93 protein-coding genes, 1 tRNA gene and 2 pseudogenes (1 of these 96 only partly in view) are annotated in these 115,343 nt (G+C 60.1%); 48 read left to right on the forward strand and 48 right to left on the reverse strand.

What is annotated here, in order from left to right; translation table 11 throughout:
* The 3 genes in view from AC3Z8Y_RS05430 to AC3Z8Y_RS05440 are tightly spaced (at most 31 nt apart) and all read left to right on the forward strand, a layout consistent with a single transcriptional unit that may run on beyond the window.
* A protein-coding gene (locus AC3Z8Y_RS05430; RefSeq protein WP_490088767.1) for a DNA polymerase III subunit delta' crosses the window boundary here: on the forward strand, positions 1 to 664 show its 3' portion. Its footprint begins 320 nt before the window's first position; the window shows 664 of its 984 coding nt (coding positions 321-984); the start codon falls outside the window, past its left edge; the stop codon is at positions 662 to 664.
* Positions 665 to 695: 31 nt separating this feature from the next.
* Entirely contained in the window at positions 696 to 1,052 is a 357-nt protein-coding gene (locus AC3Z8Y_RS05435) for a PilZ domain-containing protein (RefSeq protein ID WP_490088768.1), read from the forward strand.
* Between the two features lie 24 nt (positions 1,053 to 1,076).
* The gene (locus AC3Z8Y_RS05440) at positions 1,077 to 1,859 is read left to right on the forward strand and encodes a TatD family hydrolase (protein ID WP_490089943.1); all 783 of its coding nucleotides are present in this window, start codon (positions 1,077 to 1,079) and stop codon (positions 1,857 to 1,859) included.
* Positions 1,860 to 2,073: 214 nt separating this feature from the next.
* On the opposite strand, the gene AC3Z8Y_RS05445 is transcribed toward AC3Z8Y_RS05440, so the two are convergent.
* Positions 2,074 to 3,204: an aminotransferase class V-fold PLP-dependent enzyme gene (locus AC3Z8Y_RS05445; RefSeq protein WP_490088769.1), complete on the reverse strand. Its 1,131-nt coding sequence runs from the start codon at positions 3,202 to 3,204 to the stop codon at positions 2,074 to 2,076.
* A gap of 70 nt (positions 3,205 to 3,274) precedes the next feature.
* Between AC3Z8Y_RS05445 and AC3Z8Y_RS05450 the strand changes: the two genes are divergently transcribed.
* Positions 3,275 to 3,910: a TetR/AcrR family transcriptional regulator gene (locus AC3Z8Y_RS05450; protein WP_181115146.1), complete on the forward strand. Its 636-nt coding sequence runs from the start codon at positions 3,275 to 3,277 to the stop codon at positions 3,908 to 3,910.
* Between the two features lie 111 nt (positions 3,911 to 4,021).
* Here AC3Z8Y_RS05450 and AC3Z8Y_RS05455 read toward each other — a convergent pair whose 3' ends face one another.
* Entirely contained in the window at positions 4,022 to 4,429 is a 408-nt protein-coding gene (locus tag AC3Z8Y_RS05455; RefSeq protein ID WP_490088770.1) for a hypothetical protein, read from the reverse strand.
* A gap of 96 nt (positions 4,430 to 4,525) precedes the next feature.
* Here AC3Z8Y_RS05455 and dinG point away from each other — a divergent pair, with 96 nt between their 5' ends.
* The 5 genes from dinG (at position 4,526) to AC3Z8Y_RS05480 (ending at position 10,238) form a co-directional block, all read left to right on the forward strand.
* Positions 4,526 to 6,670, forward strand: a complete 2,145-nt coding sequence (dinG, locus tag AC3Z8Y_RS05460) for an ATP-dependent DNA helicase DinG (protein WP_490088771.1) — start codon at positions 4,526 to 4,528, stop codon at positions 6,668 to 6,670.
* 97 nt (positions 6,671 to 6,767) lie between these two features.
* Positions 6,768 to 7,913 (forward strand): serine hydrolase domain-containing protein, encoded by a 1,146-nt coding sequence (locus AC3Z8Y_RS05465; RefSeq protein ID WP_490088772.1) that lies wholly within the window; start codon positions 6,768 to 6,770, stop codon positions 7,911 to 7,913.
* Between the two features lie 109 nt (positions 7,914 to 8,022).
* A complete protein-coding gene (locus AC3Z8Y_RS05470) occupies positions 8,023 to 9,033 on the forward strand; it encodes an OmpA family protein (RefSeq protein WP_490088773.1) in 1,011 nt (336 codons plus the stop codon).
* A 13-nt stretch (positions 9,034 to 9,046) separates the two neighbouring features.
* Positions 9,047 to 9,694: a pyridoxamine 5'-phosphate oxidase gene (gene pdxH, locus AC3Z8Y_RS05475; RefSeq protein ID WP_490088774.1), complete on the forward strand. Its 648-nt coding sequence runs from the start codon at positions 9,047 to 9,049 to the stop codon at positions 9,692 to 9,694.
* A gap of 79 nt (positions 9,695 to 9,773) precedes the next feature.
* Positions 9,774 to 10,238 carry an outer membrane lipoprotein gene (locus AC3Z8Y_RS05480; RefSeq protein ID WP_181115137.1) on the forward strand — a complete coding sequence of 155 codons (465 nt, stop codon included), beginning with the start codon at positions 9,774 to 9,776 and terminating at the stop codon, positions 10,236 to 10,238.
* A 39-nt stretch (positions 10,239 to 10,277) separates the two neighbouring features.
* Here the strand turns inward: AC3Z8Y_RS05480 and nhaA are convergent, their stop codons facing one another.
* Positions 10,278 to 11,465 (reverse strand): Na+/H+ antiporter NhaA, encoded by a 1,188-nt coding sequence (gene nhaA / locus AC3Z8Y_RS05485; protein ID WP_490088775.1) that lies wholly within the window; start codon positions 11,463 to 11,465, stop codon positions 10,278 to 10,280.
* A 202-nt stretch (positions 11,466 to 11,667) separates the two neighbouring features.
* Here nhaA and AC3Z8Y_RS05490 point away from each other — a divergent pair, with 202 nt between their 5' ends.
* Entirely contained in the window at positions 11,668 to 12,759 is a 1,092-nt protein-coding gene (locus AC3Z8Y_RS05490) for a PLP-dependent cysteine synthase family protein (protein WP_490088776.1), read from the forward strand.
* Positions 12,760 to 12,765: 6 nt separating this feature from the next.
* Here the strand turns inward: AC3Z8Y_RS05490 and AC3Z8Y_RS05495 are convergent, their stop codons facing one another.
* From AC3Z8Y_RS05495 to AC3Z8Y_RS05505, 3 genes are all read right to left on the reverse strand, one after another.
* Complete coding sequence (locus AC3Z8Y_RS05495; protein ID WP_490088777.1) at positions 12,766 to 14,373, reverse strand: NAD(P)/FAD-dependent oxidoreductase; 1,608 nt, start codon at positions 14,371 to 14,373, stop codon at positions 12,766 to 12,768.
* Between the two features lie 100 nt (positions 14,374 to 14,473).
* The gene (locus AC3Z8Y_RS05500; protein ID WP_490088778.1) at positions 14,474 to 15,148 is read right to left on the reverse strand and encodes a hypothetical protein; all 675 of its coding nucleotides are present in this window, start codon (positions 15,146 to 15,148) and stop codon (positions 14,474 to 14,476) included.
* A 52-nt stretch (positions 15,149 to 15,200) separates the two neighbouring features.
* Entirely contained in the window at positions 15,201 to 15,803 is a 603-nt protein-coding gene (locus tag AC3Z8Y_RS05505; RefSeq protein WP_490088779.1) for a short chain dehydrogenase, read from the reverse strand.
* Positions 15,804 to 15,897: 94 nt separating this feature from the next.
* On the opposite strand from AC3Z8Y_RS05505, the gene AC3Z8Y_RS05510 reads away from it, so the two are divergent.
* Positions 15,898 to 16,791, forward strand: a complete 894-nt coding sequence (locus AC3Z8Y_RS05510) for a LysR family transcriptional regulator (RefSeq protein WP_490088780.1) — start codon at positions 15,898 to 15,900, stop codon at positions 16,789 to 16,791.
* 18 nt (positions 16,792 to 16,809) lie between these two features.
* On the opposite strand, the gene AC3Z8Y_RS05515 is transcribed toward AC3Z8Y_RS05510, so the two are convergent.
* The 5 genes from AC3Z8Y_RS05515 to AC3Z8Y_RS05535 form a co-directional block, all read right to left on the reverse strand.
* Positions 16,810 to 17,511 carry an ABC transporter ATP-binding protein gene (locus tag AC3Z8Y_RS05515; protein WP_490088781.1) on the reverse strand — a complete coding sequence of 234 codons (702 nt, stop codon included), beginning with the start codon at positions 17,509 to 17,511 and terminating at the stop codon, positions 16,810 to 16,812.
* Between the two features lies 1 nt (position 17,512).
* Positions 17,513 to 18,280 (reverse strand): high-affinity branched-chain amino acid ABC transporter ATP-binding protein LivG, encoded by a 768-nt coding sequence (livG, locus tag AC3Z8Y_RS05520; RefSeq protein ID WP_181115123.1) that lies wholly within the window; start codon positions 18,278 to 18,280, stop codon positions 17,513 to 17,515.
* Positions 18,277 to 19,530, reverse strand: coding sequence for a high-affinity branched-chain amino acid ABC transporter permease LivM (locus AC3Z8Y_RS05525; RefSeq protein ID WP_490088782.1), 1,254 nt, complete (start codon positions 19,528 to 19,530; stop codon positions 18,277 to 18,279). Before AC3Z8Y_RS05525 ends, livG begins: the two co-directional genes overlap by 4 nt.
* The gene (gene livH, locus AC3Z8Y_RS05530; RefSeq protein ID WP_181115118.1) at positions 19,527 to 20,450 is read right to left on the reverse strand and encodes a high-affinity branched-chain amino acid ABC transporter permease LivH; all 924 of its coding nucleotides are present in this window, start codon (positions 20,448 to 20,450) and stop codon (positions 19,527 to 19,529) included. The genes AC3Z8Y_RS05525 and livH overlap by 4 nt, the downstream gene beginning before the upstream one ends.
* A gap of 219 nt (positions 20,451 to 20,669) precedes the next feature.
* Positions 20,670 to 21,788, reverse strand: a complete 1,119-nt coding sequence (locus AC3Z8Y_RS05535) for a branched-chain amino acid ABC transporter substrate-binding protein (protein ID WP_490088783.1) — start codon at positions 21,786 to 21,788, stop codon at positions 20,670 to 20,672.
* Between the two features lie 359 nt (positions 21,789 to 22,147).
* Here AC3Z8Y_RS05535 and AC3Z8Y_RS05540 point away from each other — a divergent pair, with 359 nt between their 5' ends.
* Positions 22,148 to 22,453, forward strand: a complete 306-nt coding sequence (locus AC3Z8Y_RS05540; RefSeq protein WP_490088784.1) for a DUF2288 domain-containing protein — start codon at positions 22,148 to 22,150, stop codon at positions 22,451 to 22,453.
* A gap of 72 nt (positions 22,454 to 22,525) precedes the next feature.
* Here AC3Z8Y_RS05540 and rapA read toward each other — a convergent pair whose 3' ends face one another.
* A complete protein-coding gene (gene rapA / locus AC3Z8Y_RS05545; protein WP_490088785.1) occupies positions 22,526 to 25,366 on the reverse strand; it encodes an RNA polymerase-associated protein RapA in 2,841 nt (946 codons plus the stop codon).
* A 209-nt stretch (positions 25,367 to 25,575) separates the two neighbouring features.
* Here rapA and AC3Z8Y_RS05550 point away from each other — a divergent pair, with 209 nt between their 5' ends.
* Both AC3Z8Y_RS05550 and AC3Z8Y_RS05555 read left to right on the forward strand, forming a co-directional pair.
* Positions 25,576 to 25,902 (forward strand): aspartate-semialdehyde dehydrogenase, encoded by a 327-nt coding sequence (locus AC3Z8Y_RS05550; protein WP_181115109.1) that lies wholly within the window; start codon positions 25,576 to 25,578, stop codon positions 25,900 to 25,902.
* Between the two features lie 60 nt (positions 25,903 to 25,962).
* On the forward strand, positions 25,963 to 26,121 hold the full coding sequence (locus AC3Z8Y_RS05555) for a hypothetical protein (RefSeq protein WP_181115106.1): 159 nt from the start codon (positions 25,963 to 25,965) through the stop codon (positions 26,119 to 26,121).
* A 133-nt stretch (positions 26,122 to 26,254) separates the two neighbouring features.
* On the opposite strand, the gene AC3Z8Y_RS05560 is transcribed toward AC3Z8Y_RS05555, so the two are convergent.
* On the reverse strand, positions 26,255 to 26,725 hold the full coding sequence (locus tag AC3Z8Y_RS05560; protein ID WP_490088786.1) for a MaoC family dehydratase: 471 nt from the start codon (positions 26,723 to 26,725) through the stop codon (positions 26,255 to 26,257).
* A 172-nt stretch (positions 26,726 to 26,897) separates the two neighbouring features.
* Between AC3Z8Y_RS05560 and AC3Z8Y_RS05565 the strand changes: the two genes are divergently transcribed.
* Positions 26,898 to 28,625 (forward strand): long-chain-fatty-acid--CoA ligase, encoded by a 1,728-nt coding sequence (locus AC3Z8Y_RS05565; protein ID WP_490088787.1) that lies wholly within the window; start codon positions 26,898 to 26,900, stop codon positions 28,623 to 28,625.
* 174 nt (positions 28,626 to 28,799) lie between these two features.
* The gene (fadD1, locus tag AC3Z8Y_RS05570; RefSeq protein WP_490088788.1) at positions 28,800 to 30,497 is read left to right on the forward strand and encodes a long-chain-fatty-acid--CoA ligase FadD1; all 1,698 of its coding nucleotides are present in this window, start codon (positions 28,800 to 28,802) and stop codon (positions 30,495 to 30,497) included.
* A 41-nt stretch (positions 30,498 to 30,538) separates the two neighbouring features.
* On the opposite strand, the gene AC3Z8Y_RS05575 is transcribed toward fadD1, so the two are convergent.
* The 3 genes from AC3Z8Y_RS05575 to AC3Z8Y_RS05585 form a co-directional block, all read right to left on the reverse strand.
* Positions 30,539 to 31,822, reverse strand: coding sequence for an NAD(P)/FAD-dependent oxidoreductase (locus tag AC3Z8Y_RS05575; protein ID WP_490088789.1), 1,284 nt, complete (start codon positions 31,820 to 31,822; stop codon positions 30,539 to 30,541).
* 22 nt (positions 31,823 to 31,844) lie between these two features.
* Positions 31,845 to 33,206, reverse strand: coding sequence for a glutamine synthetase family protein (locus AC3Z8Y_RS05580; protein ID WP_490088790.1), 1,362 nt, complete (start codon positions 33,204 to 33,206; stop codon positions 31,845 to 31,847).
* 63 nt (positions 33,207 to 33,269) lie between these two features.
* Positions 33,270 to 33,434 (reverse strand): hypothetical protein, encoded by a 165-nt coding sequence (locus tag AC3Z8Y_RS05585; RefSeq protein WP_490088791.1) that lies wholly within the window; start codon positions 33,432 to 33,434, stop codon positions 33,270 to 33,272.
* A gap of 154 nt (positions 33,435 to 33,588) precedes the next feature.
* On the opposite strand from AC3Z8Y_RS05585, the gene hrpA reads away from it, so the two are divergent.
* Positions 33,589 to 37,500: an ATP-dependent RNA helicase HrpA gene (gene hrpA / locus AC3Z8Y_RS05590; RefSeq protein ID WP_490088792.1), complete on the forward strand. Its 3,912-nt coding sequence runs from the start codon at positions 33,589 to 33,591 to the stop codon at positions 37,498 to 37,500.
* Between the two features lie 82 nt (positions 37,501 to 37,582).
* Positions 37,583 to 38,704 carry a beta-ketoacyl-ACP synthase III gene (locus AC3Z8Y_RS05595; protein ID WP_490088793.1) on the forward strand — a complete coding sequence of 374 codons (1,122 nt, stop codon included), beginning with the start codon at positions 37,583 to 37,585 and terminating at the stop codon, positions 38,702 to 38,704.
* Between the two features lie 78 nt (positions 38,705 to 38,782).
* On the opposite strand, the gene AC3Z8Y_RS05600 is transcribed toward AC3Z8Y_RS05595, so the two are convergent.
* A complete protein-coding gene (locus AC3Z8Y_RS05600) occupies positions 38,783 to 40,063 on the reverse strand; it encodes a putative porin (RefSeq protein ID WP_490088794.1) in 1,281 nt (426 codons plus the stop codon).
* Between the two features lie 315 nt (positions 40,064 to 40,378).
* On the opposite strand from AC3Z8Y_RS05600, the gene AC3Z8Y_RS05605 reads away from it, so the two are divergent.
* Entirely contained in the window at positions 40,379 to 41,503 is a 1,125-nt protein-coding gene (locus tag AC3Z8Y_RS05605) for a GNAT family N-acetyltransferase (RefSeq protein WP_490088795.1), read from the forward strand.
* Between the two features lie 2 nt (positions 41,504 to 41,505).
* On the opposite strand, the gene AC3Z8Y_RS05610 is transcribed toward AC3Z8Y_RS05605, so the two are convergent.
* The 4 genes and pseudogenes from AC3Z8Y_RS05610 to AC3Z8Y_RS05625 all read right to left on the reverse strand — a co-directional run bounded on the left by AC3Z8Y_RS05610 (position 41,506) and on the right by AC3Z8Y_RS05625 (position 46,777).
* Positions 41,506 to 41,937: a methyl-accepting chemotaxis protein gene (locus tag AC3Z8Y_RS05610; protein WP_375139186.1), complete on the reverse strand. Its 432-nt coding sequence runs from the start codon at positions 41,935 to 41,937 to the stop codon at positions 41,506 to 41,508.
* A gap of 108 nt (positions 41,938 to 42,045) precedes the next feature.
* Positions 42,046 to 42,822, reverse strand: a pseudogene (locus tag AC3Z8Y_RS05615) (PAS domain-containing protein); the annotation flags it as partial.
* 102 nt (positions 42,823 to 42,924) lie between these two features.
* Positions 42,925 to 44,106: a GAF domain-containing sensor histidine kinase gene (locus AC3Z8Y_RS05620; RefSeq protein ID WP_490088796.1), complete on the reverse strand. Its 1,182-nt coding sequence runs from the start codon at positions 44,104 to 44,106 to the stop codon at positions 42,925 to 42,927.
* 79 nt (positions 44,107 to 44,185) lie between these two features.
* The gene (locus tag AC3Z8Y_RS05625; RefSeq protein ID WP_490088797.1) at positions 44,186 to 46,777 is read right to left on the reverse strand and encodes a bifunctional diguanylate cyclase/phosphodiesterase; all 2,592 of its coding nucleotides are present in this window, start codon (positions 46,775 to 46,777) and stop codon (positions 44,186 to 44,188) included.
* Positions 46,778 to 47,041: 264 nt separating this feature from the next.
* Between AC3Z8Y_RS05625 and AC3Z8Y_RS05630 the strand changes: the two genes are divergently transcribed.
* The gene (locus AC3Z8Y_RS05630) at positions 47,042 to 48,154 is read left to right on the forward strand and encodes an MBL fold metallo-hydrolase (RefSeq protein WP_490088798.1); all 1,113 of its coding nucleotides are present in this window, start codon (positions 47,042 to 47,044) and stop codon (positions 48,152 to 48,154) included.
* Here AC3Z8Y_RS05630 and AC3Z8Y_RS05635 read toward each other — a convergent pair whose 3' ends face one another.
* The 3 genes from AC3Z8Y_RS05635 to AC3Z8Y_RS05645 form a co-directional block, all read right to left on the reverse strand.
* Positions 48,155 to 49,033, reverse strand: a complete 879-nt coding sequence (locus tag AC3Z8Y_RS05635; RefSeq protein WP_490088799.1) for a formate/nitrite transporter family protein — start codon at positions 49,031 to 49,033, stop codon at positions 48,155 to 48,157. It abuts the gene before it with no gap.
* A 46-nt stretch (positions 49,034 to 49,079) separates the two neighbouring features.
* A complete protein-coding gene (locus AC3Z8Y_RS05640; protein WP_490088800.1) occupies positions 49,080 to 49,976 on the reverse strand; it encodes an alpha/beta hydrolase in 897 nt (298 codons plus the stop codon).
* An 82-nt stretch (positions 49,977 to 50,058) separates the two neighbouring features.
* Positions 50,059 to 50,778: a hypothetical protein gene (locus tag AC3Z8Y_RS05645; RefSeq protein ID WP_490088801.1), complete on the reverse strand. Its 720-nt coding sequence runs from the start codon at positions 50,776 to 50,778 to the stop codon at positions 50,059 to 50,061.
* A gap of 294 nt (positions 50,779 to 51,072) precedes the next feature.
* Between AC3Z8Y_RS05645 and AC3Z8Y_RS05650 the strand changes: the two genes are divergently transcribed.
* The 4 genes from AC3Z8Y_RS05650 to AC3Z8Y_RS05665 all read left to right on the forward strand — a co-directional run bounded on the left by AC3Z8Y_RS05650 (position 51,073) and on the right by AC3Z8Y_RS05665 (position 56,169).
* Complete coding sequence (locus AC3Z8Y_RS05650) at positions 51,073 to 52,968, forward strand: flavin monoamine oxidase family protein (protein ID WP_490088802.1); 1,896 nt, start codon at positions 51,073 to 51,075, stop codon at positions 52,966 to 52,968.
* A gap of 116 nt (positions 52,969 to 53,084) precedes the next feature.
* Positions 53,085 to 53,984 (forward strand): nitrilase family protein, encoded by a 900-nt coding sequence (locus AC3Z8Y_RS05655; protein WP_490088803.1) that lies wholly within the window; start codon positions 53,085 to 53,087, stop codon positions 53,982 to 53,984.
* A gap of 11 nt (positions 53,985 to 53,995) precedes the next feature.
* The gene (locus tag AC3Z8Y_RS05660; RefSeq protein WP_490088804.1) at positions 53,996 to 55,177 is read left to right on the forward strand and encodes a hypothetical protein; all 1,182 of its coding nucleotides are present in this window, start codon (positions 53,996 to 53,998) and stop codon (positions 55,175 to 55,177) included.
* Positions 55,174 to 56,169 carry an asparaginase gene (locus AC3Z8Y_RS05665; protein ID WP_490088805.1) on the forward strand — a complete coding sequence of 332 codons (996 nt, stop codon included), beginning with the start codon at positions 55,174 to 55,176 and terminating at the stop codon, positions 56,167 to 56,169. The genes AC3Z8Y_RS05660 and AC3Z8Y_RS05665 overlap by 4 nt, the downstream gene beginning before the upstream one ends.
* A gap of 47 nt (positions 56,170 to 56,216) precedes the next feature.
* Here the strand turns inward: AC3Z8Y_RS05665 and AC3Z8Y_RS05670 are convergent, their stop codons facing one another.
* Positions 56,217 to 57,893: a methyl-accepting chemotaxis protein gene (locus AC3Z8Y_RS05670; protein ID WP_490088806.1), complete on the reverse strand. Its 1,677-nt coding sequence runs from the start codon at positions 57,891 to 57,893 to the stop codon at positions 56,217 to 56,219.
* A gap of 129 nt (positions 57,894 to 58,022) precedes the next feature.
* Between AC3Z8Y_RS05670 and AC3Z8Y_RS05675 the strand changes: the two genes are divergently transcribed.
* Positions 58,023 to 58,099: transfer RNA gene (locus tag AC3Z8Y_RS05675), tRNA-Val, on the forward strand.
* A gap of 111 nt (positions 58,100 to 58,210) precedes the next feature.
* Here the strand turns inward: AC3Z8Y_RS05675 and AC3Z8Y_RS05680 are convergent.
* The gene (locus AC3Z8Y_RS05680; protein WP_490088807.1) at positions 58,211 to 58,753 is read right to left on the reverse strand and encodes a hypothetical protein; all 543 of its coding nucleotides are present in this window, start codon (positions 58,751 to 58,753) and stop codon (positions 58,211 to 58,213) included.
* A gap of 208 nt (positions 58,754 to 58,961) precedes the next feature.
* Here AC3Z8Y_RS05680 and AC3Z8Y_RS05685 point away from each other — a divergent pair, with 208 nt between their 5' ends.
* Complete coding sequence (locus tag AC3Z8Y_RS05685) at positions 58,962 to 59,447, forward strand: GNAT family N-acetyltransferase (RefSeq protein ID WP_490088808.1); 486 nt, start codon at positions 58,962 to 58,964, stop codon at positions 59,445 to 59,447.
* Between the two features lie 65 nt (positions 59,448 to 59,512).
* Here AC3Z8Y_RS05685 and AC3Z8Y_RS05690 read toward each other — a convergent pair whose 3' ends face one another.
* Positions 59,513 to 61,750, reverse strand: coding sequence for a TonB-dependent siderophore receptor (locus tag AC3Z8Y_RS05690; RefSeq protein ID WP_490089944.1), 2,238 nt, complete (start codon positions 61,748 to 61,750; stop codon positions 59,513 to 59,515).
* A gap of 182 nt (positions 61,751 to 61,932) precedes the next feature.
* Positions 61,933 to 62,538, reverse strand: coding sequence for a DcrB/PsbP domain-containing protein (locus AC3Z8Y_RS05695; RefSeq protein WP_490088809.1), 606 nt, complete (start codon positions 62,536 to 62,538; stop codon positions 61,933 to 61,935).
* Between the two features lie 335 nt (positions 62,539 to 62,873).
* Here AC3Z8Y_RS05695 and AC3Z8Y_RS05700 point away from each other — a divergent pair, with 335 nt between their 5' ends.
* Entirely contained in the window at positions 62,874 to 63,425 is a 552-nt protein-coding gene (locus AC3Z8Y_RS05700) for an ATP-dependent Clp protease proteolytic subunit (RefSeq protein ID WP_181115053.1), read from the forward strand.
* A 26-nt stretch (positions 63,426 to 63,451) separates the two neighbouring features.
* Here the strand turns inward: AC3Z8Y_RS05700 and arfA are convergent, their stop codons facing one another.
* Positions 63,452 to 63,625, reverse strand: coding sequence for an alternative ribosome rescue factor ArfA (gene arfA, locus AC3Z8Y_RS05705; RefSeq protein WP_490088810.1), 174 nt, complete (start codon positions 63,623 to 63,625; stop codon positions 63,452 to 63,454).
* Between the two features lie 171 nt (positions 63,626 to 63,796).
* Entirely contained in the window at positions 63,797 to 64,399 is a 603-nt protein-coding gene (locus AC3Z8Y_RS05710; RefSeq protein WP_490088811.1) for a TetR/AcrR family transcriptional regulator, read from the reverse strand.
* 125 nt (positions 64,400 to 64,524) lie between these two features.
* On the opposite strand from AC3Z8Y_RS05710, the gene AC3Z8Y_RS05715 reads away from it, so the two are divergent.
* From AC3Z8Y_RS05715 to AC3Z8Y_RS05750, 8 genes are all read left to right on the forward strand, one after another.
* Positions 64,525 to 65,763: a serine hydrolase domain-containing protein gene (locus AC3Z8Y_RS05715; RefSeq protein ID WP_490088812.1), complete on the forward strand. Its 1,239-nt coding sequence runs from the start codon at positions 64,525 to 64,527 to the stop codon at positions 65,761 to 65,763.
* Between the two features lie 42 nt (positions 65,764 to 65,805).
* Positions 65,806 to 66,909 (forward strand): polyamine ABC transporter substrate-binding protein, encoded by a 1,104-nt coding sequence (locus tag AC3Z8Y_RS05720; protein WP_490088813.1) that lies wholly within the window; start codon positions 65,806 to 65,808, stop codon positions 66,907 to 66,909.
* A gap of 191 nt (positions 66,910 to 67,100) precedes the next feature.
* Positions 67,101 to 67,895 carry a TorF family putative porin gene (locus tag AC3Z8Y_RS05725; protein ID WP_490088814.1) on the forward strand — a complete coding sequence of 265 codons (795 nt, stop codon included), beginning with the start codon at positions 67,101 to 67,103 and terminating at the stop codon, positions 67,893 to 67,895.
* Between the two features lie 25 nt (positions 67,896 to 67,920).
* On the forward strand, positions 67,921 to 69,780 hold the full coding sequence (locus AC3Z8Y_RS05730; protein ID WP_490088815.1) for a CocE/NonD family hydrolase: 1,860 nt from the start codon (positions 67,921 to 67,923) through the stop codon (positions 69,778 to 69,780).
* A gap of 30 nt (positions 69,781 to 69,810) precedes the next feature.
* Positions 69,811 to 70,422, forward strand: coding sequence for a DUF3237 domain-containing protein (locus tag AC3Z8Y_RS05735; protein WP_490088816.1), 612 nt, complete (start codon positions 69,811 to 69,813; stop codon positions 70,420 to 70,422).
* 248 nt (positions 70,423 to 70,670) lie between these two features.
* Positions 70,671 to 74,753, forward strand: coding sequence for a bifunctional nitrate reductase/sulfite reductase flavoprotein subunit alpha (locus AC3Z8Y_RS05740; protein ID WP_490089945.1), 4,083 nt, complete (start codon positions 70,671 to 70,673; stop codon positions 74,751 to 74,753).
* 235 nt (positions 74,754 to 74,988) lie between these two features.
* On the forward strand, positions 74,989 to 75,687 hold the full coding sequence (locus AC3Z8Y_RS05745) for a polysaccharide lyase family 7 protein (protein WP_490088817.1): 699 nt from the start codon (positions 74,989 to 74,991) through the stop codon (positions 75,685 to 75,687).
* Positions 75,688 to 75,965: 278 nt separating this feature from the next.
* Complete coding sequence (locus AC3Z8Y_RS05750; RefSeq protein WP_490088818.1) at positions 75,966 to 76,532, forward strand: GNAT family N-acetyltransferase; 567 nt, start codon at positions 75,966 to 75,968, stop codon at positions 76,530 to 76,532.
* 115 nt (positions 76,533 to 76,647) lie between these two features.
* Here AC3Z8Y_RS05750 and AC3Z8Y_RS05755 read toward each other — a convergent pair whose 3' ends face one another.
* The 8 genes from AC3Z8Y_RS05755 to AC3Z8Y_RS05790 form a co-directional block, all read right to left on the reverse strand.
* On the reverse strand, positions 76,648 to 78,807 hold the full coding sequence (locus tag AC3Z8Y_RS05755; protein ID WP_490088819.1) for an amylo-alpha-1,6-glucosidase: 2,160 nt from the start codon (positions 78,805 to 78,807) through the stop codon (positions 76,648 to 76,650).
* Positions 78,808 to 78,811: 4 nt separating this feature from the next.
* Positions 78,812 to 79,870, reverse strand: coding sequence for a glycosyltransferase family 4 protein (locus tag AC3Z8Y_RS05760; protein ID WP_490088820.1), 1,059 nt, complete (start codon positions 79,868 to 79,870; stop codon positions 78,812 to 78,814).
* 153 nt (positions 79,871 to 80,023) lie between these two features.
* Positions 80,024 to 80,977: a PDR/VanB family oxidoreductase gene (locus tag AC3Z8Y_RS05765; protein ID WP_490088821.1), complete on the reverse strand. Its 954-nt coding sequence runs from the start codon at positions 80,975 to 80,977 to the stop codon at positions 80,024 to 80,026.
* Complete coding sequence (locus AC3Z8Y_RS05770) at positions 80,974 to 82,407, reverse strand: amidohydrolase family protein (RefSeq protein ID WP_490088822.1); 1,434 nt, start codon at positions 82,405 to 82,407, stop codon at positions 80,974 to 80,976. The genes AC3Z8Y_RS05765 and AC3Z8Y_RS05770 overlap by 4 nt, the downstream gene beginning before the upstream one ends.
* 14 nt (positions 82,408 to 82,421) lie before the next feature.
* Positions 82,422 to 83,150, reverse strand: coding sequence for an ABC transporter permease (locus AC3Z8Y_RS05775; RefSeq protein ID WP_490089946.1), 729 nt, complete (start codon positions 83,148 to 83,150; stop codon positions 82,422 to 82,424).
* A gap of 94 nt (positions 83,151 to 83,244) precedes the next feature.
* Entirely contained in the window at positions 83,245 to 84,072 is an 828-nt protein-coding gene (locus AC3Z8Y_RS05780) for an ABC transporter ATP-binding protein (protein ID WP_490088823.1), read from the reverse strand.
* Between the two features lie 16 nt (positions 84,073 to 84,088).
* Positions 84,089 to 85,114 carry an aromatic ring-hydroxylating dioxygenase subunit alpha gene (locus AC3Z8Y_RS05785; RefSeq protein WP_490088824.1) on the reverse strand — a complete coding sequence of 342 codons (1,026 nt, stop codon included), beginning with the start codon at positions 85,112 to 85,114 and terminating at the stop codon, positions 84,089 to 84,091.
* An 18-nt stretch (positions 85,115 to 85,132) separates the two neighbouring features.
* Positions 85,133 to 86,143 carry an ABC transporter substrate-binding protein gene (locus AC3Z8Y_RS05790; RefSeq protein ID WP_490088825.1) on the reverse strand — a complete coding sequence of 337 codons (1,011 nt, stop codon included), beginning with the start codon at positions 86,141 to 86,143 and terminating at the stop codon, positions 85,133 to 85,135.
* A gap of 628 nt (positions 86,144 to 86,771) precedes the next feature.
* On the opposite strand from AC3Z8Y_RS05790, the gene AC3Z8Y_RS05795 reads away from it, so the two are divergent.
* From AC3Z8Y_RS05795 to AC3Z8Y_RS05805, 3 genes are all read left to right on the forward strand, one after another.
* Positions 86,772 to 87,599, forward strand: coding sequence for an outer membrane protein OmpK (locus tag AC3Z8Y_RS05795; RefSeq protein WP_490088826.1), 828 nt, complete (start codon positions 86,772 to 86,774; stop codon positions 87,597 to 87,599).
* A gap of 98 nt (positions 87,600 to 87,697) precedes the next feature.
* A complete protein-coding gene (locus AC3Z8Y_RS05800) occupies positions 87,698 to 88,078 on the forward strand; it encodes a hypothetical protein (RefSeq protein ID WP_490088827.1) in 381 nt (126 codons plus the stop codon).
* Positions 88,071 to 88,274 carry a DUF1289 domain-containing protein gene (locus AC3Z8Y_RS05805; protein ID WP_490088828.1) on the forward strand — a complete coding sequence of 68 codons (204 nt, stop codon included), beginning with the start codon at positions 88,071 to 88,073 and terminating at the stop codon, positions 88,272 to 88,274. Before AC3Z8Y_RS05800 ends, AC3Z8Y_RS05805 begins: the two co-directional genes overlap by 8 nt.
* A 621-nt stretch (positions 88,275 to 88,895) precedes the next feature.
* Here the strand turns inward: AC3Z8Y_RS05805 and AC3Z8Y_RS05810 are convergent.
* From AC3Z8Y_RS05810 to AC3Z8Y_RS05830, 5 genes are all read right to left on the reverse strand, one after another.
* Positions 88,896 to 90,662, reverse strand: a complete 1,767-nt coding sequence (locus tag AC3Z8Y_RS05810) for a hypothetical protein (RefSeq protein WP_490088829.1) — start codon at positions 90,660 to 90,662, stop codon at positions 88,896 to 88,898.
* 536 nt (positions 90,663 to 91,198) lie between these two features.
* The gene (locus AC3Z8Y_RS05815; protein ID WP_490088830.1) at positions 91,199 to 92,131 is read right to left on the reverse strand and encodes a TniB family NTP-binding protein; all 933 of its coding nucleotides are present in this window, start codon (positions 92,129 to 92,131) and stop codon (positions 91,199 to 91,201) included.
* Positions 92,124 to 94,049 (reverse strand): TnsB C-terminal domain-containing protein, encoded by a 1,926-nt coding sequence (locus AC3Z8Y_RS05820; protein ID WP_490088831.1) that lies wholly within the window; start codon positions 94,047 to 94,049, stop codon positions 92,124 to 92,126. Before AC3Z8Y_RS05820 ends, AC3Z8Y_RS05815 begins: the two co-directional genes overlap by 8 nt.
* A 486-nt stretch (positions 94,050 to 94,535) precedes the next feature.
* Positions 94,536 to 95,225 carry a hypothetical protein gene (locus AC3Z8Y_RS05825; protein WP_490088832.1) on the reverse strand — a complete coding sequence of 230 codons (690 nt, stop codon included), beginning with the start codon at positions 95,223 to 95,225 and terminating at the stop codon, positions 94,536 to 94,538.
* A 1,186-nt stretch (positions 95,226 to 96,411) separates the two neighbouring features.
* A complete protein-coding gene (locus AC3Z8Y_RS05830) occupies positions 96,412 to 97,419 on the reverse strand; it encodes a DNA-binding protein (RefSeq protein WP_490088833.1) in 1,008 nt (335 codons plus the stop codon).
* A 1,184-nt stretch (positions 97,420 to 98,603) separates the two neighbouring features.
* On the opposite strand from AC3Z8Y_RS05830, the gene AC3Z8Y_RS05835 reads away from it, so the two are divergent.
* From AC3Z8Y_RS05835 to AC3Z8Y_RS05875, 9 genes are all read left to right on the forward strand, one after another.
* A complete protein-coding gene (locus tag AC3Z8Y_RS05835) occupies positions 98,604 to 99,512 on the forward strand; it encodes a site-specific integrase (RefSeq protein ID WP_490088834.1) in 909 nt (302 codons plus the stop codon).
* Positions 99,513 to 99,824: 312 nt separating this feature from the next.
* Complete coding sequence (locus tag AC3Z8Y_RS05840; protein WP_490088835.1) at positions 99,825 to 100,157, forward strand: hypothetical protein; 333 nt, start codon at positions 99,825 to 99,827, stop codon at positions 100,155 to 100,157.
* A 337-nt stretch (positions 100,158 to 100,494) separates the two neighbouring features.
* Positions 100,495 to 101,115, forward strand: a complete 621-nt coding sequence (locus tag AC3Z8Y_RS05845; RefSeq protein ID WP_490088836.1) for a hypothetical protein — start codon at positions 100,495 to 100,497, stop codon at positions 101,113 to 101,115.
* Between the two features lie 155 nt (positions 101,116 to 101,270).
* Complete coding sequence (locus tag AC3Z8Y_RS05850) at positions 101,271 to 102,545, forward strand: metallophosphoesterase (RefSeq protein WP_490088837.1); 1,275 nt, start codon at positions 101,271 to 101,273, stop codon at positions 102,543 to 102,545.
* A gap of 11 nt (positions 102,546 to 102,556) precedes the next feature.
* On the forward strand, positions 102,557 to 103,627 hold the full coding sequence (locus AC3Z8Y_RS05855) for a GTPase-associated system all-helical protein GASH (RefSeq protein WP_490088838.1): 1,071 nt from the start codon (positions 102,557 to 102,559) through the stop codon (positions 103,625 to 103,627).
* Positions 103,627 to 104,553, forward strand: a complete 927-nt coding sequence (locus AC3Z8Y_RS05860; RefSeq protein ID WP_490088839.1) for a TRAFAC clade GTPase domain-containing protein — start codon at positions 103,627 to 103,629, stop codon at positions 104,551 to 104,553. Before AC3Z8Y_RS05855 ends, AC3Z8Y_RS05860 begins: the two co-directional genes overlap by 1 nt.
* Positions 104,554 to 105,432 carry a TRAFAC clade GTPase domain-containing protein gene (locus AC3Z8Y_RS05865; RefSeq protein WP_490088840.1) on the forward strand — a complete coding sequence of 293 codons (879 nt, stop codon included), beginning with the start codon at positions 104,554 to 104,556 and terminating at the stop codon, positions 105,430 to 105,432.
* Entirely contained in the window at positions 105,429 to 107,393 is a 1,965-nt protein-coding gene (locus AC3Z8Y_RS05870) for a GAP1-N1 domain-containing protein (RefSeq protein ID WP_490088841.1), read from the forward strand. Before AC3Z8Y_RS05865 ends, AC3Z8Y_RS05870 begins: the two co-directional genes overlap by 4 nt.
* Before the next feature lie 242 nt (positions 107,394 to 107,635).
* The gene (locus AC3Z8Y_RS05875) at positions 107,636 to 107,881 is read left to right on the forward strand and encodes a helix-turn-helix domain-containing protein (RefSeq protein ID WP_490088842.1); all 246 of its coding nucleotides are present in this window, start codon (positions 107,636 to 107,638) and stop codon (positions 107,879 to 107,881) included.
* A gap of 108 nt (positions 107,882 to 107,989) precedes the next feature.
* Here the strand turns inward: AC3Z8Y_RS05875 and AC3Z8Y_RS05880 are convergent, their stop codons facing one another.
* The 5 genes and pseudogenes from AC3Z8Y_RS05880 to AC3Z8Y_RS05900 form a co-directional block, all read right to left on the reverse strand.
* Positions 107,990 to 108,121: a RidA family protein gene (locus tag AC3Z8Y_RS05880; RefSeq protein WP_490088843.1), complete on the reverse strand. Its 132-nt coding sequence runs from the start codon at positions 108,119 to 108,121 to the stop codon at positions 107,990 to 107,992.
* 145 nt (positions 108,122 to 108,266) lie between these two features.
* Positions 108,267 to 108,515 (reverse strand): aldehyde dehydrogenase family protein, encoded by a 249-nt coding sequence (locus AC3Z8Y_RS05885; RefSeq protein WP_490088844.1) that lies wholly within the window; start codon positions 108,513 to 108,515, stop codon positions 108,267 to 108,269.
* Positions 108,516 to 108,552: 37 nt separating this feature from the next.
* A complete protein-coding gene (locus AC3Z8Y_RS05890) occupies positions 108,553 to 108,690 on the reverse strand; it encodes a DUF4113 domain-containing protein (protein WP_490088845.1) in 138 nt (45 codons plus the stop codon).
* 518 nt (positions 108,691 to 109,208) lie between these two features.
* Positions 109,209 to 112,991: a sialidase family protein gene (locus AC3Z8Y_RS05895; protein ID WP_490088846.1), complete on the reverse strand. Its 3,783-nt coding sequence runs from the start codon at positions 112,989 to 112,991 to the stop codon at positions 109,209 to 109,211.
* Positions 112,992 to 113,501: 510 nt separating this feature from the next.
* Positions 113,502 to 113,621 (reverse strand): annotated as a pseudogene (locus tag AC3Z8Y_RS05900) (Y-family DNA polymerase); the annotation flags it as partial.
* Positions 113,622 to 114,329: 708 nt separating this feature from the next.
* Between AC3Z8Y_RS05900 and AC3Z8Y_RS05905 the strand changes: the two are divergent.
* Positions 114,330 to 114,941 (forward strand): hypothetical protein, encoded by a 612-nt coding sequence (locus AC3Z8Y_RS05905; RefSeq protein WP_490088847.1) that lies wholly within the window; start codon positions 114,330 to 114,332, stop codon positions 114,939 to 114,941.
* Positions 114,942 to 115,343 lie beyond the last annotated feature (402 nt).

The following is a 115,343-nucleotide window of genomic DNA, read 5'->3' on the forward strand; positions in this document are numbered from 1 at the left end:
AGTGGTGCTGATCGAGCCGGTGGAGGCGATGAACCTCAACGCCGCCAATGCGTTGCTCAAAAGCCTGGAAGAGCCTTCGGGCAATACGGTGATGTTGCTGGTAAGTCATCAACCCAGCCGGTTGTTGCCTACCCTTCGTAGCCGATGCGTGCAGCAACCTTGCCCGCTGCCCACGCCCGAACAGGCTGCGCAATGGCTCGCTGCCGCATTGCCGGATGTACCAGCCGAGGCGAGGAAAGAACTGCTCGCCCTGGCCAATGAGTCGCCTTTGGCGGCCAGGCAATTGCACGCTCAGGACGTGCTCGGCCAGCGCGCCACAGTGGTGGAGGGTGTCAAACGCCTGCTCAAGCAACAGCAAAGCCCCACGCAGTTGGCCGAAAGCTGGAAAGATGTGCCGCTGATCTGGCTGTTCGATTGGTTCTGCGACTGGGCCCAGCGGTTGCTGCGGTACCGGTTGACGCAAGACGAAGACGGTTTAGGCTTGAGTGATATGCGCAAAGTGCTGCAATATCTCGCCCAGAAAACAACAACTGGCAAAGTGATGGCTATCCAGGACTGGGTGCTTCAGCATCGCCAGAAGGTGCTTTCAAAAGCGAACCTCAACCGTGTATTGCTACTCGAAACCTTGCTGGTGTCCTGGCTGGCTTTGCCAGATCAGCGCTAGGCGGGCACTTCTTCAGTAGTAAGGATGATCAATGAACCAGCCGATCGCTCCGGGTCCGCGTAGCGGTATCCTGTCGCTGACCATCAAGGACAAGGCAGTGCTGTACGCCGCCTATATGCCATTTATCAAGAACGGCGGGCTGTTCATCCCCACCGCCAGGAGCTACCGGCTCGGCGACGAACTTTTCATGTTGCTCAACCTGATGGATGAGCCTGAGAAGATCCCGGTGGCGGGCAAGGTCGCCTGGATCACCCCGCGCGGTGCGCAGGGCAACCGGGCCGCCGGCGTGGGCGTACAGTTCAATGATGGCGACGATACCGCCCGCAACAAAATCGAAACCTACCTCGCCGGTGCGCTGAAGTCGGACCGGCCGACCCACACCATGTAGAGCCCAATGACTTCTTCCTCGCCGCTGCTTGTCGATTCCCACTGCCACCTCGACCGTCTCGACCTCTCCCTCCACGGCGGGTCCCTCGACGCCGCGCTGGATGCGGCCCGGGCGAGGGGCGTGGGCCATTTTCTATGCATCGGCGTGAGCGCGGATAACGCTCAGGCGGTCCGAGACCTGGCGGACCGGTATGAGGACGTGGATTGTTCGGTGGGCATTCACCCGCTGGATGTGGCCCCGGAAGGCGCGCCTACCCTGCCGTGGCTGTTGAACGAGCTGGACCACCCGCGCGTGGTGGCCATTGGCGAGACGGGGCTGGATTATCACTACGAACCTGAATCGGCCGAGGTTCAGAAAGCCTCGTTTCGCTTGCACCTGGAGGCAGCCGCCATCACTGGCAAACCGGTGATCGTGCATACCCGCGCCGCCCAGGCCGACACGTTGGACCTGCTGCGCGAAGCGGCCTTGCCCCAGGGCGGCGTGCTGCATTGCTTTACCGAAGACTGGGCCATGGCCAAGGCTGCGCTGGACCTGGGCTTTTATATCTCCCTTTCCGGCATTGTCACCTTCCGTAATGCCGAAGCCTTGCGTGAAGTGGCCCGGCAGGTCCCGGCCGATCGCCTGCTGGTCGAAACGGACTCGCCATATCTCGCGCCGATCCCCTACCGAGGCAAGCCGAACCTGCCCCAATACGTGTATGAAGTGGCGGCTTTTCTTGCCGACCTTCGTGGCGAACCTTATGAACAGTTTGCCGCGCAAACCACCGCGAACTTCCGGCAGCTGTTTCCGCAGGCGCGGGTGGCTTGAAGCAGGCAAAAAAAACCCGGGTTCTGGGGGGGAATCCGGGTTAAGACCATTAGGAGTAAAACAAAGGTGCGCGGTCCGTCGACACCTTTATCGGTTCACCCTATGGGGGGTAGGGCGTACCAACAGTTTCAGTATTGGCTAGCTTGCCTATTCGTCCAGCTGAAAATGGTCGTTTTTTAAACAGTTTTGGAATCAACCGCCGCTTGCTGACAACTCAGCTGCACAGTCGGGTCAAGATCGCCAAGGCTTCAGCGATCACACTCTCGCGGGTATAGAAGTGAGGCGAGAAGCGCACGCCCTTCCCGCGCGGGATACACACTACCCCTTCGGCCATCAATTGCTTGTGCAAGGCGAGGCTGTCCTTGCCATCCACGCTAAAGGAAAGAATGCCCGACCGGCGTTCGGTTGCGAGCGGAGAGTGAATCCGGGCGCCCGGGATACGCTCGATGCCGGCAATCAGCGCCACGATGCGGTCTTCGATTGCCTGGGCTACGTTCGCCATACCTGCTTCTTCGAGCAGGCCCAGGCTAGCTTCGAGCGCCATGGTGCCGAGGATATTCGGGCTGCCGCATTCAAAGCGCCGGGCACTGTTGGCCGGCTCCCAGGTATCACGGGTGTAGTCGCCCATGTGCTCCAGCATATGCCAGCCATATTCCTGCAGCCGCAGGGTTGAACGCAGTTCGGCACGGCAATAGAACACACCAAGGCCCTCGGGCCCCATCATCCATTTGTGCCCGTCCGCCATGGCGAAATCGCATTCATAGGCCTGTACATCGAACGGTGCGGCGCCCAGCTGTTGGATCGCATCGATGCAGAACAGCACACCTTGTGATTTGCACCCCTGGCCGAGGCGCACGAGGTCCATCTTAAGGCCGCTGGCGTATTGCACCGCACTGATAGCCATCAAGCGGGTGCGTGGGCCGCAGGCGTTCAACAGCGCGGCTTCCGGGTCCGGGCCTGCCAGGTTGACCTTGATGACTTCCACGCCCTTGGGCGCGAGGGCTTCCCAGACGATACGGTTGGAAGGAAATTCCTCGTCGCTGATCACAACCTGGTCGCCTGGCGCCCAGTCCAGGCCGAATGCCACGAATGAAAGGGCTTCGGAAGTGTTTTTCACCAGCGCGATGTCGGCGGCCGACGGGGCGTTCAGCAAGCGTTGCAAGCGATCACGCAGGCGCTGCTCCACGTCCAGCCAGGCCGGGTAATCGCGGGCGCCGATCAGCACGTTCTCTTGAGCGAAGCGGGTGACCGCCTCGGCGCTGCGGCGCGGCCAGGGCGAGACCGCCGCATGGTTGAGATACAGCAGCCCTGAGGCTTGGGGGAACTCGTCTACAAACGTGGACATATTCGGATGATCCGTGCAATTTGACGCAAATTAGGCATAATACCGGCTTCGATTCAGCCCCGGTCCGTGTATGCAAAAAGAACCTAGAAAGGTCCGCGAATTCCGCCGTAGGGAACAGGAAATCCTCGACACGGCGCTCAAACTGTTCCTGGAACAGGGTGAGGACAGCGTGACCGTGGAGATGATCGCCGATGCGGTGGGTATCGGCAAAGGGACCATCTACAAGCATTTCAAATCCAAGGCCGAAATCTACCTGCGGCTGATGCTCGATTATGAGCGCGACCTCAACGGCCTGTTGCACTCCGCTGACGTGGACCGCGACAAGGAAGCACTGTCGCGCGCGTATTTCGAGTTCCGCATGCGCGACCCACAGCGCTACCGGCTGTTCGACCGTCTGGAAGAGAAAGTGGTGAAGGGCAACCAGGTACCCGAAATGGTCACCGAGCTGCACAGCATTCGGGCATCGAACTTCGATCGGCTTACGCAGCTGATCAAAGGCCGCATCGATGAAGGCAAGCTCGAAGATGTGCCGCCGTATTTCCATTACTGCGCCTCATGGGCATTGGTACATGGCGCCGTAGCGCTCTATCACTCGCCGTTCTGGAGCAATGTGCTGGAGGACCAGGAAGGGTTTTTCCAGTTCCTCATGGACATCGGCGTACGGATGGGCAACAAGCGCAAGCGCGACGGCGACGGGCCAGCCTGAACGGCGCTCGCTCTCTTGCATCCGCCAATACGGCCTTCTTGCATCCCCGCCAATACGGCTCTGTAGCAGCCCGCCTTGGCGGCGACCAGCCCGGCAGGGCTGCTTTGATCGCTACCCTGCCACTCCCACCACCGTACCCACCCCCAGCAGCACCGCAGCCGCGACCAACTGCCAGCGCACGATACGCGCCAGGCGAACAGCGCCATAGCCATCAGCGGCGGCCAGTTCTCCAGCGCGCAACAGGCTTACCCGGGCCAGCAATGCGCCCGCCGCCAGGGTAGCGCCCAGTTGCCACTGCACCGGCCGAGGCGCTGTCTCCAGGCTGGGAAAACGGCTTCTGAACCAGGCGATCAGGCAACCTCCCAGCACTGCCAGGCAGGCCCAGGCAAGCCCACAACCCAGGCGCAGCCGTTGCGGTTTACGCGCATGAATGGCGCTGTATGCCAGCGTAAGGCAGCACGCAGCGGCCGCCGCGCCAAGCGCGAGCGAGGCGTTGAAATGAAAAGTTGTGGAGTTCATCGGACTTTCGGTCGGCGCCTCAGGCAATAGCGGGTATGATAGCGACCTTCCCGAACTACTGATAATCCATCCAGCCCTTTGGGCCGCTCGGACTCCATGCTCAGCACTGAACTCAAATCAACCATCCAGGGCGCCTATAGCCGTTTTCTCGAGGCCAAGGGGCTCAAGGCCCGTTATGGCCAACGCCTGATGATCGCCGAGGTGGCCAAGGCGCTGGGCGCCGTCCCGTGCGACGAGGAGGGGCGGCGCGTGAGCGAACCGGCCGTGGTTGCGGTCGAGGCAGGCACGGGTACCGGTAAAACCGTTGCGTACAGCCTGGCGGCCATTCCTGCCGCCAAGGCTGCTGGCAAGCGGCTGGTGATCGCTACCGCTACCGTGGCGCTGCAGGAACAGATCGTCCACAAGGACCTCCCGGACATCATGCGCAACGCCGGGCTCAACTTCACCTTCGCGCTGGCCAAGGGGCGTGGGCGCTATCTGTGCCTGTCCAAGCTCGATGGCTTGCTGCAAGAAGGGCAAGCGCAGAACGCCACCGCCCAGTTGTTCGAGGACGAAGGCTTTTCCATCGACGTGGACGAGGCCAGCCTCAAACTGTTCACCAAAATGATCGAGAAGCTGGCCGGCAACCGTTGGGACGGCGACCGTGACAGCTGGCCCGAGGCGTTGGAAGATCCTGTCTGGGCGCGCCTTACCACCGACCATAGCCAGTGCACCAACCGCCATTGCCCGAACTTCCAACAGTGCACCTTCTTCAAGGCGCGCGAAGGCATGGGCAAGGTAGACGTGATCGTCACCAACCATGACATGGTCCTGGCCGACCTTGCCCTCGGCGGCGGCGCCGTACTGCCAGACCCGAAAGACACACTCTATGTGTTCGACGAGGGGCATCACCTGCCGGACAAAGCCATCGGCCACTTCGCCCATTTCACGCGGCTGCGCTCAACGGCCGACTGGCTTGAACAAACGGCTCGCAACCTTACCAAGCTGCTTGCCCAGCATCCGTTGCCGGGTGACCTCGGCAAGCTGATCGAGCAGGTGCCGGAGCTGGCTCGCGAGCTCAAGGCACAAATGCAGTTCATGTACGGCGCCTGCGAACAACTGGCCGACTTCCGGCCCGGCGAAGACATGGAAGGCCGCGAACGGCCACGGCATCGGTTCGTGGGCGGGCTGGTGCCCGAACATATCCGCGAGATGGGCCTGGAGCTGAAAAAAGGCTTCGCCCGGCTCACTGACCTTTACACCCGCCTGGCCGAGTTGCTCAAGGAAGGGATGGAAGGCGAGGTGAATATCGGGATCGCCAGCCACCAGGCAGAGGAATGGTACCCGCTGTTCGGCACCCTGCTCGCCCGCGCGCAGGGCAGTTGGGAGCTGTGGGTCGCCTTCACCGCGGAGGATCCGGAAGGCAGCCCGCCCATGGCGCGCTGGCTCACCCTGGTGGAAGCCGGTTCGCTGTACGACCTCGAAGTGAACGCCAGCCCCATCCTGGCAGCGGAAATGCTGCGTCGCAACCTCTGGAATGTGGCCTTCGGCGCAGTGGTAACCTCCGCCACGCTGACCGCGCTGGGCCGCTTCGACCGTTTCCGCATGCGCGCCGGGCTACCCAGGGATGCCGTCACGGCCGTGGTCCCCAGCCCGTTCCATCATGCCGACGCCGGGGTGCTGCGGGTGCCGGACCTACGGGCCGACCCACGTGATGCCGCTGCCCATACTGCCGCGATCATCCGTGAGCTCCCCGGGCTGGTCGAAGGCTCCCGTGGCTCGCTCGTCTTGTTCTCGTCCCGCCGGCAGATGCAGGACGTATTCGACGGGCTGGACCGTGAATGGCGCCGCCAGGTGTTCATTCAGGGCAACCTGTCCAAGCAGGAGACGTTGAACAAGCACAAGGCGCGGGTCGACGACGGGGAAAGCAGCGTATTGTTCGGCCTCGCCAGCTTTGCCGAGGGCGTCGACCTTCCCGGGGCCTATTGCGAGCACGTGGTGATCGCGAAAATACCCTTCGCGGTGCCCGACGACCCCGTGGAAGCAGCGTTGGCCGAATGGATCGAGGCGCGCGGGGGGAACCCCTTCATGGAAATCGCCGTGCCGGATGCGTCCCTGCGCCTGATCCAGGCCTGCGGCCGCTTGCTGCGCACCGAACAGGACCGGGGAATGATCACCTTGCTGGACCGCCGCGTGGTTACCCAACGCTATGGCAAGGCCATTCTCGATGCCTTGCCACCGTTTCGCCGGGAAATCGGCTAGCAGGCGCCCGCCGAGCGCCCTGCCGATTCCCTTCACAAAGCCATGAATGGCTGAAACAATGCCAGACCATTTTTTGCCAAACCCGCCGGGAGCTTCTGTGCTAATCAAAGGCCATTATTCGCTGGAATTCGAAACGGTGCGCGATACGTTCGCTGCGCTGTTCGAGGATCGCCAGGAGCGTGGAGCGGCCTTGTGCGTGCAGGTAAACGGCGAAACGGTGGTCGATCTGTGGGGCGGCAGCAGCGACAAGGACGGCACCGAGGCCTGGCACAGCGATACGCTGGTGAACCTGTTCTCATGCACCAAAACCTTCACCGCAGTGGCAGCACTGCAGCTGGCCGCCGAGGGCAAGCTCGCTCTGGACGCCCCAGTGGCGCGGTACTGGCCCGAATTTGCCGTGAACGGCAAGGCGTCGATCACCGTGCGTCAGCTGCTGTGCCACCGGGCCGGCCTGCCGGCGCTGCGTGAGCTTCTGCCAGCCGAGGCGTTGTATGACTGGCACGTGATGACCGCGGCGTTGGCGGCGGAGCGCCCCTGGTTCGAGCCTGGGACTGCCCACGGCTATGCGGCGATCACCTACGGCTGGCTGCTTGGAGAGGTAATTCGGCGAGTGGACGGGCGTTCGCCCGGCCGCGCGATCGTGGAGCGGGTAGTGGCACCGCTGGATCTGGACTTTCATATCGGCCTGAGCGACAGCGAATTCCATCGCGTCGCCCACGTGGCTCGCGGCAAAGGCAACCCGGGAGACGCCGCCGCCCAGCGTTTGCTTCAGGTGACACTGCGCGAGCCGGAAGCGCTGAGTACGCGAGCCTTTACCAACCCGCCTTCCATTCTCACCAGCACCAACAAGCCGGAATGGCGGCGCATGGAGCAACCCGCCGCGAACGGCCATGGCAACGCTCGAAGCCTTGCGGGCTTTTATCAGGGCCTGCTTGAAGGCCAACTGCTGGACGGCGAGTGGCTCGATGAACTCACGCGTGAACATAGCCAGGGCGACGACCTGACCTTGCTCACACCAACGCGCTTCGGGCTTGGGTGTATGCTCGACCAGCCAACGCTCGCCAACGCTACCTTCGGAATGGGGCCAGGTGCATTCGGCCATCCCGGCGCTGGCGGCTCGGTGGGTTTCGCAGACCCGCACAGTGGCGTGGCGTTCGGCTTCGTCACCAACACGCTTGGCCCTTACATATTGATGGACCCGCGCGCGCAAAAACTTGCCCGCGCGGTTGCGCAGTGCCTGTAGCGCGACACGACCGACGGTAGCTCACTGGCGCTGGAATGTTCTACCATCCAATCAACGATTTATGTGGGTTTTCTAACCCGATTTATTGACTCCACTTTCCGGATCTACCATGTACGCCAAGAAGACTCTCGCTTTCGCCTTGTGCCTGGCCATTACAGGCTGTGCTCACACCTCGCAGGAAGCTCCCTCCAAAGCGGATGCGGGCTGGTGGCCCTTCGGCCGGGAGGAGGCTGCCAAGGAAGTGGCCAAGGACAATGGCGTAGAACAGGCCGTGCAGGATCGGGTGGCAAAGGCCGAGGCGGCCTCCGATGCCAAGGCAGCCAGCGAGGGTCACTGGTGGTGGCCGTTCGGCGGCGAAGCGAAGGCCCCGGCTGCGGCGGTCAATCCCAAGGGCGCCCCGGCGGCGGCCATCGCTGCTGCCGCGAAAGTTGATCCAGCGGTCACCAAGGCCTGGCTGGATGCGTACGAGCCCAAACTGCGTGAAGCGATCAAGGGCAGCAAGTTCCAACTCGAGCGCCATGACGACATGCTGGTAGTCACCGCGCCAGTGGACGGTTCGTTCAACCCAGACCGCCCGGCCATGCTGCTGCCGGTTTCCCTTGCGCCCATTACCAATGTGGCCAAGGCGCTGGAAGGTGACAGCAAGACCTCGGTGCTGATCCTTGGCCATGCCGATGGCACTGGCGCGGCCGATGCCAACAAAAAGGTCAGCCTCGAGCGGGCGCAGTCGGTGGCGGCGATCTTCCGCCTCAGCGGCCTGCAACGTAACCGCCTGAGCCTGCGCGGCATGGGTTCGGTAGTGCCCCGTGCCGCCAACGACAGCCCGGCGGGGCGTGCGCTGAACCGTCGCGTTGAGATGCTGGTAACCCCGGAAAGCGGAATGGCCACACTGATGGCCAAGTATGATCAGCCTACCCCGGTAGCTGCCGCTATCGTCGCCCTGCAGGACGTGAAGGCCGTTCCGGACGCACCGGCAGCCGCCCCCGCGGCCCCTGCGAAGAAAGCGGTCACAAGCAAGAAGGCGAGCAAGCCAGCTGCCGTGACGGCAAAGAAAAAGCCAGCGGTGAAGAAGGCCGCCGTGGTGAAGAAACCTGTTGCAGACCAGCAAGCCAAGAACTGAGCGGGCCGCGACGATGAGTAAATCCCTGGCGGACATGCGCCGTGACTATACCCGGGATGGGTTGACCGAGAGCGAAGCTCCCGCCGACCCGCTGGTACTGTTTCGCAAGTGGTTTGACGAGGCAGTGCGAACCGAGCAGCTACCGGTCGAAGCCAACGCGATGACCCTGGCGACGGTGGACAGCGATAATCGCCCGCATTGCCGCGTGTTATTGCTCAAGGGCATGGATGACCAGGGGTTTACGTTCTTCACCAACTACGAAAGCGCCAAGGGCCAGCACCTGGCGTTGAACGCTTTCGCCGCGATGACGTTTTTCTGGCCTACCCTCGAGCGCCAGGTGCGTATCGAGGGCAGGGCGTTGAAAGTGGCGCCGGCCGAGTCTGAGGCGTACTACCGGGTGCGCCCGCTGGGAAGCCGCATTGGGGCCTGGGCGTCGCCGCAAAGCCGGCCCATCACAGGCCGGGCGGAGCTGGAAAACCTTCTGGAAGTCACCCGCCAGCGCTTTGGAGATACCCCGCCCAGCTGCCCTGAGCACTGGGGCGGCTACCGTCTGGTTCCCGACCGGATCGAGTTCTGGCAGGGGCGCCCCAGCCGGCTGCATGATCGCCTGGATTACCGCTTGCACCAAGGTGCCTGGAATCGTCAGCGCCTGGCGCCCTGACCCCTTCAAAACCCTTCGGTTTCGTGACACGCTTCGTAGGACGGCGTCTAATAGCCGTCTGTCCTACGGAGTGTGATCCATGCGTAATTCTGTTGTTCTCGCCAGCTGCTTCACCGCCATGACCGTTCTGCTGAGCGGCTGTGCATCCAGCCTCACCGGCGACACGTATTCCCGCGATGAGGCCCGCCGCGTGCAAACCGTGCGCATGGGCACCATCGAATCCCTGCGGCCCGTGAAGATCGAAGGGACCAAAACCCCCATCGGCACCGGCGCTGGCGCCATCGTGGGCGGCGTGGCCGGCAGCACCGTTGGCGGTGGCCGCGGCAGCATCGTTGCGGCGGTAATCGGCGCTGTGGCGGGTGGGTTGCTCGGTTCGGCGACCGAAGAAGGCCTGACCCGTACCCAAGGCGTTGAAATCACCGTTCGTGAAGACGACGGCAGCACTCGCGCCTATGTGCAGCAGGTTCAGGAGAATGAAGTGTTCCGCGTAGGCGAGCGCGTGCGCATCATGACTGTGGACGGTACCAGCCGCGTCAGCCACTGATACCGTTGCAAGCTTGGGGGCCCATTCAGGCCCCTCGGCTCAAGCAGCTGCCGGCGATTTTCGGCTGGTAATTGCCATGATCAGGTAACCACCTACCGCCGCCAGGAACGAACCGGTAAGAATGCCCATTCGATCCTGGCCGGCATACACACTGGTAGAAGCGTCGAAGGCCAGTGAGCCAACGAAAATGCTCATGGTAAAGCCGATGCCGCACAGCACGGCCACACCGAGCAGTTGGCCCCAGTTGGCCCCGGCTGGCAGCGCTGCCAGGCGTAGCTTGACCGCCAGCCAGGTAAGCCCGAACACGCCGATGGTCTTGCCCGCGAGCAGCCCCAGCGTGATGCCCAGCGGTACCGGATGGGTGAAGCTTTCCAGGCTCATGCCGGCCAGCGAAATCCCTGCATTGGCGAAGGCGAACAGCGGAAGAATGGCATAGGCCACCCAAGGGTGGAGCGCATGCTCCAGCCGAAGCAGCGGTGGCTCCGAGTGTTCCGCCTCTCCCCGCAAGGGGATGAACATTGCCAGCGCGACCCCGGCCAATGTGGCGTGCACACCGCTTTTAAGCACGCACACCCACAACACGATCCCGATCAGCAGGTAAGGCGCCAGATGGCGCACGTTGGCGCGGTTCAAACCCAAGAGTGCCAACAGGCAGCCTGCGGCGAGCATCAGCGCCGTGCTGGAGAGCGCGCCCGAGTAAAACAACGCGATGATCACGATCGCGCCCAGGTCATCAATGATGGCGAGGGTCATCAGGAACAGCTTGAGCGACGGCGGTACACGTTTGCCCAGCAACGCCAGTACGCCCAGGGCGAAGGCGATATCCGTGGCAGTCGGGATTGCCCAGCCCGCCGCGGCGGCCGGCTCTTGATAGTTCAATGCCCAGTAGATGAGCGCGGGGACTGCCATCCCACCGATGGCGGCGGCACCGGGCAGGACCACCTGGGAAGGCTTGGCCAGGTGGCCCTGCAACATTTCGCGTTTTACCTCGAGGCCGATCAGCAGGAAAAACAGCGCCATCAAGGCGTCGTTGATCCACAGCAGCAGGGGCTTGAAGAGTTCCAGCGGGCCGATCTTCAGCCAAACCGGTATGTCCAGAAAGGCCTGGTAGCCCGCTGAAGCAGCCGAATTGTTAGCCACCAGGGCCACGATGGCAGCGATGATCAGCAGCAGGCCACCGGTGGCTTCCATGGCGAAGAATTTGCGCAACGAGAGGCGTACGGACAAGGGCTCCCTCCTTGGTCGTGGGTGGAAAGGAGGCGTACCCTAACCTGCAGTGGCCGCCCGGCAAACAAAAAGTATAAGCTTATAACCGTTTGAAAATAGCTGCGGCCCCCGCACTCCGTGGCTTTCCGGACTATTCCAATAATGAGTTTCCGTTTGTGTCGGCTGACTTGCATCAGCGCTGGCACGCCAAAGGGTTCTATACATGACCGACCGTAACTGGGGCCTGGACGCCATCCGCTTGATCGAGGCCGATTTCCAGCGCAGCGCCGACACTCACCTGATTCCCTTCGCGCTACCTGGGTTCCCGGGCATCGACCTTTATTTCAAGGACGAGTCCAGCCACCCGACCGGGAGCCTCAAGCACCGGCTCGCCCGCTCGTTGTTCCTGTACGCCCTGTGTAACGGCTGGCTCAAGCCCGGCAAGCCCGTAATCGAAGCGTCAAGCGGGTCGACGGCGATTTCAGAGGCGTACTTCGCGCGCTTGCTGGGGTTGCCTTTTATCGCGGTGATGCCGGCGTCGACTTCCCAAGTGAAGATCGATCAAATCGCCTTCTATGGCGGCAAGAGCCATCTGGTAGACGACCCTACGCAAATCCATCAGGCCTCGCTGGAGCTGGCGGCCGAGACTGGTGGGCATTTCATGGATCAGTTCCTGTATGCCGAGCGGGCCACGGACTGGCGCGCCAACAACAACATCGCCGAGTCGATCTTCCAGCAGATGCGCCTTGAGCGGCACCCCGAGCCGGACTGGCTGGTGTCCAGCCCCGGCACCGGGGGCACAGTTGCCACCCTTGGCCGCTATGTGCGCTATCGCCAGCACCGCAGCCGCGTGCTGTGCGCCGACGCCGAGCGGTCGGTATTCTTCGAGGCTTACCGCAGCGGTAACCATGAACTCACATTGCCCCATGGCTCCCGTATCGAAGGGATCGGGCGGCCACGTGTTGAGCCTTCGTTCATGCCGGGCGTAATCGACAGCATGGTGAAGGTGCCTGACGTATTGTCGCTGGCGGCCATGCATTACCTCAGTGAGCACCTGGGGCGGCGGGTAGGAGCGTCCAGTGGCACCAACCTGGTGGGCGCGCTGGCCGCCGCCGCGCTGATGCGGGACGAAGGGCGCCATGGCTCTATCGTCACCCTGCTATGCGACAGCGGCGAGCGTTACGTGAGCACGTATTACAACGCGGGATGGCTGGCGAGCCAGGGCCTGGACCTCGCCGAGTCGCTGGCAGCCATCAGGGAGGTGGTAGAGCAGGGTGCGCCGCTGCCAGCGTCCGTGCTGGCTCACCATGGGTGAAGGGCGTCAGACGCCCAACACGTCTCGCGCCACGGCTTCGGCGATTCGAATGCCGTCTACCCCCGCGGACAGGATGCCCCCCGCGTAGCCGGCACCTTCCCCGGCCGGGAACAGGCCCTTGAGGTTCAGGCTCTGGAAGCTTTCGTCCCGGGTGATGCGCAGGGGAGAAGAGGTGCGGGTTTCGATCCCGGTCAGCACCGCGTCGTGCATGCTGTAGCCCTTGATCTGGCGGTCGAAGGCCGGCAGCGCTTCACGGATGGCTTCGATGGCGAAAGCCGGCAGGGAAGCCGCAAGGTCCACCAGCGCCACGCCGGGCTTGTAGGATGGCTCGACGCTGCCCAGGGCGGTCGAAGCACGGCCCGCGATGAAATCCCCCACCAGTTGCCCGGGGGCGTGGTAGCTGCTGCCTCCCATCACGTAAGCCGCAGCTTCGAGCTGTTCCTGCAGCTCGATGCCGGCCAGCGGGCCACCGGGGTAGTCCTGCTCGGGCGAGATACCTACCACCAGGCCGGAGTTGGCGTTGCGCTCGTTGCGCGAATACTGGCTCATGCCGTTGGTGACCACACGGCCTGGCTCGGAGGTGGCCGCGACCACGGTGCCGCCCGGGCACATGCAGAAGCTGTACACCGAGCGGCCGTTGCTGGCGTGATACACCAGCTTGTAATCGGCCGCGCCCAGCTTGGGGTGCCCTGCATATTTGCCAAGGCGCGCCTTGTCGATGACCGACTGCGGGTGCTCGATCCGGAAGCCGACCGAGAACGGCTTGGCTTCCATGTACACACCACGGGCATGAAGCATGCGGAAGGTGTCACGGGCGCTGTGGCCCAGTGCGAGCACCACATGGCGGGCCAGCAATTGCTCGCCGTTCGCCAGCTCCACACCTTGCACCTGCCCGTCTTCGATCAGCAGGTCGCTGACCTTGGATTCGAAACGGATCTCACCGCCGAGCGCGATGATGTCCTGACGCATGTTTTCCACCATGCCGGTAAGCCGGAAGGTGCCGATATGGGGCTTGTTCACGTAGAGGATTTCTTCCGGCGCGCCGGCCTTCACGAACTCTTCCAGCACCTTGCGGCCATGGTGCTGGGGGTCGCGGATCTGGCTGTACAGCTTGCCATCGGAAAAGGTACCCGCGCCGCCTTCGCCGAATTGCACGTTGGACTCCGGGTTCAGCTCGGCCTTGCGCCACAGGCCCCAGGTGTCCTTGGTGCGCTGGCGCACTTCCTTGCCACGCTCCAGCACGATCGGCCGGAAGCCCATTTGTGCCAGCAGCAGCGCGGCGAAGATGCCGCAAGGGCCGAAGCCCACTACCAAGGGGCGCTGTTCCAGCGCTGCGGAGGCCTGGCCCACGAAGCGGTAGGCCATGTCCGGGGCGATCACAACGTTATGGTCGCCAGCGAAGCGCTCGAGCAGGGCGGCTTCGTTGGCAACGGCCACGTCCACCGCATAGATGAACAGCAGCTCGGAGTTCTTTTTACGGGCGTCGTAGCTGCGCTTGAAGATGCTGAACGCCAACAGGTCTTCGTTGGCAGTGCTCAGCCGCTGGACAATGGCCTGGCGCAAGGCGTCGTCAGTGTGATCCAGGGGGAGTTTGAGTTCGGTAATTCGTAACATGGTGGGTCCAGTGGCCGGCCGCGCTGTCGCGGCGCTAATGCAAGCCGGCGATTATACCCGCTCACGGCGCCGCGGCCACAGGTGCACCCGCCGCGCGGCCTTACTGGGCTTGAGCACCGCCGGGGTAGGCGCAGCCGCGCTGCACCTGGTCCCCCAGCCGCAGCTCGGCGCTGAGGAAGGTCACCCGGGTGCTGTCTACGCAGCGCTGGGGCGCGATCCATAGCTCGATCCGTTGATGGTTCGCTTCGCTGCTCAAGCTGGTGCCACCACCGGGTATCTGTTCCTGCATGTACGGCACGGCGAGGTCGGGCTGACCTTCACGTTGCACTTTCATTCCGTTGGGGCTCACCCGCACCGTCCATTCGGGGACATGACCCTGCGCGTAATAACCGCTGAGCTTGAAGTTCGGGTCCTTGCAGCCGCCACTGGCGCGCTCCACGCGATACAGGGTTTGCAGGTTCAAATCGCCTGCGCTGCCTTCCACGGTATTGCCATCGAAGCGGCCGCGGACATCGGCGAACAACGCCGCCGAACCGTCGCCCATCGCGGCGGCTTCTTCGGCGAGGCCAGTAGTGCCGTTATCGGTCACCTTGAACGTTCGCGACGAGTCGCACGGGGTGAACAATAATCCGCCCTCTGCTGCGGTCAAGGTGCCCTGCATGCGGGTTTGCCCCGACAGCTCGGCTGGCGCGTCATGCCCCATGAAGTCGAACAGTTGGCAACCGGCGAACAGGGGGAGCAGGGTGGCGAGCAGCAAGGGGCGAACAACGTGCATCAGGTGGCCTCCATCAATCGGTCGGCCACGTTACCACGTAATTCCGCCGCGCTTAGTAACCGACGCGGTACGTTTGCCCGGTCTGCCGGCCCTCGACACTGCGCGCGTAGGCTAGCGCGACGTCGGCGCCCGTTGCGGGTTTGAACCCCCGGAAGTAGGGCCCGTAAGACGGCAAGGCTTCGACCAGCACGGTCGGGCTTACCGAATTGATGCGCAGGCCGCGAGGCAGCTCGATGGCGGCGCCGCGTACGAACGCGTCCAATGCGCCGTTTACCAGGGCCGCACTGGCACCGCTGGCAATCGGCGCTTCGCTGAGAATCCCGCTGGTGAGGGTGAATGAGCCGCCGTCGTTGAGCACGGCCTGGCCCAGCATCACCAGGTTCACCTGGCCCATGAGCTTGTTACGAAGGCCCAGTTCGAAGTCTTCGGGTGTCATCTCCGTCAGGGCCTTGAATACCACCTGGCCAGCCGCGCAGATCACGGCGTCTACCGTTCCTACCTTCCGGTACAGCGCGCCAATGGATACAGGGTCAGTGATATCCACGCGAACGTCGCCGTGGCTTCGGCCAGCGCGAATCAGCTCATGGCGCGGCCCCAGTTCCTGCTCGACAGCACTGCCTACGGTCCCGCTTGCACCGATCAACAGGATTTTCATAAGTGGCTCCTCTTTGGATGAAGCCACACTCTACGCCCGGCGTTGGGTGGGATAACCTACCTGTTGAGCCATCTACTGTTTCTGTGAGGAAACAATGAGCACTACGGAAGACCTGTGTGCGTTTGCTGTATTGATGCGCGAAGGTTCCTTCACGCGCGCCGCCCAACGGTTGGGCTGGAGCAAAGGGCAGCTGTCGAAACGCATCAGCGAAATGGAACGGACCTGCGGGGTGCAGTTGATTCACCGCACTACCCGCCGGCTGGGGCTCACCGCAGCCGGCGCGGCGCTATTGCCACAGGCCCAGGCGTTGCTTGAGCAAAGCGAGCGTGCCCGGCAAACACTGGCTGGGCTGCGGGATGACACCGCCGGGCTGGTTCGGCTCACGTTGCCAGTGTCGGTAGGGGAGGCGGTGTTCCAGCCCTTGTTCGGTTTCCTGCAGCGGGACTACCCCAACCTCCAGGTCGAGGTTGACCTTTCCAACAGCTACCGAGACTTGCTGCGTGAGGGCTTTGACCTCGCCGTCCGCGACCATGTGGGCACGGAAGAGCGGCTGGTAGCACTGCCGTTTCTGCATATGGAAGAAGTGACCTGTGCCGCGCCTGGCTATGTAGCAGCCCATGGCAGCCCTGCCTCGCCCCAGGCCTTGCAGGGCCACGCCTGCCTGTTGCATAGCCATGCAAGCCATCCTGAACGCTGGGGCTTTCATGTGGCTCACCAACCCTGTGAGGTGCAAGTGAATGGCCCGGTGCGGACCAACCATTACACGTTGCTGCGCCACGCCGCGCTGGCCGGTGCGGGCATCGCGCGCCTGCCTGCGTACCTGATCGCGGAGGACCTGGCCGAAGGTCGCCTGGTGCGGTTGTTGAGCGGCTACAAGGCGCGGCGCCTGCCGTTGTATCTTGTGCATGGCTATACCGCGGGCTTGCCCCGTCGGGTAAAGGTAGTCGCCGATTGGCTCGGCGCCTGGGGGGCAGGCGCCGAGCAATAATCGCAGGCCGGCTGGCTGTCAGCCGCCGAGGTAGGCGTCGCGCACTTTCGGGTCGGTAAGCAGTGCCTCGCCGGTGCCGGTCATGACCACCCGGCCGTTTTCCAGCACGTAGGCACGGTCAGCCACTTTCAGCGCCTGGTTGGCATTCTGCTCCACCAGGAACACCGTCACGCCATCACGCCGTAACTGCTCGATGATGTCGAAGATCTGCTGAATGATGATCGGTGCCAGCCCCAGTGAAGGTTCGTCGAGCAACAGCAGTTTGGGCTTGCTCATCAGGGCGCGGCCGATGGCGAGCATTTGCTGCTCGCCGCCGGACATGGTCCCGCCCCGCTGGCTGTAGCGCTCCTTGAGCCGAGGGAACAACTGCAGCACTTTGTCGAGCTGGGCCTGGTAGTCGCCTTTCTCGGTGAAGAACCCGCCCATGGCAAGGTTTTCTTCGACGGTAAGCCTGGCGAATACCCGGCGCCCTTCAGGCACCACCGCAATGCTCTTGCGCATGATCTGCGCCGAATCCAGCCCAACCAGCTCCTCGCCCAGATAGCGAATGCTACCCGACTGCGCCCGTGGCGAGCCGCACAGGGTCATCAGCAACGTCGACTTGCCCGCGCCGTTGGCACCGATGAGCGTGACGATCTCGCCTTGATTGATCTCCACGTTGACCGAATGCAGGGCCTGGATCTTGCCGTAGAAGGTCGATACGTTCTCGAAACGCAGCATCTCAGGCTTCCCCCAGGTAGGCTTTGATCACGTCGGGGTTGTCCCGGATCTGTTCGGGTGTGCCATCGGCCAGGGGCGTGCCCTGGTTGATCACTACAATGTGGTCGGAGATGGTCATTACCAGCTTCATGTCATGCTCGATCAGCAGCACGGTTGCGTTGTATTCCTCGCGCAGAACGCCGATCAATGCCTTCAGCTCGTCGGTTTCACGAGGGTTGAGGCCCGCGGCGGGCTCGTCGAGCATCAGGATGCGCGGTCGCGTCATCATGCAGCGGGCGATTTCCAGCCGGCGCTGCTGACCGTACGCCAGCGTACCGGCAGGGCGGTTGGCCACGTCCTTGAGGTTCACCCGCTCAAGCCAATGCTCGGCGTATTCCATGGCCTCGCGCTCGCTGCGCCGGAAACCGGGGGTTTTGAACAGCCCGGCGAGGAAGTTGGTGTTCAAGTGCCGATGCTGGGCGATCAGCAGGTTTTCAACCGCGGTCATGTCCTTGAACAGGCGAACGTTCTGGAACGTGCGCACCACGCCCTTGCGGGCGATCACATGGCCGGGCAACCCTTGCACCGGTTCACCGTCCAGCAGGATGGTGCCGCCGGTAGGTTTGTAGAAACCGGTAAGGCAGTTGAACACTGTGGTTTTGCCGGCGCCGTTGGGGCCGATCAGTGACACCACCTGTTTCTCTTTGACGGTCAAGGCCACGCCGTTGACCGCCAGCAGCCCGCCAAAGCGCATGGACAGGCCGCTGACTTGCAGAATTTCACGGCTCATCGACGCAGCTCCATGTGGGGACGTTGCATGGGCAGCAGGCCCTGCGGGCGCCACACCATCATCAGCACCATCAAGGCGCCGAACATCAACATGCGGTAGTCGCTGAACTCACGCATCAATTCTGGCAGCAGGATCATCACGATCGCCGCGAGAATCACCCCAAGCTGCGAGCCCATCCCGCCCAGCACCACGATGGCGAGAATGATCGCCGACTCGATGAAGGTGAAGGATTCGGGCGTGACCAGCCCCTGCCGCGCGGCGAAGAAGCTGCCGGCAAAGCCCGCGAAGGCGGCGCCAAGGGTAAAGGCCGAGAGCTTGATCACGGTGGGGTTGAGCCCCAGCGCGCGGCAGGCGATTTCGTCTTCACGCAGCGCTTCCCACGCACGGCCGATCGGCATGCGCAGCAGGCGATTGATCACGAACAGCGCCGCCAGGGCCAGCAGCAGGGCAATCAGGTACAGGTACACCACCTTGTCCGCCGCGTTGTAGTCCAGCCCGAAGAACTGGTGGAACGTCTGCGCCCCTTCCGCTGCCTTGCGCTCGAAGCTGAGGCCGAAGAAGGTGGGCTTTTCGATGTTGCCGATACCGTTCGGGCCGCCAGTGATGCTGGTGAGGTTACGCAGGAAGATGCGGATGATCTCACCGAAGCCCAGCGTTACGATGGCCAGGTAATCGCCACGCAGGCGCAGCACGGGGAAGCCCAGCACAAAGCCGAACAGTGCCGCCAGCAGGCCCGCCAGTGGCAGGCATTCCCAGAAGCTCAGCCCCAGGTAATGGGAGAGCAGGGCATAGCTGTAGGCGCCCACGGCATAGAAGCCTACGTAGCCGAGGTCCAGCAGGCCGGCCAGACCGACCACGATATTGAGGCCCAGGCCGAGCATCACGTAGATCAGCACCAGCGTGGCGATGTCCACAGCGCCCCGGGAGCCGAAGAACGGCCAGATGAACGCCAGCACGATCAGGGCGGCGAGGCCCCAGCGCTGGGTGCGCGGCAGGGTGAGCCAGTTGGAGACGTTGGCCGGCAGCAGCGGCGCCCGGGTTGGCTTGCTAGCACCGCTGTTACGGCTGGCCAGCAACACGCGTACGAACAGGGCCACCGAGCACAGGGCGATGACGATCACAGTAGTAGGGTCGGCGCCCTGCACCTGCAAGGTTACGCCAGAGAACACCAGCTTGAGCCCGAATACCGGGTAGGCCACCGCCCATACCAGCAGCGCGCTGAACAGCGCAGACTTGATTGACTTGCTCATACCTTTTCAACCTCCGGGCGACCGAGAATGCCGGTCGGGCGGAACAGCAACACCAGCACGAGCAGCCCGAAAGCCACCACGTCCTTGTATTGATCGCCGAATACATCGGCGCCGAACGCTTCGGCAACGCCTAGCACCAGGCCGCCAAGCATGGCCCCCGGGATGCTGCCGATACCGCCCAGCACCGCCGCGGTGAAGGCTTTCAGGCCCACCAGGAAGCCGGCGCTGGGGTTGATCACGCCGTACTGCATGCTCAGCAGCATTGCCGCTACCGCTGCCAGCGCGGCGCCGATCACGAAGGTAAGGGCAATCACGCTGTTGGTGTTGATCCCCAGCAGGTTGGCCATTTTCATGTCTTCGGCGCAGGCGCGGCAGGCGCGGCCCATGCGTGAACGGGAAATGAACAGGGTGAGGCCATACATGGCTGCCAGGGTGACCACGAACACCAGGATCTGCATGTAGGAGATCAGTACTTCCTGGGCGCCACCGGGGCCAAAGCTGACGCTGCCCGGCAGCAGGTTGGGGATCGCGAAGTTGCCCGACCCCTGTGACAGCTGAACAGCGTTCTGGAGAAAGATGGACATGCCGATCGCGGAAATCAGCGGGATCAGGCGGTTACTGTTGCGCAACGGGCGATACGCCACGCGCTCGATGCTGTAGCCATAGGCGCTGGTGACGAGGATGGCCGCGGCAAAGCCGGCGATCATCAGCACAGGCAAGCTGTGGATACCCATCATTGCCAGCCCTGCGAGCACCATGAAGGCCACGTAGGAGCCGATCATGTACACCTCGCCGTGGGCGAAGTTGATCATGCCGATAATGCCGTAGACCATGGTGTAGCCAATGGCGATCAGGGCGTAGGTGCTGCCAATGGTCAAGCCGTTAACCAGCTGTTGCAGGTAGTGAAAAATATCGGGCATTTGCCGCGCTCCTAAAAACCTGTCTGCATTTCTCCGGCGAGCTGGGCGGGGTAGGCACTCTCAAGGAGCCTTCAGCCTCGGCTGGTCCGGCGAACCGCGTGTAACGGTTTTAAGATTTTCAGGGGAAGCCCCCGCCGGATCACGGCGCAGGCTTCGGTACTCGTAAAACAAAGCCCACTGCGCGAGGGCAGTGGGCTTTGAGGGGCCTTGATGGGCGGATTACTTCGCTTCGGTCTTCGGCTTGCCAAAGTGCCATTCGTAAACCACGAACTGGAAGTTTTTCAGGTCGCCCTTGTCGTCGTAGCTCAGGTCGCCCATCGGGGTCTTGAAGGAACCAGCGTGGATAGCCTGGGCCACTTTCTCGCTGTCTTCGCTTTTCGCAGCCTTGATGCCATCGGCAATGATTTGCACAGCGGTGTAGGACGGGAATACGAACGGGCCGCTCGGGTCTTCCTTCTTGTCCTTGAATGCCTGGGTCAGCGCCTGGTTGGCCGGGTCCTGATCAAAGGACTTTGGCAGGGTGACCAGCAAACCTTCGGACGCTTCGCCAGCGATCTGCGAGATCGAGTCGTTGCCCACGCCTTCCGGGCCCATGAACTTCGCGTTCAGGCCTTTTTCCTTGGACTGGCGCAGGATCTGGCCCAGCTCGGGGTGGTAGCCGCCGTAGTAGACGAAGTCCACGTTCGCTTGCTTGAGCTTGGCGATGAGGGAGGAGAAGTCCTTGTCGCCGGCATTGATGCCTTCGAACACGGCAACTTTCACGCCTTTGCCTTCGAGGGTTTGCTTGACGGCGGTGGCGATGCCTTCACCGTACTGCTGCTTGTCATGGACAACCGCCACGATCTTGGGCTTCACGTGATCGGCGATGTAATTGCCGGCTGCCGGGCCCTGGGCGCTGTCCAGGCCGATGGTGCGGAACACCAGCTTGTAGCCACGGTTGGTGATGTCCGGGCTGGTAGCGGCCGGGGTGATCATCAGCACGCCTTCATCTTCATAAATGTCGGAAGCCGGCTGAGTGGAGCTGGAGCACAGGTGGCCTACCACGAACTTCACGCCGTCGTTGACCACCTTGTTGGCCACGGCCACGGCCTGCTTCGGATCGCAGGCATCGTCGTATTCCACAGCTTCGAGCTTCTTGCCATCCACGCCACCTTTGGCGTTGATCTGCTCGACCGCCATCTTGGCGCCGCGGAACTGCATGTTGCCGTACTCAGCGACCGGGCCGGTTTTCGGGCCAGCGATGCCGACCTTGATGGTGTCGGCGGCGTAGGAGTAGCTCGCGGCGCCCGCAAGTACCATGGCGGCGAACAGCTTGGACATCTTGGTAGTGTTGTGCATAGGGCTCCACTCTCGTGTTTTTAGTTCTTATAGTCCGTGCGGCGGGGGCCTCGGGACCGGTATCGCGAACCTGCTTTCGCAGGTGCACCAGAATCGACCAAACCCGGCCCGCCCCGTGGTATCACCGGCGCAGTGTAGATTGCACCTTGAGCCCTTGGAAAGCTGGCCAGTTGCCGTACCTTGGCATTATGTCGCTTCTGTGAAAGTTTTTTATATATTGAGTGCAGGGCTGTGCCGTTCATCGCGCTCAAGCCCCGAAATTGCGGGTGTTTCCTGTGTGACGCGGATTTGAAACCGGGTTTTTCAGAATTGACGCACTCGCTATCATAGCCGCCACCTTAGTTTCCCAGGCCCGGCCAATGACACAACACACAAGCACCCTCTATGCCAAATTGCTCGGCGAGACCGCGAAGATTACCTGGCAAGAGCTACAACCGTTCTTTGCCAAAGGCGCACTCTTGTGGGTCGCCCCTGAGCTGGATCTGGTGGCCGTCGCCGAAGCAATGGCAGAGAACGACAAAGGGCGGGTAAGCACCTGGCTTGATGCGGGCACGCTGGAAAAGCTGGGAGAGCGTCGCGCGGCGGACTTGGTAGAGCGCGATCCCCAACTATGGGCCGTCGTGGTGTCGCCGTGGGTTGTGTTCCAGGAAGGGGCAAGCAGCTAGAGCGGTGCCCTATGGCAGTGCATTGCGGCCGGTAGCGACCCGTTGCGGGCGCCACCGGCCGGTTACTCAACGTTAACCAGCAACCAGTACACGAATGGCTTCAAGGCGCAGGGCGGCCTTGGCCAGCATCGCCAGGCCCTGTTCGCGTTGATCGCGCAGCGCCTGGATTTCGCTCTCGCGTACGCTGGGGTTGATGGCACGCAGCGCGGTCAGGCGGGCGATTTCCTCGTCCAGTTCGGCACCCAGGCGGCGTTGCGCCTCAGCAACCCGCTCGGCATGGCGTGGCGCCACTTTCGCCTCGGCGCCATTGATGCGCGGCGCCAGGGCGTCACGCTGGGCCTGGATAAACTTGTTGGCGCTGCCCTTGGGCACGCTTTCAAGCTGATCGTTGAGCGTTTCGAACGCTACCCGCGGTGCCAGGTCATTGCCGTTACCGTCCAGCAGGCAGCGCAGTGCCATGGGGGGCAGGAAGCGACCCAGCTGCAGCGCCCGCGGCGCGACTGCCTCACTCACGTACAGCAACTCAAGCAGTACCGTGCCAGGCTTCAGGGCCTTGTTCTTGATAAGCGCCACGGCGGTGTTGCCCATCGAGCCGGACAGCACCAGGTCCATGCCGCCTTGAACCATGGGGTGTTCCCAGGTGAGAAATTGCATGTCCTCGCGCGATAGCGCCTGTTGGCGGTCGTAGGTGATGGTCACACCTTCGTCGTCCCCCAGCGGGAAGCTGGCATCGAGCATCTTTTCGCTGGGCTTGAGTACCAGCGCGTTTTCCGAGTGGTCCTCGCTGTCGATACCGAAGGCATCGAACAAGGTTTCCATATAGATCGGCAGAGCGAACTGGTCGTCCTGCTCCTCGATCGCCTCCACCAGCGCCTGGCCTTCGCCAGCGCCGCCGGAGTTGAGTTCCAGCAGGCGGTCGCGGCCGCTGTGCAGTTCGGCTTCGAGCTGCTCGCGCTCGGCGCGTGCCTCGGCGATCAGCGCTTCGAATTCGGCTTCGCTGCCACCGTCCAGTTGCGCTTGCAGCCGCTCGCCAAAGCGATGCTGCAGCGTATTGCCGGTGGGGCAGGTGTTGAGGAAGGCATTCAGCGCTTCGTGGTACCAGCGGAACTGCCGCGCTTGCGGCGTGGCGGCGAGGTAAGGCACATGCAGCTGGATCACGTGCTTCTGGCCGATACGGTCCAGGCGGCCGATGCGCTGTTCGAGCAGGTCGGGGTGCGCTGGCAGGTCGAACAGCACCAGGTGGTGAGCGAACTGGAAGTTGCGGCCTTCAGAGCCAATCTCGGAGCAGATCAACACCTGCGCGCCGTATTCTTCGTCAGCGAAGTAGGCCGCCGCGCGGTCCCGCTCCAGGATGCTCATGCCTTCGTGGAAGGTAGTGGCCGGAATGCCGGAGCGCACCCGCAGGGCGTCTTCCAGGTCCATGGCGGTTTCGGCCTTGGCGCAGATCACCAGCACCTTCATTTTCTTCAAGGCTTTGAGCGTGTCGATCAGCCAGGTGACCCGCGGGTCGAAGCGCCACCAGCGGTGTTCGTCGGTATCACCCAGCGAGCCTTGCAGCGCAAGCTCGGGGTGCAACGCATCGTGCCCGGTGAGCTCGGCGTATTCGGCGGGGGCTTCCAGCGGGCTGGCGTGCAGTTCGCGCTCCGGGAAGCCCTGAATGGCGGCCCGGGTGTTGCGGAACAGCACGCGGCCGGTGCCATGGCGGTCCAGCAGTTCGCGGATCAGGCGGGCGCTGGCTTCCACGTCGCCATCCTGCACGGCGCCCAGCAGGGCCTCGCCTTCGGCGCCGAGGAAGTCGTGGATGGTCTTGTGCGCGGCTTCGGACAGGCGGCCCTGTTCCAGAAGCTCCTGCACAGCCTCGGCCACAGGCTTGTAGTGTTCGCTCTCGTGGCGGAAAGCCTCGAGGTCATGGAAACGGTTCGGGTCTAGCAGGCGCAGGCGCGCAAAGTGGCTGTCCAGGCCGAGCTGTTCCGGTGTGGCGGTGAGCAGCAGCACCGAAGGAATGACCTGGGCCAGCTGTTCCACCAGGCCGTATTCGGGGCTGACGTGATCGGGGTGCCATACCAGGTGGTGTGCTTCGTCCACCACCAGCACATCCCAGCCAGCGGCGAACAACGCGTCCTGGGCTTTCTCGGAGTGGGTGAGCCACTCCAGCGACACCAGCGCCAACTGCGCGTCATCGAACGGGTTGCTGGCATCGCTTTCGAGGAAGCGCTCGGCATCGAACAGCGACACTTCAAGGTTGAAGCGCCGGCGCATTTCCACCAGCCACTGGTGCTGGAGGTTTTCTGGCACCAGGATCAGTACCCGGCTGGCGCGCCCACTGAGCAATTGGCGGTGGATCACCAGGCCGGCCTCGATGGTTTTACCCAAGCCTACTTCGTCCGCCAGCAATACCCGTGGCGCGATACGGTCGGCTACCTCGCGAGCGATGTGCAACTGGTGCGCGATGGGTTGCGCACGCACACCGCCAAGGCCCCACAGGGAGGACTGGATCAGGCGGCTGCTGTGTTGCAGCGTGTTGTAGCGCAGGGAGAACCATTGCAGCGGGTCGATCTGCCCGGCGAACAGGCGGTCGCTGGGCAGGCGGAACTGAATGAAGTTGGACAGCTGGGTTTCTGGCAGGGTGCGCGGTTCGTGCTGGGCGTTGAAGCCGTGGTAGACGAGCAGGCCGTCCACGTCCTCCACTTCGCGAACCGTGAGCTTCCAGCCTTCGAAGTGCGTGATCAGGTCGCCGGGTGAAAACCGTACGCGGGTGAGGGGCGCGTTGCGCAAGGCGTACTGGCGCGTGTCCCCGGTCGAAGGGTAGAGCACCGTCAGCAAGCGGCCGTCCTGGGCGATCACCGTGCCCAGGCCGAGCTCGGCTTCGCTGTCGCTGATCCAGCGTTGTCCCGGTTGATACTGCTGCGCCATGCCTTACTCCGCCTGCAAAAGCCGAGGATTCTAACGGAACACCCCGCTGGAACCAAAGTCGCCTCGCGCAATTGTAGGCCAGCTTCGCCGACGGCTGGTGTCCATCCGGGCTCAACTTTACAAGCGGTCGGCCGATACGCTGGTCAGCCAGCCCTCCGTTATTCAATCCAGATGACCGGTAGCCGACCTGGCAGGCGCCTGGAGGCGAGATGATTCCACCCGTGACATTACAGCCCTTCGTGCCAGTGAACCCTCAGCTGGACCCGGTCAAGCCCAACCCGGAAATCCCGCCGGTTGCCCCGGCGCAGCCGCCTTCGGCCGACACCGATATTGACCTGCGCAACCGTGAGCGCGAAGACGCGGCGCTATTGCTGCGCGAGCACGAGGAGCGCCGTCGCCGCAGGCAACGTGAGGGTGAGCCCGAGGCGGCCCTGGTGGTGCCTGGCGACGTGTTGAACGCCGATAACACCGTGCCTGCCGTGCCGCTGATGGACGCGCCGCCCCGGCAGGGCCTGTGGGTGGACCTCGAAGTGTGACTGGCCATCGTGGCAGGGACGCGCCATGATAGGCGCACTCCTTTTTTACGTGCCACGACCATGAGCCAAGACGACAACCTTCTGGATTTCGCCACCGAGCGCGCCCGTCGCCAGCATGATCTCAACGACAAGCGCCTGGCTGAAGTGCGCCGCGCCTTCGAGCAGGCCATGCCGATGACGGCGAAGAAGAAAGCCCGGAAAAAACCGAAAAAGCATTGATCCCGATCAGCTCGCGCTGCGGCCCGGGGCGGTAAGGTTCGTACCTCGAGGCGGCTCCCCGCTGACCTCGGGCACGCAAGGCATATTGGGCGGCTTCGGCCGCCTTTTTTTTCACCTGCCCTCGGTGAAACGCTCAGCCTACCGTGATCGGCGGCAATTCGGTGAGGGTCACGCTCTGCTGCTTGCGGGGCGCCAGGATCTCCGCCTCGCCATCTACCACCAGTTCGTCCCGCTGGTTGAACACGCGCGTGGCAATGCGCACCTTGAACTTGGGCAGCTTCTCGAGGATTTCCAGGCGCACGGTGAGGGTGTCGCCCAGCTTTACGGGTTTCTGGAAAGACATCTGCTGGCCCAGGTAGATGGTCCCCGGGCCTGGCAGTTCGCACGCCACAGCCGCGCTGATGAGGGCGCCGCTGATCATGCCGTGGGCAATGCGCTCCTTGAAGATGGTTTTGGCCGCGTATTCGGCGTCCAGGTGCACCGGGTTGCGGTCACCCGAAAGCTCGGCGAACAGCTGGATATGGCGCTCTGTGATCGTTTCGCTGTAGCTGGCGGTCTGGCCGACTTCGAGGGCGTCATAAGGGGTATTGGTGCTGGCGGTCATGCAGAAACGGTCCTGTTCGCGTAAATGCCTAGTGTATCGCCTTGTGGCTTCGGCTAATCAATTCAGGATGTAAATAACGCCTGCTCCGGGATTGCCATCAACGCCTCAGCTGCTACTTTCGCCTCAAGGCTGCGCTGGCATGAAGCCCGCACCCAAGCAGGGGAAAACAACAATGCAACCTGACTTCTGGAACGACAAGCGCCCCGCCGGGGTACCCGCCGAAATCGACTTCACCGCGTGGCAATCGGTGCCCGAGGTGTTCAGGCATTCGTGCCGTGCCTTCGCTCATAAACCCGCCTTCAGCAACATGGGCCGCACCGTGAGCTACGGGGAGCTGGAGCGCGAGGCGTTTGCCTTTGCCTCCTGGCTGCAACAGCACACCAGCCTCGTCCCGGGGGACCGCATCGCGGTGCAATTGCCCAACGTGCTGCAATACCCGATTGCGGTGTTCGGCGCCATGATCGCGGGGTTGATCGTGGTCAACACCAACCCGCTGTATACCGCCCGGGAAATGCGCCACCAGTTCAACGATTCCGGCGCCCGGGCGCTGGTGTACCTCAACCTGTTCGGTGACCGGGTCCAGGAGGTCGCCGCCGATACCTCGCTGGAGTATCTCATCGAGGCCCGGATGGGGGATATGTTGCCTCCTGCCAAGGGATGGCTGGTGAACCTGGCCGTAGCCCGCTTCAAGAAAATGGTCCCCCAGTATCACTTGCCCAACGCGATCCGCTTCAACGAAGCGCTGCGTATCGGCCGCAAGGGTGGGGTAACGCCGGTACCGTTGCACCGGGAGGACATCGCGGTATTGCAATATACCGGTGGCACCACTGGCCAGGCCAAGGGGGCGATGCTCACCCATGGCAACCTGCTCGCCAACATGCAGCAGATGCAGGCATGGTTCGCGCAGTTGGGCCCGGATGGCCAGCGCCTGATGCACGAAGGCGAAGAGACCGCCATCGCGCCGCTGCCGCTGTACCACATCTATGCCTTCACGGCGAACTGCATGTGCATGATGGTTACAGGCAACCATAACGTGCTCATCACCAACCCGCGGGACATTCCTGCATTCATCAAAGAGCTGAGCCGCTGGCGCTTCACCTCGCTGGTGGGGCTCAACACCTTGTTCGTTGCATTGATGGACCACCCCGGTTTCGCCGGCCTGGACTTCTCCGGCCTGAAGGTCACCAACTCTGGCGGCACCGCGTTGGTGAAGGCCACGGCGGACCGCTGGGAAACGCTCACCGGCTGCCGCATTTCGGAAGGCTATGGCCTGACCGAAACCTCGCCGGTGGTCTGCACCAACCCGTATGGCGAGGCCGCCCGCCTGGGCACTGTGGGTATACCGGCCGTGGGTACCGCGCTACGGGTAGTGAACGAGCAGGGCGATGAACTTGGCCTCGGTGAGGCCGGGGAGTTGTGCGTTAAAGGCCCGCAAGTGATGAAGGGCTACTGGCAACGGCCTGACGCAACCGCCGAAACGCTTGATAGCGAGGGCTGGTTGAAAACCGGTGATATTGCCGTGATCGAGCCCAGCGGCTTCGTGCGCATCGTCGACCGCAAGAAGGACATGATCATCGTGTCGGGCTTCAATGTGTACCCCAATGAAGTTGAAGATGTGGTGATGGCCCATCCGCAGGTGCTTAATTGCGCGGCCATTGGCGTGCCGGACGACCGTACCGGCGAAGCTGTGCGGCTGTTCGTGGTTTCTCGCGAGGGGGCGCTGGATGTGCCTGCGCTCAGCGCATGGTGCCGGGAGAACCTCGCCGCATATAAAGTGCCCCGCCAGATCGTGGTACGCGACAGCCTGCCGATGACGCCCGTCGGGAAAATCCTGCGCCGTGCCCTCCGCGACGAAGCCCCCGCAGCGGCGCCTGAAGCCACCGCAGCCCAGAACGTTTAGGGTAATTACTCTAAACGTGACCGAAATTTCATATTCGGTTTTGAATATGACCTTGGAGCCCGGTCGGGCTCTAGGCGGTCTTTAGCAAAGCTGATAATCTCGGCCCGCTTTTCACCATATCTATAAAAACCGCATCGAATGCGGTGATCTCGCTGCACGAGGAGCAGGGTTCCCATGGCCGACAATTTCTGGACAGACAAGTACCCGCCGGGGATCCCCGCCGAGATCGATCCAGACGCATACCCGAACATTCAGGCGGTGCTCCAGCAGTCGTGCCGGCGGTTCGCCGACAAGCCGGCGTTCAGCAACCTGGGCAAAACCCTTACCTATGGCGAGTTGTATGAGCTGTCCGGTGCCTTCGCGGCCTGGTTGCAGCAGCATACCGACCTGGTGCCCGGTGACCGTATCGCCGTGCAGCTGCCCAACGTGCTGCAGTATCCCGTAGCGGTATTCGGCGCCATCCGCGCCGGGTTGATCGTGGTGAACACCAACCCGCTGTATACCACCCGCGAGATGGAACATCAGTTCAAGGACTCCGGTGCCAAGGCGCTTGTGTGCCTGGCCAACATGGCGCATCTGGCGCAGGCCGTTGTGCCAAAAACGTCCGTGCGCCATGTGATCGTCACCGAGGTCGCCGACCTGCTGCCGCCGCTCAAGCGCCTGCTGGTGAACAGTGTGGTGCGGTATGTGAAGAAAATGGTGCCGGCGTATCACATTCCTGGCGCCACACGCTTCAATCAAGCCCTGGCGCTGGGCCGGGGTGTGGCGGTACGCGAGGCGTCCCCGGCCAGTGAAGACGTGGCCGTGCTGCAGTACACCGGCGGTACCACGGGCGTGGCCAAGGGCGCGATGCTCACCCACCGCAACTTGGTGGCCAACATGCTGCAGTGCAAGGCATTGATGGGTTCGAACCTGGCCGAGGGCAGCGAGGTGTTGATCACGCCGCTGCCGCTCTACCACATCTATGCCTTTACCTTCCATTGCATGGCCATGATGCTGATGGGCAACCACAACATCCTGATCAGCAACCCTCGCGACCTGTCGGCCATGGTCAAGGAGCTGGGCAAGTGGAAGTTCAGCGGTTTCGTAGGGCTCAACACCCTCTTCGTTGCCCTGTGCAATAACGCGGATTTCCGCCGGCTCGATTTTTCCACGCTCAAGCTCACCCTTTCTGGCGGCATGGCCCTGCAAGCCGCTGTAGCCGAACGCTGGAGTGAAGTGACGGGCTGTTCCATCTGCGAAGGCTATGGCATGACCGAAACCAGCCCCGTGGCCACGGTGAACCCCAAGCAGGCCGTGCAGATCGGTACGATCGGCATCCCGGTGCCGTCCACGTTGTGCCGGGTAACCGACGACGAAGGCCGCGAACTGGGCTTCGGCGAAACGGGCGAGCTCTGCGTGAAGGGCCCTCAGGTGATGAAGGGTTACTGGGAGCGACCTGACGCAACCGCGGAAATCCTCGACGCCGACGGTTGGCTCAAAACCGGCGACATCGCCGTGATCCAGCCGGACGGCTACCTGCGCATCGTCGATCGCAAGAAGGACATGATTCTGGTATCAGGCTTCAACGTGTACCCCAACGAACTGGAAGATGTGCTCGTGACCTTGCCGGGCGTGCTGCAATGCGCGGCTATCGGCATCCCGGATGAGAAGTCCGGCGAGGCGATCAAGGTGTTCGTGGTGGTCAAGCCCGGCATGACCCTCACCCGCGATCAGGTGCTGGACCACATGCGCGCCAACATAACCGGCTACAAGGTGCCCAAGGCTGTGGAATTCCGCGACACCTTGCCTACCACCAACGTGGGCAAAATCCTGCGCCGGGAACTGCGAGACGCCGAGCTGAAGAAACTGGGCCTCAAGAAAACTGCTTGAGCTCACGCTGGGCCTGTGGGGCCTGTGGCCCCACACCTTCTCTATCGCAACTTCTCCAGCATCTGGTAATACCACATCCCCGCCGCCAGCAACGGGTTGCCCAGCAACCTGCCGGCGGGCACGCGCACGTGCCGGCACTGGGCAAAGGTGTCGAAGCGCTCGAGAGTGCCGCTCACGGCTTCGGCCATGATCTCGCCCATGATATGGCTGGTGGCGATGCCATGGCCTGAGTACCCTTGGCAATACCACACATTGCTGGACAGCTTGCCCAACTGCGGAATGCGATTGATCACGATGCCCATGGCGCAGCTCCACTGGAAGTCGATCTGTACGCCTTTGAGCTGCGGGAAGGTGCGCTCGATGCATGGGCGCAGCTCGCCGGCGATATCCCGCGAATCCCGCCCGGAATAGTTGGCGCCACCGCCGAACAGCAGGCGGCCATCGGCGGTGAAGCGGTAGTAATCCAGCACAAAGCGGCAGTCATACACCGCCAGGTCTTGGGGGTTGAGTGTACGTGCCAGCTCCCCGAGTGGCGCGGTGGTCACAATGCCGCCCATGGCGGGGAAGATCTTGCCGGCAAGCTTCGCCGGCTCCAGTTTGTGATACACGTCCCCGGCCAATACCACCTGCGCGGCATTGATACGGCCGTTACGGGTAATCACCGCCGGCCGATCCCCGTGTACGATCTCCAGCACCTCGCTGTGCTCGAACACCAGCGCACCCAGGCCATGGGCCGCGCGGGCTTCACCCAGGCACAGGTTGAGCGGGTGCAGGTGCAGGTTGCGGGTGTTTTTCAGCGCGCCGACGTACACGTCGCTTTGCAGGTGGTCGCGCACCCCGGCCTGGTCCAGCAGGGTCACGTCATCCCCCATGCCGCGGGCGCGGGCTTCATCGAAGCTCGCCCGCAATTCGTCCATATGGGCGGGCTTCATGGCGGCATGCAGGTGCCCATGCTTGAGGTCGCACGCGATGGCGTAGCGGCGCACGCGTTCTTCGATGATGGCATGGCCGCGCCAGCGCAACGCCCAGATGAAATCGTCCACGTCATCGCCCAAGTGCACACGCATCTGCTTGCGCATGGCTTCATCACCGGACAGGCTTCCCGTGACCTGCCCACCGTTGCGGCCGCTGGCGCCCCAGCCGATCTTGTTCTGCTCCACGATGGCCACGCGAAAACCGCGCTCGGCCAGCTCCACTGCCGTGGCCACGCCGGTGAAGCCGCCGCCGATGATTGCGATGTCTACCTCATGGCTGCCCTGGCAAACGGGGTAATCGCTTTCCTGGGCAATAGTGGCCGTGTAATACGAAGGGCTTCGAGCTGTCATTTCCATTTCTCCGGATACAGGCTCAGGCCTGGGTCAGATACCAGCGCCAGTCTTGTTCGCTGACTTCAGCCATGAACTGCCGATATTCGGCGCGCTTCACAGCCATATACACCTGCATGAAGCCAGCGCCGAAGGCCTCCCGCGCCCAGGCTGAACCACCCATGGCATCCAGGGCGCTCAACCAGTCGGTAGGCAGCAAGGTGGTTGCCTGTGCATAGCCATTGCCCTGTACGGGCGCGCCGGGGTCCAGTTCCCGGGTTACACCGTCATGGATCGCCGCCAGGATCGCCGCGGCGGCCAGGTAGGGGTTGGCATCCGCGCCGCAGATCCGGTGCTCGATATGTCGAGTGGGCGCAGGGCCGCCGGGTACCCGCAGGCTCACCGTACGGTTGTCCACGCCCCACGTGGGGGCCAGCGGCGCATAGCTGTTGGCCTGGAAGCGGCGGTAGGAGTTGGCATTGGGGCAGAACAGCAACAGGCTGTCGAGCAGGTGTTCCAGCATTCCGCCCAGCGAATGGCGCAGCAAGGGCGTACCTGCTTTATCTTCGCTGGCATACAGGTTGTGGCCCTGGGCATCGGTGAGGCTCACGTGCATGTGCATGCCGGTGCCCGCCAGGTGGTCGAACGGTTTGGCCATGAAGCAGGCTTGCATGCCGTGGCGGTGAGCGATCCCTTTTACCAGGCGCTTGTAGCGCACGGCCTGGTCCATGGCGGCCAGCGCCGGCCCATGCTCCAGAGTGATTTCCACCTGGCCAGGAGCGTATTCGGAAATGGCGGTACGTGCCGGGATGCCTTGCAGCTTGCACGCGGCATAAAGGTCGGCCAGGAACGGCTCGATCTGCTCCAACTCGCGCAGGCCATATACCTGAGTGCTGCGTGGCCGGCCACCATCGGCGTCCAGTGCAGGCTGTGGCCGGCCTTGCGCGTCCCGGCGCTGGTCAAGCAGGTAGAACTCCAGTTCGCAGGCCATCACCGGGTAATAGCCGTCGTTCTGCAAGCCCTCGATCACCTGCGCCAGCACATGACGCGGGTCGGCAACCGTGGCCGGCATGCCGTCTACCGGGTGCAGGCTTACTTGTACCGCTGCGGTGGGCACCTGGCGCCAGGGCAGCCGCACCAGGCTACCGGGCAGGGGATAGGCGCGGCAGTCGATGTCGCCGACCTCCCACACCAGGCCGGAGTTTTCCACGTCGTCGCCATTGAGGGTCAGGCCCAGCATGGTGCTAGGCAGGGGGCGGCCGCTGGCATAGGTCGCCAGCAGCTCCTCGCGGTGCAGCAGCTTGCCGCGGGGCACGCCGTTGGCATCAAGGATAAACAGCTCGAACAGCTCGATATCCGGGTTGTGTTCAAGGAACACCCGGGCCTCTTGCTCGGTTGCAAACATGGCTCGCTCGCTCGCGCCTCATGGGCGCACGTTCAGAAAGCCGCGCCAGGCAGCGCGGGGTTATCAGTTCTGAAGGGCGAGCGCGTCTGGCGGGCGGGCGTGGCGGCAATGCCACAACGCCCAGAAGGCGAGGATCACGTTGAACAGGGGGTTTTCGCCGGGATGGCCGCCACGCTTCGATACCGAAGGGCCAGTGGTAGAGCGGGGGCAGGGCGCGGGCGAAATCATGCACGGATACTCCCATGGCCGCTTCGGTGCCTTAAACGGGTATTCGGCGATCTTTGGTTGCACGCTGGCTAAACATTTCGAACAGGCGCGAAACCGGGGCAAATCTGCGACAATCCTTCGCACATTTATTGCCGTGCCCGCCCGGGCCACACTGATGACCGAACCCACGCCTTCTATCGATACGCTGCTACGTAACCTCGACCACGCCCAGACCGCCGACCGCCACCGGTTGCGGCGCCAGCTGCACGAACTGCGCAAAACGCCCGACGAAACCAAAATGGCCCGCTGGCTGGAGCGCTACCAGGCGTCCTGCGCGGCCGTGGAAGCGCGGCGGGCCAGCGTGCCGAGCATCCGCTACGACGATCAGCTGCCGATCGCCGCCAAGCGCGACGACATCAAGAAGCTGATCGCCGAGCATCAGGTTGTGGTGATCGCGGGCGAAACCGGCTCGGGTAAAACCACGCAGTTACCCAAGATCTGCCTGGAGCTGGGCCGCGGCCAGGCGGGCCTCATCGCTCACACCCAGCCGCGCCGGATCGCCGCGCGCAGCGTGGCCACGCGGGTGGCCGAGGAATTGGGCACGCCCCTCGGCGCGCTGGTGGGCTATCAGGTGCGCTTCGAGGACCAGACAAGCGCCAGCAGCCTGATCAAGCTGATGACCGACGGCATCCTGCTGGCCGAAACCCAGCACGATCGCTATCTGGAACGCTACGACACCATCATCGTGGACGAGGCCCACGAGCGCAGCCTGAACATCGACTTCCTGCTCGGTTACCTGAAAACCCTGCTGCCCCGGCGCCCGGACCTGAAGGTGATCATCACCTCGGCGACCATCGACCTGGAGCGGTTCTCGCAACACTTCGACGGCGCTCCGGTAATCGAGGTGTCCGGGCGGACCTTCCCGGTGGACGTGTGGTATCGGCCTTTGGTAGGCGAGCAGGACGAAGACGGCAACGCGGTGGAGGAAGACCTCAGCATTGACCAGGGCATCCTGGCCACGCTGGAAGAATTCGCCGAGCTTGAGCGACAGGAGCGCAAGAGCCCAGGCGATGTGCTGGTGTTCCTGCCTGGCGAGCGCGAGATTCGCGACGCGGCCGAATACCTGCGCAGGGCACAGCTGCGACATACCGAGATTCTGCCCCTGTACGCGCGGCTATCGCCGGCCGAGCAGCAGCGCATTTTCCAGTCGCACCCGGGCAGGCGCGTGGTGTTAGCCACCAACGTGGCGGAAACCTCGCTCACCGTCCCCGGCATTCGCTACGTGATCGACAGCGGCACCGCGCGGATCAGCCGCTACAGCTACCGCGCCAAGGTGCAGCGCCTGCCCATCGAAGCGGTGTCCCAGGCCAGCGCCAACCAGCGCAAGGGCCGTTGCGGCCGGGTAGAGCCAGGCCTGTGCGTGCGGTTGTACAGCGAAGAAGACTTCAACGCCCGGCCGGCGTTTACCGACCCGGAAATCCTGCGTACCAACCTGGCCGCGGTGATCCTGCAGATGCTGCACCTGCGCCTTGGCGCGATCGATGCCTTCCCGTTCATCGAGCCGCCAGATGGCAAGGCGGTGAGCGATGGCTTCAACCTGCTGCAGGAGCTACGCGCAGTAAGCCGCGAAAACCAGCTCACCCCGCTGGGCCGGCAACTGGCGCGGCTGCCGGTGGACCCGCGCCTGGGGCGCATGCTGCTTGAAGGCGCGCAGCAGGGTAGCCTGGCTGAAGTGCTGATCGTGGCCAGCGCGCTCTCGGTGCAAGACCCCCGCGAGCGGCCGCCGGAGCGCCAGCAGGCGGCCGACCAGGCGCACGCGCAGTGGAAAGACGTGGACTCGGATTTCGCCGGGCTGGTCAACCTGTGGAACGGTTTCGAGGAACAACGCCAGGCGTTGGGCTCCAACCCGCTGCGCAACTGGTGTCGCAAAAACTTCCTCAATTACCTGCGCCTTCGCGAATGGCGAGATGCGCACCGCCAGCTGTCGCTTATCTGCCGCGAGCTGCAACTGCCAGTCAACCCGGAGCCCGCAGATTACGCCAAGCTGCACCGGGCCATCCTTTCGGGCCTGTTGAGCCAGGTGGGGCAGAAAACGGAAGAGGGCGACTACCTCGGCGCACGGCAGCGGCGGTTCTGGGTTCACCCCTCCAGCGGCATAGGCCGCAAGCGCCCGCAATGGCTGATGGCCGCCGAATTGGTAGAAACCACCAAGTTGTATGCCCGCGTGGTGGCCAAGATCGACAACCAGTGGCTGGAGCCGCTGGCCGAACACCTGATCAAGCGCAACCATTTCGAGCCCCATTGGGAGAAGAAGCGCGGCCAGGTGGTGGCCTTCGAGCAACTGACCCTGTACGGGTTGATCATCGTCGGCCGCCGCCCGGTGCACTTCGGGCCTATCGACCCGGTGGCGTCCCGCGAGCTGTTTATCCGCGAAGGGCTGGTGCGTGGGGAGATTCAGTCCCGTGCCCGCTGCCTGAGCGCCAACCGGGCCTTGCTCGAACGGCTCGATGAGCTGGAGGCCAAGGCGCGGCGGCGAGACATCCTCGCCGATGAAGAAACCCTCTACGGCTTCTACGAGGCGCGGCTGCCGGAAAACATTCATCAGACCGCCACGTTCGACAGCTGGTACCGCACCGAAAGCCAGAAAAACCCCGACCTACTGATCATGCGTGAGGAAGACGTGCTGGCGCGGGAGGCCAGTGAGGTCACCGCGGCGCTGTACCCCGATACGCTCAAGGTGGGCGACCTGGCGCTGCCGCTCAGCTATCACTTCGAGCCCGGCAACCCTCGCGACGGCGTAACGCTGCGGGTGCCCGCGCCCTTGCTCTCCACCTTGCCCGCCGAGCGGCTGGCCTGGCTGGTGCCTGGCTTGATCGAGGCTCGTTGCGTGGCGTTGGTGCGAAACCTGCCCAAGGCAGTGCGCAAGAACTTCGTGCCGGTGCCGGACTTCGTCAAGGCGGCGCTGGCCCGTATGGTGTTCGGCCAGGGTGCGCTGCACCAGGCGCTGGGCGCCGAACTCACCCGCATGACCGGCGCAAGGGTGAATGAAGACGATTGGGCCGAGGCCGAGCGCCAGCTCGAAGGGCACCTACGGATGAACCTGGAGGTGGTGGACGCCAACGGCAAGTTCCTCGGTGAGGGGCGCGACCTCGATGCGCTCATGGCACGCTTCGCCGAAGCCGGGCAAGCGGCGCTGGCCATGCCGGCCGCCGCCCGTGAGCCTGGCCCGGTGCAACCCAAGGCCTTCGCCACGGTAGCCGAAACCGCGCGGCACAGCGTGGCAGGCCTGCAATTGACTGTGTACCCCGCGCTGGTGGAAGAGCAGGGTGAAGTGCGCGAAGGGCGCTTCTCCACCGCCGCCGAAGCCGATTACCAACACCGCCGGGCCTTGCAGCGCTTGCTGTTGCAGCAGTTGTCGGAGCCTGCGCGGTTCCTGCGTTCCAAGCTGCCCGGGCAAACCCAGATGGGCCTGCTGTACCGTGACCTGGGCCGTATCGAAGCGCTGGTGGAAGACATCCTGTTAGCCAGCCTGGACAGCTGTGTGCTGGAAGGCGAGGCGACCTTGCCACGCGACGGCGCCGGGCTGGCCAGCCTGGCCGAACGCAAACGCGGCGGTTGGACGGAGCATGCCGAACGGCTGTCCCGGCTGGTGCTGGAAATCCTTACCCTCTGGCACGGGCTGCAGAAGCGCTTCAAGGGCCGGATAGACCTCGCCCAGGCCGTGGCGCTGAACGACATCAAGCAACAGCTGGCGGGGCTGGTCTATGCTGGTTTTGTGAGGGAAACGCCAGCGCAGTGGCTCAGGGAGTTGCCGCGCTACCTCAGGGCGATCGAGCTGCGCTTGGACAAGATCGGTGCCCAGGTGCAACGCGATCGGGTATGGAGCGGGGAGCTGAGCACGCTGTGGGCGCAGTATCAGGCCCGCGCCGCCAAGCATGCCCAGGAAGGCAAGCGCGACCCTGAACTGGTGACGTACCGCTGGTGGCTTGAGGAGTACCGAGTGTCGCTCTTCGCTCAACAGTTGGGAACGAAGGTACCTGTATCCGACAAGCGCCTGGCCAAGCAATGGGCAATGGTGGAGGCCTGAGGCAAGCGGGCACGTTCGTTCCAGATATGGCAAAATTGCCGGTCATTGCCTGATCAGGCGCCCATTATTCAGAGGAACGAACGTGCATAACGTCGTTATCAGTGGCACCGGGTTGTTCACGCCGCCCCAGAGCATCACCAACGAAGAATTGGTGGAGTCCTTCAATACCTGGGTACACCAGCACAATGCCGCCCATGCCGAGGCGATCGCCCGGGGCGAGCAGGAAGCGCTGGCTGAATCCAACGCCGCGTTCATCGAGAAGGCTTCGGGCATCAAAAGCCGCTATGTGATGGACAAGGCCGGTATCCTCGATCCGCAGCGAATGGTGCCCCGGTTGCCTGAACGCAGCAACGACGAGCCGTCGATCCTCTGTGAAATGGCGGTGGCCGCCGCGCGCCAGGCCCTCGAACGCGCAGGGCGCACCGCGGCGGACGTGGACGCGGTGATCGTGGCGTGTTCCAACCTGCAGCGCCCTTATCCAGCCGTGGCTATCGAGGTGCAGCAGGCCTTGGGCATTCAGGGCTTCGGCTTCGACATGAACGTGGCGTGCTCTTCGGCCACCTTCGGTATTCAAACAGCCTGCAACGCCGTGCAACTTGGCCAGGCCCGCGCGGTGCTGGTGGTGGACCCGGAAATCTGTACCGGCCACCTGAACTTCCGCGACCGCGACAGCCACTTCATTTTTGGTGACGCCGCCACGGCAGTGCTGGTGGAGCGTGCCGACCTGGCCACCTCGCCGTATCAGTTCGAAGTGCTCAGCACCAAGCTGCTGACCCAGTTCTCCAACAACATCCGCAACAACTTCGGCTTCCTCAACCGCGCCGAGGCGGAAGGCGTGGGCGCGGACGACAAGCTGTTCGTGCAGGAAGGTCGCAAGGTATTCCGCGAAGTGTGCCCGATGGTGGCCGAACTGATCGGCAAGCACCTGGAAGAGAACGACATCGAGGTAAGCAAGGTGTCGCGCTTCTGGCTGCACCAGGCCAACCTGAGCATGAACCACCTGATCGTGAAGAAGCTGCTGGGCCGTGACGCCAGCCCGGAAGAAGCACCGGTGATTCTCGATACCTACGCCAACACCAGCTCGGCCGGTTCGGTGATTGCCTTGCACAAGCACCAGGATGATCTGCCCAGCGGCGCCCTCGGCGTACTGAGCTCGTTCGGGGCAGGGTATTCGATCGGTAGCGTGATTCTGCGCAAGCGGTGATGGAACGGTTCGCGGGCCCAGCCCGCTCCTACTGGGGGTGTAGGAGCGGGCTGGGCCCACGAACTTGTTACAACCGCATCAGAACTTCGCTTCGAGGTCCACTTGCAGGGTGTCTACATCGGCGTTGGTCTTGTTCGCCACGTAGGTGTCAGACTCTGCCATGAAGTACGTTGCACCTAGGGCAAAGTTTTTGTCGATGTCATACGACACTTTCAGCTTGTGACCACGAGCGCCTGTGTAGCCGCCGCCGAAGTCCGAGTCGGTGAACGCACCCACAACGGCGTTACGCTGAACGTCGCGGTAGTTGTAGTCCAGGCCCCATTTGTCGAACAGTTTCGTCTTGGCACCGGCCAGCCAGGCGGTGTCCTGGTCGTTCACGGCGTCCGCGTTCTTCACGTACTGGCCATACACCGCCAGCGGGATCGGCAAGCCCGAGATGTCCATCTGAGCGAAGCCTTCATACAGCTTGAACTGCTGTTGTTGGCCAGCGGTGTTACCGTTCACGGACAGGGTGGTGGTGTCTTCGTCACCGTCAAAGCCGTATACGCTGCCGCCCACGGTGAGCTTGAGGTTGTCGGTCACACCGAAGCGGCCACCCAGCTGACCGGCGTACATCTTCAGGTCGTGGCGGAATTGCACGCCTTCGCCGTCAACGTTGTCCTTCAGGTTGTAATAGCCCGCGCTGCCGAACAGCTCGGACTTGCTGCCAATGGCGTGTTTGTACGTAGCGGTAACGCCTTCGGGGTTGATGTCGCCGTCCCAGATCACGTCGCCCATGTTCACCCATGGCTGGGCCATCTTGCCGCCGATCAGGTGCAGGTTGGGCAGGGCAGTGGGGTGATAATCCAGGTAGGCCAGGTCAACCCAGGAGCTCTTCTTCACAAAGTAGTTGTCCAGGTTTTCGTTGGTAGAGCGGGCATCGTTGCTGCTGCCGGTGGCCAGGCGGATGCCAGCGTCCACTTGCGGGTTGATTTCGCTGTACACACCAAAGCGGGCGCGCACGCGCTGGCGGTCGGTGTCCTTGCCGCTGTTGCTGGCAGCGCCGTCGGTGTTCTGGTCTTCGTAGCGCAGGCGAACATCACCTTTGATCTGGGTTTTCGCCGCCCAGGCCACTTTTTGTTCGAAGGCTGACAATTCCTGTTTCTTGGATTCCTGCGCCGCAGCCACCTGCTGGGCTTGCGCCTGCTTGTCGCGCGCCAGTTCGCCCTGAAGGTCGGCATACTGGGCAGCGTTGATCGAACCGTTGGCGCGAAGTATCTCCAGCAGCTTCTCATCAACGGCAGCACTTGCGGGCAGGCTGGTGGCCAGCAACATGGCCGCGCAAACGCCGGCTCCGGTTCGTGTTGAAACAAGACGCATAGGTTTCTCCCTGGTTAAAGGCGGGATGCGGTTCACCCCAATTCAGGTCCGGAAGGACTGCACCGCGGGGTTACGCACTGGGCTCCCCGTCTTTGAAAATTGGCGCAAGTATTGCGGCCGAATGTGACAGGCGAGTGGCGCCAACATGGCAGAATGATGACAAGCGCAGCGGCGCCGAAGGCTCTAGCACAAGGGTTGTGCGTCAGGCAAGGGCAAAGTGCCGCTATTGCGCGGCTTGCCGCCGGTAGGGCTTCACTGGGAATGCGCAGGGCTTTTACGCAATACTCGGCGCAACAGGCCGTGGGGGAGAGGGTTATGACAGTACAGATCGCTAGCAGCCTGGAACAAGTCTCGGCTGCGGCGTGGGATGGCTTGCTGACAGGCGCCCAGCCGTTCTTGCGGCACGCCTTTCTCAGCAGCCTGGAAGCGAGCGGCAGTGTAGGCCCGGGAACCGGCTGGCGAGCCGAGCATTTGCTGCTGTGGGAAGGGGAGCACTTGCGCGCCGCGTTACCCGCTTACCGCAAAAGCCACTCCTATGGTGAATACGTATTCGATCACGGCTGGGCCGACGCCTGTCGCCGCGCCGGGCTTGCGTACTATCCCAAGCTGCTCTGCGCGGTGCCGTTCAGCCCGGTGACCGGCCCCCGCCTGCTGGCTCGACACCTTGAACATGGCGTGGAGCTGCTGCAGGCCCTGCCCGAGTATCTGGCTACCAGCGGCTATTCCGGCGCGCATGTGAACTTCACCGAGCCTGGCCTGGATGCCTGCATCGCCCAAGAGCCGGGCTGGCTGGAGCGGCTAGGCTGCCAATATCACTGGCATAACCGTGGCTATCGGGACTTTCAGGATTTTCTCGATACCCTCAGCTCCCGCAAGCGCAAGCAGATGCGCAAGGAGCGCGAGCAGGTAGCGGCCCAGGGCTTCGAATTCGAATGGCTGGAGGGTGGCCAGCTAAGCGAGGCGCACTGGGACTTTGTCTATGCCTGCTACGCCAATACCTACGAGGTAAGGGGCCAGGCGCCCTATCTGGAACGGGCCTTCTTCAGCCTGTTGGCCGAGCGTATGCCGCAGGCCATCCGTGTGGTGTTCGCGCATCAGGGTGGGCGCCCGGTGGCCATGGCGTTCTGTCTGGTCGATGAACACACCTTGTATGGGCGCTATTGGGGTTGCCTGGCCGAGTTTGATCGGCTGCATTTCGAAACCTGTTTCTATCAAGGCATGGACCAGGCCATCGCCATGGGGCTGGCGCGTTTCGATGCCGGGGCGCAGGGCGAGCACAAGCTGATCCGGGGGTTCGAGCCGGTGATCACCCGCTCCTGGCATTACCTGTTGCACCCGGGTTTACGGGCGGCGGTCGGTGAGTTCCTCGAGCGGGAGCGCGAAGGGGTCGCGCAATACGCAATAGAGGCGCGTGAAGCCCTGCCGTATCGGCAAGGCTGAAATCATTTGCCCAGCTGGGTGGCGAACTGCGAGACCGCACTCACCACTTTCTGCGCCCCGTCCTGAATCTCCACAATCACGTTACCTGCCTGGCCGGCCAGCGCGAGCCCGTCCTGTGCCTGTTGCTTGCCTGTCGCGATCACGGTCACCGCGTCCGAGGCCAGCTTCTGGTTCTTTTGCACCACGCTGGCGATTTCTGCGGTGGCCTGGGTAGTGCGTGAGGCCAATTGGCGAACCTCATCGGCCACTACGGCAAAACCACGGCCCTGCTCGCCGGCCCGGGCGGCTTCGATCGCGGCGTTCAGCGCCAGCAGGTTGGTTTGCTCGGCAATGCCGCTGATTGTCTTGATGATGGTGCTGATGATCTGACTCTGCTGGTCGAGCGCCTCGATGCCTTCTGCCGCCTCTTGCATGTGCCGGGCAAGGTCACGCATCACCGCAACGGTCTGCTGAACCACATCGGCGCCGCGATGAGCGCTGGTGTCGGTCTGCACCGACGTGCTGTAGGCGATATTGGCGGCATCCGCCACGGCTTTCTCACGGTTCACCTGATCGGTGATCACGGTGGCGAACTTCACCACTTTAACCAGCCGGTCGTTGGCATCGAGTACCGGGTTATAGGACGCTTCCAGCCACACGGGCCGCCCATGGCTATCGACTCGCTCGAAACGGCTGGCTACATACTCGCCCCGGCGCAGCTGTTCCCAGAACGCGTGATAGCGGGGTGAGTTCACTTCTTCAGCGGTACAGAACAGCCGGTGGTGTTTGCCCTTGATCTGCTCCAGGCGGTAGCCCATGCCTTGGAGAAAGCGGTCATTGGCGGTGAGGACGTTCCCTTGGAGGTCGAATTCGATCACTGCGGTGGACCGCAGCAGCGCTTTGATCACGCCTTCCTGTTCACGGGAGGTTTCGATGGTGCGGGTGAGGTCGTTGGCGTAGAGCTTGAAACCGGTGAGTACGCCTTCGCCCGTCCTGAACGGAATCATCAGCGCGCGCAGCCAGGCTTCCCTTCCATCACGGCGCAGCAGGCGCAACGCGCCGCTGAAGTGCTCGCCACGTTGCAGTGCCTGCCGAGCGCGCAGGTGGAAATCATCGCGCTTCACATGGTCGGGCACGATCTCTTCCAGCGCCTTGCCGATAAGGTCCTGGCGACGGTAGAGCATCTCCGCTTCGAAGTTCGCATTCACGTGCTCGATGCGGCCGTGTGGGTCAATGCGGATAATGATCATGTCGGCATCCAGGCCGTCTCTGATCTGCTGAACCGACGCGACTTCCTCGCGCAAGGCTGCCAATTCTGTTTTCAGTCCTTTATTGAACATTGGGCGCACCTGACCGTAGCTGGAAGAAAGATGTCAGGGCATCGGCACGGGATCCACGTGCTTTAGATTTTTTCGCATGGGCCGACCGAAGGGCCGGCCGGATTACGCGGGGGTGGGCAGGTTGAAGGTGAACAAGGTGCCCTGCTCGGCGCTGGAGGTGGCCTGAAGCGTACCGCCATGGGCAACAGCGATCTGGTAAGCGATGTACAGGCCCAGGCCCAGGCCATTGCCGGGGCGGTTGCTGCCCCGGCGGGAAAACGGCCGGAACAGCTGCGCCAGCACCTGGCTGTCCAACGGCACGCCCCTATTGTTCACGCTGATGCGCAGGCCTTGAGCGTCGCGGGTGGCGGTGACCGTCACCGGCGTGTCCTGTGCGCCGTGCAGCAATGCATTGCTCACCAGGTTGGAGACCAGCTGGGTAACGCGCTCACGGTCACAATAAACGCCATCTACCGCATCGATTTCCAGCTGCACCACGCGCTGAGGATGAATGCCTTGAAGTTCGGCCACTACCTGGCGGAGCGCATCGGCCAGGTCCGGGCACGGCTCAAGCTTCACGGTAATCCCGCCGCCCAGGCGTGCCCGGGCGAAGTCCAGAACGTCCTCCACAAGGCGCGCAGCCCGCTGCCCGCTGGACTTGATGTGTTCGATGATATTACGGGCGCGGTCATCCGGTGCCCGCCGCAGCAACAGCTCGGTACCGGCGTTGATCGCGAACAGAGGGTTGCGCAAGTCGTGCCCCAGCACCGCGATGAACTGCTCCCGCAGTTCGGCGGTTTCCTGTTCGTCCGAGAGGGCTCGCTCGGTGCGCCGTTGATGCCCCTCGGCCTCGATCATCACCGTCAGCAGCCTGGCGAAGGATTCGATCATGGCCGGGGCGGTGCTATGGCGAAGCGCAACCGGCAAGGGATCGAAGGCGCAGATAGTGCCGAACAGCGTGCCGTTCGCAAGGAACATGGGCACGGATACATAGCTTTCGAAGCGATACAGGCGGGGCGTGTGGTGGTCACAGAAATCGGGATCGGTACTGGCATGGTCGATCACGATGGTGCGGTGGCTGCTGCGGATCTCATCGCACAGCGTGGTATTGAGCGGCAACTCGTCGCCCGGGGCCAGCCCGAAGCCAAGCCGGTCATCCACCGCACATGCGGTCCAATGGGTGTCAGTTACCCGCGCCACGGCGGCAAAACGCAGGCCGGTGGTCTCGCATACCACGCGCAGCATTGCCGGTACTGCCTGTATGCGCCCGATCAGGGCGACATCTTCATTGATGCTGGTCGCCATGGGCCACTGCTCAAAAACGTTCGATGGCACAGTGTAACCATGCCGCCAGGGTTTGTAAGCAGCACCGGTTCAACGGCGCCTAGCGGGCATTGGCGCGGCCGGGCAGGGCAGCTTCGCTCTGCTGCCGGAGCAGCGCTTCCAGTGCCGCCTTGTCGATGGGGCGGCTGAGGAAATACCCCTGCACTTCGTGGCATTTGTCGGAGGTCAGTACGTCGAGCTGCTGCTCGGTTTCCACGCCCTCGGCGGTCACGGTCATGCCCATGGCCTTGCCCAGGCTGATGATCGCGCGCACCACGGCGCGGTCGCCTTCTGCCGCGTTGCTGCCATTGAGCGCGGCAATGAACCGGCGATCGATCTTGATGCTGTCGAATGGATAAGCCCGCAGGTAGCCCAGTGACGAATAGCCGGTGCCGAAATCGTCCATGTTCAGTTTCACTCCAAGCTCCTTGAGGGCCATCATGGTGGCCAGGGCATTGTCGACGGCCGTGAGCATCACGTTCTCGGTGATCTCCAGCTCCAGCCGCTGTGCCGGCAAGCCCGTGGCGATCAAGGTTTCCCGAACATCCTTGACCACATCGCTGCGGGCAAACTGCGCCGGCGACAGGTTGACCGACACAATCAAGGGCTGCGGCCATTTGCAGGCCGTCTGGCAGGCTTCGAGCAGCACCCAGCGGCCCAGGGGCACGATCAGCTCGGACTGCTCCGCCAGGGGAATGAACGTATCGGGGCCGATCAGCCCATCGATGGGATGGTCCCAGCGCACCAGGGCTTCTACTGAAACAATCGCCAGGCCGTTGACCTGATAGCGCGGCTGATAATGCAGTACGAACTCCTTGTTACGTATCGCCAGGCGAAGCTCACTTTCCAGGCGGCGGCGGTGCTGGATCTGCTCGCTCATTTGCTCGGAATAGTAACGCCAGGTGCTTTTGCCCTCGGCCTTGGCTTCGTAGAGGGCGATGTCGGCGCAGCGAATCAGCTCCTGGCTGTCGTAGCCCTGCAGGCGGCTTTGTGCGATACCCAGGCTGGCCCCTACGTGCAGGCTGTGTTCGCCATAGCTCACAGGTTGTTGAAGGCTTTCCACCAAGCGCTGGCAGAAGCGGTCGATCTCGAAGCGGTTTTCCGGGCCGCAAAGGATCAGCACAAACTCGTCCCCGCCCAGGCGTGCCACCAGGTCCAGGTCCCGGGTACAGGCCTTGAGCCGCTTGGCAATTTCCCTGAGTACCACGTCGCCGGCAGGGTGCCCAAGGCTGTCGTTGATGGGTTTGAAGTTGTCCAGATCAATCAGGATGAGGGTCAGGGGAGGGCCCTCATGGCGTGTGCCCAGGGCCTCTTCAAGGTAACCTCCCAGCAGGTTGCGATTGGGTAACCCGGTAAGCGCATCATGCATGGAGAGGTGCTGAATCTGCGCGTGTGCGGCCACTTCCTCCGTGATGTCGTTGGCTGTACCGCGAAAGCCGAGCACCTGGCCGCCTTCGAGGATCGGCCGCGCCGATACGCGGCAATGGCGGCGGTCGTTGTTGTTGTCCCGATAGGCACAGCGCAGGTTGGGCGGGTTGTGCGGGTGTTCAGGCAGGGAGGCCAGCCATGGCCCGATGGGCGTGGTGTCGCAGCTGAGCAACTGGTCGATCGGCACCCCCATCCAGGCCTCTACACTGTAGCCGGTCACCTCGGCAAAGCGGCCAGACAAGTACGTCAGCCGGCCCCGGCTGTCGGCCTCCCAGATCCAGTCCGAAGCGGCCTCGGCCACCGCGCGGAAGCGTTCCTCGCTGGCGGCCAGCGCCCGGTGACTGGCACGCAGGCCCCGAACGTGCTCGTCAATGTGCCGGGACGCACGAATCGCGAAGTAAAAGAAGTACGCCAACAGCAGCGTGAGGATGACGCCAATGGTCAACAGCGCCGGCAGCACACTCCATAACAGCTCTCGGCCAGGTTCGGCCTGGGCCCAGGTCAGGTAGAAGCCGGTGTGGTCCAGTTGCATGCTCGCGCGCTTGCCGGGCTGGCGATCGACGGTCAGGTTTTTCAGGCCAAAGCTTTCGCCCAGCAAGGCAAGCTTTTCAGGCGTCAGTTGGTCAACGAGCACCAGTACAGGCAGCTGCCGCAGATCCAGGCCCGCTTTAGGGCTGTCAGGTTGGATCGCCGCGGCCACCAATAATGCCGGCCAGCCATTGAGTAGCACATATCGGCTGATGCCTTCCCGGCGAGGCGCCGCATCCAGAGCGGCGTCCACGATGTCGGCCTGGCGTGTATCAATGAACGACGCGAACGGGGCTTCGCTCGGCTGGCCTTTGTACAGCGCATAGCGCGTGGCGCGCCGGTCGATCACGAACACCCCTTCATAACCGGAGGTGCTGTACAGCGCGCTGCCCATGTTGCGCTCATCGAATGCCCAGGCGCGGTTCAATGGGCCGGCCGCGAGTTGTTCGTAGGCGGTATCCCAGATCGCATTGGTCAGCACCATGGCCATGTTGGTGGCAAGGCGGGATTCCAGGGCTTTTTCGGTGAAGAACTGGCTCTCCTGAACATCGGCGGCATCCAGCCGCCGGGCCAGGGTGAACAGGGTTATCAACGCAGCGGCGAAGATCACCGCGAAGATCGCACCCACGATCAGCAAAAATCGCCGGGTACGCATGAACTGGGGCTGAGGGCTGACCACGGACGCGTTGGTTTCCATTTTTCGGCCGTTTCCTTTTACAGAGCCGTGGGCGCTCACCGGCTGGCCGATGTGAGCGACCGTTCTTCCTTTGGTATAGAAGGCGAGGTGAGCCTGCGCGCGCAAGGTTCGTAGTTATCTCGACGCAGCGTTGCGCATAGAGGTTCCCGGTAAAACCGACCGACTGTCCGGCCGCCCGGCTTTGGCTACGGGGTGCATGGGTGCGCTGGCCAGGCGGGGTCTGTATGCTCGGGTCAAGCTGGCCCAGCCCCGTACGGAGGCCAAATGAAGTCAATCCTTGTGACCGGAGCGCTATTACTGATGGCACTGCCCCCCCTGAATGCCAGTGAAGACGACCGACTACTGCCGCGTTCACGCTGGGAGGACGGCCGGTACCAGAACCTGACCGTGCTCCCGCGGGACGGCGTATGGAAAAAAGTGCGGATCGGGTTCAAGTACCTGCTGTTACGCAAGCCCCCCGAAACCCGCCCGACTGCGCCACTGCCCGTGCAGGCGTTGTCTCGCCAGGCACTGCTCGACGCGCCGGACAACAGCCTGTGGCGCCTGGGCCATTCGACGATGCTGTTCAAGAGCCACGGTGATTTCTTCCTCACCGACCCGGTGTTTTCCGAGCGGGCCTCGCCGGTACAGTGGGCCGGGCCGAAGCGCTTTCACGAACCGCCGATCGCATTGGCCGAGTTGCCGCCGCTCAAGGCAGTGATCCTGTCCCATAACCACTACGACCATCTGGACCACGCCAGCGTGATGGCGTTGGCAGCTACGACCGAGCAGTTTCTGGCGCCTTTGGGCGTAGGTGACACGCTGGTGGAGTGGGGCGTGCCAAAGGCCAAGGTGCGGCAGCTGGACTGGTGGGAAGAAACCGAAGTGGCGGGGGTTCGTTTTGCCGCCACGCCAGCCCAGCACTTTTCCGGTCGCGGGCTGTTCGACAGCAACCAGACGCTGTGGGCGTCATGGGTGGTGATAGCCCCGCAGTGGCGGCTGTTCTTCAGTGGAGACTCAGGCTATTTCGATGGCTTCAAGCGGATCGGCGAGCGCTATGGGCCTTTCGATGTGGCACTGGTGGAAACCGGTGCCTATAACGTCGCCTGGCCAAACGTGCACATGCAGCCAGAAGAAAGCCTCAAGGCGTGCCAGGACGTTGGGGGGCGCTGGATGGTGCCGATTCACAACGGGACCTTCGACCTGTCGATCCATCCATGGCAGGAGCCTTTCGAGCGCATCACTCGCCTGGCCGATGCTGCGGGGGTGCCATTGGCGACCCCCCGGTTGGGCGAGCGTCTCGACATGCTCCGCCCTCAACGTGGCACCCCATGGTGGCGTGAAGCCGAGCCGGTGAACTCGCCGGAGGCCGGAGTGAACGCCGCCCAGCACCCGTGATCACTTCCCTGGCGAGCTGGAGGCGTCGCTACGGATCTGAGCGTGGCTGATCAACGCGAAGATGAAGCTGCCACCGATAATATTGCCGGCCAGGGTCGGGCCGGCGAAGCCCAGCCAGAACTCGCTCCAGGGCAGTTCGCCGGCCCACACCAGGTAAGACACCTCGGCGGCGCCTACCACGATGTGGGTGAAATCGCCGAGCGCCATGAGGTAGGTGATCATCACGATGATCCAGATCCGCGCGTTGTCGAGCGCGGCGATCATCCACACCATGGTAGCGATCATCCAGCCTGAGATGATCCCTTTGGAGAACATCTGCCCGGGCGCGTTTTCCATGACCTTGCGGCCGATGTCGAGGAAAGCCGCATCGGTGCTTGCATCGAAAATCGGCAGCCGCAGCATCACCCACGACACCAGCAAAGTGCCGATAAGGTTGCCGCCCAGTACCACCCCCCACAGCCGTAACAGCCGGCCGGCGTTGGCCAGGGTGGGGTGGGTCATTACCGGGAGTACGGCGGTAAGGGTGTTTTCGGTGAACAGCTGTTGCCGCGCCAGAATCACCGCCAGGAACCCCGCCGAATAGCCGAAGCTGGCGATCACATGGCTGGGGTCGCCGTCAGGCAACCGGGCGTTGAGCAGCCCCATGGCCATCAGTGACAGGCCCATGGTGAGCCCTGCCGCCAAGGCCGACCAGAACAGTGCCGCTACGCTGCGCTCCAGTTCATGGTCGCCCTGGCTGCGGATGATCTCGTGAAGTACCGCTGGGCGAGGCGGGGTGCTTTCGTCGACTTCCTGTTTTTCGTCCTGCGAGAGGCCGGGGGTTTTCTTGTGATGCTCTGAGTGGTGTGGGTGGTTTTCGTCGCGGTCTGGTTCGTTCATGATTCGTTCGCTCCGGGCGTTGAGCTACTGACTGCCGCCCGTTGCGTTAGTTGCGCGCCGCGCTTACGCCGAACAGCTCTCGCACGGCCAGTGCATATTCGCGGCTGCCCACGCCCATGCTGTTGTTGTGCGTGCCGCCTGGAACCAGCAGCAATCGCTTGGGCGCCACGGCAGCGGCGAACAGGGCCTGGCTGAAGCGATCCGGTACGTATTTGTCGTCGGTGCCGTGAACGATCAGCACCGGCATGCCGATGTTGGCAATCTTGTCGACCGAATCGAATTTCTCCGAAAGTATCCAGCGAATCGGCAGCGAGGTGTCGATCACAGCCTTCGCCGCGTCCGCCATGTTGGTGAAGGTGGATTCCACGATCAGCCCGGAGGCCGCCGGCGCCTCCCCCTCGCCGATCCGCTCTGCCAGCTCCACGGCAATCGCACCACCGAGTGAATGGCCATAAATGAAGCGTTTGCCCGGGTCGGGCTGAAGGGCCACGAGGCGGCTCCAAGCGGCCTGGGCGTCTTCATACACGCTGCGCTCGGAGGGCAGGGTGCCAGGGCTTTCGCCGAAGCCGCGATAGTCTATGGCGAGCACCGAGAAACCCATCTCCCGAAGCTGGCCGATGCGGCGCAACTGCGCGGTGAGGTTCCAGCGCGTGCCGTGCAGGTAGAGCGCGGCAGGCGCACCCGGCGTTGCCGCCGGCCACCACCACGCGTGCAGGTATTGGCGGTCGCTTGCCAGGTTAGCCGCTACCGGAATGTTCATCTCCACCATGCCCTTGGGCACGCCGCTGAACCAGCTGGCCGGCCCAGGCTCGATGTTGAAGATGAGCTCGCGCTCCTTGTAGGCCAGGCGTGAGCATCCGTAGGGCGTGCCTACCGCGATGCACAGGGCAAGGAACGATAGGGCCAGCCAGCGGCGGCGCTTTCCAGCAGGGGTCGATGCCATGTGCCTGTGCCTTGAAAAGCCAAAGGTGCTGGCGTTAGGACTGTTCCAGACGCCCTGGGTTGCACCCTGCAGGCGGGCGGCGTCATGGGCGTGCTTCGCTCACTTTACGCGCTTGTAGTGCCAGCTCGAGCAGCTCGAGCTCGTAGCGATAACGGTCGGTGAGCAGCCGCAGCGCAAGGCTTCCCGCAGCCAGCCCTACCAGTAGCGCCGACCCGATCGTGAGCCCGAGCATGAGCGGGGGCTGCGTCAGCCCCTGGATCAGCGCCGTGCGTATGAAGTCGAACCCGCCCAACGCCTGCAGGGCGGCGAAGCCTGTGGCGATGAGGGTAAACACCGCTACCTTTTCGCCTACGACGATGGCCGCGCGGCGTTCGAGCCGAACGACCTTCTGGGCCAACAGCAGCTGCGCCTGCTCCAGGTGGGGGGTGGTGTGGCCCAGCAATGCTTGAACGTATTTGGCCTGGATGTCGAAGTCGCCGAGCATCTGGACCAGCGTATCGCTACGCCAGGACCGTAGTGATACGGCCGCAGCCACTATGGGGAAGCACAACGCCAACAGTATGAGCACCATGCTGGTCAGCCCGGTGAATACGCCAATGAACCGCAGTACTGCGCCCAACGGCTGCCCCAGCCAGGCCCATGCGGCGATGGCCAGAGTGATCAGGAATATCCCGATGCCCGCCCGCAGGCACCCTTTCGCGATGCGTTCGAGCAAGGCCACGAACGGCCGTTGAGGATAGGGGCGGTGAGCCCTGCACGTATTGAGAAAGCCAAGGATCGCTCTGACCTGCGGTAACAACATGGGCGAATGCCTACTGAGGGAAGGAACGTTTTTTTACCATCGGCGCCGGGAAGCGGACAGGGCGCCAGAGGTGTTTGGGAAACGTCCTACAGGGGTTTTCCTGTCCGCACCGGTTCGGCGAAGATCTGCGACCTTTAGGGTCGTTTTATCCCTTGGAAAGCGGCAGGGCCGGCCACTCGGCAAAGCTCGCGAGAAAATGATCATCGGTGAGACGGTGTATCTATATACGGTTTGCGCTGGACCAATAAGCCGTACAAACGCGCTCCTGACACGCTGATTGCAAGGAGAGCATGCATGACTATTGGTTCAAGCTTTGATCACCCCGCACATCTTGGAGGCCACGCCCCCGAGCCGGACTCATGGGCCGCCCGCTATCCAAATCCCCCGGACCTTTGTTTCGACTACCGTAGATTATTGGAGCAGCCCGGGGGGATCGGGGCGGCTGCCGACCCTCAGCGCCGCATAGCAATTATTGGCGGCGGTATAGCAGGACTTTGTGCAGCGCGTGAGTTGGTTCGGATGGGCTTCGAACGTGTCACCCTGATTGAACGATCCACTCGCCTGGGGGGGCGCCATTTGACCCTCGTTGATAAAGACGGTGGCTCGCCATTCGAGATGGGGGCCATGCGTATGCCGTTCTTTAATTTAACTGGTGAACCGGTGAAGGACGGGCGATCGCTCATGGCTTATTACGCCGGACTTTTTGACCTCAAGTCTTCAAACTTCCCTAACCCTGGGACACCATGGGTAACACAGACCGGAATATATCTGCGTGATGGCTGCCTTGAGGGATCTGTTCCGAAGATGCTGCTCTGGGACAACCCGACCGGAGATGTACCGCCGCCTACGGATACCTTGTATAGGGTCCATGAAAAGTGGCTTCGCTTTGCCAAGCGGATCTGCAATGTCGTGGCTCAGCACTACGGAACTTCGAATTGGGAGAGCTTTTGGGCAGCGATGGTTGATCGTTACGCTCGCCTTTCTTTCCGGGAGCTGGTGCTACTTGAGCCGACGCTTGAAGAGGGGACTGTCTCGGCTGATTTTGGTGGTTTAGGCATGAGTCGAGAAGAGTCCAGAATCTTTTATTCGATCGGTATCGGGGACGGTAGCTGGGGGGCTTTCTACGACGTGTGTTGTCTGTACCCAATCCGTACGGCGATTTTTGGGTTCAGCAGCAATCTGCAGTTGGTACACGGCCGCGTGGATTCAAGGGAACACCCGCTACCTGCTCCACCTGATTCAGTACATCCAACCGACTCGCGAGGAATGGCTTTTGATCCTCCAGCATGGCTGGGTATAGCGGCGCTCGATGACGCCATGATGTACCTGCCCATTCCTGAAAAAAAAGAATCGCTTTACCAGCATCTCAAAACCAGGCCCGACGGCCTTTATACGGGTACGAGCGTAACCGGCATCCGTCGCCATCTCGAAGGCTCGGTCGAGTTGACAATGGAGATGCCGGACGGCAAGACCTCCCTAGAGTTCGACGAAGTCGTTATAACCATTCCGTCATGGATTCTAGAAACTCAGGTGCGAGTGGAAGGTTTCGACGCCGACGTTCTTCCGTTCGAATTTATCGACGCTTGCAAGCAAGCGCATTGGGAAAGCAGTTGTAAAGTGTATTTGCCGCTCGACAAATCCTTCTTGACAGAGGGGCAGGCCATTCCACAGATCATGGTGACGGACAGCTTTATTCATGATGTTTACGCCTACCAGTATGGGCCTGGGTATGAAAGCGATTGTCTTTTGCTGAGTTACACATGGGAAGACGACGCTAATAAGCTGATGGCATTCAGTGATGTGGATCTGGTCGAGCGATGTTTAGCCGAGCTGGACCGAATCCTTCTTAGGTGCACAAACATCGGAAAACCAGTGTCCCCATATGTGAATGTATCGAAAGCGCGCGTGCAGCGATGGCTGAACGATCCTAGTTCACATGGGTGCGCAAGACTGTACCGCGCCGGAACCTATGGCGATGTCGTACGGCTAATGGCCTTCAACCGCAACCATTCCGGCCAGGCGCATCTTTATTTCGCAGGGGAGGGTTACAGTGCGGATGCCGGCTGGACCGAACCTGCGCTTCGCGGGGCTATTGATGCAGTGATTCATCTGGCCAGTAATACCGGTGCCGCTTTTGAGGGGGGCTTCTCCTTAGAAAGGTATCCCCGGTACTACGCACCCCAGGATTAAAGGAAGCGCTCTTCTTCCAAGACATTTCGCACAAGCCCTTCAGAAACCGGCGGGTTTAAAATCCTTATGGATGCGTATCAAATGGTGATCCATCCATTCGAATAAGAGTTCGTCTCATGAACCCGCCTTCTGACCCTGCCATCAGCCCCGTACGCGTCGCAGTAGTGCAATTCGACCCCCAATGCGGGGTCGACAACGGCCCTTCCAACCTGGCTCAAGGCTTGGCGCTCGCCGAAAGCGCAGTAGCGAACGGTGCGAACCTGATCGTGCTACCCGAGCTTTGCAATACGGGCTATGCCTTCCGTGGCCGAACCGAGGCCTATGCCCTCGCCGAGCCGGTGCCCGAGGGGCCGACCGTGCAGTGCTGGGAGGCCTTCGCGAGCAAGCACCGCGTTTATCTGGCCGCTGGGGTGGCAGAACGTGAGGGTGCTCGGCTTTACGACACGGCGGTGCTTATCGGCCCCGAGGGGTACATAGGGAAATACCGCAAGGCGCACCTCTGGAATGCTGAAAAGCTTTGGTTCCGCCCGGGGGACCTGGGCTTCCCGGTATTCGAAACGCCCATCGGCCGAATCGGCCTGATGATTTGCTGGGACGTCTGGTTTCCAGAAGTACCCCGGCTGTTGGCATTACAGGGCGCCGACATTATTTGCAGCCTGAACAACTGGGTGTGGACGCCGCCGCCGTTGTTCGATGAAGCCGGCAAGTGCATGGCCAGCTACCTCACCATCACTGCGGCGCACACCAACAACGTATTCATTGCGGCGGCTAACCGCGTTGGCTGCGACCGGGAAGATCGTTTTCTTGGATGTTCGCTGATTGCAGGCACCAACGGATGGCCCCTTGGGCGAGTGGCCGGTGCGCAAGAGGAGACGATCCTGTACGCCGACATCGACCTCGTTTCCGCCCGCAGCGCTCCGATCTGGAACAGCCTGAACGACCTGCCACGGGATCGGCGTAGCGACCTTTACGATCCGATGCTGGGCTATCGGCACCATCCGATGATGCCGCGCTGAGGAGGGTGGTCATGCACATTTCTGATAGGAAAATCGGGACTTTCGGCATTTCTCTATTCATGGTCGCCCTGATCACTGCTTCGGCGATCAGCGTACTTGCAGGCCTGGCCTTGCTGAACACAGCAGGTGCGTCCCTGGCTTGGCCGGGTTACGCAGAGATGATGTCTCATCTCGATCATCCAGCGGCTCGGTGGCGCTGGGTGCTTGGGGATATGAGCGAGGTGACCTTCTATAAACACGAGTTCGCGTCGCTGGGCTTGGTAGCGGGTGGCTTTCTCGCCTCGTGGATGGGGCAGAGGGGAGATCGCTGGCAGGGCTTCCCGATCGCGTATGGCAGTGGCCGCTGGCCCTGGGTGCTGCTCAGTTCCACGCTGGGGCTGCTGTTGGGCAACCTGACCTGGGGCTGGGCGCTGAATGAAGGCGTGTGGCAGCCCACGTTCGTTGCCTTCGTTTCCCTGCCGGCGGCGATTGTGCTGCTATACGGCGCAGGCTGGCGCGTGGCGCTCAGCGGAGCCGTGATGGGGGCGTGGCTGGTTACCCCGGCCAGCCTGTTGCTGGTGGCCTACGTGTGCGTGCCGCTCGGGTTGCCGGTAGTAGTAGGTAACGTGGCGGGTATGGCCGTGGCAAGCCTGGTGGCGTTCGAGCTTTGCCGGCGCTGGCCGGTACTGGTATCTGCACCTGCCACGCCGGCTGCTACTCCCGAGGCACCGAAACCGCACCCTCAAGGGCTGCGCTGGGGTGTGCGACGCGTGCTCGCGGACTTTTCCGAAGCACCTTTTTACGGAAATGAATGGGCAAGCGCTGGCCTGATTGGCGGGGCACTGCTGGCTTGGTGGTTCAACCCGGCCAGCCCTTTCTACGGTGCAGGCTGGCTGCCTCAACTCGTGCTGGGCCAAGCCTTGGCATCAGCGGCTGGGGTATGGATATGGCGCCACCAATGGGCAGAGCGGGGCTGGTATCCCACCTATATCCCTCTGGTATCGCTGGTCCCGGCTTGCATCCTTGTGCTCGGCCCTGCGCCTGCGGTGATTGCCCTGAGCGCCCTCTTGGGCGCGCTATTGATGCCGCCATTGGCTGTGGCAATCAGCGGCCGGCTGCCAGCGCATGTGCACCCTTATGTAGGTAATGTACTGAGCATGGCCATCGGTGTTGTGTCACTGGTGCCCTTGGTGGGCTGGCTGGTGAATTCATGAGTGGCTTGCCACGCCTCGCGCTCGGGGCTTTGGGCGGCACGTTGAGCATGGCGGCCCGTGAGGGCGGGGAGGGGATCGTGCCAGCGGTAGGTGCCCAGGCTTGGGCCGAGCGCTTGCCGGCACTGGCCAGCCTGGCCCAGGTGCAGGCTCACACCCTGTGCCTGGTTCCCAGCCCCTCGCTGGATTTCGAGCAGGTTCAGGCGGCGCTGGCCTGGGCCCGTCAGCAGGTTCGCGCCGGTGCCGCAGGGGTAGTGCTTAGCCAGGGCACCGATAACCTGGAAGAAACCGCGTACCTGCTCGGCTTGCAATGGGCCGAGCCGGTTCCGCTGGTGCTGACCGGGGCCATGCGCGGCGCGGATGACGTGGGCACTGATGGCCCGGCCAACCTGTTGGACGCCGCCCGCGTAGCGCTCGACGTCGCCAGCATCGGCCGCGGCGCACTGGTGGTAATGAACCGGCAGGTGCACCAGGCAGGGGACGTGCGCAAGGTCAACGCACTGGCACTGGAGGCTTTCGCCTCGCCCAACACCGGGCCGATCGGCCATGTGATCGAGGGGAGAGTCCGCTACCGCCTCCCGCCTGCGCCATTGCCGAAGCCGCTCGTGGTGGAGCGCTTCGATCAACGCGTCGCCTTGATCGAAGCCACGCTGGGGGAGGGGCCGGAGCTGCTGCAAGGTGCATTGCGCGCAGGTTACGCCGGCGTGGTCATCGCAGGCTTCGGCGCCGGGCATGTGCCAGCCGGGTGGGTATCCACACTGGCCTTGGCGGCGCGGCACATGCCGGTTATCGTCGCCAGCCGCACCGGTGCTGGCACCACGGCGTTCCATACCTATGGGTTCGCCGGCGGGGAGATCGACCTGCAGCGGCACGGCATTCATATGGCGGGCGAGTTGTGCCCGCGCAAGTGCCGCTTGTTGCTATGGGCCCTGGTCGGGGCAGGGGCCGGCGAAAGCCTGCCGGCTCGCCTTGCTGCGGGTACGGCGGCTGCTTGAGAAACTGTCGAGCGCCATTCCACAGCGAAGTGCTGCAGGAATGGCGCTTATAGCGAAAACCTTCCCATCATCTGTTTCAGTTCATTGGCCAGGCGCCCGAGGGCTTGCGTGGCAGCGCGTGTGTCGCTGGCGCCGCTGGCGGTTTGCAGCGACAAGTCGCGTATTTTCGACAGCGTAGTGTCGACGTCTCGCGATACCTGCGCCTGCTGCGCGGCGGCACTGGCGATGAACTGGTTGCGGCTGTCGATACCCGCCACCGACTCGTAGATGGTACCCAAGGTATTGCGGGCTGTTTGCGCGCGGGCGCGTGTACGGCCGGCCTGGCTGGCGCTGTCGCTCAACGCCTTCACAGCCAGCTCCGTACCGCCTCGGATTTCGCTCATCATTTGCTCGATTTCCCGGGTGGAGGCGCCGGTGCGGTGGGCCAACCCACGCACCTCGTCGGCCACCACTGCAAAGCCCCGGCCCACCTCGCCCGCGCGGGCCGCCTCGATGGCCGCATTGAGGGCCAGCAGGTTGGTCTGCTCTGCCACGTTGCGAATCACATCCAGCACCTTGTGAATGCTTTGCGTCTGGCTGGCAAGCTGCCTTGCCTGGATGGCCGCGCTTTCCACTTGCCCTGCGAGTTGATCAATGTCACCCATGGCCGCATCCAGTTGCGCCTGCCCATCGTGTGCCGCGCTCGCTGAATCGCGGGAAGCGTCCGACGTGGATAACGCGTTCGCCGCCACCGCTTCCACGGCGCTGCTCATCTGGTTCACAGCCGTGGCCGCCTGCTCGATCTCGGTGTATTGGAGCTGCAGGTCGCTTGCGCTGCCTTGCATTACTTCGCCCATATCCCGCGCCGCGCCGTTGAGGCGGTCCACGCTCTGGCCTAGCTGGCTGAGCAGCTCGTGCAACTGTTCCCGCATATGCCCCAGGGTCGCCAGCAGCTGAGCAGGTTCGTCGTTGCCCTGTATGGTGCCAGTTGTTGCTGACACTCGCAGGTCGCCCGCCGCTACACCCCGGGCAACTTGAACGGCCTGGCGTAGCGGAGTGGTGATACTGAGCGTGAGCCGCCAGGCCAGCAACAGCATCAGCAGCAACGCCGCTGCCGTGGCCACCGGCACGATCAACGTGCTGCGTTCAGCTTGCTTCGCCGCGTGCTGCACCGCTTCGGCGGACGCTTGCTTGTTGAGTTCACGCAACAGCTGCACTTGCATGTCCATGAGGCCACCCTGAAGGCTCAATGCCTCGCTGGCCTTGTTGATACCTGCCTGCGCTTGCCCTTGGTCGATAAGCGCAATGGCGTCCTTCACCGTGGCGAGAAAAGGCACGTAAGCGTCACGCAGCAATAGCACCGAATCGCGCTCGGCACCGACGTGCAGGCTATCCAGGTAATCGTTAATGGCGGGTTCCAGGGTGGTGGCGAGCTGCTCCACCGCGATACGCCGATTGACCATCTCGCCCGGGTCGCTAGCCGAGCTGAGCAGCAGCGCCGCTTCGGTGCGAAGTTTGCCGAGGTCCAGGGCGATGGCGTCTGCCCGGGCGATGCTCGATAGCGGCCCTTGTTCTATAAGCTCTGCCTGGGCGCGGATGGCGTGAATTTCACTCAGGCAAAACACCCCCAGGCTGGCTAACAACAGCGCGCAGACGGCAAAGCCGCCAAACAGACGCAGCCCGATGCCGACCTTGCGAAGAAACAGGCGGTGATGAGCAGGAGCGTTACGACGGGATCTGAACACGGCAGGGCCTTGAACTCGAAAAGACTACGCCTTGTAACAGCCCAAGATGATGGCTTTATGACAGCGATCGCCAGCTGGCCTTTGCGGGTTGACAGCCGGGCGAATATCCGTAGAATGCCGCGCCACAGCAGGCACATAGCTCAGTTGGTTAGAGCACCACCTTGACATGGTGGGGGTCGTTGGTTCGAGTCCAATTGTGCCTACCAGCTTCCAGCTCCGGTTATCGGGGCACACGAAGGGCGATCCGAAAGGGTCGCCCTTTTTTGTTGCGCTCGCGACAGTGCGCATTGCTTTTCTACCACTATGTCATTCGGCTTCTAACCATGGGTAATACCAGCCACCTCGATTTTAGCGGCGGCTAACACGCGGCCTGGGTCGGTCTTTAGCAGATCCCTGGGTGCTTTGGAGCCCAAACGGCCGTTGAGAGAGGCAAACCAGTAGGCCATGCCCCAACCGTCTTTACGTGACTCCAGTACCTGGATGATGTCTTTCAAACCCGCATAGGGACGGTACCCGGTATTTTCATCCAAGGCATAGATCGGGAAGTAGTCGATGCCGTTATGACGGATTGCGAAGATACGTTTCTCGCGCTTCCATTTGCTTGGTTGAGTGCTTGGGTTTGCCGAGCTGAATTTCGCTAACTCAGCAATATCGTTGGCAGTCATCCAGTCGCCGCTTTGCAGAACGCTCCGCTTGGTTCTGCCACCCTCTTGGCAAGACTGTAAGAGCCCTTCCACAGCCTCTGGTGAAGCGTTGTCCACCGGGATCAGGATGCTACTCTCGTCATGGGAATGAGAGTAAGTGCTGATATTGCCGCTTCCCGCCTCGCCAATCTCCAGCGTTTTGATCGTGTGTGCCATGTCATGCCCTCGTGATTACGATGGTAGGCGGCTATACCCTCTAATCGATAATCGTAACCTCTCAATCGATCAAAGTGGGGGAACACTCATTCCACCGCTGGAAACGAGAACGGCCACGAGCGATCGGTCATATTCGAAATGTCGTGATAACCCAAGCGGCCTGAGCCAGTATCCTTGGATACCGTCTACCGCTTAAGGATGTTTTGCCGTGACCCTTCATATTCGTGATGCCACACGAAGCGACGCCGCTGCGATCCTCGGGTATATCACCGAGCTTGCGATCTACGAAAACGCCGAACACGAGGTTCAGGCGAAGCTGGCTGACATCGAGCGCAGCCTGTTCGACGAACCCTCGCCCGCCAAGGCTTTGATCTGCGAAGTGGATGGCCAGCCGGTGGGCTTTGCCGTGTATTTCCTCAGTTATTCCACCTGGCAGGGCCGCAAGGGCCTCTACCTGGAAGACCTGTTCGTGTCGTCACAGCACCGTGGTATCGGGGCAGGCAAGGCGCTGCTACGCCACCTGGCGAAGATCGCCCATGACACCGGCTGCGGCCGCATGGACTGGAGCGTGCTGGATTGGAACCAGCCGGCGATCGACTTCTACACCTCTATCGGCGCGAAGGCCCATGAAGAGTGGGTGCGTTATCGGCTGGAAGGGGAAGGGTTGGAGAAGTTTGCCCTGGGGCGCGATTAAGATAAACCGCCGGAAGCGGGCGCCAGGCCCCGCAGGCGCCATCGCTTCCGGCTTGCATCACATCATCAGAACGACGTGGTCACACTGGCGTATACCGCCTGGCCATGCTGGTTGTAAGTGGCCGCACCTGCGGAGTTAGAGTTCCCTTCGCGGTACAGCTTCTTGTCCAGCAGGTTGTTCACGCCGCCGCCCAGCCGCACGTTCTTGGTGAGCTGGTAGCTGAGGTTGACGTTCACCAGGCTATAAGCGCCCACTTCGTCCGTGACTACGCCGGCGGCGTCTACCTTGGTGGTGCCACTGGTGGGCGGCTTCTGGCGACCGAAGCTGGTCACGCTCAGTTGTGTCGACAGCTTCTCGGTTGCCTGCCAGTCCAGCATCGAGTTAACGGTATAGCGCGGGATCATCGACAGCACGTTGCCGGTATCCAGGTCTTTGTTTTCCAGCATATAGGTGGCGTTGGTGGTCCAGGTCACGCTGTCCGATACCGGTACCGTGAGGTTGGCTTCCAGGCCTTGGGTCACCGCCTTTTTGGCATTTTCCCATTTGAGGATCATGTTGCCCCCGGAGGAGTAGCCGACCACGTCGGTGCCTGCTACCACTTTGTTCCGGTAGTCGTTGCGGAAGAACGTCAGCCCCGCGATGTAACCGTCACGCTTGAACTCGATCCCCAGCTCCTTGTTTACGCTGGTCTCGGCCTTCAAATCGGCGTTGCCCAGGATGTAGCAACTGCCGGTACTGCCGATGGGGCAACCGTTGCCCGAGCTCAGCAAGAGGTAATTGGGGTTCAACTGATAGAGGTTGGGTGCCTTGAACGCCCGAGCAATGCCGGCTTTGACGGTGAAGTCATCGTTGAGGCGCTGGGACAGGTTGAAGCTGGGTGACCAGTTCACGCCGAAATCGCTGTGCTGGTCCATGCGCAGCCCGGGGGTGAGCACGGTACCCGCCCAGGGTTCGATGTTGTCCTCGGTGAACAGCGAACCAATGGTTGCCCCTGTTGCGCTGCTGCGGGTGCCGGATGCAACCCCCGCGATAGAATCCGCAGCGGTGGAACCGCTCCAGTAGCTGCCCGAAGACATCGCCTGGCTGGTGGAGGCGGGGTCGTCCAGCTCCTGGCGGTTCCACTCGCCGCCTACCGTCAGCGTCTGGTCGACGCGCGTGGCGAGTGGCAGGTTGAATTCGCCATGCGCCAGGTAGCTCTTCAGGTCGCTGGTGGAGAAGTCGGTCGAATCGATCGTGCCTTCCACACCACCGGTGAGGCCCTCGTCGAGGCGGCGGTTACGGGTATGTTCGTATTGAAGGAAGAACTTGCTGGTGCCGAAGTCCCAGTCACCGTTATGGGTGACCGCGAAATTCTGCCTGTACAGCTTGTTGGTTTCCCGGCCAACCCACGGGCTTGCACTGGAAGCCTTGGGGTTGGTTTGCAAGTCGTAGTTGTACTGGGTGTCGCCGGCGTAGATGTTGCCCTGGCGGCTGAAGCCAGCGTCGAAGTCGAGGCTTTGTCGGTCGTCCAGTTTCCAGCTCAGGCGGCCGTTGAAGTCAGCATTGCGAACGCCTTCGGCACCTGCGGCCGCGGCTTCCCCTTCGGCCGCGTGGCCTTTGTTGATGTCGCTGCTGTCGCGGTCCGTCTTGCTCATGTTGCCGTACACGCGGTACGTGAGGTTTTGTGTAAGCGGCCCGCTCAACCCGAAGTTTGCGCGCTTGGTCGCGCCTTCGTCGCTGTCCTTGGGAATGTCGGTATACACCGTGAAGGTCCCGTGGGTTTCCTTCGTAGGCTGGCGGGTAATGATGTTGACCACACCGCCTGCGGCGCCATTGCCGTAGCGGGCGGCGGCAGGGCCACGGATCACTTCGATACGTTCTACCTGTTCTGCGGGCACCCAGTTGGTATCGCCACGGGTATCCCGGTCGCCTGTCCGGCCATAACGAATCGAGTTGCGAGACGTGACCGGCAAGCCGTCCACCAGGATCAGCGTGTTCTCCGGGCCCATGCCGCGAATGTCGATCTGGCGATTATTGCCGCGCACGCCGCTGGCACTGTTACCTGTGAGGTTGACGCCTGGCATTTTGCGGATGATGTCGGAAAGGTCATTGACCGGCGGTGCTTTGCGGATGTCCTCGGCGGTAATGACCGACACACCTGGTGCTTGCTTCAGTTCCTGCTCGGCGGTAACGAGGGTTTCGTCCAACACCACAGCAGGCGCAGATTGCGCAGGTGATGGGGTAGAGGAGTCTGCGGCTATCACGGCAGTGGAGAAAGAGGCTGCGATAACAGCCAAAGCGACATGGCGCTTGGGTGGAAGCAGAGGCACGATGGGGTTCCCGAATACTGATATCGCCGAGTGCGTCGGCGCGCCCGGGCGCTCTACAGCGCCGGTTGGGCGGTGATGATAATTCCTCGTATTCGGAGTTAAATCTTATTTACATATTTTACAGCGAGTGTCGGTTTGTACGCCTTGGTAACGTTTTTGGTACCAGGGCGCCCGGGTCAGCGAGCAGCGCCTGAGGTGATGCGTTGCAGTACCGCGTCATGCCCAGCGCGGTCCGCTTCTCGTGAAATGACCTGCACGATCGCCATGCGTGGCCCAGCACCCGCCATGAAGTAGGTGGTGAGGGTTTTACCGCCGCCAATCGTGGCCGTGGCGTCGATTTGCTGGGCGGCGAGGCCGTTCAGGCTCACACGCTTGTCGCCGGTTTGATGGAAGTCGGGCAGGCCCTGGGCTTGACGGCTGATAAAGCCTTGGCTGGCGCTGGCCAGAAAGGCATCGTTCTCCGCTTTACTGGCATCAAGGGCGTTCTGAAGCGGCATTTCGGTTACCACCACGATCCGTTTCTGCGCTTCGTTCATATAGAGCGTGCCCTCAGCGCCAGCCGTCCCATTGCTGGCTTCCCCCGGAGGCAACGCGGCGCTTTCATAGCCCGAAGGCAGGCTGAAACGCAGTTTGCCCGCCAGCAGGGAGATGGAGGTTGCAGCGCTGGCAGCAGGCGGCGCGGTGGCGGCTTTCGAGGCGTGCTGTGCCGACCAGGCAGGGGCATTGAGGGCACATAGCGCAATCAGGCCGAGGGACAAGGCGAGGGAGCGGGGTAGGGACATTACAGCCTCCGTAGGATTTCAGGCGGGCAATTCTCCTATAACTTCGCCACCCGCGGCGGACTATTTCAAGCCACCAAAACCCCATCGCGCTCCAATAATCAGCGCGCTGTTATTTTGGGCCGTTCGTCCTTCGGCACCGGCGCTCTTGAACTGGCTGGGCGCTGGCTGGTTCCACATTTATAGCCGCCGCCGGTCCCTTGAGGGGTATGTGCCGTCACCTCACACCACTCAACCCGCGGCCGAGGCCCAGCCTAGGCGGCAGGCCAAGGGCTGTCGCCCAAGACGTACGGGCGTGATCAGTTCGCTTTACTTTGCCGCATGGAGAGCAGTCACCCATGACCACACACATTGTGCATTTCACTTCATCGATCAATTCCACCTCCACAGGCGAGCTGATCGAAAAGTGTTCGCTGGCAGTGCAGAAAGGCGCTTCCGACATCGTGATCAAGATCGCAACCATGGGCGGCGAGTGCAGCTATGGCTTTTCGCTGTACAACTTTCTCATCGCGTTACCCATCCCTGTGCACACCCATAACCTGGGCACGGTGGAGTCCATGGGCAATATCATTTTCCTCGCAGGCGAGCGGCGCACGGCCTGCAAGCACAGCAAGTTCCTGTTCCACCCGTTCCACTGGAACCTGCACGGCTCGGTGGACCATGCGCGGATGTCCGAGTACGCCATGAGCCTGGATTATGACCTTGAGCTTTATTCGCGCATCGTTGACGAGCGCACCTACGGCGCCAGCGTCCCGCTTGATGTTTCGAGTTGTCTGATCGCCGCTCCCCGCATTCTCAATGCCGAGGAAGCCTTGGGTGCCGGCGTGGTTCACGCAGTCGACGAATTGCCCATGCCAGCGGATGCTGTGTGCTATAGCGTGCACGGCTGACTGGCACCGGCCTGTAAGCCAGGCCTTCAGGCGGCTTCAGTGATATTTACCAACCCCGGAAACGAAGACGGCTCCCACTGAGGGGAGCCGTTTCTTTTATAACTGCCTTTTCCTTTGCCTGGGCGTTCTTGCCTGGACCGAAACAGTGGTTGGGCAACAATGCTCTTGGCCTTGTTGGGGCGTTTCTTGCGGCTTGCCATTGGGCATTCTCCTGGCGGTTGCTGGTACGCGGTGGTAAGCGCTGTGTAAGTGCCTACAACCGGGTGTGATTTTAGCAAGATACCGAAAGCATCGGCCATCATTGCGGCCGATGCTCGCAATCACTGCACAGAGGGCCGATAGCTACGCCAAAGCCGCGCCGGCCGCCGGGCTCAGGGAGCGAGCCCGTCAAACAGCATCTGCGTCATCTGCCTTACGCGCTGGGCATGGGCGGTGAGGTCAGGGGTGTCTTCCTGAACCAGGCGCATGAACAGCAGGGTGCTGTAGTCATTGAGAAACCACGCCAGGTAGTTTGCATCCAGCCGAGCGTTGAGCAGCTGGCGGGCCTGCAGATCACGCAGCAGCCGGCCTATTTCTTCCACCAGCCTCGCGTTCAGTGGCAATACGGTTTCGGGGCGGGCGGCCAACAGGCCGAGGGGCAACAACTCGCGCCAAATGGTGGGAGGAAGGACCTTGAGTTCGTGTCGCACGATCAAGGCCTCGAGATGGCACATGGCGTCCACGGCGTTATCAAAGGCGGGCAGGCTCAACCGGGCATCGCTTACCGCCACCTGGTTGGCCTGCTCTACCACGGCCAGCAGGATCTCCTGCTTGCTCCCGAAGTAATTGAACACGGTGGGAGTAGAAACCCCCGTGCGGGTGGCTATCTGTTCCACGGTGGTGGCCGCGAAGCCTTGATCCTCGAACAGTGCCAGCGCGGCGGCAAGGATGGCCTGCCGGCGTTGTTCCTTCTGTCGTTCCCGTAACCCACTCATTCCCATTGGCTCTGCTGATGGCCGAGTGGCGATTCTAAAACAAGTCATAGCTCGATCAAACTTTTTATTTGACTATAAAGTTTTATGACGATAAAAAGTATGCACGCCAACCCAGAGAAGCTTTCATGACTTCTGATCTCAACCAGGCCTTGCGCGGCGCCTATGCCGCCGCTGGCAGCGAGCCACACCTTTCCTTGATGCAAGGCTTTCCCCCCGCGCCGGCGGACCTGGTCACTTGGGGCAACTTCATGCGCCCGCCCTACAACCGTTGGGCGTTCCACAACCTGGGGCGCCTGCGGCCAACCGTCAGCGTGGAGCGAGGCACGGGTATTCCCGCGCCACTGGATGCCACCACGCCGCGCCTGGAACGCTTCGAATTCCTCGGCGCACACGGTGAGCCCGTCAGCCTTGATGCGCACCTGCAAGCAAGTGCCACGGATGGTTGGCTGGTGATGAAAGACGGCGCGGTGGTTCAGGAGCGCTACTTCAACGGCCACCAGCCACTCAAGCGGCACATCATGTTTTCGGTGACCAAATCCCTGGTGGGCATGCTGGCGCAAGGGATGGTGCTTGCCGGCGAACTCGATGAGCAAGCCTTGGCCGCACACTACGTGGAAGAACTGGCTGGCAGCGCCTTCGGTGATGCCACGGTACGGCAGTTGCTCGATATGGCAGTGGCCATCGACTACGAGGAAATCTACGACGACCCCACCAGCGGTAGCTCGCAGTTCGGCTACGCCTGCGGGCTTACCTTGCCACCCGCGCAGGTCACGGCGACCTACGCCTCGCTCTATGAATACCTTCCCGCCACGCGCAAGAAGGGTGAACACGGTGGTTTCTTCCACTACGTGACGGCCACCACCGAAGCCCTGGCCTGGGTGATGGAGCGCGCAAGCGGTCGCAGCTGCGCCCAGCAGCTGGCGGATACGTGGCAGGGGCTGGGCTGTGAGCGCGACGGCTTTTTCGTGGCCGACCCCTGGGGGCGAAATGTCGCCGGTGCAGGCTTCAACGCCACCCTGCGCGACATGGCGCGGTATGGGTCGATGTTGCTCAAGCGAGGCGCAGCCAACGGCAGGCAGTTGGTGCCCGAGGCTGTGATCGATTCGGTGCTGGCAGGCGGCGACCCCGCCGTGTATGCGAGCAACGAGGTGTTTTCGTCCTGGAGCCCCGGCGCGACGTACCGCAGCCAGTGGTACGTATACCCCGGCGAGGCATTGCTGGCCGTGGGCATTCATGGGCAGTACCTGTATGTCGATTTCCAGCGCGAGGTAGTGATCGTGAAGCAGTCGTCGTTGCCCGTAGCCGAAAGCGTACTGGACATCGATACGCTGCGCCTGATCAGAGCGTTGGCTGTAGCCCTTTGACGTAGCCGGCGCACCGGCGTGACTCGATTCAGGGAGGTATTCATGAAACGTTTGCTGCAGCTTCACCTTGCCGCGCTGTTGCTCACTGGTACCGCGCTGGCGGCGCAGGCCGAACCCACCGGGGGCCAGTTGCGTATCTACAACTGGATCGAGTACCTGCCCAAGGATGTGTTGGCGGGCTTCACGCAACAAACCGGCATCGAAGTGGTGTACGACATCTTCGACAGCCCGCAAACCCTGGAGGCGCGCCTGCTCACGGGTAATTCGGGCTACGACGTGGCGTTCCCCAGCAGTAGCCAGCTGCCTGCGCTGATCAAGGCAGGCGCGGTCCAGCCGCTCGAACGCCAGCAGTTGCCCCATTGGCATGAACTGGACACCACGCTGATGCACCAGCGTGAGCCGCTCGACCCGGGTAACCGCTATGCCGTGCCGTATCTGTGGGGCAGCACACTGTTGGGCTACAACCAGGCCAAGGTGGAGGCGGTGCTGGGCCAAGGCGTGGACATGCGTAACTATGACTGGCTGTTCAAGCCGGAAAACATCACCAAGCTCAGCCAATGCGGGGTTGCCATCCTGGATAGCCCCAGCGAAGTCTTCCCTATCGCGCTCAACTACCTGGGCCTGGACCCCAACAGCACCAACCCGGCCGATTACGACAAGGCCGCCGCGCTGTTGCAGTCGATCCGGCCCTATGTGCGCTACTTCAATTCGGCGAAGTACCCGCAAGACCTTGCCAACGGTGATATCTGCGTGGCGCTGGGATGGTCGGGCGCCGTGCTGGCGGCGCGTAATCTCGCGCTGGCGGCGCACAACGGCAATGACATCAGGCTGGCTTTACCCGGCCAAGGCACCTTGATGTGGTCGGACGACATGGTAATTCCCAAGGGCGCGAAAAACCTTGCCCAGGCCCATGCCTTCATCGATTACCTCTTGCAGCCCGAAGTGATCGCCAAGGTGAGCAACGAGATCGGGTACCCCAACCCTAACCCGGCGAGTACTTCACTTATTGACCCTGCGCTTCGCGCCGAAGAAAACCTCTTCGTGCCGGAGAAAGACCGCAGCAAGTTGTTCCAGATCGACCCGCCAGGATTAAAGGTGCAGCGATTGATGACGCGCTTGTGGAACAGGATTCGCTCTGATGTGTGAGTGACGCCGCCCGCCCACCGATCCACCCCAGTTGCAATGCCACACGAGGCCCATCGCACGAGGCCTCGGAAGGCTAGCCGTTGCCTGCGATTCGGCAACTGGCACTAGCCAGAACGAAACACCCATAACAACAACACCGCTGTCCGCGTTTCCTCTGCCATTCAAAACGAAAACAATCGGAGCAGAAGTACATGAACAAGTTGGTTTCTCTGGCCCTGGGCATGGCGTCCATCGGCCTGTCAGCCCCCGGCTACGCCTTTGATATCACCCCCGAGACCATGCTCAGCGTCGATGTGATCGCCGCCAGCGATTATCGCGTGGGCGGGTTTTCATTGACTCAAGGCAACCCGGCACTGATGAGTGCCGCAACGCTGGTACATAAACCCAGCGGCTTGTTCGCCGGCGTATTTACCAGCAATGTGGATTTCGGCACCGATACCCGGCGCGAATTCGACTACTACGCCGGTATTGCCCGGCCCTTGACGGAACATACCCGGTTCTCGCTGGAGTACGTGGCATACGACTACCCCAAAGACAGCTGGGTGAACTTCCACGAATGGATCGGCACGGTCGGGTTCTATGGCGCCACCCTCGGAATGAAGTACACCAATGACCTGCAGAACCCACCCGCCCGCGCAGCGCTGGCAGCCGACCTTGCGCCCTATGGCATCACCATAAAGCCCAGGGACAAGGAGCGCGTGGTGACGTGGCTGGAATACACCATGCCGTTGCCTTATCAGGTGTTGTTGAACGCCCGCTACGGCTACACCGATACCCACGATGACCTGGCTTACCAATCGGGCAATGGCTCGTTCCGCAGCACATACCGCGACTGGCAAGTGGCGATCAGCAAGCCTTTCCTGGGGCTTACCTGGAAGGCTGCCTACATCGACACCGACCTTTCCAAGGCCGAGTGCTATTCAGCCTTCGGCGCTGCAGGCGACTGTTCTGCCACAGTAGTGGCTTCCGTCATCAAATCCTTCTGATCGCGCTGTCTAGTCGAGGCTTCACATGGTCGTTAGAACACTCAAACACACGCTGCGCCTGAGCGCCTGCGCACTCGCACTGTCCGCTGTGGCCAGCCTGCCGGCGCATGCTCAGGAGCCGGGCGCGGAAGCGGGACCACAGCGTAGCTGGCAGCCGTTCTGGGGCAAGCGGGTAACCGGTTACCTGAAGGCAGCCGACGGCACAGCGCTGCGCTACTCGGTATTGCTACCCAAAGGGGAGGGCCGCTTCCCGGTGGTGGTGCGCTACAGCGGGTACGATTCGGGCAGCATCGGCGGGCCGGCTTATCTGCATGATGACGAGACCTTCTCCGTGGCGACCGACAAGGCGCTGGTCGAGCGAGGTTATGCGGTGATGGGGGTGCAGGCCCGCGGCACGGGTTGCTCGGAAGGTACCTTCGATTTCCTCGGCCCGGCCTATGGCACCGATGGCCGCGATGCGATCGAGTTTGCTGCGGCTCAAACCTGGTCGTCCGGGGACATCGGCATGTTTGGCTGGTCGTGGGCAGGCATGTCTCAGCTGATGACGGCTGAAGCCCAGCCTGCGCACCTCAAGGCCATTGCCCCTGGCATGGTCATAGGCGATGCACGAAGCGACAGCTGGGCGCCGGGCGGGGTACCGAACCAGGCATTTACCACCTCTTGGCACTGGTTCGTGGACATGCGCTGGGAAGCGGTGAAGGCCAGTGCCAAGGCCGAGAACGACAGCCGCTGCCTGGCGCGGGTGAGCGAGAACCAGGCGAAGGTGGTGAGCACGTCGCTGATGTACAACCTGTTGCGCCACCCCCTGCGCGACGACTGGGCGCAGCAGCGTAGCCCGCGCGACCATGCCGATCGGATCAAGGTGCCAGTGCTGGCCATGCACACCTGGCAGGACGAGGCGGTGCTGGCACGCGAGGGCTATTACCAAGAGCGCCTGGCCCCGAAACAGCTGTGGCAGGTGGAATCCAGCGGCGGCCATAACCTGTATGAGTCCGAGCGGTTCCGGCAGAAACTGGTCGCGTTTCTCGATCACTTTGTAAAGGGTGAACAGAACGGCTTCGAGCACAGCCCCAGGGTAGAACTGTGGCAGGAAACCGTAGCCGCCCAACGCGACGGCGGCCGTCATGAGCCTAATGAAACCGCGGCCCCGAGCTGGACGGTGGAACGCGACAGTTACCCGCTACGCGTGAAACCGGCCACCTTCGCGCTAGGTGAACACGGTGTGCTGGTAAGGGACGGGAAGGGCAGCGGAGCAGGCGATAGCTATGGCTACCCTATCCCCGGGCCGGACGTGAATACCTACCTTAACGACAACGCCTGGGGGCCACAGCATCCGGCCTGGAAGCAAGGCAGCCTGGCCTACACCAGCGCGCCCTTCGAGCGGGATTTCCTCAGCTATGGCACGGGCAGCTCCGACTTGTGGCTGACCACCTTCCTCGCGCCAGACACCGACGTGCAGGTGACGGTCACTGAAGTTCGCCCGGATGGCCAGGAGGTGTATGTGCAGCGTGGCTGGCTGCGTATGTCGTTGCGTAAGCTGGACGCTGCACGCTCCACCGCACTGCGCCCCTGGCTGCTGGACGATCCGGATGGCATCGAGCCGATGCTGCCCAATGTGCCGGCGCTCGGCCGGGTAGAGATCCCGCCGTTTTCCCACCCCTTCCGCAAGGGTTCGCGGCTGCGCCTGTGGATCGACACGCCCTCGGGCACTGGCGGGTATGGCTTCGATTACTTCTCTATCCCCAGCCGCAACACCGTTTTGCATGACGACGCGCACCCTTCGCAACTGGTGCTGGGCGAGCTGACTGACGTAGCCGTGCCACCAGCGCTTCCAGCGTGCGGCTCGCTGCTCAAGCAACCGTGCCGGCCAGACCCATTGAAATAACCATCAATTCCCTGACCACAGGATTTGCACATGCACACGTACGCATCCGCTTCACGCTTGATCAATACCCTGGCCAGCCTTGGCCTGGCCGCCGCCTCGTTGGCCGCCCTCAGCGCGCCAGCGCAGGCTTTGGAATTGAAGGAAAAGATCCCGAACCGCCTGAGCCATGACCTGGCATTGCAGATCGATGTGAACCTCGGCCCGCAGGAGGATATGGGTAACAGCCCGGACGGGCATCGCATCAACTACCCGATCATCGGTGGCACCTTCGTGGGCAAGGACCTGGATGGCAAGCCCATCGAAGGTACCGTGGTACCCGGCGGCGCCGACATGTCGGTGACCCGCGCCGATGGGGTCACGCTGATCAACGCCTTGTACCGGCTGAAAACCTCGGATGGCCAGATCATTCTCATCGACAACGCCGGCATCTGGCGCCTCAATGCGTCGGGGCAGGCCAAGAAAGCCAAGGGGCTGGGGCTGCGGGACATGAAGGAGACCGACTTCTATTGCCGCACCACGCCGTCCTTCAAGACCCAGCCCGGCACGCATGCCTGGATGAACGACTACATCTTCACCGGCACCATCGATGGGTTGAGCGAGCATGAGGTGCTGATCAGCGTTTATCGCGTAGACGGTCAATAACGAGGGCCTTTTCTGCACCGCAGGCTAGCACCGCGCTGCCTGATGGTGCACCTGAACAGCAACACGCCTCTTACGTTTCCTGTTCAAGGCCCGTACCACGGGCAGTTGCTGCGCATGGCATAGCCATTGCTACAACCTGCCCGTGGTCAACGTCGATCACCCCAACACGACAACGTCGCCGTGCTGCTCTCTGAAACGTTCAGAAGGGCCGCATGGCGTTTTCGTTTTTAAAGGGGCGAGAAAAGGCCGTGACGGAACAAACCATTCGAAGTGTGTGCCCCTACTGCGGCGTTGGCTGCGGCATTGTCATGCAGGTGCAGGAGGGGCGGGTGAGCAAAGTGGTGGGCGACAAGCAGCACCCCACCAATACCGGCCGCCTGTGCACCAAGGGGACTACCTGCCACCAGGCGTTGGAGGGCTCTGGCCGCATGGCTCACGCCTACCTGCGTGGAGGCAGGGCGCTGGAGCCGGTACGCACGCCCATGGCCGAGGCAGTGCAAAATACGGCCGAGCGCCTGCGTGCCATCCTCGACACCCATGGGCCAGACGCAATAGCCTTTTATGTGTCCGGGCAAATGTCTCTGGAAGCTCAGTACCTGGTGAACAAGCTGGCCAAGGGTTACATCGGTACCAACCAGATCGAATCCAACTCGCGCCTGTGCATGGCCAGCGCAAGCAGCGGCTACAAGCTGTCGCTGGGCGCCGACGGCCCGCCCGGTGCCTATGATGATCTGGACAGGGCCGACCTGTTCTTTGTGATCGGCGCGAACATGGCCGACTGTCACCCGATTCTTTTCCTTCGCATGATGGATCGGGTGAAGGCTGGCGCGAAACTGATCGTGGTGGACCCCCGCCGCAACGCCACGGCGGAAAAAGCCGACCTGTTCCTGCAGATCAACCCGGGCACCGACCTGGCCCTGCTCAACGGGCTGCTGTACCTGTTGCACTGCAACGGCCACACCGACGCGGCGTTTATCGCCGAATTCACCGAAGGGTGGGGCGAGCTGCCGGAATTCCTGTCCCAGTACACCCCGCAAGCGGTAGCGCAGATCACCGGCTTGGCGCCCGAAGCGATTGCGCAGGCGGCGCAGTGGATCGGCGAGGCCGGGGCCTGGATGAGTTGCTGGACCATGGGCCTGAACCAGTCCACCCACGGCACCTGGAACACCAACGCGCTGTGCAACCTGCACCTGGCCACCGGCAAGATCTGCCAGCCCGGCAGCGGGCCGTTTTCACTCACTGGCCAGCCTAATGCCATGGGCGGGCGCGAGATGGGCTACATGGGCCCCGGCCTGCCTGGCCAGCGCTCGGTGCTGGTGGACGAGGACCGTGCATTTGTAGAGCGCGCCTGGGGCATCCCGGAGGGCACGCTGCACACCCAGCTGGGGGCGGGCACCGTTGCATTGTTCGAAAGCATGGCCACCGGCAGCGTCAAGGCCTGCTGGATCATCTGCACCAACCCGGTCGCGAGTGTGGCTAACCGCAGCAAGGTGATCGAGGGGCTGCAAACGGCGGAGCTGGTGATCACCCAGGATGCCTACCTCGACACCGAAACCAACCGCTACGCGGACGTACTGCTACCTGGCGCGCTATGGGCCGAGGCCGAGGGCGTGATGATCAACTCCGAACGCAACCTCACGCTCATGCAACAGGCCGTAGAGCCGCCCGGGGAAGCGATGGCCGACTGGCGCATCATCGCCGAAGTCGCCTGTGCCATGGGCTATGCCGAGGGCTTTTCCTACAGCTGCGCGGCAGACGTGTTCGAGGAAATCAAACGCTTTCACAACCCGGGCACCGGTTATGACATCCGGGGCGTTAGCCATCAACGGTTGCGCCAAGGCCCCGTACAGTGGCCCAGCGCATCCGAGGCCGACGGCAGCCGTTCGCCGATCCGCTACGTTAACAACGGCATCAGCCAGGCGCTGGCCGTGCGCGAAGATGGCAGTCGACCGCGGCTGGCGTTTCCTACGGCAAACGGTAAGGCCCGGTTTTTTGCCCGGCCGCATATGGCGCCGGCCGAGCTGCCTGACGTGGCGTATCCGTTTGTACTGAACACCGGCCGGGTGCAGCACCAATGGCACACGCTGACCAAGACCGGGAAGATCGCGACCCTCAACAAGCTCAACCCGGGGCCGTTCATAGAAGTGCACCCCGAAGACGCTGATCGCCTTCGGGTGAAGGGCAAGGATCACCTTGAAGTGCGCTCGCGCCGTGGCCGCGCCGTGTTGCCGGTGCTGGTGAGTGACCGCGTGCGCCCTGGTGCCTGTTTCGCGCCGTTTCACTGGAATGACCTCTATGGCGAGAACCTGGCGATCAATGCGGTCACCAACGATGCGATCGACCCGATTTCCCAACAGCCCGAATTCAAGTTCTGTGCCGTCAGCCTCAGCCGTGTGGACCTGCTTGACCACCAGTTTCTGGAAACCTCGGTTCATGAAGAGGCAAAAGCCCACCTTCCGCTTTCGTCCAGGGAAACTGACATGGCTGCTATCGACGCCTTTGCCAACCTGATCGGGGTACAGCAGTGTGCCCCTCCGCCGCTGAGCGATGCCGAGCGTACCTATATGGGCGGCTTCATTGGAGGGCTGCGGGCCAACCCGAACGCCGGCATACCGAGCCTGCCCGTAAGCGCCCCGTTGGCCGCCCCTGTGCGGCTGTGGCTGGATGGGATGCTCGCCGGACTGTTCAGCCGCACGGCCGGGTTGGCAATCGAGCCCCTGGCGGTGCCTGCGGCCAACCCCGAAGCATTGCCGGTCACCCTGTTATGGGCCTCGCAAACGGGTAATGCCGAAGCCCTCGCCGCACGCTTCGCACAGCGCCTGACTGCGGCGGGTTGCAGCGTGGAACTGGCGCCCATGGACAGCTACCCGGCACACCAACTGGAAAAGGCAGGCAACCTGTTGTTGCTCAGCAGCACCTTCGGTGACGGCGACCCACCTGATAACGGACAGGTGTTCTGGGAGACCCTGAACACAGGTGCGCCGAACCTGGCCAAGGTGCGCTATGCCGTGCTGGCGTTGGGCGATACCAGTTATGACCGGTTCTGCCAGCACGGCAAGAACCTGGACCAGCGCCTTGCAGAGTTGGGTGCGCAGCGCCTGGCCGCGCGGCTCGATTGCGAGGCCGACGCCGATGACACTGCGCACCAGTGGCTCGACGCGTTACTGGACGGGCTGGGGCAAGGCCGTGGCGAAAAGCCAGATACATCCCCAGTGGTGGCCCCGCCAGCCATTAGCAAGGCATGCCCCGCCGTGTTGCGCCTGACTCAGAGCGTCAAGCTCAATAAGGAAGGTTCCAGCAAAGACACCCGGCAACTGATTTTCTCGCTGGGCGACTCCGGCCTGCGCTATGAAGCCGGCGACGCCCTTGGCGTATGGCCACGCAACTGCCCCGAGTTGGTCGAAGAAGTCCTCGATCACAGCGGGCTCGATGGCGCGCAGCCCGTTGCTGTTTCCGGGGCAGGCGAAATGCCCTTGCGCACGGCCCTCATGGACCACTATGAAATTGCCAGGCCAACCCCTGAAGCGTTGGCGCTTGTGGCGCAGCGCGGCGGCCATACGGCGCTGGGCGAACTGCTTGGGCCGAACCGTTCCGCGCTCAAGGACTGGCTATGGGGCCGGCAGCTGGCCGACGTGCTTCGGGAGTTTCCCGCCAGCCATGCGGCCTCCGAGCTGCTGGCAAGCTTGAAACGCCTGCAGCCCCGGTTGTATTCCATCGCCTCAAGCCCTCTCGCGCACATCGGCGAGGTGCACCTTACGGTAGGTACCGTGCGTTACGGCCAGCGCAAGGGGGTGGCCTCGACCTATCTCGCCGACCGCGCCGTGGGCCGTGATGTGCAAGCTTTCGTTCAAGCGTCCCGCCACTTCCGCGTACCCCAACAAGGCGACACGCCGATGATCATGATCGGCCCCGGCACCGGCATTGCGCCGTTTCGTGGGTTCTTGCATGAACGGCGCGCGCTGGGCCACACCGGGCGCAACTGGTTGTTCTTCGGCGAGCAGCATGCCGCGTCGGATTACTACTACCGCGAGGAACTGGAAGGGATGCACAGCGATGGCTTGCTGACCTCTCTCAGCCTGGCGTTTTCGCGTGATCAGGCCGCCAAGGTGTACGTGCAGGAGCGCATGCGTGAGCAGGGCGCGCAGTTATGGCGGTGGCTGGAGGAGGGCGCTTCACTTTATGTGTGTGGTGACGCCAGCCGCATGGCGCAGGATGTGGAAACAGCCCTCTGCGACATCGCTCGAAGCCATGGTGGCCACACCAGCGAAACGGCCCAGGCTTATATCCGAACGTTGGCACAACAGAAGCGATATCTGCGGGACGTGTATTAAAAGCACCGGGGGAAAAGGCAGTTCCCACAGCCGAAACCATGAGCCGACTAACGGCATATTTTGAGGATCCAATAAATCAAGCACTTGGCAGGCACCGGACAGGCGGGGCATGCGCCCGTGCAGTCATTCATCTTTTGCTCATTCTCTAAACAGTAACGCACCTGGGACGGGCATTTCCGCCCGCAGATGCGCCTCGGCTTCTTTCGATGGATACCTGCTTTGAAGGTGAATTTCCATGATCGACCTAACTGTTTGGAACCTGAGTGTGCCGGTTGGAAGCCCGGCGATGACAGTCGATACGCCAGCACTGGCCGCTGGCTACCGGGACAGCTACTTCCATAGCGACTCCGGTACGTTGTTCTTCTGGGCGCCAGTAACCGGTTCCGTGACGAAAAGCGCGAAGTTTCCGCGTTCGGAATTGCGAGAGACCTTCCCGGACGGCCGGGTGCATAACTGGAAATACCCCGACGCTGATAACTTGCTACGCGCCAGCCTGAGCGTGAACCAGGTGCCTTCCAGTGGCAAAGTAGTGATCGGGCAGATCCACCAGTACGGCAGCAACGAGCCGCTGCTGAAGGTGGAATACCAGTACAAGGACGCCGCGCGCCAAGGCAACATTGTGGCCAAGCTACGGCCCACACCCGATCAGGATGAACCCACGGTAATCAACATCGCCTCCAACGTGCCCTTGGCCACGCGTATCACCTACACCATTCACCTCACGCCGGGCGGCCAGTTGCTGGTGAACGCCGCTGGCGCGCAATGGAGCTACAAGCTCGACCCCGGCTGGAAAACCAAGGACCTGTACTTCAAGGCCGGTGTATACACCCAGGACAACACCGGCTATGCGACCGAAGGCGGGCAGGTGACCTTCTACAAACTGGTGGCCGAGCATAATGCCAAGGCCACGGCTGCACCGGTGGCGGCGCAGTAGCGCGGTTACGTCGGCCCCGCTGCCGCAGAGCAGCGTAATAGCTTCTGTAGCAGCGGGGTTTGGCGTGGTGGATCGTCATTAAATTCAAGGGCGTGTTATTTCACCAAGTCTCGAAATTTATTCCATCATATTTATTTTAATAAGGTATTCCGGCATTCATGCATGTACAGCAGCTACCGGCTGTCTGAAATGCCCCTGCTTCGATAAATAAACCGTATTTAAAGTTTGTGTAAGCCTATGCTGCAATGGAAGTTGAACTAAATTCAGGAGGAATTTGCATGAGTTATAATGCCGGTATTATAAAGCGATTCGATGACGAGACTAACGGCCTGGAAGGGGATTATTGGCTGGAGTCCTTGAAGGACGACTCTCCGATACTTATCCGTGAGCTTGCTTCGTCGGATCGGGAACGGGACCTTCTTTTTTTCGAGGCCCTTGGCAAGGATACTCCGCATTTTCGGTTCCTCGCTTCGTTCAGCGACCTCCACGGAACACACAATCAGCTTATGGATGTGGGCTCGCCTAATCGCAGGGCCTACATCGCGCTTGCCTACGAGGGGAACAAGCTGGCACAGATCGGAACAGCCCGCTACGGGGCCTTTGAAGGCGATGCACACTGCGAGTTTGCGATAGCGGTGTCCGAGGCCTGGCAGCGCCGAGGTGTTGCGACTGCCTTGATGCAACATTTGATGGACACTGCCACGCGCCAGGGCTTTCGGAAAATTTCCTCCATGGACGCTTCCGGGAACCAGGAAATGCAATTTCTTGCCGACAGTATGGGATTCACCAGCCGAAACGACGAGCAACATGGCCCCAGGGTATTTCACGAGTATGTTCTGCAGTAGGGGTTTTTAAGTAATTGCCCGGGTCTATTTATTTGTATGGTTATTCGATTGATGCGCTGTCGTGGAAGTTTCGGCAGGGCTTGTACTTCACCCGAAGTTGCTAGTTCCATGGCCATCAAATCCGGATATCCATCAACACTCGTGTCGGCCCGCTCTGGTGTTCGATATAGGCACTTACCCGATCCCCGACCCGTTGGAAGGTAATGTCCACGCTGTAGTCCCCGAACTGAAGGTGGCGCATCTTGAGCCAGTCGATGCCGGCCGGCAGTTGCGGGTCGGTGACGATTACCCGGGCCTGGCGGGCATCGATCTGAATGCCCAGGCACGCTTGCAGCAACATGAACGCCGACCCTGCTGCCCATGCCTGTGGCAGGCAGGCCACCGGATACGGCGTGGGTGCTTCGCATGGGGCGGTTCGGGCAAAGCCACAAAACAGCTCAGGCAGGCGCATGTCGAAGTGCACTGCCGCCTCGAAGATCCCGGACAACAGCTGTTCCGCCCCGGCCTGCCCGCCATATCTGGCGATGCCTGCGGCGCAGAGGGCCACGTCGTGTGGCCAGACCGAGCCGTTGTGGTACGACATCGGGTTGTACCGTGCTTCTTCCATCCCGAGCGTGCGCACACCCCAGCCACTGTGAAGGGGCTGGCTGAGCAGTTTGCGGGCCACCAGCCGCCCCCGTTCCGGGCGCGGTAGCCCGGTGAACAACAGGTGCCCGGGGTTGGAGCCGCACACCTGGCACTGCTTGCCCCGGCCATCGAGGGCCAAGGCATAGAACTGCTTCTCTTCCATCCAGAAGCAGCGCTCCACGGCTTCACGCATGGCTTCGGCGCGGGCGGCCCAGTGCTGCGCACGCTCGGGTTGCCCGCGTGCTTCAGATAGCTGCGCCATGCTCAGGTACGCACCGTAGGCGTAGCCTTGGACCTCAACCAGCGCAATCGGCCCTTCAGGTGAACCGCCGTTGGCGAGGGATACCGAATCGTGGCTGTCTTTCCAGCCCTGGTTGGCGAGCCCACTGGCCTCACCTCGGGCATAGCTGACAAAGCCATCCTTGTTGTTTGCGGCGTTGTTTTCAATCCACTGCGCCGCCAGTTCGAGTGCTGGCCACAGTGTTTCGATAAAGGCATGGTCCAGGGTGCGCCGTGCGTAGGCCCCCGCGAGCATCACGAACAGTGGCGTGGTATCGACCCCGCCGTAGTAGCGCCCAAAGGGCAATTCGTTGAGTGAAGACATTTCGCCCTTGCGGGTCTCGTGCATGATCTTGCCTGGCTCGGCATCCCGAAACGTGGACACTTCCCGGGCCTGATGCAGGCCAAGATAGCCCAGCACACCTTTGGCCATCGCTGGATTGATCCACAACAGCTGATACGCCGTGATGACCGCATCGCGCCCGAACGGCGTCGAAAACCACGGGGTGCCGGCGTAGGGATAGGGGCCGGTGGGAAGGTCGGACGTCAGCAGCGCCAAGTCGGCGCGGGATTTGTCCAGCCAGCCCTGAAACAGCCTGCCGGACACCTTGAAGGTTGCGCCACGGCGCTGCTTGGCCTTCATCGCACTACGGGCCCGCGCCGCGGCGGCGCGAAACCGCAGCCGGGAAGGGGGCTCGGGGCTTGCGCCGATTTCAATGTACAACGCCTCCCGGGCACGCGCCTGCACCTTGATTGCGAACAGGGCGCTGCGCTCACCGAGGTGAGCAGGCGGCGCCGAAAAGCTGATGGCCATGTTTCGCTTCTTGCGGTCCAGCCCTACATAGCCGAACTCCACGCGCTGAGCGCCGACGACAGGCCTTGCCTGGGTACCTCGGCTAGCCCGGCGCGCACCCCGAACTTCGAACATGTCCCTGAAATCGGCCGAGAACTCCAGCCCCAGGGGTACCACCGAAGAGCGGTCGCTGTAGTTGACCAGGCTGATGCATTCGAACAGGCGCCCGTCCCAGATCAACCGTTTGCGTTCAATGTGCAACACGCCCTGGGGCAACTTATCCTCTCCCAGCGCCGGGAGCGCATGGTTGGTCAGGTGCGAAATGAAATAAACATTGTCCTGGCTGACCTTCGCCGATAGGAGGGAAGGGCGCTGCCCGGCCAGGGTGAGGCGGTAGCGGGACAGTATTCGGGTGTCGTCCCGGAACAGGCCGTCTTCACCGCCGTAGACGTCGCCATAGGCATCTGCCACATGCAAGGTGTCGTCACTGAGCAGCACGAACAAACCCTCGGGCACGGCGGTGCCCGGCTCAGGTGGGTGCTGCGCGTCCTCGCCATAGGTCAGGCGCGTGGGCATGGGCTCAGGCCGTCCGCTTGAGAGGGATCACCGGGTGCGAGGCCAGGATTTTTTCGTAAGCGGCAACGTACTGCCTGGCCATTACCTGCGCCGAGAACCGCGCTTCGAACGTGCGGCGAACCTGGCGGCGGTCCAGTTCCAAGGCATGGCTTATGGCACGAACGGCCTGGTGCTCGCTGTCGACGATAAAACCCGTTACGCCTTCGTCGATGATTTCCGGTACCGACCCGCAACGCCAGGCGATCACGGGCGTGCCGCACGCCATGGCCTCGATCATCACCAGGCCGAAGGGCTCTGGCCAGTCGATAGGGAACAGCAACGCCTGGGCATTGCCGAGGAATTCGCCTTTCTGGGCATCGTCGATCTCGCCAAGAAACTCGATCAGCGGGTGATCCAGCATCGGCTTGATGACAGCATCGAAATAGTCCTTGTCGGCGTTATCCACCTTGGCCGCGAGCTTGAGCGGCATGCCGGCGGCAATGGCAATGGCGATGGCACGGTCCGGGCGTTTTTCCGGTGAAATACGCCCCAGAAACGCCAGGTAGCCGCCGGCCTGGTAGTGGGGCGTATAAGCGTCAAGGGCGAGGCCATGGGAAATGGTTTCGTGCCAGTTGGCCCGCGGCAGGGCAATGCGCTGATGGTCGGAAATAGACACCAACGGAAAGTCACTCCAGCGCTGGTACGCCCCGCTCAGGTCGTTCATATCGAGGCGGCCGTGCAATGTAGTGAGCGTGCGATCGGCCATGGTTTCGAAAAATGGAAAGTGCAGCAGGTCGATATGGAAATGCACGATGTCGAATTCATCGGCCCGGCGCTTGACGTCGTGCAGCATGCTGAGGTGGCTGGCCAGGTCGGATTTGAACGGTTCCGGGTCGAGCCTGAGCGGGTTGGCTCGCCCCACTACCCGTGTTGCTTTCGTCCCTTCGCTGCCGGCGGCAAATAGTGTGACCTGATGGCCGAGGTCTACGAGTGCATCGGTCAAATGAGCGACCACCCGTTCAGTGCCGCCATAGAGGCGTGGCGGTACTGCCTCGTAAAGAGGGGCTATTTGCGCAATTTTCATCGTCTGTCTCCGTTGATGAGTAAACAGAGTCAGAAAAGGCAAAGGCGACCGGCGGGGAGCAGGCTGGATTTTAGGGACACTGCCAACAGGAGAGTAAGCGTACCGTCAATAGTTCAACCCGCCCGGGTGGTGGGATGTGTCAGGCCGATCCCTCTAGGCATCCAGCACCAGGCGCTCACCACGGCACCCGGAGACGCACGGGGCTATCCATTGACCACTGGCCCGCTGCGCGGGCGTCAGGCAGTCATCCCTGTGGTCCGCTTCGCCTTCGATCACCCGTGTTACACAGGCCCCGCAGATGCCCATACCGCAGGACAACGGCAGCAGTGTTCCAGCCCGGGCAGCGGCGTTCGCCAGGCTTTCCCCTGGCTGGACCGACACCCGAGTGCCGCTGCGGGCGAGCACCAGCTCACAGTTATCCTCCAAAGCAGCAGAGGGGCCGGGTTCGGCAGCCGGCTGGAAATGCTCGCGGTGCAGCGCTGTCGTGGGCCAGCCCAGTTCGACAGCCGTGGTTTGCACCCGCTCCATGAACCCGGCCGGGCCGCACGTATACAGCGTGCTCCCGGCTTGCCAGCGCCCCAGCTGGCGCGGTAGCAAGGCGGCGATCCGAGCCGCATCCAGCCCGCCATGCCACTGCACGTCGCCTGTCAGCTGTTCCAGCAAACGAGGGGCCCGGGGCGCGCGAGAAAAACCCAGTAGCCTTACTGGGCGATCCTCCGCCAGGCATTGGCGGTACATGGCCAGCAAGGGCGTAAGGCCAATGCCTGCGGCTATCAGCACCACGGGGCCGTTTCCGCCGGTGAGTTTGAACAGGTTGCGGGGTGGGCCCACGTCCAGCAGGGTGTCGATCCGCAGCTGTTCGTGCAGCCATTGTGAGCCGCCACGCGACTGCGCTTCGCGCTTGACGGCGAGCAACATTCGCCGGTCGGTCGGCAGGCCGGCCAGCGAATATTGGCGGACCAGCCCGCCGGGCAGGCGCAGGTCTACGTGGGCGCCGGCCTCCCAGGTGGCAGCCAAGGGTTGCCCGTCTGCGGGGCTGAGCTCCAGGCCCAGGATGTCGGGCTGTTCCAGGCGTAGCCCGGTCACCCGCATGGTGCTCCAGGTCATGAGCGTACCCCCGCCGCGCGTTGCAACCGGTGAACGGCCTGGCGCGCCTGTTCGCCCAGTTCGGCAAGATCCAGGCCAGGGATCCGGTCGTTATCAACCGTTAGTTGGCCGCCTGCCAGCAACGCTCGCAGCGTAGGCCTGCCGCCACCGACCACGGGGCCGATGGCCAGGTCGTGAAGGCCGAAATAGCGCGGTTCGTCCAGGCGATAGATGGCAAGGTCCGCCGCCATGCCAACCGCCAGGCTGCCCACTTTCCCCAGCCCGAGCACGCTCGCGCCGCCCGCCGTACCCCAACGCACCACGTCCTCGACGGTTGCCGCGTGCGCGCCGCCTTCCTGTCGGCCTCCGGCCGAGGCTGGCAGGGCGCGTTCGCCTGCCTTCGCCCGCTGCAGCAGCCAGGCGGCGTGGGTTTCACTGATCATGTCGCATGCCTCGTTCGAGGCCGCGCCATCGACCCCGATCGACACCTGCATGCCTGCGGCTTCGAGCGCCACCACGTCGGCGATGCCGCTGCCGAGCCGGCCGTTACTTTGTGGGCAATGGGCGATGCCGGTACGGGTCTGCCCTAACAGTCGAATTTCTTCGGGTGCCAGCTTCACCAGGTGGGCAAACCACACATCGTCGCCCAGCCACTCGTGCTCGGCGCAGAAGGCCACCGGCGACATGCCCCAGCGGCGCTGGGTTTCATTGGTGTATTCCACGGTTTCGCTGAGGTGGCTATGCAGCCTTATGCCAAGCCTGCGAGCCGCGCGGGCTGCTTCGCGCAGGTGCTCCGGTGGCATCGAATACGGTGGGCTGGTCGGTGCCATCACGATCCGCCGCCAGCTGTCGGCCGCCGGGTCATGGTAGCGCTGTACCAGCCGCTCGACGTCCTGCAGATACTGGTCGAGGGTTTCCGCTCCCGCCCCGGTCACCGCACCTTCAGCCTGCCGCGCTTGGGTAGCACCCCCACGGCACAGCACAAAGCGCAAACCCAGCCGCTCGGCCTCTTCGAACAGCACTGCCGCGCTGTCGAAGCCCATGCCGGGCAGGTACAGGTAGTGATGGTCGGCAACCGTGACGCACCCGGAGCGCGCCAGCTCTACCAGGCCGATTCGGGCGGCGAGGCGAAAGCTGCCTTCGTCGAACAACCCTCGGTACCGGTAAGGCACTGCGGCCAACCAGGCCCCGAGGCTGTGGTCGATGCCTTCAGGTATGCCTTTGAGCAGCGACTGGAACAGGTGATGGTGAGTATTTACCCAGGCCGGGTAGACCACGCAGCCGCTGGCATCCAGCACGCGCTCGCCGGGCATCGGGGAAAGGGCGCCAATTGCGCTGATGGTGCCGGCGGTAATCCGGATATCCGGGCCTGCGTGCCGCGCCGCAGAGCCCTTCAGGCCGGTCAGGATCGCGCTGGCATTGCGCACCAGCCAACTGTTGTTTTGAGTCATTTGGGTCGCGCCTCTCATTGCAATTCACTCTCGTGCCAGTGCCGCAGGCTGAGCCTTGCCAGCAGCGCCATCAGGCTGAACAGTGCAACGCCGGTCAGCGCAATCAGCACCAGGGCGGCGAACAACCGGGGGATGTTGAGTTGAAAACCTGCTTGCAAGATCTGGTAAGCCAGCCCCGCGCCCGTGCCGCCGGTGCCCGCAACGAACTCGGCCACCACCGCGCCGATCAGCGCCAGCCCGCTGGCAATACGTAAACCGGCAAAAAAGCACGGCAGGGCACTGGGAATGCGCAGCCGCAGCAGGGTTTGCCAGCGGCTGGCGCCGTTGAGCCGGAACAGGTTGAGCAGGCCCGGGCTGACGCTGCGCAGCCCCAGTACGGTATTGGCGATTACCGGGAAGATCGCCACCAGGGTGGCGCAGATCACCAGCGCCAACGTGGTGTTGCTGCACCAGATGATGATCAGCGGCGCGATGGCGACCACGGGGGTTACCTGCAGCAGGATTGCATAGGGAAACAGGCTGGCTTCGATCAGCCGGCTTTGCACGAACACAAAGGCCGCCAGGGTGCCGATGAGCACCGCCAGCGCAAAGGCCAGGCAGGTGATTTTCACCGTGACCCATAGCGCGCCCGCCAGCATGGGCCCATCGGTGATCAGCGTGCGCAGGATATCCAGCGGCGCGGGCACCAGATACACCGGAACATGCCAGGCGATGCAGACGAGTTGCCACACGCCGAGCAACAGGGCGCCCACGATCATGGGCGAAACGACGCCCAGCAGGCGTGGCCGCGCAAGCCAGGGGGTAGGGGATGTAGACATGGAAAGCCTCCTGGCGAGATCAGTGATGGCCATGGTTGGCTTCAACCAGCAGCCGCGAAAGGTGCGCGCATTGCGCGATAAATCCAGGCGAAGCGCGAAAGGCCTCGTCACGCAGCGTGGGCCCGTCGATGGGCACATCGGCGATCACCCGCCCTGGCCGCGCGCCCATCACCAGCACCCGGGAGGACAGGAACACAGCCTCATAAATGCTGTGCGTGACGAACACCACGGTGAGGTCTTGCCGGGCATAAAGGTCGCGCAAGTCACTGTCGAGCTTGTTGCGGGTGAATTCGTCGAGGGCGCCGAAGGGCTCGTCCATCAGCAGCAGGTTCGGCGTGGTAGCCAGCGCGCGGGCGATGGAAGCACGCATCTGCATGCCGCCGGACAGCTCGCGGGGGTAGGCCGCGCCGAACCGGCCAAGGCCCACCAGCTCCAGCGCGGCGGCCACCTTGGGCTCGCTCTCGGCGCGCGGTACGCCGGCGAGGTCCAGCGGCAGGCGCACGTTATCGCGCACCCGCGCCCAGGGCATCAGCGTCGCTTCCTGGAACACCATGCCCAGGCTCTGACCGGCCTCGCCGTCGCCCGGCGCGGCCTTGCCCCACCAACGCACGTGCCCGGCAGACGGCTGTTCAAGCCCGGCGAACATCTTCAGCAAGGTGCTTTTGCCGCAGCCGGAGGGGCCCAGCAGCGACACAAACTCCCCTTGCTGGATCAGCAACTTCACCCGTTGCAGCGCCTGGGTGCCGTTGGGGTAGGTTTTCTCGACCTGGTTGGCGAACAACGGCGTGTTCGGGCCGGGCTGGTCAGGCACGGGCGCGGCAGGCATCGCAAGGCTGTGCAGCATCATAAGGGGCACCCCGGGGTCAGGAACGCAGGAACACTTCATGTTCGCCGTGGGCCTCGAGCAGGCCCAACAGTTGCCGGCGGATCATCAGGCCGGGTTTGTCGGACGGCATGTGCATCTCCACCTGGCGGCGGGTATCGACACAGGCGTCGTAGTCCGTGGCTTCGAGGATGTCGCGGTCTTCGGCGGTGATGGCCGCGTCCCAGTCGATCAGTTCCTGGGTGCCGCACTGTTCTTCGCTGTCATTTCGGTACAGCCACTGCACTAGCATCAGGCGGCCGTCGTCGATGGGCGTGGCGCAGTTGTAGATGATGTGATGGATGCCGCTGTCTGGGTACATGCAGCCGAAGCGGCGGGAGAACGGCAAGTAATAGCGGTTGACCAGATGGCGGCGGGTGATGGGCTGCTGGCTGCCGGTGATGCGATAGCTCGCTTCCGGGTTACGAATGGGCACCAGGGTTTCGGCCTCGAAGCCGTAGTCGGTTTCGCGGAATTCGTAGGTGGCAGGTTCCGGCTGATCGAACAGGCCGAAGTTAGCTTTGTGCACGAAGGAGAAGTGCGAGTTGTCGAACGAGTTCTCCATCACCCTCAATGGGCTGGTGTTCCATTGTTCATAGAACTGGAAAATCCGCCGGTAGCCGGGTGCGCCGTCTTCAGGGAAATCCGGGATGTCACGTAACGGGTCGTCCAGGGCCACCCAGGCGTAGCCGTATTTTTCCTGGCAATGGAACGCCTTCACGCTGGCCCCGCGGGGGATGGCGCCGCTCGGGTTTTGTGGGATTTTCACGCACGTGCCGCTGCAATCGTATTCCCAGCCGTGGTAGCCGCAGGCGATGTTGCCGTCCTCGCTCACAAAGCCTTTGGAGAGTTTCGCGGTGCGGTGGCAGCAGCGGTCGCGCATGGCCACTGGCTCGCCAGTGGGGCGCTTCCACAGCACCAAGGGTTCGCCGAGTAGGGTAAACGGCTGCGGGCCGTTGTCCAGGGCAGTCATGGGTAGCAGTGCGTACCAGAAACGGCGCAATACAGGTTGTTGGGTTACCAGCATGGGTGTACTCCAGAAAAATCAGTGGCTAGCGGCAAGGTCGGCGGCGTCGGGCAGCACGTTCAGGGCTTTCACGAATTGCGTGCTGTAGGCGCTTTGCCACGGCGCTGCGGCGCCGAGCAGCCCGGCTTGCACCATGAAGTCGCGGGTGGCCTGCCAGCGGGCGTCGGTCATCACGCCAATGCCTTGGGTGGCAGCGTCGCCGCCGGTCACCAGGCGGTATTTGCGCAAGGTGGTTACGCCCCAGGCCAATAGCTCATTGCTCATGTTGGGGTTGTCTTGCTGGATCAGCGCGTTGCCGCGGGTGGGGTCGTTCAGGTAGTGCTTCCAGCCCTCCATGCTGGCGCGCACAAAGCCTGCGACCCGCTCAGGGTGCTGCTCGATAACGTCCCGGCGGGTAACCACCGTGGAGCCGTACGGTGGGTAGCCGTCGTCGGCGAAGAGGTAGAAGTTGGGCTTCTGGCCGGCCTTGATCGCCTGGAACAGCTCCGAGCTGGCATAAGCTTGTTGCGTGGCGTCGGGGTTGGCCAAAAAGGGTTGCAGGTTGAAGGTGTAGGGCCGCGCCTGCGCCTCATCCAGGCCGTATTTCTGCTTGAGCCATGGCCACCAGGTTTGCTGCCCCGAGGTGGACACCAGCACGCTTTTGCCCTTGAGCGACTTCAAGCCATCGACGTTCTCGTGGGTGAGCAAGCCTTGAGGGTCGCCTTGGAATGCGGCCGCCACTGCCACCACCGGCAGGCCTTGCTCAACGCTTTTGAGCACCTGAAGGTCATAGTTGAGGATGAAATCCGCCTGGCCGCTCACCAGCAGTTGCATGCCGTTGACCTGCGGCCCACCCATGCGGATGGTCACCTCCAGGCCTTCCTTGGCGTAAAGCCCTTCGGCCAGCGCCTGGTAGAAGCCACCATGTTCGGCCTGCGCGTACCAGGACGTCAACAGCGTCACTTTTTCACCGGCATACGCCAGCGGCCCCGTGAACCCGGCAAGCACGCCGGCGCCCAGCAGGTTGAAGGCAGCAAACCGTTTATTCATGGCCATCGTCTCCGCATCCCTTTCCGAGTGGCCGGCAGGAGCAGAACGAAGGCAAGGAGAGTGGAGCAGGGCACAGCGGTGCCTGGGGCTATCGTCTCTCTTGCCATGGCCAGGGCTGGCCACGTTCAAGCATCCACACCGGATGTACGGCGCCATGCGCCGCAAGAGCAATGCCCTGCGTGGGTAAGCCCCACGCTGACCGCTTCTACTCAAAGGGGTTTTAGCCAAAAGCGTGCCACATCGCCAAACCCAACAGGTGCGGGGTTATCTCCTCTACATGGCAGGGTATATGGGCAGCAATGGTGCGAGTGTTTCATCCGAGCGGTAGAGAATGGTGCGCGGGAAGGGCTGCGCCGCTGTACCGATCTTCGCCCAGGATCGTCTCCAGGCCTGCTTCGCCCGGTTGGCACGCTGGCTGCTATAGCACCGCTTGAGTAGAAGCGGTCAGTGGGGCTCGGTATTCGATCAGCCCACCACGGGACATTGCTCTGCGGCCTGTGCCGCACACCCGGCAAGGGTGCCTGGCGCGGTAGGCCAGGGAGCTGCTTCTATTTGCCCAGGTATCCCCTTGCCGATGCCCGTTGGCCGCTTATGAAGGCGGCCGGCACCGTTGCTTGAGGGATCATCCATGACCTGTACCTTCGCTGCGCCCGCTTCGCGCTCCGCCTCCCTTCGCCTGTCGCTGCCACTGCTGGCGTTTGCCTTGTTCAGCGAGGCCAGCCAGGCCAGCCCGTTAATCTGGCAGGACAACAGCCTCAGCTACCTGTACGGCCATAACTACAAGGTGGACGGCACCGGCAACGACATCGAGAACACCATCACCTTCGAGCACGCCAGCGGCTGGCGGTGGGGCGACATGTTCCTGTTCGTGGACAACAAGTGGTCCGCCGGCCTGCACGGCAATGCCGGCCACAGCTATTACGGGGAATTTTCCCCGCGGCTGTCGTTGGGCAAGGTCAGTGGGCACAGCATGGCGTGGGGGCCGATCACCGATGTGTTGGTTGCCGCCACCTACGAGCGCGGCGAAGGCACCAGCCGACGATACCTGCTGGGCCCAGGCTTCGATCTGAAGATCCCCGGGTTTGACTGGGTGCAGCTCAATACCTACTACCGCCGGCCAGACGGTATTTCCGGCAAGGCGTCCGGGCAGTGGCAAATCAACCCGGTATGGTCGATGACTTTCCCATTCGGCGCCTCGGACATCCGCTTTGACGGCTACGCCGAGTGGTACGTCAATGACGTGGGCAATAAGGGCTCGTCCAATTACGTCGCCAGCAGCTTTCACTTCAACCCCCAACTCAAGTACGACCTGGGCAAGGCACTGAAGGTGGGGCCGCGGCAGCTTTATGTGGGGATCGAGTATGACTACTGGTCAGATAAATACGGTATCGAGGACAGCCATGGGTTTCCCACCGACCAGAACACCGCGAGCCTGTTGGTGAAGGCGCACTTCTAGCGAGAGGGCATGCCCGAATGGGCAGGTGAAGAGCTGGCAAGTGGCTCTTCACCCCCCGGGCGCATCACAGTTGTACCAATCACGTACGGAGAGGGCGAATGGGCTCACTGAGTCGAAATCACTCGCGCATCGACCGCGAGCTGACGCGAGAGCTGACCTGGGCCTGCGAACAGGCCAAGAGTGAAATCGGCGGTTTTGAATGGCTTACCCATCAGGCGGATTACAGCCGCTTACCTTATAGGCTGGTGGTGACGTGGATATTCGATAGCGACGCGAACAGGCTGGCCGCAAGTGTTGGCGGCACCAATGCGATGATTCAAAACCTCACCATGGCAGCAATCGGGCAGGCGGGTATTGCCCGTTCGGATATCACATTGAGTGTTGCGCTCGACTCCGAGGAGCGCTGTGCAACCCAGCATCGAGGTGACTGGGCCGCGCGCCTGAATGCCCGGGCGCGTTCTGGTGACAAGCATGGCTAAGGACATCGAAAACCCTTGCGTATCGCTGTGTCAGCTCAACAGCGAAATGTGCGTGAGCTGCGGCCGCACCCGAGAGGAGATCCGCAAATGGCGCAGCATGAAACGGCCGGAAAAAATGGCGGCCGTGCAAAAGGCGTCCGCGCGCATGAAGGCGATCCTCAAAAAGAAAAACAAGGATTCGCCAGCGGGTAAATGAAGCTATCGCTGGCTGGCCGGTGCATACGAAGCACTAGCCAACTGGAAGCCTTGGTGCAAAAAAAAGCCGCCTCGGGCTGAGGCGGCTTCAGTATTTCAGGCGGTTGGGGTTTGAGCTAATCCGCGTTCGGCCAAATCGGCAAAACCAACCTCAACCGTGAGTTTTCACGGTGCCTTGAAACGAAACGATGCCCCAGAGCGTCGGCTGACTGAATCATTTCATAGGGCATGAACTAATTTTTCTAGAAATTTGAAAAACTGGGTTATGTATTCATTTTGTGCTCAACAAAGCGCCAGTCAACACTCAAATGCTGACGGCACCAACGTGATTGCTCAAGGGTGGCATGGCCACTGTGGAAGGTGCCGTATAGGAGTGGTCTGCCGAAGCGGAATCTATCGGTGGAGAGGGATCGATCGCTCCTGCTACCCCAGCGTTTTTGCAGATGCAGGTAAATACCGGCCAGCTCAGGGCGCCGCTCATGCAGTTTCGAGTGTGTTATCTACGGGAGGCCATGACTACTACAGCTGAGGCGATGGTATATAGGAGGCCGCTGTCCGTTAGAAGCAAAGCAAAATAAGTATTGTGCAAATGGCCCGTTTGAACTCGCTTTATTCGCCGGGCTCAGAGCTTATTTTGATGTGGCTTAGACTTCAGCTTTTTCAGATTTAGCATGGTTTGAACATCTTTTCTCTTCAGAAGTGGGTGTTTGTAGAAATAATCGGGAATCCAGTGAGTTGCAATTTTTTTGTGTTTCACTAGGTTGCTGATATAGCCACTGGAAAACCCAAGTATCTTGGATGCGTCTTCCAAAGTGCAGTATCGCTTGTTGAATAGACTAAGTTTGCCTACATCGTATTGCGTGAGAAGTTCTTGGTCATTAAATTTCAATGGGGAAACGAACCCCCCCGCGATGAAGCGCCTGGAAAATGCTTGATGTGTAATCTTGTAGGTCTGGAGGATTTGGGATAAAGGGGTTAGGCTGTCTAGGAGTTTCCGTACAGAATCAATCTCGCCGTGAGAGACTGTCAAATATGACTTATACTGCAGCGACCGGGCAGGCCGGATTTTGTCCTTGGCCAGACGCCACATCTCACTGTACTTGATTTCCAGTAATCGTGCGGCATCTCTCAAACTCACAACTTGGCCGCGAGAGAGGTAAATGCCGAATGGATCTTGTGTTGGGTTCAGCTGTGCCTGCAGATCAATGGGGAAAGTACTTCGGTCATATACCGTTATCGAATGACCGTTGACAAATTTTCCGGAAACGGCGCGTATATTATGGGTTTCAAGTATACCGCTTAATTTGTTCTTAGGTAAATTCAATTCTTTGCATAGAATTCGCGGCGTGGTGAAATGGCTGTAGAAATTTCCGACGTCGTTCAATACGAACAGTCGGGTGTCTTGGGTTGAGCATCGAATCAAACCGATATCGCGATAATAGATAACTGTATTTCTGTGCGTTTTGAGGATCGCAGCGGCTTGGTCTAGGGAGCAGGTTTTTAGATCTGTGGTATTACAGCGACGGAGCTTCCTATGCTCCTTTAATGAGTTTGATTTTTTGGGGATGGTATGGATTGAGCTGGATATCCTAGGTATGTCCTCGGTGCGTATGAGGAATGGGTAGCCAGAGCGGTTAACTATCGGCTTGACCACGCCGCAGCGGTTGAGTGCAGCCATCATTTCTATAGAGCTTTTTCCCAAGCAAGATGCCAGCTTTCGCATGGGTACGAATGAGTCGTGGATGGATAGGACGTCCTCTTTTCGATAGTAGGGACGTGTCCGGATACTAGTGATGGGCTTCAGTATATTTTGGTCGGATAAGATTTTGCATTCTACGAGGGATAAGCCGAGCAGTTTGGAGGTTTCGTTCAATGAGTAACAAGTTGAAATAACATTGACTTCAAGTTTTCTTCTAAGTTCGCTGGATTTCGATTTGAATTCTTTAATTGCTTTATTTAAGCGTATGACATCCTGTCCATCATAGTTGTGTTTTTTATCCTCTGGATGAGTCGCAAGATACCGATCCCATATCCTTGTGGAAACTCCTAGCAAGGCCCTCAATCCGTTGGAGCGGAGAGGCCGTGGCGGATATTCGTTGCAATCGGCTAGGCATTTTTTGGGTAGCGCCTCAATAAGGTAAGCAAGCTTGGGATAGTACCTTCTGAATTTAACCGTCAGGATTTCGGCTTGCGTGAGGTCAAGTGAACTCCAGATGGTACCGAGAATTTTCTCCAGTCTTGAGATGTCATTAAACGCGATAGATGAGGCGGCATCGAATATCATATGGCTTGTCTCTTGAATTTTATTCCCTGCGATGCCAAATGTACTGATCGCTGAGAGAAGTGTGTCAAGTTTTTTCTGGTCTTGGTGCTCTAGTATCTCAAGCAAACGTTTTTCCGGAAGGCATTCGTCTTCTGTGCATACGGGAGATTCCCAATCAGTATTGCAGCTACACTTTTGTTGACCGTGATGTCTTAGTTGAAAAGGGCGATTGCAGCTTGGACAAGTGAAGAGCAACTTACGAAAATGTAGTGGGCAATGCTTGCATAAGCAAAAGTCGGTTATATAGTGAATATGGTCAGAAACATAGCACTCGCTACATGCTGGGAAATATCGAGTACATAGTAGCCGTTTGCCGAGCTTCACCTTTCCCAATAGAAATGCACCCCTAGGTTTATCCGGGTCTGCTAAGGGGTAGAATCCTCTACGGATACGGTCTTGTAGAATCGAGCTCACCTGTGAAAGCATTAACAATTCGTATCGGTTGCCTTGGATGAGCGAACTTCCACGTGCTGAAATTCCATAACCAAAAAAACGTCCCGTAAATTTAGAGACGGTACTGTAACCATTCATGACTGCAAGCCGACGAATGATGCTTCGGGGGCTTTCGCATGCCTGAGGTAATGGTATGAAGTGAAGCGATTTCATTGTTTGCGGCATATTTTATCATAGGCAGATGCCAAGCTCAGGTCAAACGGGTCCGAGCTCATGCGGAGCTTAAGGTCGATTAAACGACTGGCTTGACTGAAATCATTGAACTCCAACGTAATTCGCTTTTTGGCAAGCATATTTTGAATCGCGATGTGAATAATAATCCTGATGTACTCTAAGCTCCCTGAGGTAGCGACATACAAGCGGACGGCTATGTCAGAATCAGTGAGATGGGCTCCCGGGCGGAGCAATCCGCGAGTATAAATTTGATCATCGAGGCTGCTGAGCAAGACCATATAATCCGAGGCGCGATCCTCGCTGAAATTGGGATATTGCAGCTCAATCAGGAAAGGGAAACGTCGAGCGAGGGCAGGGCGCTGGTTCAACAGAAACTTACATTCAGGTGTGCCCGCGATTACAAAGGGGGTCATGGTCTCGTTCATCATAGTGATGAGCCAATCGATGACGGTACCTCGTGCTTTGTCTGCTTCAGGCCTAGCCAAGTGATGAAATTCATCCAATTCACATACTGCCACTCTGCAGGTCTTGAGCAGTGCCATGGCACGATAGCTCAACTCCACAGTATCGCCTCCTGTGTCAGCACAACCCAATTCGCGAACCAGCGTCTTTGCAAAGGATTTAACGGTTACGGGCGATGGCACGCTACAATAAAAAGCTGGCCGAACGGTAGTGATGCCCCTTGCGTCGATCATTTCATAGGGAGCTCCAAACGAATCCCTGAACAGTTTAAGTAGTGTCGATTTCCCACTGCCTGATGGCCCTACTACCATGGCGGACGTAGGAACACCTCGTTGTCGAGCGGTCTCTACACTTTTTTGCAACATGGTGTAGGCATGTAGATACGAGGGAAACAAGACTAACTGTTGCGAGAAGTCGCGAAGCCATTGTGTGTCAAAGTTATTCATGGCGCACCTGTACTGTTGAAATAGGGGTGAGCAGGATGCCTTCAAGCAGCGTAATAGGTGGAAGTGGAGCGTGACGTGGCGGCTGGGACTGATCTTGAACAGAGAGAGTGGGAGAAATTTCGACAGGTCCCTCAGCGCACGATTTCTGATTCTCAGCTAAGCGTGCCAAGCGCTTTTGTGCGGCTTTGCCTTTGTCATCGCGCAGCGCGAGGATATATTTGACACGGCGTTCGCGCGCCGACTTGAAATCGAACTTTTCCCTTTCACTGCGGAGTTGCTTGACCACCAGTCGGTGCAACTGCATCGTCAATCCGTTTTGATAATCCGGGTCGACGGCTTCAAGTGGGAAAAGGTCTTCAGGCCGGTCTGGATGGCAAATCCAGACGGTGCCCAAGTCACTGATGTCATAGAACAATGTGAGTTTGACTTTCTTGGGGGCACGTGTAGCCAGCGCTGGTACGGCCGGCCCTGTCCATTGAAGGTTAGAGAATCCAATCCGGCCGTTGCATGGTAGCGCCGTTATTTTGCTCCAGAACAAGCGCTGAATATCCTCTGTACTGTACCGCTTGGGCGGAAAATTAGGATCAAGAAGTTTGTTCCAGGTATTCAGTGGTGAGTCGTTGAGTGATCGATGGAAGTCTTGGTGATAGGTATCGAGGAATTTCCCGAAACTCTCTTTGAGTTCAGCAATGGTATACGTGGCATTTTTTTCTGAGTTGTAGTCTCCCCTTTCGTCGGGATCCGAGAAGGTCGTACCGCTGAGTTGATGGGCAAAGCGGGTGTTATGAGTTTTGAACCAGCGCTCGACGAAGGGTTTCTGGTCGGGGGTATACGGTTCGCAGTAAACGACCTTCGAGCCTAGCAAATGCATGATGTAGCCGATTTTTTTGCCAGCAAATTCACTACCATTATCCATCACGTAGGTAGACGCGAGTCCGGTAGTCGGGCCGTCGGAGCTGAGCGAGTTTTTCAGTGCCCGCAGCGTCTTTTCAATGCAGGGAGGATTGATGGAAATGTCCCAGCCGATAATCATGCGCGAACGGACATCTATCAGTACCGTGAGCCAAGCACGTCCTATAACGGTCCCTCGGTCATTGACGGCCATGACGTCAATCACCTGGGTGTCACATTCAACCCGTTCCAGTAACTGCATAGGTTGCTGGCTTCTCTTGCTGAATTTCTGTTTTTTGAGGGCGCGCTGTCGCCCCAATTGTGCTACATCTTTTTCATAGGTGTCGTATTGCTGAATAATGCGCCAGATGGTCGAATTGCTAGGAACATTCAGTTGGTCGGTAATGGGCCGTTTGCTGTTGAGGTCCTCGAGACTGCATTGGATCACATCGGTGATTTCGACAATGCTGTGCGGTAGCTCAATGAAGTACAATTCCCGAACCCAATAATCAATGACGTCAGCCACTACTGCAGGCTGACGGTCAAGGAGTCGCCGCCGGCGTTGGAGGGGCGAACGGATCAATGCCAGCGGGCTGCCTCCAGCTTCTCGATAGATTCTCATCCAGCCGTACATGCTGCCGTAGCAGGGGGGATGAAGGTCACCGATTTGTTCGGCGATTTTACGGATTAATGACACGGTCGCTGAGCGCGGCAGCCTCCCTCCCAGCTTATCTTCCGCCGTGCGAACATACAGAAGTCGTTTGTCTAACTCGCGTCGCTGGTCGTCGCGTAGGTCTGAGACGATACGCTGTACATTATGCTCCAATGGCGCATCCTGCATGCGGAAGAGGTTGCCGCGCTCGAAAGCCTGACGTAGGCGGTCCAACGTGTGAATCGTAATATGAGTTCGCCTCGCCATACTGCGCAATTGAACCCGTTTGTCATCCACTGCGATAACCAGATACACGTCAGTGTAAAGCCGCCATTGCTCGCCAACCTGCATGGTGAAAACGTTAACTATCGGCATGATTGTTCCTCGCTGGGCAGATAGGTCAACTTACGAATTTGCCCTTACGCCTTTGGCGACTTAAGTCTGGTCGCGCCCACGTGAATTGATGGGCTAAGCGGGTGTGATAAATATTGGAAACAGCGCTCGACGCTGGACTTCTGGTTGGGAGTATACGTTTCGCAGTAAACGATCTTCGAACTTAGGGACTCCATGATGGATCCCATTTTTTTTCTATCAAATTCACTTCCATTATCTATTATATAGACCCCGGTATAAGGCCGCCATTTCTCGCCAACCTGCATGGTTAAAGCGTTAACTATCGACATGATTGTGCCTCGCTAGGCAGGTAGAACAATTTATGAACTTTCGCCTACGCCTTTGGCGGACTTAAGTCTGGTCGCGTTCACATCCTCGCTATTTCACAAAATTTGCTCAACGTTTTCAGCAAATTGTGGGCGTAGGGGGTTGCCAATGGATGATTTCGAAATTGGGCGCCCCATTGCGTTATGTGGAACAATGAAAAACTGTCTTTTGTGGGCTAAGCCAAATTATTGTGTTGTCTGTAATGGGTTTTCGCATGTTGCATTCAATGGTCTTGTAGAATAATGCGTGAGCTATATCTGCTGGAGCAAATGAAGTATTCATTATTTGCTTTAGAAAGATTGGTTTCTCCTGCTGAGCTATATGGTGACAAAGCGCTGTGGCTGCCCGTCCGTTACTGTCGTATCCACGGTTATATAAGTAGTTTAGGTTTGCCGCGCGGGCTGCATTGTAGAAATGGTGCATCGGTAGACATTCGAGTAGGCAATCTTGCTCCGCCAGCAACTCGAGGATCCGCAACAGCCTTGCTTTGGTTTTTTGACATTCAAAACTCTGATCATTTTTGACCTCAATCAGTTGTTGCACACCACTGCAGAAAGTCACCTCAAAGTCAGGTGTGTAGCGAGTCTTGGCATGTGCAAACGTCAATGTGTATGGATGGATTCGGTAGCAGGCAACGTCTGCCCTGCGTTCCAGCTCCAAGCAAAACGCTGCTTCTAGCATTGATTCACAAATCAACGGAGCATTGTTTTTCTTCGAAGGAAAAATGGTGACCCGGCTACCATAACGACCATGCTGAGGCACTCGATATGGCTCAATGGTGGCAATCTTCGCCAATCGATCTTGTAGCAATAGCGGATTGATGAAAGACATCTACGCCTCCATCTCTATAGGTATTTCCTATTTCAAGGTTTTTGGTCGGAAGCTTTGGTGTAAATATTATTGAACGGGTCGTGTACAGGTTTTATTATTGCCTGTAATTACGTTTTATACTACAGGTCGATATTTAGCTTTGAAGATGGTTATCTATTTTCCGCGCAAGGCTCTATCGTGCAGCTTTCGAGCACTTTCTCTTCAGTCACATTTCCGCGCAATGTGGACAACAGGCCGATGGAGCAGAGGAGTACGAAATGTACGCATTCAGTGTCGATACGAAGGCGTGCGTTCTACGCAGCGCTGCATTGTTTCACGCTACGGCTCAATCCATGGAATGCCCTCACACTCCATACAGCATGGCGAAATACTGGCAAAGGGTCCGACCCTGGCAGGATAGCTTGTCGCTTTGGAAACGTATGCGGGACGGTGCAGCGCCTTCAGCGTCCACCAAAAGTCAGTTATTTGAGCACTTTCCGCATCTGCGGTCCCTGTTTGAACATCCGCTGTGGCAAGTCACGGGTCATCCGAAGAGGGCGCACGACTGGGATGAGCTGGCTGATAGCATTCGGATTGGCTCTAAGCCGCTGGACGGATATGGTGGAAAATCGAGCCGGCTGTTGTTCGACCGGGCCGATTGGCCCTGCCTGCCCGTTCATTGGGTGCTATTGAATACGCACGCGACCCGCTTTGCAGTTCATCGTTTATGGCTGAATAAAAATTTCACGGCTTTGTTGGGCCTAAGCAGTCTTCAACGGCCGATTATTTACATTCGCGCCGAGCTTATGGCCCTACTCCGACCTGCGATGCCTGGCCTTCAGTCTGTGCTTTGCCGCAGCAGAGAATTCGGTACCGCGCACTGGGGGGCTAATGCAGTGTTACTACAGCTGCTGCAACAGCGAGGTTGGCTTAGTGGGGATGACCGGCACCTAGCGCTACTCATCTGGAATTTTCCCCATGAGGTGCAGCACGGGTTGGACGTTGGCCCATTACATTTTTTGGGAAAAACGGGCTTTGGGTTGCCTCTGTCATTGCGAAAGAAATGGTGCAGAAAGCAGGCGCAATGGCAAGATAGCCCCCTACATTTGAACGGCCTCAGCTGCGAGCTTTCTCATTAGGATTGGTCAGCGATCCCAAGCATTCGCCTGTGTTATCCCTAGCGGCTTGAGCCCTCGTACCTGAGCAGCTACGGAACAGAACTTTCAGCGTTAGACGTTTGTGGAACTCCAATTACTGTGCTGGGCAGACGGGCCAACAATTGGTGAACTTGGTTGAGCTGTTGCGCGAGGTCGCGGAGATTTCTTCGATCCTGGCGACGATCCAGCAAATAACGGTGAGCACGTTCACGTAAGCTCGTCGCTTCAATTTGCAGGTTTTGCTCCCGCTGTTGCATCTGGTCGAATGCAGTGTTGAGCTGCACGTGACTGGCGTTCAATTGCCGGGCCATTCTTTGTTCGTTTTCTAGAGCAAGCCGTTGCGCTTGGTGCTTGGCGGTCTGACGCTCTAGGTCCCGGTATAGCAAGGTAAGTTCCTCCTGCTTGTTCAGCAGCAGCTCCTGAAGCCGGCGCTGTTCATGCTGAAGCTGCTGAACCTGCGCTTCGTGGCGCTGTATATCGCTGTCTCGCTGCTGGCGTGCCTGTTCACGATAGTGCGCTAAGGAGTCGCGTGCCTGCTGGTATTTTTCTTCCAATGACTGAACCTGCTCTCCCCTATCCTGCAGTGCATCTTTTAGATGACGTTCCGCGGCGAGCAAGCCCTGCCGTTCTCCTTCAAGTTGTTCGACACGCGCAGTCAAAATATGGTCCCGCTCGCGAGCGTCGCGACGTTCCTCCAGCAGCAATTCATGGGTTTTCCTCAGCTCCTCATGACGAGCGCTATCGACCTGGCGTTGGTGGTCGTAAGCCTGTCTTTGTCGCTCAAGGCGAGCTCTGTCGGCGCTCACTGCCGTTTGGGCATCAGCTGCCAGACGCTGGACTAGGCCTTCCATGTAGGTTTGCACTTCTGCGTTTAAGCTGACAGCGGGCGGTCGGGGTTCTTCTGCCGCCAGTTCGCGCAAATAGCGGTTGATCGTGGTTTTCGAACCCGTGTGGCCTAGTTCAGCCCGGACCGCGTCGATGCTTGGCGCCTCGCCCCGGGCCAAAAGTGCATCGCGCGCCGTTTGCACCAGAGCTTTGTTGATTCCGCTGCGGGCCATGGCGTCAATCCGAAGGTGTGTTTACACAGTATGGAGGCTAACTGGCTGCGGTGCCTTGGGCGATGATCGCTGGTTAGAAGCACAACGCCAAGTCCGCTCTCACCTAAAGCGAGCCGGTCCGTTCTACATTGGACTCTGAGCGGCTGCATTCAGACGTCGATAGGGGTGATATGACTGATCTTAGCGTCTGTCGCCAAGCTAAGTCGGGCTGAATCACCAAGAACGATCAAGTCGGATATGCCTATCGACAACAACACATTGCGAGGTTCGGTCTCTAAGCGTTACGGGTCGTTGTACGCACAAAAGCCCGTCAGCGGATCGCGAGAATCCAGAGCCCATTTTCGGCTGCGATCCTCCTGGCAGGGGTAAACCCCAAGATGCAGCGGCAGATGTAGCGCGTTCGCGGCGTTTGATAGTGTGTCCATTGACAGGCCATTTAAGACGAGGCCTCTAGTAATAGATGGATCGCTATCGGCCACGCTCATGGGTGGAGGAAGCGCCATGGGGGCACGCAGCCAGATATTAGCGAGCTTCGCTAAACAAATCGTTTTGCTGATTACGTCCAGCTTAATTTGGCCCGAGCAGCGGTCCTCTCCTACAAACGAAAGGTCTTACGCACCAGCGTAAGGCCCGCCGGGATACTAAACAAGCAATGGCCGGCGGGTTGCTGACATTACTAGCGAACAAACGAAAAAGACTAGGTGATTAGGCGGGCTATCAAGCGTGTTCAGGGGAGGCAAATTGCCAGCAAATCTCGCAGCTAGCGTCTCGAGATACACGTGTTCGGCTGGGAGGTGGTTGCCAGGTTTAAGATCTTGGCTGGATTGACGGTGTCCGTGAGCCTCGAACCGCTCCGCATTATCCGCTGATCAGGGTCAATCGATGATGCCGCGCTAGAGCCCCGATCGTGTTTAGGCGGGCCTACACTGAGGGGGAGCGACTAAGCTGCTGCGGCGTGTAGCCCCGATGTGAGCCGTCTCGGCAGCCTTAGTTGTAACACGTCGCGAGCTGTTACACCGGATTATTTCGTACCGTTTGACCGGTACGAAATTACACGTGTACCCGCACCTTAAGATCGCTTTATTGGTGTTCATTCTTAGGTGTGAGAATCCTGAATTCTCAAACGCGATCACCGTTTTGAGCGTATTAAAGCTCAAAAAGCGGTACGAAAGGAGGCCGTGGAAGTGAGTGAGCCTACGGATCGCTACCTAAAGGCAGCACGACGAGCCAGTACGCAACGTCGCTACCAACAAGCGGTAGAGCACTTCGAAACCGTCTGGGTTGGACTATTGCCCGCTTCCAGCGAAACGGTGGCACGGTACCTTGCCGCGTATGCCGAAAAGCTTGCGATCCCCACCTTGCGCGCGCATTTGGCAGGGCTCGCGCAATGGCACATTCAGCACGGGTTCATGGACCCTACCAAGTCCGCCAAGGTGCGGGACGTTCTGCGGGGTATTCAGGCGGAGCATCCAAGGCCGACCAAGCAAGCGCAAGCGCTGCGCTTAGACGCTTTGGGGGCCTGCATCGCCAGACTCGATGAAGTCCTGTCATCGCCTGAGCCAGGAGTCGCTCTGCGAGCGACCCGGGACCGGTCCCTGCTGTTGCTCGGATTCTGGAAAGCGTTCAGAGCCGATGATCTGTGTCGACTGCGGGTTGAACACATCACGTTGATCCCAGATGAGGCCTTGGAGGTGTTCCTCGCCAGCGGAAAAACGGATCGAGATAACCGCGGCATCAACGTTGCGGTTCCAGCGCTAAAGCGACTGTGTCCCGTGCAGGCTTATGCTGAGTGGCTGCGCGCTTCAGGCCTTAACCGAGGCCCCGCATTTCGCTCAATTGATCGCTGGGGGCATGTGGGAAAGACAGGGTTGAACCCTAACAGCGTGTCCAGGCTGATACGGATGGCGTTTGCCCGCAGTGGGCTTGAAGGGGGGGGATATTCGGCACACTCGCTGCGCCGTGGCTTCGCAACTTGGGCCACCCGCAATCAATGGAGCCAGCGAGACCTGATGGAGTATGTAGGATGGCGGGACGTTCAGTCTGCATCGCGCTATGTCGATGCCGCGGCCCCTTTTGGGGAACTCAAGCGCTAGGTTATTTGCGGTCGGGACAGAGAAGCTTACCAGCGCCTGAGCGATGTTGTCAGGCAAGCTGGCTTGCAAAGTCCTGCAGTCAACGGCTTAGGGTTTACCTTGCATGCTACGCCCTTTGGTTAAATGGACTAGATGCAAAAGCGGAAGGGCAGAGGTGAACTGAGGGTTCGGCGTGACGCTGGATATCGGCGAAATAAGGAAGCAGCTCGCTGAAGGAACATTCAACCGAACCTGGAGCAAGTGGTCTATGATCCGCAGCTGCATGTGCGCCGACGCTGCGCCCCGCTGAAGATTTAACACATTGAGACAGCCATGCCCGACCTGACTGAAGAAGAAATGCGCCGCGCCCTGTTTGGCGCAGCGGAGGCGCCTGCGCCCACGCACGTACACATCCCCGATCCCATGGAGGCTATCTCGGACGTAGTCATAGTGCCCCCTGCGGCCGTGGCAAGGAAGCGGGAGGTCGAGAAAGCGTTTACGCCACGGCTCAGGGTCACGCTCAGGATCGGTAACGTCTTTGAGGGCGAAACGGAAGAACTCGTACATGAGGCCGACACGCTGAGCACCCTCCTGGCAGAGCAGGAAGCGGTGAGGGCGGCGCGGAAGAAATTTCGGTACGTGGAGGTGTCGGTCATGCCCAAGTGAAGATGGAACCGTTTGGAGTCTGCCTCCAGTGGGTATTTCACTCACGTCCAGACCGCTCCGGCCGATAAAGGTGCAACACCGACTGCCTTATAGACGCCTGGCAGCGGCATTGTCGATATCTTCTCAATCGCCTCGTTAGCGACTCACTGCGGCGCGGCGTCGGCTCGGCCTATAAGCATAGAACCACAGACAGGAGAGGGTGATGCCACGGCGGGACCGCCCTGAAGTTTTCGAAGGGGATCGGCTCGAGTCACCACTGACTGCGCTCGAGCCGCTCTCACCCCGTAGGCGGTCACGGTCGCACTTGAATCCGGCGCTGCTGATCGGAGGCCTGACATTGGCAGCGGGTCTCGGGCTGACCTGGGCCAACATCGAGGCTTATTGGCAATCTGACGTCTCGGAGCCCACGCCGCTGGCCTTGCCCACCCAACCGGTCGCTCGCCCCGCGCTCCCGGTTAGCGCGTCTCTGACGGCGGTCGCTTCGGCAGCGCCGCGCGCCAAGGCCCGGCCACTGGCGGACTGCTTGTCGGGCGGTACCATGATCAATGAGGAGGTACGGCGCTGCCGCTTCGGCGACGTGTCGCCTTACCGCGTGGAGGCGCAACCGCGTCAGGGCCTAGTGCCGGCGGCCTATCTGGCAAACTACCGAGCTGAGCGTGCGGAACGCTCAGTAAGTGACCGTAGGGAACACGTTACCGGAGCAGAAGCCCAAGTGATCCTTGGTTGGAATGGCCACGGCAGCTACCTGGCGACCTGGCAGGTAGTGGATAATGCCGTCGATGCCTCAAGCGTGTGTCGCAACCACCGTCAGGACTCGATCGATTACCGGGAATGGCGTAAGGGGACCAAACAGTGCTTTAAGGAACAGTGCCGGGCGGCTCAGAGCAGGGGAAAGGGTGACGACGCGGCCAGGGAGCGGTATTGCGCGGCGGCGGCCTCATTTAGCCCGATAGGGTGACGACGAAGGCGTTCAATTCTGATAAGTCTCCAGAAATCTGATTGCCATCAGAATGGCTATCGAAGCATCATGACTAGAATATCAAATCGACACTGCCTCAAGTGGCCCGAGCCCAAAGGATCGCTTAGGACGGCAACAGCTCAAGGAGTGGCTTTTTGCGAATCCTTCACTTTTCGGACATCCATTTCCGCAAAACCGAAATCAGCACGACCCAAGACCCGAACTTTCATCTGCGATCCGAGTTGTTTCGCGATGTGGTCGATCAATGTCAGAAGCTAGGCGCCCCGGATGCGATCATCATCTCGGGCGACATTGCCTTTGCTGGTGATCCTGCCGAGTTTGAGTTTGCTACTCAGTGGCTCCAATCCGTATGTGATGCTTGCGGCTGCTCGATGCAGTCGGTTTTTGTCGTCCCTGGAAATCATGATGCGGTGCGCAAGCTGGCGGATGACCCTCTGGTACAACTGATTCATAAGCAGATTCAGGGTGCAGCGAACCCTGCCGCTGAGCTATCTAAACATTTGGCACATACTACTTCGAGCCGCTTGCTCTATCAGAGTCTGGATAACTTCAACCAATTCGCCGGACAATTTTTTTGTGACCTATTGCCGCCTGATCGGACCAGAGCTTCTCGAGACCTGGTGCTCAACGATGGTTCGATTCTGCGGCTTTGGGGAATAAATACCTCAGTGCTGTCTAGCAGCCGGGATGATAAAGGCTTGCTCGTTGTGGATCGCGCCAGCTTTCAGATCACACGCGAAAATGGCGTCGTGAACATGGTGATTGCCCATCATCATCTATCCTGGCTCCACCAAGGGGCCGAGCTCGCCGATCACTTGAATCATGTTGCCCCGGTGCAGGTGTTTGGTCATATCCACACCAATCGGATCGACCTGAACCGAGACTACATGCGACTTACCGCGAGTGCGACCCACCCGGATCGCGAAGAAGCCGGTTGGGAACCTGGGTACAACTTTCTAGAGTTGTGCGTCGTAGGCGAGCCTGATCAGCGTAAACTGCACCTGAAAGCCCATGTCAGGGTCTGGCAGACCGCCCCGAGCGGTTTTCAGTCGAAGAGAGATCGCGACGCTTCTGTGTTTGAGCATTTTATCCCTCTGCAGTCGTGGCGAGCTCCCCTGATGTCCACAGCTCCTGTTTCTCCGATTGATGCTCCAATCTTGGGTAGCGGCTCGAATGGGTCGAAAAATGGGCAAGGCCAAAGCATGAATAATGTCAGAGCCTTAGGTTTGCGTTTCTACCAGCTCTCGTTCAGCAAGAAATCGGAAATTGCAGGGCGGCTGAATTTGCTGGAAGAGGAAGATATGGGGCAGCCGGACCACGAGCGCTTTCGCCGCGTATTGATTCGGGCCCATGAGCGTGGGCAATTGGAAGACTTGGCACAAGCCGTCCTAGCTGCTGAAAAAGAATGAAGGGAGCAGTCATGTCAGAATTCACATTTGCAGATCGATACGCTCAGTCGGCACTAACCCCCAGTGCACAAATCATCACCTCGAGACAAGCGACTGCGAATCGGATTGTCAAAAATGTCACCCAGTCCCAAGTATTCGATCTGGTTGGTGCATACTACGGTAGCCCTCACGCCAGCCTGATCTGGTTCCGGGACGAATTTGCCAAAGAGGACGCAAGCTTCAGCCTCGTCAACAACGAACGCGAGATGAAGGTGCTCGCGGCTTTAATCCTAGAACAGCTCATCTTCGAAGAGGACCCAGAGACGATCCTTGCAATCGTGACTGGTAACGCCGCCACGCAGCGTCCACCGGAGGATGCGTCGTGGCTGCTCTATAGCGCGAGAGATGCGCTTTTGCAACTTTCTATCGCCAATCGTGAGCCTAAAGCTGTGCCAACTGAGGTGACTTCAACTGTCAATCCGAAGTTGGAGGCGGAAATCGCTGGAGTCACGAATGGTGACTGGGAGACGCTCTTGGCCATGCTGGCCAAAATGCGAGCTGAAAATTTGTCCTCCGAACGAACCATAAGCAACCAAGCGAAGAAGGGCTTAAATGCTTTAAAGCGCGAAATCGCGTTGGTCAAGGAAGAGAGCCAGATGCTCTGGTGGCTGTTCAGCGGGCACAGTAAAACGCTGGCTCGCAGCTTCAGTTCTCTAAGTGCCCCGCATGCGGCTGTGGCAGGTGCTATTGATCTGGGCGTCCTAACCTCATTCTCCGATCTTGGGCCGGTTGCTGTGCCTGGGATGCTTGAGCGCTTGCTCAGTGGGACCAAAAAAGCGAAGACGTCCCAACCGACGTCGCTTGCTGCAATTGTCGATGGGTTTGCTGCTGCGGATCTGGAAGCCTTGTCTGCAAGCGTGAAGGATCTGCCGCCTTGGCTTGCGCCAATCTCGACTGCTCTCAAGTTAGCTAAAACTATGGAAACGGGAGGGTGGCATACGCGGTACACGATTCAAACCGGTTTGGACGCCTCCAGCAGCATAGATCCGCTTGCGCTTGCCAATCAACTCTATCGTGAACATCTGCTGGGTCGGTTCCTGTGATGGAAGAGCACGATGAAAGTGACGTTGACATCGATGTCTTCGAGCAGCCGCAGGCAGATCAACTCGTCAGCCCCGATACACGGTGGGCACCGCTGCCAGCGTCAACGATGCTTTCGACCGATGAGGCGGATGCGCTGCTTCGCTGGAGAAAGGCCTCGATCATCACTGTGGTAGGAGAGCGCAATGGAGGAAAAACTACGCTTGTCTCTCAATTGTACGAGCAGTTCTTGCGGGGTCCATTCGCGCAGACACTTTTCTCTCACAGCTGGAGCTTGCAAGGTTTTGAAAAGAAAAATTTTCAATCTCGCGTCCAGTCCGGCGGCAGTCACCCGGAGACCACTCGGACGTCCGTTCAAGAGGGGCTTGGCTTCTTCCATCTGGCTGTCTCAGACGAAGCCAGTCTGCTGCGCACAGATCTTTTGATATCGGAGCGAGCAGGGGAAACCTATCGAGATATGCGGGATGAGCCAGAGCGCGCGACGACGCTGGTCGAAATACGCAAGGCCTCGGTCATCGTGTTGATCCTGGATGGCGAGCGGGTGTCGCAGGTACGCACTCGTCATGCTGTGTTTGGCTCGGTCCGAAGCATGGCCCGCGCTCTGCTTGATTCCGGCAGTATCAGTAAAGAAGCACGCGTACAATTGGTGACTACCAAGATTGATCTTTTTTCTCGAGAGGCTGCTGAAGCCTTAGCCGCACTGAGCGAGTTTGAAGCGACGCTGACGGCATTGTTTCGCGACAAATTTGAGCTCACATCATTTCGCATTTCTGCACGCGATCCATCTGGTGAGCTTGCGCCTGGAAGCGGAATGGATGAACTGCTGCGAAGCTGGATTGCACCTCAGCCCAGCCTGACCGTGGATGAGCCTGCTATTCCTGTGTTAAAGAGCGAATTCGATCTGTTCTTCGTGAGAGGGAGGAAGTAGATGAATCCCAGCTTTGTCATAATGGGTCTGCCTGCATCCGGGAAAACCACCTTCCTGGCAGCGCTATGGCATTTAGTCGAATCGGGAGAAACGGACTGCCGTTTGACGATAGACGGCTACCGGGGCAACTACCGCTATCTGAATAGCATCGCTGACGCCTGGCGAGAATTTGGCAAGCTCTCTCGGACCACGCAGACGGGTGATACCGAGGTGGAAATCAACCTCCATGATCAAGTTACCGGGGCTCGCGGTACGGCGCTGTTTCCCGATCTGGCGGGGGAGGTTTTTGACCTGCAAGTTGAAGAACGCCGGTGCAAATCTGACTTTGTTATGCAGGCGGACGCGGAAGACGGAATTTTGTTTTTTATTAGTTCCAATGTTAAGGAGGATACGCTTTCCATCACTGAATATAATAATCGATTGCCACCTGAGTTTAGAAACGAGGCGGGCGACGCTGAATCCTTAGATTTGGATGGCCAACCTGCGACGCCGATAGAGTGGGAGCCAAAATTTTTACCGGCGCAAGTCAGAATCGTGCAACTGCTCAGTGATCTTATTCGAGCGCCTTTTACTCCACGCATCCGCAAGTTGGCTGTGATGATCTCTGCGTGGGATCTTATCCGTGATCAGGGCCTTACTCCGGATCAATGGTTGGCGAGAAACATGCCACTAGTTCACCAGTTTCTTCGAACCAATGGCCAATCGTATGTTCATCGCGTGTACGGGGTCTCGGCTCAGGGTGTAAGCCTAGATGACAGCCGCGGAGTGGAAGCGATTGGAAAGCTTCCTGCGAGTCGACGAGTCCAGATTGTGGGGCATGATGACGCAGAGCACGATCTGACTGCTCCGCTGGTCTGGTTGATGTCGGCTGAAGAATGAAATTCGATCAATGTTTATTCGGATACGATGACGGCCATCGATTGTTGGCGTCCTCCATCCCTTTGGGCGCTGAGACTTCACTCCTTACGGAGCTGAGCGACTTGGCGCCGGACACCGTTTTCACTCGAACCCACGGCTATTGGACTGGTTTGCCTGTGCCTGCACTTGGCTGCTACGTACTAATGCGCACTTGGCCTGCTCCTGAAATGTCTCGCCCTGGGTGCGTGTGGACCCATGCGCTGCTGATTCCCCCGGCTCTTTTCGAATCGCTTGATGATCTTTCTGCGTTGCGCAGCTTCGCGGTCAAACCGACAGGACTGGCCGACAAGGAGCGATATCGAGAAGCGTTGAGCCTGAATTTGCTCGAGCTCAAAGGCGATTCAGCTCCCTTCGACCCCGGAGTGGTTAATCAGATTCTGTTGTCACTCTATGATGCGTCAGCGACTAAGTCAGTTGAGATCGAGATCCCTGGTCAGTTGGATGCTCCTTTGTTCGCTGTTTGGTCTCAGCAGTGGCCAAGATTGCGCCGCAATCTTCGCTTTCGTACCGCTGTTTCAAGAGGATCCAGCTCTTTCAGCGGTACGCGGTTTGATGTCACTGCCGAGCTGTCGCCGTCCTCGGTGGTAGTGCTATCTAATTCTCGGCAGACCGCTCCCTGGCTTGTGGCGGCATCAGCAGATGTGGCGGCGGGGCCAAAAGGTATTCTCAGGCCGTTCCTATGGCTTTACGGAAAAGACGTGAAGCGCCAGCGGGGATCGTTCCTTCCCCTGACGCGCATCAACCTGATTGCACAAAAGAATGATAGAGACGCTGCAACTGAACTGATTGAACTCGTCACCCAATCGTTCCCGACTCCACATGATGCGCAGCGTCTGAAGCAGGATCTTGTGGATGGCGTATTGGTGCCGGCAACGCAACCACGGATATTGGAATGGCTGCTTTCTGAAGACGGCAAACGCGCGGTCTTTCCAGCTCCGAATGCCACCAACCTTGAGCGGTTACGTGAGCTTTGGCCGGAGCGATCTAACGAGATGCTCCCGCTGCTGGAAGCAGCGATTAGTACTGATGATTATTTGGGCGAAGTGCTGGTTAAGTGTCTGCTCGATAGCCCTAATGATGCCTTGATCTGGTTGATCACAACGGGTTCCTTGAAATTACAGATGAGATTGATCCAGGCGAAGCCTAATCTATTGCTTGAAAACTGGGTATTGGATATCAAGTCTTCCTCTTTAGCGCGCCTGGTGACATTGGTGCATGATCAAATACCCAGTTTCGAGAGTATGATTCCACACTTTTTGGTGCGCGATGACGCGCTAATAGTAGATGTTTTCTTTGAGCTCTTCCCGGTTGAGACTACTCGACAGGTTTTGCTGTCAATGAAGCAGGAGAGGCATGTAACTGCCACTGTATGGTGGCACGCTCTCAGGAGAGCTCCTGAAATACTGTTGCAACCAGATGTAATAGGCTGCATCTCTTATGGCAGCCAGCTCTACGCGATTGCCGAAATTTTAGACTGGCGAATACCACACAATGCCGTCCATATGGTTAAATTGTGGAGTATAGCATTCACTAATGTGACCAATGACCTGTCTGTAGAGCGCACAGATAAATTGCAATGTCTTTCAATCAAAATTGCAATTGCTGGCGGTGGTTTGGGCGGCATGGCATTGGTTGAACAGATATATAGCCGCATCCATGATCAATTGATGAATTCTCAGTTGGCGGACTCTGCCAAAGAAGTGCTCTGGGATATATTGGCTGATCCAGGATGGCTTAAAGCCTGGGACATGGCGTTACGGTTTCGTTTAACCATCGCGGCTGCGTACGTAAAAAATCAATGGTCCCCACTCAGCTACTCTCGATTATTGCCAACCAAAAAAGGCCGTAAGCTGCTGGCAGAGGCTGCATCGGAAATCCAAGACGGCGATGTTTATGCGGAAGCGGCAAGCGTTCAATTTTAGGCTACGAGTCTGGCGAAGGCCAGCATCTGGTCTGATGGAGCCTTCGGTATTACAAAACCTTGCCTGGCACTGGTCGGTGGTGATTCAACATAACACCAGTTAGCTGCAGCATCGCTTTGCCGACTCGAGCGCGACTGGGCGCTGGTGGCGATCCTGCTGTGAGCAACACGGCTACCCAACCACGCGACATTGAAAATGCGAAGCAACCAGCGGGCCCTTGGAGTGATGCATGAAAGAGAAAATTGCACGACTACGACCCGGCGGAAGGGCTAACAGACCCTGAGTCCATTGAGGTATTTCTGGCCGACGCCATTGAAGCCGACGATGCCGATTACATCATCAAGGCGCTGGGCGTCGTTCGCAGCGCAAGGGCAAGAGTGTCTGCACAACGCTGGCATCAGCCAACACGTTTCTCATTATTGCATCGAGCTAGGTCGATCTTTGCAAGATCTGATGCCTGCAATGGGGCGGATGCAGCCCCCCGCTAGATCGGACCCTGCTGGGTACTGATGAACATGGCGTGGGCAGCCAGTTCTATGCGAGCGCCCGCGGACAATAATTCCTTCACCACCACCGTAGCCCGGCAAGGAAACGGCTCAGGAAAAAAACTCTGCACAGACCTTGTTCATGCCTGGCGCATCTTCACGCTCCGTGAGAAAAGCCTGGACATGGAAAACGTTAGCCAAGCTGCGGCCCGCTGCTTGCAGCGCCTGGCGCAGGTTGCTCAAGGCCTGGGGATCTGCACCTCGATATTGCCTTCAACGATGATGCCTGTTTCGGGGTTTTGCCGATGTGCGCAGAATACACCAGATCCCCGTCCGCACGGCGCCTTTCAACGGTGCCTTGGAGCGGGCGATACCGGTCTCGATGACTTCAAGCATGATTTATCCTTATAATACCATTGGGGCAGTGGGGCAGCTGTTCGTACTGGGTGATAAATTTGATGTTCACGTAACCAGCGAATGTTTCGCTACCGCCTCCACTGCCATAGGCGCTGTCATTAATTCCACCGAATGGTGTTTCCGGCAGTGCCAGGCCGGTGTGGTTAATGCTGACCATGCCGGCCGCCCGCTCCCGGGAAGCGTGCTGGGTGCGTGCTGACGAGGTCCACGCATGGTTCACCTACCTCAGGCTGATCTGCCGTGGCGCTACTGCGCCTTCATGATCTCAGCTGGTCGATGCGTGTGGTGTAACTCTGACTCATCAGATCACGGCGCATGCCAAAGTCCGGCGCTATGGGCAGGGTGACTGAGCGCAGCGTACCGCGGCCCCAGCGGGTGTTGATCGTAGCCAGCACCTGCAGCTCGCACTTTTCGGCTGCGTCTGAGCAAACAGGTCATCGGTGTATTCACCGTTGGGGCAGGTCCGGCGAAAGCACCTTGGCCTCGCTGTAGCGATAGCTTGGCCTGAAGATCCGCTCTAGGGACGGTGGCGGCATTGGTCATCAGCAAGGTGCCGTTGGTGGGATAGGGCAGCTCCACTAGCACACAGTTGGCGAATTTAGGGTTACTTTTCAACAGGATCGGTCAGAAGCCGTCGTTAAGGTGTGTATAGAAACCGGGACGCCTCACCTTACGAGTTAGACGCTGCGAGGTGAAGCTGACGAGAGAGTATTGCACCATCCGAAAGGCTTCCTGTTGTCCATTCGGAAGCTGACGATGTTTATGAAATGAACCATCAAATATTTTTTTCGGGCCGTCACATCGGCTAGACGTTGCACTGGGTTTTTCGTTCAAGTCGCCGACTCGATTGATTGCGGTTGAAATAGTCGAAAGACCTTCAGCGGGATCGCAGAAGGGTTTGATCTTAAACCGTCTATTTTCTTGCAGGAGCCCGCTGTTCGGATTGCAGAAGAGTAGTCCTAACCATCGACACGATGCGCAAGAAATCCGCGGCGATTTCAGATCCCCCGGGCACGCTCGATTGGAACGCTGCCCACCAATCATCAGAGAGGCCATTGACTGCAAGTAGCCGGTATGAGGCAAGCACCTGCGCAAGCATGTCAATTGTAAAACTCAAGGAGGTTTGTCCCAGCGACTCATCGCGATCCAGAAGGCCTGAGGCGAGGATTGCATCAATGAGAGGTTCGGATTGGGCGCCCACTATTGGTTCGACCGCCTTGACCCCGTCAGCAAACCGGAACGGCAGAGGCGCGTAGCGGCCCATTACAGAGAGTTCTGCAAGGCGGCCGCCGGCATCTACGACGATATCGTATCTAAATGCCGCTGGGCCCTTACCCTTGCTAGCAATCATGACATAGAAGTACTTCAAGTATAATTCTGTGGTCGTCTGCGGCAACAACTTTTTTAGCCCCGTCGCCGAAACTTTAGATTGAAGCACTAACTCGACGAACATGCTCGCTAGCAAGGGCGTGATCACCTGCGCGGAATCGGCTTCAAGCGTTTTTGCCAGTTCCGCAACAAGCGATGCTCTTTCCGAAACGCTCGCATAGACCCCAAGCTTGTCGAGGCGCTTGAGTTCCCGCTCCATATAGCTGGCCAGATTCGTTGCGCTATTTATGGACGATGGTCGAAGCTGACAGACATTTGCATCGACTGCAATGAGAGATCTTGATGTGAAAATGCATAATTTTAGAGAAGGCAGTCGCGCAAAGGCTGATCTCATTTCGACTCGAGTCCCTTCATCCTGTTCAGAGAATCTATCGAAGATAAGCACTAGTCTCTTTTGCCGAAGTAGTGCCGCTATGAAGGCAGCGTCTGGCGTAATATCATCCAGCATTAACTTCATGGTGTCAGACACCGCATCATCGAGATCAGTGATTTTTCCTTCAAATATCAAAGGTAGTACACGATGACCAAGCATCTCACCACTCAAAAGCCATCGTGCAAGCGCTGCGGCAAGCGTGGTTTTTCCAATGCCGCCGATGCCGATAATCTGTGCTGCTATCGGTGACTGCCACATGAGGCTTCCTAGCTCTCGCGGATTCGGTTCTGAGAAGCTATTCGCTGTTCCGTCAGAGCCCTCAAACTGAAAATTCAGTGGGAAATACACCTCATTGATCTTCGCGAAACTGAGCGTGCGCCATCGCCGCTCGAAGGTAGGTATGACTTCAGCAATCCACGCATCCAGTACCCGGCGTTTTTTGATCAAAACATCGACAAGAAGATAGTGCTGGAACACGCGGGCGATAAAATTAAATGGTGGAGGCAGTGAGAGCGTATCTAGGCCTTTATGCAGACGCAAAAGCCATACTGGTTTAACGAGGTAAAGCAAAAAGATCAGTGCGGGAAATAGGAGAATAAATATGCAAATCGCAATGCTATCGAAGCCGCCGGGAATTACTTCGTACCAAGGCTTGAGACTCAATCCCTCGAACGAGTACATTCGTGCATAGTCAGGGCCACAACTGATCATCAAATTCAATTTGAGACTGCTAGCCGGTAGATCCTCAGGAACATTCATCGAGAGATGTGCGGTGGTCATGTCCCGCCAAGTGAGCTCGGAAGGCAGATCAAGCGAAAGCTTTCCATCCAGCGTCACGAGCCAGCTTTTGACCTTAAGCTCCTCCGAAGCACATGTAGATTTATCAGAAAATACGAGGGTTCCCGCATTCTCGCCAGTGCTAAGGACGTTGGGTAATTTATATTTCTTGAGAATAGGGAACATAGCGCCGGTTTTGGTTGCCGACAGCACTTCGCCTCCCTGTGTCGCAATGAACGCTTCTCCGCTCGCAGTCACCGAAACATCGGTGAGCTCATAACTACTGCGTTCGGTCAGGAAGCGACTGAATGAGTTTCCCTCATCGCCCGAGAAAAGCGCGCGCTCTCTAGACACTATCCACAATGAATCCGCTGCCTGGGCCTGACCTACGATGGCTGTTACATCATATGGAGCGGTGAGGGTGTGCCACGTCTGGGCGCCGTCCTCCGAATAGTTGATGCGAGGATTGGCTGCGGCCACCCAGATGCGTCCTTCTGAGAATGCAATCGACGAAAGCGAGGTTTCCTCCGGGCCTTTGTACGCCACCCAGTTTGCACCGGCGTCACGACTGATTAACACCAGGCTTTTATCACCGATCGCACCAAGTACTTTTTCGTCGTTACTACTTGCGATGCGGAGAAAGCCACGTCCCTGCGGCGCCAACGATATAGCATTCCAGAGTCGACCATGATCGGTGCTTCTAAACATTTTCCCGGCTCTATCAGCAAGGACAATCGTGGCGCCGTCTTTGCTCATCCAGATAGCATGAGTCTCTTCTTTCGTCGGCGAGTTATGTAAGCTCTCCCATTGGCCTATTGTTTCGTCCCATCGATATAATGCACCAGCGCTCCCCACCGCATATGCGACTTTGCCACTCTCGTCCGTGGCCACGCCAAAGAAGCTGCTGTCTTTATCCCTCGTTGAATACTGCCATGTTTCGCCGGCGTCCAGCGATACCCGAAGTGAGCCTTGATTGCCCACAGTAAATATGCGACGCCCGTCCCTTGAGTTCGCAATTGCATTCAACGATATCTGGGCCTCAGGGGGTGTCGCCGCCGTCCAAATGTCATCTCCGATAGTCTTGCGGAAAACCATCGCGTTCGCGCCTGCGGCCCATATGGTATTACTCGTCTCATCGACAGCGAAGTAATGGATAGTAGTTTGAACTTCCGGAGTGGGCAGGTCCTGCCAGACGCCGGTCGCCCCATTTTGTACGCCAACCCATGAGCCACTGCCTGCAGCAAAAAGACGATCAGTTTTAGCTTCGTAAGCGAGTGCGAAGATGGAATCAATAAAATATGGGATATGGGTGACTTTCCAATTCCGGCCTTGGTCGATGCTCTTGCAAACCGTTCCGCCTGAGCCGGCCAGCCAGATAGTTCCACCTTTTTGATTTTGTGCGAAAGTCATGAGGGAGGAGCCAGAGCCGCACGTTGGCCGTTCAACCGAAACGTTCTGTCCGCGCAAAATAGCGATTAGACCATTGTTACCTGCGGCAAGCAGGTGGCCGCTATCTGGGAGGACTCGTACAAGTGTAATGATCGACGTCGCGCCGAGATCCATCACCGTTTTGAAGGACGTATCGCCGGTTTTGGCATGAACGACTTTTCCGGTGCGCCCACCGACCCACACCTGCGTTCCATCACCTGTAGTCGCCACACCGTACGGCTCGAATGCAAGCTTGATTGGAAAGAGGTTCCACGTATCCCCTTCATCACGACTCACATACAGCTCTCCTGAGCTGCTCGATCCCGTTGATGCGGTAATCCAAACTGTCCTTTTGTCTTCACTCAGAGCGATGTCAGTGAAGTTCCGGTCACGAGCGATCCATTGTGTCCTCCATTTCGTTCCATGGTCGTCACCGATCGCTAAAGGGCCCCCATCCCCGACCGCCAATACGCGCCCGCTTTTCGTTACGGCAGTATTTCTGTATGTGGGCTGAAAATTGCGGAACGTAAACTGCGGTTGCGGCGCAAAAACTTGGACAACATTCTTAAGTAGTTCACCTTGAGTGGTATCAGAAAAGACAGTAAACAACACGAGCATTACCAAAATGTCGATGAGCTTGCATAGCCCTAGTCCACTTGGCGCACCTTCCTGAACTATTGATTGAGCAAGAGACTTATCCAGTGCTAGCAAAGTGATCAGACCTTTCATCTTTGCTATGCTCCTAAGCTGCGCTGAAGGCTAGGTCGTTTTTATAATAGCTCAAAGGCGTCAAAACGATGGAATTCGACTAAATTCATGATGCACCTTTCCCTTGGCTACCTTGTGACTGGCGCTCTGCCTCTACCCCCCCCTGATGCCAGTATACAGCTTACCAAGCTATATCTATCTCAAAGCCATTGCGGTGGTTTTTAAAAATAAACTATTGAAATTCCTATGATTGGCGGTCTATAGCCAAAGTTGAACAGCTACTTTGGAGCGACTGCGGTGAAAAGGTCAGTCATGGTTTTTGCCGTAGAAAAGTACGCGCTTGAGATTGAATCCTTGTTTCCAGGAGAGGATTCCGGGCTCAAATTTCACGTAGCTCTGAGCAAAAATAGGATTTTCAGCAGTTATTGCGAGGGTAGCTTGGAATTCTTCAACACATTTGTCGAGAGCTGCCTGTCGCTTCCACGGATCTGAGAGCTAAGCCCGGTGTTGCTAATAATCCGTATCGCTCAGATCGTTTTTCGACAGCACCGCGATCGGCGTTTTGGCCAGGTCCGGCCGAAATACCCGCTCGCAGGAGGGATAGAAGCTGTTGCAGTCCACTAGGGCGAATACCGGCTCAGGCGTAGGCATGAGCGCGCACGCTATAGCGAACCACACCCTAGATGGTCATGTCATCGCTTTCCAGGACGTAGCGTTGGGAGTAGGCGGGGGTGTCCTTGATCCCGTATTTGTCGTTGCAATTGTCGCGCTACAGCTCCACGCCAAACCCAGGGTGCCCACTTTCTCCGCGAACCGCTCTACGGTCGTGAGGCTCGCCCAGGTGCGCACGGGCTCACGCCGCGAACGCAGCGGGATCAGCCGCGAGCCTGGGCCACCCAGGCGAACGGCCACGGTCCATTTGGCCCGGTCGGCTTCGGCCCGGGCCACCACCACTTTGCGCACCGCGTTGCTGTGCACCATCAGCCTCAACGCGTCTTCATCTATACCCTTGCCGATCAACTGCGGGATTGGGCTACGACGTCAGGTTCCATTAAGTGACCGCTTAAGCGGCATAGATCGGTATGCGCCTCGTTCGTGTCAGTCGCGAAGCTTTGTCCACGCTGCTGGCTAACGTACTCAGCTTCTTAGATCAGGTGGTTTTGGCGAGCCCCGAGCAGGATTTGCACTCACGTCCTAAAAGCTTTATGGCGGACTGTGGTTCCGATTAAAACCGATCAGCACATTTATGATAGTGTATGACTGCGCGCTGCAGGGTGAGCGGATTGCGGCGGCGCTCAAGGGAAACCTTGGATATGTATGTGTGAATCCAGCTAAGTACAGGAAACCGATCGGTATTCAATGAGCAAGCACCAGTGGTGGGAAAAAACGGTGGAGTGGCGATTTATCGCGGAAGGTGCCATCGCTGGAAAGGTTGATTTTGCTGCGCCTTTATCAGGTAAGCATGAACGAACGGCCGGCGACGCCATCCTTGGCCAAGCTTCACGATTGGTCTTGGTGGAATTCAAGGCGACAAAATCCGACTTAAGCACGGAAATCTCGCTCTTTAAAAAATTCGTCAATGCGCGACAAGCGCTGCGTGGCTACAAGCACCATTTCGTTGTTTACGCGAAGCAGACCTCTGAGCAGCAACCACTATCGCTGGAGCTGCTGGCGCAGCGGTATTTTGACCCAGAATACACCTGCGCAGCTTTGGATATTCTGACACATGGTACTGATAAGAAGACATTCGACCACTATCTCCGACGCCTTTCGAAATTCAAAATACCGGACCGCCGAGGTGGAGGGAGCGGTAGCCACGTGTCGCCATCAACGATGGGGTTAGTTGTGGGTGTTTCTATGGATGGCAAGATCACAGGGGTCTCATCGCTTCAAGATTATGCAATATCTCTAGCATTGCCCGCTCCCCATTTCGCGTCGGATACGAGTAATACGTCGAACTATAGTCCTTAAGATCGCAATGGATGATCAATTTCTATTCTCCATAGGCCGGCAGGCGCATATGTTCTGTTGCCATCCACCTTAGATTATCAACATAAATTATCGACAAGGCGGAGGTTTTTCTAAGTGAGCCGGCCTCTGCGAGTTTTCGCAGCAGCCGGCCTCGATGGCGCATCTATTCCATACAATAAATAACGCATATCATAACTGGATAGCTATGGGAAATATAAAGGGCCTGCTAAATGATTTGGAAAAAATTAATCTATACCGGCGGCGAGGAGTCAGTCATAACCAAAAATAGTAAATCAGGTATTGGGAATACGGGATAATTCCTGCGCTAGCGCCATTTTTTGCTGTGTAGCTTGCTATTAGGTGCCTAGTTATCTTATTTTTTTCTTGCTTTAGTAACAGCAA

This window comes from Pseudomonas sp. 3MAES_34.3B (assembly GCF_058145875.1).

Bases quoted from the DNA above. Each gene is read 5' to 3' on its own strand.
- AC3Z8Y_RS05435 (WP_490088768.1), top strand. From the start codon at position 696: ATGAACCAGCCGATCGCTCCGGGTCCGCGTAGCGGTATCCTGTCGCTG.
- AC3Z8Y_RS05445 (WP_490088769.1), bottom strand. From the start codon at position 3,204: ATGTCCACGTTTGTAGACGAGTTCCCCCAAGCCTCAGGGCTGCTGTAT.
- AC3Z8Y_RS05450 (WP_181115146.1), top strand. From the start codon at position 3,275: ATGCAAAAAGAACCTAGAAAGGTCCGCGAATTCCGCCGTAGGGAACAG.
- AC3Z8Y_RS05455 (WP_490088770.1), bottom strand. From the start codon at position 4,429: ATGAACTCCACAACTTTTCATTTCAACGCCTCGCTCGCGCTTGGCGCG.
- dinG (WP_490088771.1), top strand. From the start codon at position 4,526: ATGCTCAGCACTGAACTCAAATCAACCATCCAGGGCGCCTATAGCCGT.
- AC3Z8Y_RS05470 (WP_490088773.1), top strand. From the start codon at position 8,023: ATGTACGCCAAGAAGACTCTCGCTTTCGCCTTGTGCCTGGCCATTACA.
- pdxH (WP_490088774.1), top strand. From the start codon at position 9,047: ATGAGTAAATCCCTGGCGGACATGCGCCGTGACTATACCCGGGATGGG.
- AC3Z8Y_RS05480 (WP_181115137.1), top strand. From the start codon at position 9,774: ATGCGTAATTCTGTTGTTCTCGCCAGCTGCTTCACCGCCATGACCGTT.
- AC3Z8Y_RS05490 (WP_490088776.1), top strand. From the start codon at position 11,668: ATGACCGACCGTAACTGGGGCCTGGACGCCATCCGCTTGATCGAGGCC.
- AC3Z8Y_RS05495 (WP_490088777.1), bottom strand. From the start codon at position 14,373: ATGTTACGAATTACCGAACTCAAACTCCCCCTGGATCACACTGACGAC.
- AC3Z8Y_RS05500 (WP_490088778.1), bottom strand. From the start codon at position 15,148: ATGCACGTTGTTCGCCCCTTGCTGCTCGCCACCCTGCTCCCCCTGTTC.
- AC3Z8Y_RS05505 (WP_490088779.1), bottom strand. From the start codon at position 15,803: ATGAAAATCCTGTTGATCGGTGCAAGCGGGACCGTAGGCAGTGCTGTC.
- AC3Z8Y_RS05510 (WP_490088780.1), top strand. From the start codon at position 15,898: ATGAGCACTACGGAAGACCTGTGTGCGTTTGCTGTATTGATGCGCGAA.
- AC3Z8Y_RS05515 (WP_490088781.1), bottom strand. From the start codon at position 17,511: ATGCTGCGTTTCGAGAACGTATCGACCTTCTACGGCAAGATCCAGGCC.
- livG (WP_181115123.1), bottom strand. From the start codon at position 18,280: ATGAGCCGTGAAATTCTGCAAGTCAGCGGCCTGTCCATGCGCTTTGGC.
- AC3Z8Y_RS05525 (WP_490088782.1), bottom strand. From the start codon at position 19,530: ATGAGCAAGTCAATCAAGTCTGCGCTGTTCAGCGCGCTGCTGGTATGG.
- livH (WP_181115118.1), bottom strand. From the start codon at position 20,450: ATGCCCGATATTTTTCACTACCTGCAACAGCTGGTTAACGGCTTGACC.
- AC3Z8Y_RS05535 (WP_490088783.1), bottom strand. From the start codon at position 21,788: ATGCACAACACTACCAAGATGTCCAAGCTGTTCGCCGCCATGGTACTT.
- AC3Z8Y_RS05540 (WP_490088784.1), top strand. From the start codon at position 22,148: ATGACACAACACACAAGCACCCTCTATGCCAAATTGCTCGGCGAGACC.
- rapA (WP_490088785.1), bottom strand. From the start codon at position 25,366: ATGGCGCAGCAGTATCAACCGGGACAACGCTGGATCAGCGACAGCGAA.
- AC3Z8Y_RS05550 (WP_181115109.1), top strand. From the start codon at position 25,576: ATGATTCCACCCGTGACATTACAGCCCTTCGTGCCAGTGAACCCTCAG.
- AC3Z8Y_RS05555 (WP_181115106.1), top strand. From the start codon at position 25,963: ATGAGCCAAGACGACAACCTTCTGGATTTCGCCACCGAGCGCGCCCGT.
- AC3Z8Y_RS05560 (WP_490088786.1), bottom strand. From the start codon at position 26,725: ATGACCGCCAGCACCAATACCCCTTATGACGCCCTCGAAGTCGGCCAG.
- AC3Z8Y_RS05565 (WP_490088787.1), top strand. From the start codon at position 26,898: ATGCAACCTGACTTCTGGAACGACAAGCGCCCCGCCGGGGTACCCGCC.
- fadD1 (WP_490088788.1), top strand. From the start codon at position 28,800: ATGGCCGACAATTTCTGGACAGACAAGTACCCGCCGGGGATCCCCGCC.
- AC3Z8Y_RS05575 (WP_490088789.1), bottom strand. From the start codon at position 31,822: ATGACAGCTCGAAGCCCTTCGTATTACACGGCCACTATTGCCCAGGAA.
- AC3Z8Y_RS05580 (WP_490088790.1), bottom strand. From the start codon at position 33,206: ATGTTTGCAACCGAGCAAGAGGCCCGGGTGTTCCTTGAACACAACCCG.
- AC3Z8Y_RS05585 (WP_490088791.1), bottom strand. From the start codon at position 33,434: ATGATTTCGCCCGCGCCCTGCCCCCGCTCTACCACTGGCCCTTCGGTA.
- hrpA (WP_490088792.1), top strand. From the start codon at position 33,589: ATGACCGAACCCACGCCTTCTATCGATACGCTGCTACGTAACCTCGAC.
- AC3Z8Y_RS05600 (WP_490088794.1), bottom strand. From the start codon at position 40,063: ATGCGTCTTGTTTCAACACGAACCGGAGCCGGCGTTTGCGCGGCCATG.
- AC3Z8Y_RS05605 (WP_490088795.1), top strand. From the start codon at position 40,379: ATGACAGTACAGATCGCTAGCAGCCTGGAACAAGTCTCGGCTGCGGCG.
- AC3Z8Y_RS05610 (WP_375139186.1), bottom strand. From the start codon at position 41,937: ATGCGTGACCTTGCCCGGCACATGCAAGAGGCGGCAGAAGGCATCGAG.
- AC3Z8Y_RS05620 (WP_490088796.1), bottom strand. From the start codon at position 44,106: ATGGCGACCAGCATCAATGAAGATGTCGCCCTGATCGGGCGCATACAG.
- AC3Z8Y_RS05625 (WP_490088797.1), bottom strand. From the start codon at position 46,777: ATGGAAACCAACGCGTCCGTGGTCAGCCCTCAGCCCCAGTTCATGCGT.
- AC3Z8Y_RS05630 (WP_490088798.1), top strand. From the start codon at position 47,042: ATGAAGTCAATCCTTGTGACCGGAGCGCTATTACTGATGGCACTGCCC.
- AC3Z8Y_RS05635 (WP_490088799.1), bottom strand. From the start codon at position 49,033: ATGAACGAACCAGACCGCGACGAAAACCACCCACACCACTCAGAGCAT.
- AC3Z8Y_RS05640 (WP_490088800.1), bottom strand. From the start codon at position 49,976: ATGGCATCGACCCCTGCTGGAAAGCGCCGCCGCTGGCTGGCCCTATCG.
- AC3Z8Y_RS05645 (WP_490088801.1), bottom strand. From the start codon at position 50,778: ATGTTGTTACCGCAGGTCAGAGCGATCCTTGGCTTTCTCAATACGTGC.
- AC3Z8Y_RS05650 (WP_490088802.1), top strand. From the start codon at position 51,073: ATGACTATTGGTTCAAGCTTTGATCACCCCGCACATCTTGGAGGCCAC.
- AC3Z8Y_RS05655 (WP_490088803.1), top strand. From the start codon at position 53,085: ATGAACCCGCCTTCTGACCCTGCCATCAGCCCCGTACGCGTCGCAGTA.
- AC3Z8Y_RS05660 (WP_490088804.1), top strand. From the start codon at position 53,996: ATGCACATTTCTGATAGGAAAATCGGGACTTTCGGCATTTCTCTATTC.
- AC3Z8Y_RS05665 (WP_490088805.1), top strand. From the start codon at position 55,174: ATGAGTGGCTTGCCACGCCTCGCGCTCGGGGCTTTGGGCGGCACGTTG.
- AC3Z8Y_RS05680 (WP_490088807.1), bottom strand. From the start codon at position 58,753: ATGGCACACACGATCAAAACGCTGGAGATTGGCGAGGCGGGAAGCGGC.
- AC3Z8Y_RS05695 (WP_490088809.1), bottom strand. From the start codon at position 62,538: ATGTCCCTACCCCGCTCCCTCGCCTTGTCCCTCGGCCTGATTGCGCTA.
- AC3Z8Y_RS05700 (WP_181115053.1), top strand. From the start codon at position 62,874: ATGACCACACACATTGTGCATTTCACTTCATCGATCAATTCCACCTCC.
- arfA (WP_490088810.1), bottom strand. From the start codon at position 63,625: ATGGCAAGCCGCAAGAAACGCCCCAACAAGGCCAAGAGCATTGTTGCC.
- AC3Z8Y_RS05710 (WP_490088811.1), bottom strand. From the start codon at position 64,399: ATGAGTGGGTTACGGGAACGACAGAAGGAACAACGCCGGCAGGCCATC.
- AC3Z8Y_RS05715 (WP_490088812.1), top strand. From the start codon at position 64,525: ATGACTTCTGATCTCAACCAGGCCTTGCGCGGCGCCTATGCCGCCGCT.
- AC3Z8Y_RS05720 (WP_490088813.1), top strand. From the start codon at position 65,806: ATGAAACGTTTGCTGCAGCTTCACCTTGCCGCGCTGTTGCTCACTGGT.
- AC3Z8Y_RS05725 (WP_490088814.1), top strand. From the start codon at position 67,101: ATGAACAAGTTGGTTTCTCTGGCCCTGGGCATGGCGTCCATCGGCCTG.
- AC3Z8Y_RS05730 (WP_490088815.1), top strand. From the start codon at position 67,921: ATGGTCGTTAGAACACTCAAACACACGCTGCGCCTGAGCGCCTGCGCA.
- AC3Z8Y_RS05735 (WP_490088816.1), top strand. From the start codon at position 69,811: ATGCACACGTACGCATCCGCTTCACGCTTGATCAATACCCTGGCCAGC.
- AC3Z8Y_RS05745 (WP_490088817.1), top strand. From the start codon at position 74,989: ATGATCGACCTAACTGTTTGGAACCTGAGTGTGCCGGTTGGAAGCCCG.
- AC3Z8Y_RS05750 (WP_490088818.1), top strand. From the start codon at position 75,966: ATGAGTTATAATGCCGGTATTATAAAGCGATTCGATGACGAGACTAAC.
- AC3Z8Y_RS05755 (WP_490088819.1), bottom strand. From the start codon at position 78,807: ATGCCCACGCGCCTGACCTATGGCGAGGACGCGCAGCACCCACCTGAG.
- AC3Z8Y_RS05760 (WP_490088820.1), bottom strand. From the start codon at position 79,870: ATGAAAATTGCGCAAATAGCCCCTCTTTACGAGGCAGTACCGCCACGC.
- AC3Z8Y_RS05765 (WP_490088821.1), bottom strand. From the start codon at position 80,977: ATGACCTGGAGCACCATGCGGGTGACCGGGCTACGCCTGGAACAGCCC.
- AC3Z8Y_RS05770 (WP_490088822.1), bottom strand. From the start codon at position 82,407: ATGACTCAAAACAACAGTTGGCTGGTGCGCAATGCCAGCGCGATCCTG.
- AC3Z8Y_RS05780 (WP_490088823.1), bottom strand. From the start codon at position 84,072: ATGATGCTGCACAGCCTTGCGATGCCTGCCGCGCCCGTGCCTGACCAG.
- AC3Z8Y_RS05785 (WP_490088824.1), bottom strand. From the start codon at position 85,114: ATGCTGGTAACCCAACAACCTGTATTGCGCCGTTTCTGGTACGCACTG.
- AC3Z8Y_RS05790 (WP_490088825.1), bottom strand. From the start codon at position 86,143: ATGAATAAACGGTTTGCTGCCTTCAACCTGCTGGGCGCCGGCGTGCTT.
- AC3Z8Y_RS05795 (WP_490088826.1), top strand. From the start codon at position 86,772: ATGACCTGTACCTTCGCTGCGCCCGCTTCGCGCTCCGCCTCCCTTCGC.
- AC3Z8Y_RS05800 (WP_490088827.1), top strand. From the start codon at position 87,698: ATGGGCTCACTGAGTCGAAATCACTCGCGCATCGACCGCGAGCTGACG.
- AC3Z8Y_RS05805 (WP_490088828.1), top strand. From the start codon at position 88,071: ATGGCTAAGGACATCGAAAACCCTTGCGTATCGCTGTGTCAGCTCAAC.
- AC3Z8Y_RS05815 (WP_490088830.1), bottom strand. From the start codon at position 92,131: ATGAATAACTTTGACACACAATGGCTTCGCGACTTCTCGCAACAGTTA.
- AC3Z8Y_RS05820 (WP_490088831.1), bottom strand. From the start codon at position 94,049: ATGCCGATAGTTAACGTTTTCACCATGCAGGTTGGCGAGCAATGGCGG.
- AC3Z8Y_RS05825 (WP_490088832.1), bottom strand. From the start codon at position 95,225: ATGTCTTTCATCAATCCGCTATTGCTACAAGATCGATTGGCGAAGATT.
- AC3Z8Y_RS05830 (WP_490088833.1), bottom strand. From the start codon at position 97,419: ATGGCCCGCAGCGGAATCAACAAAGCTCTGGTGCAAACGGCGCGCGAT.
- AC3Z8Y_RS05840 (WP_490088835.1), top strand. From the start codon at position 99,825: ATGCCCGACCTGACTGAAGAAGAAATGCGCCGCGCCCTGTTTGGCGCA.
- AC3Z8Y_RS05855 (WP_490088838.1), top strand. From the start codon at position 102,557: ATGTCAGAATTCACATTTGCAGATCGATACGCTCAGTCGGCACTAACC.
- AC3Z8Y_RS05860 (WP_490088839.1), top strand. From the start codon at position 103,627: ATGGAAGAGCACGATGAAAGTGACGTTGACATCGATGTCTTCGAGCAG.
- AC3Z8Y_RS05865 (WP_490088840.1), top strand. From the start codon at position 104,554: ATGAATCCCAGCTTTGTCATAATGGGTCTGCCTGCATCCGGGAAAACC.
- AC3Z8Y_RS05870 (WP_490088841.1), top strand. From the start codon at position 105,429: ATGAAATTCGATCAATGTTTATTCGGATACGATGACGGCCATCGATTG.
- AC3Z8Y_RS05895 (WP_490088846.1), bottom strand. From the start codon at position 112,991: ATGAAAGGTCTGATCACTTTGCTAGCACTGGATAAGTCTCTTGCTCAA.
- AC3Z8Y_RS05905 (WP_490088847.1), top strand. From the start codon at position 114,330: ATGAGCAAGCACCAGTGGTGGGAAAAAACGGTGGAGTGGCGATTTATC.